Raw genomic sequence first — 112444 nt, forward strand, 5'->3', positions numbered from 1 at the left:
ATGCGGCCGGCGCGGCGGTACTGGCCGCCGGATCGGCGGCGCGGTCGCAGGCGGCCAGGGACAGGCTGGCAGCAATGGCCAGTGCCAGGGTGGGACGGCGCAGCTTGGACATGGACTTCTCTTGCGGCGGGAAAACGCCAAGTCTAATCCGCTCCGATGCGATGGGTCGCACCGTTGTGGCGCAAGGCTGTGCACGATCTGGCTGAACGCGGTGCGGCGATCTTCACGCCGTCACCGCCGTGGTGCATGCTGCATGCCGGACCCCTGCGCGGACGCAGGGCGGTGATCCGGCGTGGCGGGCCCGGCGGTCAAGAATGGCAGTCGCCGGCCGCTGAGGTCGGGGATGTGGAGGAATCGTTCGCGCATGAAGCCAGCCGACTGGACAGGGAACACCCACCGATGCCCGCGCTGAAACGCGCGTTGGCCCGGCCACTGCGCGCCATCACCTGGGGCGGGGTGGTGCTGGGCGTGCTGCTGGTGGCCGGTCTGGCGATGATGCTGGTCAATGACCACCATCGGCGGTTGGAAGCGGCGCAGCGGCAGAGCCGGGCACTGGCGGTCGGCAGCGAGCGCCTGCTGGCATTGCAGCTGCGCAATCTGGAGCGGGCGATGGGCGGCATTTCCGCCGACGCCGCCGAGCTGTTCCGGAGCGTGCCGGCACAGGCACCGCGGCTGCTCGATGCGGCCGTGGCCGGCGTGCTGCAACGGCACGCCGAGCTGCACAGCATCGTGGTGCTAGACAGCTACGGACGTGCGCTGACCGCGGGCCAGGGCGACCTGCAGCTGCCCCTGTGGACCGATCCGCAACGGCGCGGCCCTGGCAGTGCGCTGTACATCGGGCCGCCGCAGCGGGGCAGCGACGATGGCTGGGTGGTGCCGCTGGCGCTGCCGCTGGACGACGACCGCTGGCTGCTGGCGCGCCTGCGCTGCGGCGAACTGCAGCGCATCATCGGCGGGCTGGACGTGGGCCCGAACGGCCTGGTGTCGATCAGTGATGCCGAAGGCTACATGTTGGCGCGCGTGCCCGATCCGCATGGCACGGTCGGACACCGCTACGAGCTGCCCGGGCGCGATCTGCTCGGCAGGCAGGCGGTGATCGAACTGGGGAACATGCCCGGCGTGGTCGACGGCGTGCCGCGCATCACCACCATCAGTACGCTGGAACGCAACCCGCTGGCGGTGCAGGTGGGCCTGGCCGAAAAGGACGTGCTGGCGCCGTGGTGGCCCTACCTGCAGGCATCGGTGGCCATCGTGCTGGTCTATGTGGCCGTGCTGCTGGTGCTGTTGTTCGCCGTCCGGCGAACGATCCGCCGGCAGCAATCGATGGCCGAGGAACTGCAGGCCGGCAATGCGGAACTGCGGCTGGCCCACCAGGTCGGGCGGGTCTGCACCTGGTATGTCGATGAGGACGCTGCACTGCTGCGCTGGTCACCGCTGGCACGCGAGATCTTCGGCGTACAGACCGACGCGCTGCCGGTGGCCGATTTCTTTGCCCGGGTGCACCGCGATGATGCCGCACGGCTGCAGAAGGCGTTTGACCAGGCATTTGCCGGCAACGCGGTGATGGATGAGGTATTCCGCCTGGTGCTGCCGGGGGGTGCGGTGCGCTGGGTCGGCGCGCGGGGCCAGCGCGTGCCGGTGGCCGATCGCCAGCGGCGCATGATCGGCGCGCTCACCGATCTCAGCGAGCGGTATCAGGTCCGTGAACAGATGAACCAGGTCGAACGGCGCTTCCGCCTGCTGTTCGACCGCAATCCTGCGCCGTTCTGGGTGTTCGATCCGGACACGCTGCGCTTCATCGAGGTCAACGATGCGGCCGTGCGGCAGTACGGCTACAGCCGTGAGGAATTCCTCACCATGAGCATCCTCGACATCCGGCCGCGGGAAGGGTGGGACGAGGTCAAGGGAGCCATCGCGCGGGCGCGCGTGGGCGACCTTCCCGATGCTGCCGTGCGCCTGCACCGGCGCAAGGATGGCAGTGTGTTCGAAGTGCGCGCGCATTTGTCCCGGCTGGATTTCGATGGCCAGCCGGCCTGCCTGGTACTGGCCGAGGATGTCAGCGAGCGGATGGCCTATGAGCGCGACCTGGCTTACCAGGCGCGGCACAACCCGGCGACCGGGCTGCTCAACGTGCGCGCGCTGACCGAGCAGCTGGATGCCCAGGCGGAGGGCTATACCATCGCCTTCGTGCAGCTGCGTGGCCTGCAGCTGGTGGCCGACACGCTGGGCCGGGAGATCGGCGATGCGGTGCTGCAGTCGATGGCCTCGCGCCTGGCTGTGCTGGCGGCACGTTACGGCGCGCTGGCCTTCCAGCCGGCGGAAGATTTCGTGTTCGCCATCGGCGCCGCGCATGACACCCGGCGCGTACTCGACGATCTGCTGCAGATCGTGTCGGCACCAATGCGTGGCAAGGATTCGCTGCACCAGTTCGAGCCGCGCATCGGCGTGGCGGTTCACACGGCAGATGATGGCCACAGCGCCGAGCAGGTGATCGGCATGGCGGCACAGGCGGCGCACGCCGCGCGCGCCGAAGGGGATGTGGTGGCCTGGTTCGACGCTGCGGTGACCACGCGCCTGGCTGATCGCCTGCGCCTGGCCGGGCGCATCCATGCGGCGATCGACAGCGAGTTCCAGCTGTACTTCCAGCCGATCCGGCACGCCAGCGACGGCAGTCCGGCGGCACTGGAGGCATTGCTGCGCTGGCCGCAAGCCGATGGCAGCTTCATTCCTCCCAACGAGTTCATCCAGCTGTGCGAGGACACCGGCCTGATCCTGGCCCTGGGGCGCTGGGTGATCCGTGCGGCGGCCCAGGCGCAGCGGCGCCTGGTGGAGGCGGGTTGGGGCGATCTGCCGATCGCGGTGAACGTGTCGGCCGTGCAGTTCTTCAACAGCGACCTGGTGGCCGAGTTCACCCGTGCCCAGCAGGACTTCGGCCTGGCCCGCGGCGCGCTGCATGTGGAGCTGACCGAGAGCAGCCTGATGCGCAAGCCGGCGCAGGCGATGCAGACCATGCAGCGCCTGCACGAGCAGGGCATCTGCGTGTCGCTGGATGATTTCGGTACCGGCTACTCCAGCATGTCCTACCTGCAGCACCTGCCGCTGGACATCCTCAAGATCGACCGCAGCTTCGTCGCCGACGTGGAGACCAATCCGCGCAACGCATCGATCTGCAGGGCGCTGCTGTCGCTGGGCCACAGCATGGGCCTGACCATCATTGCCGAAGGCGTGGAAACGCCGGGGCAGCTCGACTGGCTGGCCGCGCACGGCTGCGACCAGGTGCAGGGCTACCTGCTGGGACGTCCGGCCCCTCTGGAGCGGATCATCGGCATGCTGGACGAGGTCGCTGTCTAGCCCATGTTGCGGCTCGCCGGGCACGGCCTTGCGCCCGCGTGTCACGGGTGTTGTCCAGTGGCGCGGTCAGATCCCGGCCTCCACCAGGTAATCGATGAAGCTGCGCACCTTCGGCGCCAGGTGGCTGCGACTGGTGTAGACGGCGAAGATGCCGATCGGCGCCGCTTCCCAGTCCGGCAGGATGCGCACCAGGCGGCCGTCGGCCAGCGCCTCCTGGAGCAGGAAATCCGGTTGCAGGATCACGCCCATGCCAGCAATGGCCGCCTCGCGCAGCACGTCGCCGTTGTTGGCGCGCAGCACGCTGTTCACCGTGACCTGGACGTCGCCTCCGGGGCCGTGCAGTGGCCACTGGTCGCCGCCGGCCCAGTAGCTGTAGCCCAGGCATGCGTGATCCTGCAGTGCCTGCGGCGTGGCCGGCGTGCCGTGCGCAGCCAGGTAGGAGGGCGCCGCGCACAGACTGATCCGCGATTCGCCCAGGCGACGCGCGATCAACGTGGGCCCGGGCTCGCGGGTGATGCGGATGGCCACGTCGTAGCCTTCTTCGACCATGTCCACCAGGCGGTCGGACAGGGCCAGGTCCAGTTCCACCTGCGGGAACCGCTCGCGGAAGCCGGCCAGCAGCGGGCCGAGACGGGCGATGCCCCAGCTGACCGGCGCATTGATGCGCAGCAGGCCGGACGGTTCCAGTGCCTGTGCGCCGATGCTGGCCTCCAGTGCGTCGAACTCCGCCAGCAGGCGCACGCACTGCGCGTAGTAGGCGGCGCCGGCACTGGTCGGGCTGACCCGGCGGGTGGTGCGGTGGAGCAGCCGCGTCGACAGGCGCTTCTCAAGCGCCGCAACCTGCCGGGTGACGCCGGCGGTGGACATATCCAGTGCCTGGGCGGCCGCACTGAAGCCATTGCGCTCGACCACGGCCACGAACACACGCATGGCGTCCAAAGTGTCCATTGTTGCGCCTTATGAAATAAATACGGTCGAATCATCGTATTTATCGGCATCGGTCGGCGCAATAAGCTGTGCTTCTTCCCTTTCGAGGCCCCGCCATGACGACCTCTGCTGCTTCCGCTCCCCCGCTGGCGCCCTATGGCGCGACGCTGCTACGCCTGGCCCTCGGCGTCCTGTTCCTGATCCATGGGCTGACCAAGCTGCTGGTGTTCACCCCGGCCGGCACCGCGGCGTTCTTCGAGTCGCTCGGTCTGCCGGGTGTGCTGGGTTACCTCACCCTCGCGGCAGAACTGGTGATTTCCGCAGCCCTGCTGCTCGGAATCTACGCGCGCTGGGTCGGGCTGGCCGGTGTGCCCCTGTTGCTGGGCACCATCGTCACCGTGCACGGCGCGAACGGCTTCGGCTTTGCCAATGCCGGCGGTGGCTGGGAGTACCCGGCCTTCTGGGCGCTGGCGCTGGTGGTGCTGTTCCTGGTCGGTGACGGTCGCTGGACCCTGCGTTCGCGTTGAGCGCTGGCTGATACTGCAAACGGAGAATTCCATGTCCCGCCTGCCTTCGCTGTACATCTCGCACGGTTCACCGATGACTGCGCTGCAGCCGGGCGAGGTGGGCGTGCGCCTGGCCGAACTGGCGCGCGACCTGCCCACGCCGCGCGCCATCGTCATCGCCTCGGCCCACTGGCTGGGGCGGCAGCCGTTGGTCGGCGCCCACCCGCAACCGCCGACCCTCCATGACTTCGGCGGCTTCCCGCGCGCGCTGTTTGAACTGCAGTACCCGGCACCGGGCGATCCGGCGCTGGCCGAAGACATTGCCGGGCGCATCGCCGCGGCAGGCCTGCCGGTGGCCATCGATACCCAGCGTGGTCTCGACCACGGCGCCTGGGTGCCGCTGCGCCTGCTGCGTCCGCAGGCCGACATTCCCGTGGTGCCGGTATCGATCCAGCCGTTGCTGGGGCCTGCGCACCAGTTTGTGCTGGGCCGCGCGCTGGCACCTCTGCGCGAACAGGGCGTGCTGCTGGTCGGCTCGGGCAGCATCACCCACAACCTGCACGACTGGGGCGACTACCAGGACGGCAAGGAAGCGCCCTATGTGCGGCCGTTCATCGAGTGGGTAGAGCAGCGGCTGGCGGCCGATGATCGCCCGGCGCTGTTGGACTACCGCCGGCAGGCACCGTTCGCCGAACGCGCCCATCCCACCGATGAACACCTGTTGCCGCTGTTCTTTGCGATGGGTGCGGCCGGTGAAGACCGCTTCGGCGCACGTCGCATCGATGCCGGCGTCGATGGCGGCTTCCTGGCGATGGACATCTACCGCTTCGACGGGGCATGAGCCTGTGCTGACGCAGCATCGCTGCGGTTGTCGCAGCCGCGGTCGCCTGTGGTAGTTTTTTCCGGGTTTCCGGCGCTGGCTTCATGCCCCCCGCGCGCCGCTTCCTGGAAGAAGCATGCATACCATTGAAGTCGTGCTGGCGATGCTGGTGGCGGTCGTCGCCAGCGGATACCTCGTCCGCGTCCTGCCGTTCTCACTGCCGCTGCCACTGGTGCAGATCGGTCTGGGCGCGGTCATTGCCGGTGTGTTCAACCGCGGCCATGCGCTGGAGCCGGAAGTGTTCTTCCTGCTGTTCCTGCCGCCCCTGCTGTTCCTTGACGGCTGGCGCATCCCCAAGCAGGGCCTGTTCCGCGACAAGGGCGCGATTCTCGAGCTGGCGTTCGGCCTGGTGGTGTTCACCGTCATCGGCGCCGGCCTGCTGATCCACTGGATGATCCCGGTGATGCCGCTGGCGGTGTGCTTCGCGCTGGCGGCGATTGTTTCGCCGACCGATCCGGTGGCCGTTGGAGCGATCGCCTCCAAGGCCCCCATTCCCAAGCGGCTGATGCACATCCTCGAGGGCGAATCACTGCTCAACGACGCCTCCGGTCTGGTCTGCTTCCGCTTCGCGGTGGCGGCGGTGATGACCGGTACCTTCTCGCTGGCCACCGCTTCGCTGACCTTCCTGTGGGTGGCGGTGGCGGGCCTGGCGGTGGGCGTGGCGGTGACGCTGGGCGTGTCGACCTTCCAGCGTTGGTTGTGGCGCCGTTTCGGTGAAGAGCCGGGTGCGGCGATGCTGGTCAACCTGCTGATCCCGTTCGCGGCCTACCTGCTGGCCGAAGAGATCAATGCCTCGGGCATCCTCGCGGCGGTCGCGGCCGGCATCTCGATGAGCTACGTGGAAATGACCGGCCGTGTTTCCGGCAGCATGCGCGTGCAGCGCGCGGGCGTGTGGAACATGCTGCAGTTCAGCTTCAACGGCATCATGTTCGTGCTGCTGGGCGAGCAGTTGCCGGGCATCGTCGAGCGTGCAACCACCACGATGAACGAGACCGGTCACCAGAGCGCGTGGTGGCTGCTGGTGTACGTGCTGGTGATCAATGCCAGCCTGATCGCCCTGCGCCTGCTGTGGGTGTGGCTGTCACTGCGCTGGAACCTGCTGCGTGCGCGTCGGCGTGGCCTGGAGCGGGGCGAGGCGCCGAACTGGCGCATCGTGGTGGCCACCTCGGTGGCGGGCGTGCGCGGTGCGATCACCCTGGCCGGCGTGCTGACGCTGCCACTGTTCCTGCCCGATGGCAGCCCGTTCCCCGCACGCGACCTGGTGATCTTCCTGGCTGCAGCGGTGATCCTGTTCTCGCTGGTCGGCGCCAGCGTGGCGCTGCCGCAGCTGCTGAAGGGCCTGCAGTTGCCGGCCGACTCCGGTGAGCGCAAGGAAGAGGATCTGGCCCGCCGGTTGTCCTCGAAGGCCGCGCTGGCCGGGGTGGAGCGCAAGCGGCAGCAGCTGGTGCTTAACCAGAACACCGAGAACGTGCAGTTGTACAACGACGCGGCCTCGCGGGTCAGCCTGCTGTATCAGCGGCACCTGGATCGCGAGAACCCGGACGTGGATCCGGAGAAGGTGAAGCGGATGGAGGAGGGCTATCGCCAGTTGCGCAGCGCCGGCCTCACTGCCGAGCGCGAGGAACTGTTCCGCCTCACCCGGCGCGGCGTGATCTCCGACGAGATCTCGCGGCGCCTGATCCGCAACCTGGATCTGCTGGAGTCGCGCAAGCGCGAGTGACCGGCCCTGTGCATCGGGGTCGGATCCCTTTCCCGCGGAAAGGGATCTGACCCCGGGCTCCGTCAGGCCGGCTTCTGGTCGAGGAAGTAGGCCTCGACCTTGCCTTTGACCTTGATTGTCATCGGGTTGCCGCGACGGTCACGGGCCTTGCCGGCCTGCACGCGGATCCAGCCTTCGCTGACCGAGTATTCCTCGACGTTGTCGCGCTCGACGTCGTTGAAGCGCACGCCGACGCCGCGCTCCAGCGCCTGCGCATCATGGAAGGGGCTGGCCGGATTGATCGCCAGGTGGTCGGGAGGGGTATCGCTCATCGCATCATTCACAGTGACGGCCACCAAGGCCGGCTTCAGCGATACAGGATAAACCGTAGAATGCCGGCCTGCCCCAAGGAGTTCCCGCCATGCCCGACAACAGCGACTACTTCGACTTCGAGGAGGACGTCCATGATTTCGACGAGGATGGCTTCGAAGCGCGGGTCTGGAACCTGCTGGTACTGATCAACCCGGGCGACGAGGAGCTGGCGCTGCAGCAGTTCAACCGCTGGCGCGAGCTGCTGGCCGAAGCCGGCGAACCGCTGGAAGCAGACGCCGATTGGCTGCCGCCACTGCTGTCCGCGATCGGCTGGCAATCCGGCTTCGAGGTGGAGCGGGATGACCTGGAAACGCTGATATCGGCGGTGAACGAGCTGTCCGCGCGCTTCAACCTGCAGCTTGACTGGGGCGGCGACCTGGACGATGAGGATTTCACCGAAGACCTGGATGGCGTGCAGCTGATGTCCACCGCCTTCGACCGCCTGCGCGAGCACAACTACACGCTGTGGAGCGTGGATGCCGGCAGCGCGGGTTTCACCGGCTGGATGGCACTGACCCGTGACGACGACGCCATGCTGGCGCTGTGCTCGCTGCTGAACGTGGAAATCCGCCTGGGCAGCGACCCGTTCTGAGCGTCATCCCGGTTCGCCGGGCATGGCCCGGCGCTACCCCATCCCGGCACGCAAGGTAGCGCCGGGCCATGCCCGGCGGAGGCACACGCATCCAGCACGCAAGGTAGCGCCGGGCCATGCCCGGCGGGGGCGCTGCGGCCTACGGCCGGTACTGCGCCCGCGCGTTGGCGATCACCGCTTTCACCTGTGCGCGGTCCGTGTGCCGTGAAATCGCCACGGCACCCAGTGCGATCGCCTGTGCGCGCAGCTCGGTGGTGACGTCGTAGTGCGCGCCGCTGGCCTTGTTCTGGAAGGCCCGGCGGGGGATGCCGAGCTGCGCCGCCATGGCGTGCAGCTCGGCCAGGGTGTCGGCCATCAGATGCGCCCAGCGCTGGTCGCGCCAGGCATGCACTGCGTCATCGACGTAGACCGTCACCGCCGCGGCCGGATCAGGCCTGCGGCTTGCCGTCGGCGTCGGCGTCGGCGGCCGGAGCAGCCTCGGCGTCAGCGGTACCTTCGGCAGCGCTGGCTTCTTCGGCCACATCGCCTTCAGCGGTCTCGCCCTCTGCTTCCACGCCTTCGAACTCGGCGACCAGCGCGTCCAGGTACTCGTCGGCGGTCTGGCCCGCTTCGGCGGCCAGGGTATCCAGCAGCTTCTGCAGCAGTTCGGAATACTCCAGGCTGACCTTGCGGCCTTCCTTCTCCTGCACGTTGGCCAGGTGCTTGAGCATGGCCAGCATCGGCACCGGGTTCTCGGCATTGCCCATGGTCTGACCGCCGATGGCCAGCAGCCACTCGCGACCCTGCAGGCCGATGGCGGCGACCACCTGGCCGTCCTCGCTGGTCAGCACGGCGTGGTTCTGCACCTGCTGCTGGGCGTTCAGACGGAGGAACGGGCGCTTGGCCTGCTGCTTCTTGCGCTGGTCGCGCTTGGCCTTGGAAGACTTGGACATCGGGGGTGTCACCTGAAAACGGAAAGACCCCCATTGTACCGGGTGCGCCGGGCCATGCCCCTGGTGGGTGCGGACCTTGGTCCGCATGCTTTCCCGGATGTGCGGACCAAGGTCCGCACCCACCGTCTACTTTGCCTCACCCTGCGCCGCCTGTACGTCCGCGTCGATGACCGGCGCCGACAGACCCACCTGTGGACCGGCGCCGGCCAGCGCGGCCTGCTCGGCGGCGCGGGTCATCACCACGATGCTGATGCGGCGGTTGATCGGGTTCTGCGGGTCGGCCCGGTCGAACAGCACCGAGGAGGACAGGCCGACCACGCGGGTGATCTTGCTGTCCTCCAGTCCGCCATCGATCAGGGCGCGGCGGGCCGCATTGGCGCGGTCGGCGCTCAGTTCCCAGTTGCCGTAGCCGCGGGCGGCGGTGTAGGCGGTGATGTCGGTGTGGCCGGTCAGGCTGATCCGGTTCGGCACGTGGTTCAGGTACTCGGCCAGCTCATGCAGGATCTGCTGCGTGTACGGCTTGAGCGTGGCACTGCCGAGGTCGAACATGGGCCGGTTCTGCTTGTCCACGATCTGGATGCGCAGGCCTTCCGGGGTCAGGTCCAGCAGCAGCTGGTCCTTGAACGGCTCCAGCGCCTGGCTGCGGCTGATCGCTTCCTGCAGTTCCTTCATCAGCTGTTCCAGCTGCTGCTTGTCGCGCTGCTGCTGGTCCACCGGGTGCGGCACGGCTTCCTGCTGGTTCTGGAAGGGATCGTTGCTGCTGCCACGCGAGATGTCGGTGGCGCCGCCGAGCTTGATCATCGACGTGCTGGCACCGCCCGGCCCGGCCATGCCCGGGGCCGGCGTGGCGCTCTGGCCACTGAGCGGGCTGGGGTTGCGGAAGTATTCGGAAATGGCCGCACGATCGTTCTTGCTGGTGGTGGCCATCAGCCACAGCACCAGGAAGAAGGCCATCATCGCGGTCACGAAGTCGGCATAGGCCACCTTCCACGAGCCGCCATGGTGGGCGGCATGGCCGGCCTTCCTGACCTTGCGGACGATGACGGTGGGTTTGCTCTCGGCCATGGCTTACTTGACCGTCTTCAGGTGCTGCTCGAAATCGGAGAAGGCCGGGCGCACGTTCGACGGCAACGTCTTGCGGGCGAATTCCAGCGCGATCTTCGGGTTGTAACCGCGCAGGCAGGCCAGCAGTGCGGTCTTCACCGATTCGTAGATGCGGCTGTCCTGCTCGGCACGTGCTTCCATCGCCGCTGCCATCGGGCCGACGAACCCGTAACCGAGCAGGATGCCCAGGAAGGTGCCGACCAGTGCACCGGCGACATGGCCGCCGACCTCGACGATGTCGCCGCCGATCGAGCCCATGGTGATGACGATGCCCAGCACCGCCGCGACGATGCCGAAACCGGGCAATCCGTCGGCCACCTTGGTCAGCACCTGCGACGGGGCCATCGCTTCGGCGTGGTGCTTTTCCAGCTCCAGTTCGAGCAGCGGCTCCAGTTCATGCGGCTCGATGTTGCTGCCGATCATCAGGCGCAGGCAGTCGGTGATGAAATCGATCAGGTGGTGGTCGGCCTGCACCTTCGGATAGTTGCCGAACACGGCGCTCTCGGCCGGGCGTTCGACATGGTCCTCCAGCGCCATGAAGCCTTCCCGGCGCGCCTTGTTGAGCAGTTCGTAGAGCAGGCTGAGGACGTCGATGTAGTCCTGCTGCTTGTAGCGCGGGCCCTTGAACACGCCGACGATGGCCTGCAGCGTCTGCTTGACCGTCTTGGCCGGGGTGCCGACCAGGAACGCACCCAGCGCGGCACCGCCGATGATGACCAGTTCGTAGGGCTGCCAGAGAGCCCCCAGGCGGCCGTGGGCACCGAGGTAGCCCCCGATCACGCTGATGATGACGACCAGGAATCCAACGATGATGAGCATGGGGCAACGCAGAGAGGGGGGATATCTCCTTGTCGGCCCACCCTGCGGATTTCTGAAGAGGGAATTCTGTGAAACCGGTCGGCGGGGTTGTCTCAGCCCGCCACGCCGCTTTCCGCACCGCCACGCTGCAACGGGTTGGGCCAGGCCTCGCCGTTGCCGGCAAACGAAAGTGAGACGGAGTTCAGGCAGTGGCGCTCATGGGTGGGCGGCGGCCCGTCCGGGAACACGTGGCCGAGGTGGCTGCCACAGCGGGCGCAGGTGATCTCGGTGCGGATCATGCCGTGGCTGGTATCGCGGATCTCACGCACGTGTGCCGCGTCGTAGGGGGCGAAGAAGCTCGGCCAACCGGTGCCGGAATCGAACTTGGTGCTGGAGCGGAACAGGGGCAGCCCACACAGCCGGCAGCAGTAGACACCCTCACGCTTGTTGTCCAGGAACACGCCACAGAACGGTGCTTCGGTGCCGTGCTGCAGCAGCACGCGGCGTTCTTCGCTGCTGAGGCCGGCGACCAGGGTGTCGGTCTGGGAGGCGGCAGGGGGCGTCAGGTCGAAGGCACTCATGCTGGCTCTCCGTGGGGTCGATGGCCTGGGGATGCCTGCAGACGTGGGGGTGTGACCGCCGTCTTGCAAGTGTGAGCTGCGTTCATGGGCGGCACACGGGCGCGGGCGCATGGTGGGGAGGATTCCTGCTGGAGCGTGCCATGAAGACCCTTTCCATCTGGGTGCTGTCGGCTCTGCTGCCCCTGTCGGCACAGGCCCAGGTGCCCACCACATCGCCGACCACCACCCGCAGCACCACCACCGTGGCGCCAGCGCCGGTGCCGCCGCCCCCACAGCCGGCAAGACCGCAGCCGCAGGTCCTGCCGTCACCGCAGCCGACGCAGCCGATCAAGTCCACCGGCCCGGCGCAGGTGGTGCCGACGCCGGCGCCGAAGCTGCCGGACAAGGTCTATGACCGCAACGGGCGCATCGTTCCCGGCGTCAAGCCGGTCGGCCCGAACCGTGTGTTCGACTCCCGTACCGGCCGCTACTACGACAGTGTGCCGGCCGGCAGTGGCCAGCAGGTCAAGCCATAGGGCAGTCCGCCACCGCCCGCGGCGGGTGGTGACCGCGCCGGCTGAACGCCTGAAAACACACTGCTGCCGCTCACGGCTTTTTCGCCTGTGATTAACCGCCGCAGGACCACCGTGGCCCTGCGCCGGCATCCCGCCGTCGCATGTCCTTCGTCCTTTGGATCGCGATCATGAAGAACCCGCAGAACCGTCATCCCGGCAAGGAAGCGCAGAGCCATAAGCCGCAGCAGCAGCAACAGCAGCAGATGGACCCGCAGCGGCCGCAGAAGGGCGGCAAGCAGCAGGAAACACGCCAGCAGCAGGGCTCGATGAAGCACCCGCAGCAGCGCTGACGCCCCTGGAACAGGGCCGGAACCCGCAGCGCGGGCTCTGGCCCTTCATTCCGGAATCGGCAGGCTGAGCGTCTCCTTGACCTCTTCCATGACGATGTAGCTCTTCGATTCGCGCACGTGCGGCAGGGTCAACAGGGTGCTGCCCAGCAGTTTGCGGTAGGAGGCCATCTCGCTGATCCGCGCCTTCAGCAGGTAGTCGAAGTCGCCGGACACCAGATGGCACTCGAGCACGTTCGGCAGCTTCAGCGCCGCGCGCCGGAACTCCTCGAAGATGTCGCCGGACTTGTAGGCCAGGCTGATCTCCACGAACACCAGCAGGCTGGCTTTCAGCGCCGTGGGATCCAGGTGAGCGTGATAGCCGGTGATCACGCCCTCGCGCTCCAGCCGGCGCACGCGCTCGGTGCACGGGGTGGTCGACAGGCCCACGCGCTCGCCCAGCTCGGTAAAGGAAATGCGGCCTTCGGCCTGGAGGATGCGCAGGATCCTGCGGTCGATCTTGTCCAGTTCACGGGGGCGGGCGGCCATGGGCGTCAACCTGGGGAAGTGAATCACGGGGAAACATCTTGCCCGCAGCGTGAAAAACAGGCAAATTGCCTATGAATGGAAGAATATACTTCCCCGATTATGGCCCTGGCGTGCTCAAACGCAGGGAATGATCGGGTTGGAGAATTTCCATGCGAGTCCTAGTTCTCGGCAGCGGCGTGATCGGCACCACCAGTGCCTGGTACCTGCGACAGGCCGGGTTTGATGTCACGGTCGTCGACCGCCAGCCCGGCCCCGCGCTGGAGACCAGTTTCGCCAATGCCGGCCAGCTGTCATTCGGCTACACCTCGCCCTGGGCCGCGCCCGGCGTGCCGAAGAAGGCGATCGGCTGGCTGTTCGAGAAGCATGCACCGCTGGCGATCCGTCCCGGCATGGATCTGGCCCAGTACCGCTGGCTGTGGCAGATGCTGCGCAACTGCACCCACGAGCGCTATGCGATCAACAAGGCGCGCATGGTGCGCATGTCCGAGTACAGCCGCGATTGCCTGAACGAGCTGCGCGCGCAGATCGGCATCGAGTTCGAGGGGCGCGACCTGGGGACCACCCAGCTGTTCCGCACCCAGCAGCAGCTGGATGCCTCGGCACAGGACATCGAGATCCTGGCCCGCTATGGCGTGCCGTACGAAGTGCTGGATCGCGCCGGCATCATCGCCGCGGAGCCGGCGCTGGCCCATGTTGATGGCCTGGTCGGTGCGCTGCGCCTGCCGCGCGACCAGACCGGCGACTGCCAGCTGTTCACCCGCCGCCTGGCGCAGATGTGCACCGACGCCGGTGTCGAGTTCCGCTTCGACCAGGACATCAGCGCCATCGAGTCGGATGGAGAGCGCATCACCGGCGTGCGCATCGCCGGCAAGCTGGAGACTGCCGACCGCTATGTGGTCGCGCTGGGCAGTTACTCGCCGGCGCTGGTCGCGCCGCTGGGCATGCGCCTGCCGGTGTACCCGCTGAAGGGGTATTCGTTGACCCTGCCGATCACCGATCCGGCCATGGCTCCGACCTCGACCATCCTCGATGAGAGCTACAAGGTTGCTGTAACCCGCTTCGACAACCGCATCCGTGTCGGTGGCATGGCCGAAGTGGCCGGTTTCGACCTGTCGCTGTCACCGCGTCGCCGCGAGACCCTGGAGCTGGTGGTTCGTGACCTTTACCCGAAGGGCGGGGACCTGTCGCGCGCGCAGTTCTGGACCGGCCTGCGCCCGGCCACGCCGGATGGCACGCCGGTGATCGGCGCCACGCCCTTCCGCAACCTGTATCTCAACACCGGTCACGGCACCCTGGGCTGGACCATGGCGTGTGGTTCAGGTCGCTACCTGGCCGACCTGATGAGTGCACGCCAGCCACAGATCAGCACTGAAGGCCTGGACATCTTCCGCTACGGCCAGTTCGGCCATGCCCCGCAACACGAGAGCCGCACATGCGTCCTGCCCGCGCGCTGATCGATCTGCACGCGCTGCGCAGCAACTACCGGCTGGCCCGCGAGCTGGGGGGCGGCAAGGCGCTGGCGATCATCAAGGCCGATGCCTATGGCCATGGCGCCGTGCGCTGCGCGCAGGCCCTGGAAGACGAGGCCGACGGCTTCGGGGTGGCGACCATCGAAGAGGCGCTGGAGCTGCGCAAGGCCGGTATCCGCGCGCCCATCCTGCTGTTGGAAGGCATTTTCGAAGCCAGCGAGATGGCGCTGGTGGCCGAGCATTCGCTGTGGTTCTCGGTCGGCTCGCCGTGGCAGCTGGAAGCGCTGGCTGCCTTCGACAGCCCGCATCCGTTGACGGTCTGGCTGAAGCTGGACAGCGGCATGCATCGCCTGGGTCTGGACGTGGAGACCTTCCGCGCCGCACACGCGCGCCTGCAGGCGATGCCGCAGGTGGAGCGGATCGTGCTGATGACCCATCTGGCGCGTGCCGATGAACTGGACAGCGAACGTACCCACGAGCAGGCCGCCACCTTCGCGCGTGCAATCGAGGGCCTGCAGGGTGAGACCAGCGTGTGCAATTCGCCGGCCCTGCTTGGGTGGCCCGACGTGCGCAGCGACTGGGTGCGCCCGGGGCTCATGCTGTACGGCGCCAACCCGATGCCGGACGACACGGATCTGACCGCGCGGCTGCGCCCGGTGATGACCATGCAGTCCAAGGTGATTGCCGAGCGCTGGATCGAAGCCGGTGAGCCGGTGGGATATGGCGCGCGCTTCGTGGCCAAGGCGCGTACACGCGTGGGCGTGGTGGCCCTGGGCTATGCCGACGGCTATCCCCAGTTCGCGCCGAACGGCACCCCGGTACTGATCGACGACCAGCCTGGCGTGCTGATCGGTCGGGTTTCGATGGACATGCTGACGGTGGACCTGACCGCACATGCACAGGCCGGCGTTGGCAGTGTGGTGGAACTGTGGGGGCAGGCCCCGACGCTTTCGGAACTGGCGCCACGTTGCGGGGTGAGCGCCTACCAGCTGCCCTGCGCGGTCAAGCGGGTCGCCCGCGTCTACCGCGATTGATGCGCCGCCGGGCATGGCCCGGCGCTACCGGATGTCCAAAGCGCCATGCCCGGCGGGTGTCGGAAATGCACAGGTAGCGCCGGGCCATGCCCGGCGGGTGCCGGTCAACGCGCGGCGGTGGCCTGGGCGGTCAACTGCCGCTTCACCCAGTCATCGATCAGCCGCTTCTCGTAGCGCAGCGGATCGCTGTCGCTGCGCAGCCCGAGGGTGTGCAGGTAGCCGGTATCGGTCAGCTTGGCCTCGCCCTCGTCGACGATGCGGCCGCTGGCGTCCTTCAGCGTGTACTGCAGGGTGATGCGCGGCGGATAGATGTCGCGCATCACGCGTATGTCATTGGCGCGCGGGCCATGCCACGGTTCGTAGTCGCCCGCGCGCTTGATGTCGACCAGGGTGATGTCCAACGTCTGCCCGGCCTGCAGCGGCTTGGCGGCGCTGGTCTGCAGGTAGCGCGCCAGCTGCTGCACCCAGTCGCCGCGTTCGGCCTCGAAGCGGTTGTGGCTCTGGCGGATCTCGGTGAATGTCGCCGGATCGTTCCACTGCACGTTGACCGGGCCGTCGGCCTGCAGCGTGCGCGGCGCATCCGGGCTGGTGACGGTGCGCGGCGCGGCGTTCGCAGCACCCGCGGCAAGGGCCGCGGCCAGCAGCAGGGTGGCGGACAGAGAGCGGTTCATGGCGGTCTCCTGCGTCCCCGGAATGGGGGCGGATGTTGATCTCGCATCGAGTGTGATCCTGCCGGCGGGGCCCAGCAATGGCCGAATGCGTCAACAGCGTCGGCGGTTGTCGCCAATTCATGGTCGTCAACCATGACTGACGGCGCTTGACGCTGTGAATACGTCCTTTGGAAGATGCTGTGCCTCCATCCGGTACGCCCCAGACGCCCTTGTCCACACTGCCGCCCCTCGCGGAGCGCCCGCCCTTGATGGTTCCGGCGCCCGAACCCGACCTGCATCGCGGTGTGCTTGAACGCATCAACGCCGGCTTTTGTGTGATCCAGGTCATGTTCGACGCCGATCGCGCAGTGGATTACCGCTTCCTTGAGGTGAATGACGCTTTCGAGCGCCACACCGGTCTCAAGGACGCCCGCGGCAAGTGCATGAGCGCGCTGGAACCGAACCACGAGAGCGACTGGTACCGCATCTACGGCGAGGTGGCGCGCAGCGGACGGCCGGCGCAGTTCGAGATGGAAGCGCGGGCGCTGGGGCGCTCGTTCGCGGTGGACGCGGTCCGTGTGGGCCGCCCCGGCGAGGACAAGGTCGGCATCCTGTTCTTCGACATCACCGCACGCAAGCAGATGGAGCTGGAGCTGGGCGAGAGCGAGGCCCGGTTCAGCGCGTTGGCCGATGGCCTGCCGATGCCGGTCTGGGTGCTGGATGAGCGCGGACATGCGCGCTTCGTCAACAGCGCCTTCAGTGAGTTCTTTGGTGGCGACGAGACGCGTGTGCCGGAGGATGTCTGGCGCGGCCTGGTGCATCCGGATGATGCGTCGGTGTTCGAGTACGAACTGCAGGAAGCTTTGAAGGCGCAACGCTCCATGCATGCCCTCGTCCGCGCACGGCGTGCGGACGGACAGTGGCGATGGCTGGAAATGAACGCGCGTCCGCGATTCTCGCGGATGGGTCGATTCATCGGCCTGGCCGGCAGCAGTCCGGACGTGACCGAGCGCCGCGAGATCGAACTGGCCCGTGAAGAGCTGCTGCAGTCCGAGCGCGCCGCACGCAGTGCCGCCGAGAACATGGCGCGCCTGAAGGATGAATTCCTGGCGACCCTGTCGCACGAACTGCGCACGCCGCTGACCACCATCCTTGGCTGGAGCGAGCTGTTGCTGCAGCGTGTCGACAACACCAGCCCGCTGTACAAGGGGCTGGGCGTGATCGCCAACAGCGCCGGTGCACAGAAGCGGCTGATCTCGGACATGCTCGACCTCAGCAGCATGCTGCTGGGCAAGGTGCAGCTGGAAGTGGAAGTACTGGACCTGCGCGAACTGCTGGGCGAGGCGATCGGTGCGCAGGAGCTGGTGGCCGAGGGCAAGGCACTGGACGTGCAGTTGCGGCTGCCTGAGCAGCCGAGCCTGGTGCTCGGGGATGCGACGCGGTTGCAGCAGGTGTTCTGGAACCTGTTGTCGAACGCCATCAAGTTCACGCCGGCCGAGGGCCGCATCGAGATGCAGCTGCGGGCCGACGGCAAGCACTGGGAGGTTACCGTGCGCGATACCGGTGATGGTATTGCTCCGGAGTTCCTCAATCATCTGTTCAGCCGCTTCCGGCAGGCCGACGGCACCACCACCCGCCGCCATGGTGGGCTCGGCCTGGGCCTGGCGATCGTGCAGCAGCTGGTCGAGCTTCACGGCGGCACGGTCACTGCGGCCAGCGAAGGCCATGGCCACGGTGCCACGTTCACCGTACGCCTGCCGCAGCATCTGCCCGATGCCGAGCGGCGGCCGCTGCGCGAGGTGATCAGCGGGCCGATTCTGGAGCCGGTGGTCGTCGAGCCCTATCCGCTGCGGGGCATGCACGTACTGGCCGTGGAAGACCAGCCGGAAGTGCTGGAGTACCTGCGGCGCATGCTGGAAGAGCAGGGCGCGACGGTGTCAGCTGCCAGTTCGGCCGGCGAAGCGTTGGCGCTGCTGGCCGATGCCGGCCACCTGCAGTACCACGTGATGCTGACCGACATCGGCATGCCGGGTATGGATGGTTATGGGTTGGTGCGCACCCTGCGCGAAGACATGGGCGTGGATGCGGCGACCCTGCCGGCGGTGGCCGTGACCGCGCTGGCGCGTGCGGATGACCGTCGGCGCGCGCTGGCCTCGGGCTTCCAGGAGCATGTGGCCAAGCCGTACTCGGTGGCCCAGCTGGTGGCTGCGGTGCGCAAGGTGCAGGTGCCGCGCGCCGACAGCGCGCTGCACTGAGCATTCACGGTGGATCGGCGACGCTGCACGCAGGAGGTTCTCCGATGTCCCGTATTGCTCCACGCATCCATACCGACCCGGCCCAGATCGCGCGCCTGGAGGCCCTGCTGCCGCAGCTCGACGGCGAAACGCAGGTCGAACTGACACTGCTTGATGGCCGCCGCCTGCTGGGCACGGTCGCCGTGCGCCCAACGGTGCAGCAGTACCGCAACGACGCCGGCGATGAAGGCAGCAACGGCCAGCTGCGCCTGGACGACTACGACACGCCGGTGCAGCAGCATCACGTCTGGCTCGACGAGATCGCCAGCATCCGCCAGCTGCCACCCAGAACGACGTGATCCGGCAGGGGGCCGGGCTCACGCCCGGCTGCGGTCCGCACGCCCGGGCCTCGGCTCGGGCGCGACTGGCACGTCAGTGCTCGAACACCGTCGGGGTTGCCTCGAACCGCCGGGCATAGGCGCGCTCCTCCGCCACCCGCGCCACCTCGTCGTCGGCCAGGTCCGGTGCGCCGTATACCGCGTATGCCACGCTGCCATCGGCGCCGTGGCCGACCTGGTGCAGCCGGTAGCGTGAATGTCCACCGCCGGTGTCCTCGGGGTAGTGCACGGGAGGATGGCTGCCTTCCAGGTCCATTTCGCTGTTGTCGACCACGCCACCGACGAACAAGGCACGCATGCGGATTCTCCTGCTGGAAGTCTCGGGGGACCTCTACCCTGAAGGGTCCGATGTTGCTGGGGCATCAATGCCCCGTTGAAGTTTCGCAAAGTGGCCTGCCGGGCCGGACCGCGCGAGCCGGTACAATGGACGGCCCTCACGCTTCAAGTAACCGCGCCGATGGCCGCCAGCGACGACGCCCCCCTGCAGACCCTGCTCCTGCCGTTCTCCCAGGGCGCGCTGCGCTGGCCGGACGGGCCGGCTGCGTTCCTGCGTGCCCGCGACGGCTGGCCACTGCGTGAGCAGGCCGGCGGGCGCGAGGTGCACTGCGAGCAGAGTTTTGCGCCGTTCGCGCAGCCCCTGCAGCAGGCCGCCGGCTGGACCGTCAGCGGCCAGCTTGACGATGTCGCGGGCCGGGGCCGCTACCCGCTGGTGCTGGTGCTGCCGCCGCGCCAGCGCGAGGAGGCCCGCGCGCTGTTCGCCCGTGCCCTGGCATTGGCCGCAGAAGGGGGCCGCATCGTCGCCTGCCAGTCCAACAACGAGGGCGCGCGCTCCGGCGAAGGCGACCTCAAGCAGCTGGCCGGCCTCGGCGGCAGCCTGACCAAGAACCATTGCCGGGTGTACTGGACCCCGCCACTGCAGGGCCAGCACGATGCCGACCTGGCCAAGCGCTGGAGCGCGCTGGATGCGGTGCGGCCGATCGTGGGTGGCCGCTTCCTCAGCCGCCCGGGCGTGTTCGCCTGGGACCGCATCGACCCGGCTTCGGCGCTGCTGGCCGAGCACCTTCCGGCCGATCTGGCCGGACGCGCGGCCGACCTCGGGGCCGGCTATGGCTACCTGTCGCGCGAGCTGCTGGAGCGTTGCCCGAAGATCACCGCGCTGGATCTGTACGAAGCCGAGCAGCGGGCCCTGGCACTGGCCGAGCTGAATCTTGCACCACCGCCGCGCCCGCTGCCGCTGCGCTTCCTGTGGCGGGACGTCACCGCCGGCATCGAGCCGGGGTACGACGTCATCATCAGCAATCCGCCGTTCCATACCCCGTCGCGCGCGGACCGGCCGGATATCGGCCAGCGCTTCATCGCCGTGGCGGCGCAGGCGCTGCGCCCGGGTGGTCGCCTGTACGTGGTGGCCAACCGCCACCTGCCGTACGAACACACGCTCAACGACAGCTTCGGCGCGGTGCGCGTGGTCGCCGAGCGTGACGGGTTCAAGCTGGTCGAAGCGGTAAAGGGGAAGGGCCGATGAAGCTGGTCAAGCACATCGCCAACCTGGGCTATGGCAGCCGCAAGCAGGTGCAGTGGATGTTCCGCGAAGGCCGTATCACCGACGCCGACGGCGAGGTGCTGTATGCCGACGACCAGGTGCCGCACGAGGCCGTGCGGGTCGACGGCGAGCCGCTGGATCCGCCGCCGGGGTTGTCGATCGCGCTGCACAAGCCGGCCGGCTACACCTGCTCGACCAAGGACACCGGCCGCCTGATCTACGATCTGCTGCCGCCGCGTTTCCGCGACCGCGACCCGGTGCTGTCCACGGTCGGCCGGCTGGACCGCGACACCAGCGGCCTGCTGCTGCTGACCGACGATGGCGGCCTGCTGCACCGGATCATCTCGCCGAAGTCGAAACTGCCCAAGATCTACGAGGTGGAGCTGGCCCAAGACCTGCGCGGCGACGAAGTGGCCCTGTTCGCCAGCGGCACGCTGATGCTGGAGTCGGAGAAGACCGCCCTGCTGCCGGCTGAACTGGAGGTGCTGGGTCCACGCAAGGCGCGCCTGGTACTGCATGAAGGCCGCTACCATCAGGTGCGCCGCATGTTCGCCGCTACCGGCAACCATGTGCAGGCACTGCACCGCAGCCGCGTCGGTGGCCTGGACCTGGAGGGGCTGGCCGAGGGGCAATGGCGGCTGCTGACCTCCACCGACCTGGATACGCTGTTCGCTCCATGACTGTCATCGCTGCGCTGCCGTTTCTTCCCGACGCCGTCATCTTCGACATGGACGGCCTGATGATCGACAGCGAGCGGGTGTCCATCGCCTGTTGGTGTGAGGCTGCCGAAGCGTTCGGCCTGCCGCTGGATGCATCCTTCTTCGTGCGCATGGTCGGCCTTGGCGATCGCGACAGCCAATCGCTGCTGCGCCAGCAGGGCGTGGAGGACAGCGTGATCGAGGCGATGGCGCTGCGCTGCCATGATCTGTATGAGCAACGCACGCAGACCGGCCTGCCTCTGCGGCCGGGCATCCTGGAGCTGCTGGAACTGCTGAAGGCGCATGCGATTCCGCGTGCGGTGGCGACCACCACGCGTCAGCCGCGGGCCAACCGCAAGCTGGGCGCTGCCGGTCTGCTGCCGTACTTCGATGCAGTGATCACCAGTGGCGACGTGGCGCGGCCGAAGCCGGCGCCGGACATCTACCTGCTGGCCGCACAGCGGCTGGGGCAGGCGCCGGAGCGCTGCCTGGCGCTGGAGGACTCACCTGCGGGGACCCGTGCGGCGTTGGCCGCAGGCATGACCGTGATCCAGGTGCCGGACCTGGTGCATCCCGATGAGGAACTGCGCGCGCTCGGCCATCGCATCGTCGGCTCGCTGCGCGACGCGCACGCCCTGCTGCTGCCGCTGCTGCCGCGCCCGGCGTAGGCGCGCGCTGCCTTTGCGCCGGGCATGGCCCGGCGCTACCAGAGGCGGTGCTGCCGACTACGCGGTAGCGCCGGGCCATGCCCGGCGACCGTGCAGGCCAATGGCGGGCGATCAGACCCGACCGAACACCAGGGCCGCGTTGGTGCCGCCGAAGCCGAAACTGTTGGACATCACCGTGTCCAGCACCTGTGCGCGGCTTTCGCGCAGGATCGGGAAGCCTTCCACCGCCGGGTCCAGCTCGCTGATGTTGGCCGAGCCGGCAACAAAGCCATCGCGCATCATCAGCAGGCAGTAGATGGCTTCGTGCACGCTGGCCGCGCCCAGCGAATGGCCGGACAGCGCCTTGGTCGAGGACAGCGGCGGCACGGCCTCGCCGAACACCTCGCGGATCGCGTTGAGTTCGGTGACATCGCCCAGCGGGGTCGAGGTACCGTGCGTGTTGAGGTAGTCCAGCGGGCGGTCCACGTTCTGCAATGCCATCTTCATGCAGCGCACCGCGCCCTCGCCGGACGGTGCCACCATGTCCGCACCATCGGATGTCACGCCATAACCGATCAGCTCGGCATAAATGCGTGCGCCGCGCGCAACCGCATGATCGTAGTCTTCCAGCACCAGCATGCCGCCACCACCGGCGATGACGAAGCCGTCGCGGTCCTTGTCGTAGGGGCGCGACGCGCTGGCCGGGGTGTCGTTGAAACTGGTCGACAGCGCGCCCATCGCATCGAACATCACGCTCATCGACCAGTGCAGGTCTTCACCACCGCCGGCGAACATGATGTCCTGCGCGCCGTGCCGGATCATGTCCGCGGCGGCGCCGATGCAGTGCGCCGACGTCGCGCAGGCCGCCGACAGCGAGTAGCTCACGCCCTTGATCTGGAACGCGGTGGCCAGGCACGCCGACACGGTGGAGCACATCGTGCGCGGCACCATGTACGGGCCGACCTTGCGCACGCCACGTGCACGCAGCAGATCGACCGCGCCGATCTGCCACTCGCTGGAGCCGCCGCCGGAGCCGGCGATCAGGCCGGTGCGCAGGCCACTGACCTGCGCCTCGTCCAGCCCGGCATCGGCGATGGCATCGCGCATGGCGATGTAGGCGAACGCTGCTGCATCGCTCATGAAGCGCTTCTGCTTGCGGTCGATCAGGGCGTCCAGGTCGAGGTCGACACGACCGCCGATCTGGCTGCGCAGGCCCGCTTCGGCGTGGTCGGCCAATGCGGTGATGCCGGCACGCCCCTCGCGCAGTGCGGAAGAGACGGTATCCAGATCATTGCCGAGGCAGGACGTGATGCCCATGCCGGTGATGACGACACGACGCATCAGAAGCTCCCGGTTTCAGTGAACAGGCCCACGCGCAGGTCGCGAGCGTTGTAGATCTCGCGATCGTCCACATACATGCGGGCGTCGGACTGGGCCATCACCAGCTTGCGGTTGATGACGCGCGTGATGTCGATCTCGTAGCGCACGCGCTTGGCGTCCGGCAGTACCTGGCCGGTGAACTTGACCTCGCCGCAGCCCAGGGCGCGGCCCTTGCCGGGAGCACCCAGCCAGGTCAGGTAGAAGCCGGTCAGCTGCCACATCGCATCCAGGCCCAGGCAGCCGGGCATCACCGGGTCGCCGATGAAGTGGCAGCCGAAGAACCACAGGTCCGGGCGGATATCCAGTTCGGCGCGTACCATGCCCTTGCCATGCGGGCCGCCGTCCTCGCGGATGTCGGTGATGCGGTCGAACATCAGCATCGGGTCGTTGGGCAGACGGCCGGCGGCGGCGCCGAACAGTTCACCGCGTGCGCTGGCCAGCAGCTGGTCGCGGTTGAACGCGTGGAGACGAGTCATGAAACGCAATCCTGGAAGCGACGAACAGGGATACAAGTGCTCGAGAATGCCCTTGGAAGCGCTGCCGATCAAACATTTCAACCGTACGCAACCGTAGTGTTTTCAATGGAATACGCGCATCCTGTTGATGTGCAACGACCATACCTCGGCGTGTGGCCCACCCACGCCGAACCCGCCCCGTACACCTGACATGACCCGACTGCGCAAGATCATCCACGTCGACATGGACGCCTTCTACGCGTCGGTGGAGCAGCGCGACGATCCCTCACTGCGCGGCAGGCCGGTGGTGGTGGCGTGGCGCGGTGCGCGCTCGGTGGTATGCGCGGCGTCCTACGAAGCGCGCGTGTTCGGCGTGCGTTCGGCGATGCCGGCGATGCGTGCCGAGCGCCTGTGCCCGGACGCGATCTTCGTGCCGCCGGACTTCGCGCGTTACAAGGCCGTGTCGCGCCAGGTGCGCGAGATTTTCCTGCGCCATACCGACCTGGTCGAGCCGCTGTCGCTGGATGAGGCCTATCTGGACGTGACCGAGCCGAAAAGTGGCATCGAGCTGGCGACCGAGATCGCACGCACGATCCGCGCACAGATCCGCGACGAGACCCAGCTGACCGCTTCAGCGGGCATCGCGCCGAACAAGTTCCTGGCCAAGATCGCCTCGGACTGGCGCAAGCCCGACGGCCAGTTCGTGATTCCACCGCAACGGGTGGACGCATTCCTGGCGCCGCTGCCGGTCAGCCGCGTGCCCGGCGTAGGCAAGGTGATGGAAGGCAAACTGACGGCGCGCGGCATCATCACCTGCGGTGACCTGCGGCAATGGGCGCTGGCGGATCTGGAGGACGCGTTCGGCAGCTTCGGCCGCAGCCTCTACAACCGTGCACGCGGCGTCGATGAACGGCCGGTGGAGCCGGACCAGCCGGTGCAGTCGATCTCTTCCGAGGACACCTTTGCCGAGGACCTGCTGCTTGAAGACCTGGGCGAGGCCATTGTGCAGCTGGCAGAGAAAACCTGGAACGCCACGCGCCGGACGGAACGCGTGGGCCACACCGTGGTGCTGAAGCTGAAGACGGCGCAGTTCCGCATCCTTACCCGCAGCTTCACCCCGGACCGCCCGCCGGAATCGATGGAGGAGCTGCGCGATGCCGCGCTGGCGCTGCGCGCGCGCGTGGACCTGCCGGCCGACACGCGCTATCGCCTGGTGGGCGTCGGCCTGGGCGGTTTCCGCGACAAGGAACCGGTGGTGCAGGGGGAGCTGTTCGAGCAGGCGTCGAACGATCCGCACCGCCCCTGACCGCGGTCCTGCCTCACGGCCACTGCATTTCGCCCTTGGCCACCTTCGCGCTCAGCTGCAGCGATTCCACGCCCTCCAGCCGCGGGTAACGCGCCTGCATCGCCTTCACCAGCGCCTGGCTGTCCTTCGCTTTGGCCGCTTCCGCGTCGAACGCACGGATGTACCCGGCGGTGAAGCGCAGCGCACTGGCGTCCAGCGCCGCCCCTTGCGCGTAATGGCCCGGTACCACCACCTGCGGCTTCAGTGCCTGCAGTCGCTGCAGGGTCTGCAGCCAGTCGGCATGCGACTTCGGGGTCTGCGTGTCGGCCATCCACACATGCTCGCCGGCGACCACGGGGATGCCACCGACGATCGCGCGCAGTGAAGGCACCCACAGCACGCTGCGGTCCGGCGTAGGGCCATCGAGTCCGATCAAGGGCAGGCGCTGCCCTTCCAGCAGCAGCGCGTCGCCCTCCAGCACCTGCGGCACAACGATGCGCGCCGGTGCGTCGGCCCCCATCTTCGGGCCCCAGTAGGCACGCTTGCCGGCGTGGGTCTGCTGGATGTGGGCCACGGTCTGCGCCGTGGCGACGATGCGTGCGTGCGGGAAGGCGTCCTGCAGCGTGGCCAGGCCGAAGTAGTAATCCGGATCGCCATGGCTGATGTAGATCGTGGTCAGTTGCTTGCCGCTGGCACGGACCAGCTCGACCAGCCTGCGCGCGTCGCTGGCTGCGAACTGCGCGTCGACCAGGATCGCATCGTGGCGGCCTTCGATCAGCACCGATGACACGGAGAACATCGCCTGCGGGCCAGGATGGAAGTACTGCAGGTGCAGCTGTGATTTCGCCGCCGTGGCCGGCGCCGGGGCAGCCGGTGCGGCCAGCAGCGGGGCGCTGGCGAAGCTGGTGACCAGTGCAAGCGGAAGCAGCAGGGCAACGGAACGCATGCGGAACTCCTTGTGCAGCGCCGGGCCATGCCCGGCATGTAGGTCGATCAGTACGCCGCAGTGATGATCTGCTTCGGGTAGGCATGCGCCTCGAGTTCCGCCACGAAGGCAGCGCCATAGTCGGCGTAGCTGATGCGGCTGTGGCCGCTGGCGTCGGCGAGGAAGGCCTTGGCCTGCACGCGGTACTGGCCACGCTCTTCGCCCGGTCCGATTTCCGCGGCCGGCGAGAAGAACGTCCAGTCGAGGTCGTCTACCGCCTGCAGGCGCTTGAGTGCTTCGCGGTGGGCCAGGGCATAAGGCTTGTACGCCTCCGGGAAATCCGGCGTATCGACCAGCTGGACACCCGGTGCCACTTCCAGGCTGCCGGCACCGCCGACCACGACCAGGCGCGGCACCCCGGCCTTGCGTGCCGCGGCTGCCAGCTGTCCGGCCACTTCGCCGACGCGGCTGATGTCATCGCCCGGACGTGGCCCGTAGGCGCTGGCCAGCACGTCGTGGCCGGCGATGGCCGCGGCCAGCGCGTCGGGATCATCCAGCGCGGCGATCACCGGATGGGCACCGGCCAGCTCCGCCGGCAGGTCCTGCGTGCTGCGCACGATCAGGGTCAATTCGTGGCCGGCGGCCAGCGCGTGGCGCGCGATCTGGCGGCCGATGTTGCCGGTGGCACCGACGAGGGCGATTTTCATGGCGAACTCCGTAAGCAAGGGGAGGGGGAAGACGACGGGGCCACTGTAGGACGCTGTAATTGTCCGAAAAACAGCGTATAACGCGCTTGTTTGTTGCATGGATCGAGCAGATGGATCGACTGACCGCCATGACCGTATTCATCGAGGTGGCCGAGCGCGGCAGCCTCACGGCCGCCGCTGAGGTGCTGGACATGTCGCGGGCGATGGTCACCCGTTACCTCGCCGAGGTGGAGGCCTGGCTGGGGGCGCGCCTGCTGCACCGGACCACGCGCCGGGTCAGCCTGACCGGCCCGGGGGAGGCGGCGCTGGCGCGCTTCCGGCAGATGCTGGAGATCGGCGAGGCGCTGCAGGGCGAACTGGCCAGCGACGATCCCGAACCGCATGGCACGCTGCGGGTGACCGCCAGCGTCTCGTTCGGGCAGAGCCATCTGGCGCGCGCCGTCGCCGACTTCGTCAAGCGTCATCCGGCGGCGCGCATCGAACTGCTGCTGGTCGATCGCACGGTGAATCTGGTCGAGGAGCGGGTGGATCTGGCGGTACGCATCGCCCGGCAGATCGACCCCAGCCTGATCGCGCGGCGGCTGGCCACATGCCGCTCGGTGCTGTGCGCCACGCCCGGTTACCTGGAGGTGCGCGGCACGCCGACCGCCCCGGAACATCTGGCCGCACACAACTGCCTGACCCATCACTACGTGGGCAAGAGCCTGTGGCACCTGCACCGCGACGGACGTTCGCAGTCGGTGGCGGTGGGCGGCAACATCAGCGCCAACGAAGCGTCATTGCTGCTGGAAGCCGTTCGCGCCAGCGCGGGCATCGCGATGCTGCCCACCTACCAGGTGGCGCCGTTGCTGCGCAGTGGCGAGCTGGTGGAACTGCTGCCGGCGTATACCCTGGACGAGCTGGGCATTCATGCGGTGTACGCATCGCGTCGCCAGCAGTCGGCGATCATGCGGCGGTTCCTCGACTTCCTGGGCGAGTGCTTCGCCAGCCCGGCCTTCCAGGACCTGGACTGGCGACCGGCGCGTGTGGAACCTGCATGACATCCCGGTGCGATGCGCACACGGCATACAATGAGCAGCCCCACGTCGTACAGGTGCGTTGCGTGTCGTATCCCTATCCGCTGGTCGTGTTCGACCTCGATGGCACGCTGGTCGACAGCGCCGCCGATATCGCCGAAGCCCTGAACCGCACGCTGGAGGACATCGGCCTGGCCCGTGTGCCGGAAGCCACCGTGCTGGGCTGGATTGGCGACGGTGTCCGCCGGTTGGTCGAGCAGGCCGTGCATGCCGCAGGGCGGCAGGTCGATCTGGCCGAGGTCATGCCGGTGTTCATGGTGCATTACCGTGAGTGCCTGCTGCGCAGCCCACGCCTGTTCGACGGTGTGGCCGAAGCACTGGCGCAGCTGCGGGAACGTGCTGTGCCGCTGGCCATCTGCACCAACAAGCCTGCAGCGCTGGTGCCGCCGCTGCTGCAGCATCTGGGCATCGGCGATGCGTTCGCGCTGGTGCTGGGCGGCGATTCGCTGCCACAGCGCAAGCCCAGCGGTGAACCACTGCGGCACATCGCGGCACACTTCGGCGTGCCGGTGAATGCATGCCTGATGGTGGGTGATTCGTTGACCGACTACCGCGCGGCGGAAGACGCGGGAATGCCGATCGTGCTGGTGCGCTACGGTTATCCGCGTGGCCTGGACCTGGCCACCGCAGCTGCGGTGGCGGTGATCGACGATCTGCGCGAACTGCCGGGCCTGGCCGCGCGCATCCGGGTATAGCGCCGGGCCTGCGCCCGGCGCGCCTGCTCATTTCGGCTGGTAGCGCACGCTCAGCTGATACTCGCGGCCCGGCTGGTTGAACCACGCCACGGTCTCGTACCTGCGGTCGAACACATTGGTTGCCCGGGCCAGCAGCGACCACGATGGCGTGAGCGCGTACTCGGCGCGCAGATCCAACGTGCCATAGCCGCCGACCTTCACCGTGTTGGCGGCATCGTCATAGCGCTTGCCCGCACCCTGTACGGTCAGGCCGGCACGGAATGCGCCGAAGCGGCGATCCACATCCAGCCGTGCCGTCTGCTGTGCACGGCGCGGCAGCCAGTTGTCGAACTGGCTGCTGCCGTTCGTGCGGTTGCGCGGGTCGGTGTAGCTCAGCTGTGCAGCGATGTCGAAGCCGGCCAGCACGACGCTGCCGGTCAGTTCGGCACCGCGGATGCGCGCCTTCTCCACCTGCTGCATCCTGAAGGTGGCTGCATCGTAGGTGATCAGGTCATCGATGCGGGTCTCGTACACATCCAGGCCCCAGCGCCAGCCCTGGCCCTGCTGCGAAATGCCCAGGTTGGCGCTCTTCGACTTCTCAGGATCCAGTGTCGGCACGCCGCTCCACGGGTCATACAGGTCGCTGAAGGTGGGTGCCTTGAAGGCCGTGCCGTAGCTGGCGTTGATGCGCAGGCCGTGATCCAGCTCCATCGCCCAGCCGATGCTGCCGGTGGCATGGTTGCCGAACTGCTGGTTGTCGTCGTTGCGCGCGCTGGCCTGCAACTGGTGCCGGCCGAAGCGCCCCTGGTACTGCACGAACACACCGGTGTTGCGACGGCTGTCGACACGATAGCCGGCACTGCTGCCGTCCAGGTTGTCCTCACTCCAGTCCACACCGGCACTCAGCAGCTGGCCTTCGGCCACGCCGAAGTCGCCCTGCAGCGACGCGCTGTCACGATGCGTCTGCGCGCTGCCATGCACGCCGTCCGCGCCGACGTTGTCCGATTCGTTGTCACTGCGACCGACGTTGGCGGTCAGCACCAGCCGTTCGGCCGGCGTGTAGCGGACCTTGCCGGACAGTACCTGCTGGCGCGTCTCGGAGTAGTTGTAGTAGCCGTCGTAGTGGTTCTGGCCGTCGGCGCGCAGCGCGGTGCCCTCCACCGTCCACTGCTCGTTGAAGTTGTAGCCGCCGCGCAGGCTCTTGGAGAGGTTGCGGTAGCCGTCGCGGTCGGGTTCGTCGGCGAAGCAGCCGGTGAACAGCGTGGCCGAGCCCCGGCAGGCATCGATGCCATCGGAATGCTGGTAGGCGATGTCGGCGCCGAACCAGCCGCGTTCGCTGCTGCCACCGATGCCGCCGCTGGCCTCACGCAGGCCATTGCTGCCACCGCCCAGCTGCAGATGTGGCGCGAAGTCGCCCTGGTTGCGGCGGGTGAAGATCTGGATCACACCGCCGATGGCGTCGGCGCCATACAGGCTGGACTGCGGGCCGCGCACGATCTCCACGCGTTCGATCTGCGCCAGCGGCAGGTCCTGGATCATCGCCAGGCCGAGATCGGCGCTGTTGATGCGCACGCCGTCGACCAGCACCACCGTGTGGCCGGAGTTGGTGCCGCGCAGGAACAGCGAGCTCTGCTTGCCCAGGCCGCCGGCGTTGGTGAGGTTGATGCCGGCGCGGCCACGCAGCAGGTCCTGCAGCGAAGTGGCCTGGCTGGACTCGATCTGCGTCCGGTCGATCACCTGCGCAGGCGCGATGCTGTCCTGCAGGGCGATGGGGGTGCGGGTGGCCGTGACCAGGATGGGATCGAGCGCGCGGGCGCCATCATCGGCCTGGGCCAACGCGGGCAGGGCGGCCAATACGGCCAGGGAAAGCAATCGGGACTGCAGCTTCATCGGGGGACTCCAGGTGCCACGCACGCCCGCGTGGCGAAGGGGAGGAGCCGCGGAGGCAGGCAAGCGCCGATGCCGCAGGCAGTGCTGCGGACATCCAGCGCCATGCCCACCGCATCGCGACCTGAGGCTTCCGGGCCGGTCTCCGGGCTTGCCGCCAGGCGGCGCGAGGCCACCGTCCAGGCGCCTTCCCATGCTGTTGGCACAGTGGCGGTATTGCCTGGAACTGACGTGCTTACCGTTGCGGGGGCAGCGCCGGCATGGCGTGGGTTCACGCGTCACCGGCTTCCCGTTTCAACCTGCCGGCCATGCCGCAGGTCACCTGGAAGTGCGCGCAGTCTACGGCATCGGCATGCCCGGTGCGGCGCATATGCGGCAATGTCTGTGGAGCTGATGATCCCCAGCCACTAGAATTGCTGCTTGATCCCGTGGTGCCGTTGCCGATGTCCGCCCGTTTTCCGCTGTCCCCGCGTTGCCTGCACAGGACGCATGCATGATCCTCGACCTGGTCCGCCACGCCGGCAACGGTCGCGACGAGTACCTCGATGGCCGCAGCGATCCACCGCAGCTGGCCCGCCTGCCACAGGAACTGGTGGAGGCCTACGCCACGCAGCCCTGGGAGCGGGTGATCAGCTCGCCCCGCCTGCGGTCACTGCACACAGCGATGGCGCTGGCCACCCCGCGCGGGCTGGACGTGGATGCGGACGAGGAGTGGGAAGAACTCGACTTCGGCGACTGGGACGGGCAGGCACTGTTCGACCTGCCGGAGCAGGCGCTGGCGGCATTCCATGCTGATCCGCATGCGTATCCGCCGCCCAACGGCGAAAGCTGGGGGCACTTCGAGCGGCGCATCGCGCGTGCGCTCGACCGCCTGCTCGACGATGACGACCCGCTGCCGACCGTCGTGGTCAGCCACGGTGGCCCGCTGCGCATGGTGCTGTCACAGGTCTGCGGCCTGCCGATGTCGCTGTGCTGGGCGCTGCGCATCGACCACGGTACGCGCCTGCGGGTCAGGCTGGAGCGTGGCGAGGCAGGCCTGGTGGGCGAGCTGCTGGAGTTGCAGCAGCCCTGATCCGGCCGGCCCCGATCAGTCCTCGTCGGCGCTTCCGGCCACGTTCTCTTCTGCGTCGTCGTCTGCGTCGAATCGCTGCTCGTGCACCGGCCCCGAGGCCGGGCCGGCCGCCTTCAGCGGGTGCGCGGCGATGCGCGCTTCGTAGTCCTGCACCAGCGCCTCGCGCTGCGGCTCGCTCAGTTCCTGCCAATGGCAGTCCAGCAGGGCGCCTTCCAGCGAGTAGAGCAGGTTCAGGCTGGGCTTGAAGCCGGCGCGCTTGACCTTGACGAAGGCACCCACCGCGCCGACGGCGGCCAGATCGTCACGGCTGCGCAGACCGACCTGGCGCAGCCACGCCGCACTTTTCGGACCGATGTTGCGCAGCTTCGGCGCACTCATCCCAGCGCCTCGACGAAGACGCGCGCGATAGCTTCCAGTCCGGCCTGGTCATCGGCATCGAAGCGACCGGTCTTCGGGCTGTCAATGTCGAAGACTCCGATCAGTTCATCGCCGCGCAGCAGCGGAACGACCAGTTCCGAGCGGGAGGCCGAGTCGCAGGCGATGTGGCCCGGAAAGGCATCGACATCGTCGACGCGCTGGGTCACGCGCTGGCGGGCCGCGGCACCACACACGCCCTTGTCCAGCGGGATGCGCACGCAGGCCGGCAGCCCCTGGAACGGGCCGACCACCAGCTCCTGGCCATCGTAGAGATAGAAACCCACCCAGTTCAGGTCGGGCAGGGCGTGGAAGACCAGCGCCGAGAGATTGGCCGCGTTGGCGATGCGGTCGGACTCTCCATGGACCAGGCCACGGGCCTGTTCAAGCAACTGGGCGTATTGTTCCGGCTTGCTGCCGGTAAGCGAGGCATTGGCGAACATGACCGCAGTCTAGCAAGCGTGCCGGGCCAGCGATAATGCACGCTCTGTTGCCCCGCTGGAGCCTTTGATGCCGTTGCCCGCTGCCCTGCCATCCGCGCTGTTCGTCACCGGCACCGATACCGAGATCGGCAAGACGGCGGCCAGCACCGCGCTGCTGCACGCCCTGCGCCGGCGTGGCCTGCGGGCGGTCGGAATGAAGCCTGTGGCCAGTGGCAGCCAGGATCTGGGGCAGGGCCTGCGCAACGAGGATGCGCTGGCGCTGCAGGCGGCCAGTCGGCCGGTGCCGGACTACGTCGACGTGAATCCCTATGCCCTGCGGCAGCCGATCGCCCCCGAACTGGCGGCGGCCGAGGACGGGGTGGACATCGCCCTGGCACCGATCGTCGCCGCGTTCGAACGCCTGCGTGCCACCGCCGACGTGGTGGTGGTGGAAGGCGTAGGGGGATGGCTGGCGCCGGTCTCCGCCCACCTGGACCAGCTCGACATCGTGCGGGCACTGCACCTGCCGGTCGTGCTGGTGGTCGGCCTGCGGCTGGGCTGCGTCAACCACGCGAGATTGACCGCGCACTCCTTGCAGGCCAGCGGCGTGGAGTGCCTGGGCTGGATCGGCAATCACATCGATCCGGCCATGCAGCGCCAGGACGAGAACGTGGCCACCCTGGTGCAGCGGTTGCCGATGCCATGCTGGGGACGGCTGCCGCACCTGCCGGGCGCCGATGCTCAGGCCCTGGCGATGCACCTGCATGAGGGCTGAGTTCCCGTAGAGCGGAGCCTGCGACCCGCTGCGATCAACCGGCCGCGAGCTCCCGCGCGAGGGCGCCCAGGCGCTCCACGGCAGCGATGAAACGTGCGTCGAAGGTCTGGCAGCACGACAGCCGCAGGCAGTGCCGGTAGCGCGGACCGCGCGAATACACCTGGCCGGGCATGAACACGATGCCCTCTTCCAGCGCCCGCTCGAACAGTGCGCGGGTGTCTACGCCCGGCAGTTCCAGCCACAGCAGGAAGCCACCCTGTGGTTCCGTGGCGCGTGTGCCAGGCGGGAAATGCTCGGCCACGAGCTGGCGCAGCCGTCCCACCTGCTCGCGATACAGGCGCCGCATGCGGTGCAGGTGATGTTCGTATCCGCTCCCTTCCAGGTACGCGGCCACGGCATCACCCAGCAGCTGCGGCTCGCCGCCCGTGGACTGGAACTTCAGCAGGGCGATGCGTTCAGCGAAGCGCCCGCCGTCGAGCCAGCCGATGCGATAGTCCGGGGCCAGCGTCTTCGAGAAACCGCCGACCACCATCACCCAGCCGTCGCGGTCAAAGGCCTTCAGCAGCGGCGCAGGTGGCTCGCAGAACTGCAGTTCCGCGTACACGGCATCCTCGATCAGCGGCAGCTGCCGCGCGTTGACCAGCTCGGCCAGACGCTGCTTGGCCGCCACCGGCATGGTGCAGCCCAATGGATTGTGCACGGTCGGCATCAGCACCAGCGCGGCCAGCGGTGTGTGCTCCAGCATCGCCTCCAACGCATCGACGTCCAGGCCCTGTTGCGGATGCGTCGGCAGTTCGATGGCCTGCAGGCCCAGGTTGGCCAGCAGCGGATACAGGTTGAAGTACGACGGTGCTTCGATACCCACTGAATCGCCGGGCTGGGTCACCGCACGCAGTGCCAGCTGCAGCGCCTCCATCGCACCGTGGGTCAGCAGCAGGCGATCGCTGTGCGTGTGCAGGCCCATGCGCGGGCCGCGCCGCACGATCTGCGCCAGCAGCCGCGGCGAGCCATTGGGGCGTGCGTAGGTTTCGACCGTCTGCTGGCCGTGGCGCAATACCTGGGCGGTGTGCCGGGCCAGCTGGGCGCCAGGATAGAACTGGCGCCCGCGTGGCCCGGCGAAGGCGAGGTCGATCACCCCGGAACGGCGTTGCGCCTCCAGCACGCGTGCCATCAGCACCTGCTGCAACGGCGCGGTGGGGGCCGACGGCGCATCGCGCAGCGACCGTTGCGGCACTGACAGTCGCGGCGCCACTTCGAAACCTGCCTTTGGCCGCGGAACCACCAGGCCGGCGTCTTCCAGCTGGCGGTAGGCGGCGATCACCGTATTGAGGCTGAGCTGACGCTGTGCTGCCATCTGCCGCAGCGATGGCAGGCGGCTGCCGACCGGCAGGCGCCCTCCCTGGATGGCCTCGGCCAGCTCATCGGACAGCCGCTGGTAGCGAGGAGCGGACGCGCTGCTGCGTTGATCTGTATCCATCGGTTCCGGCCGCATCTGGTGCTGTACCCATGAGGATTCCGAGCCTAGCATGTCCTCGTCGGCAGGGCCTGATCGGTGCCCGCCGATATTTCAAGGGCGCGCGGCTGGATGGCCGCGCGCCCCTTTTTTTGCATGGGCTGGCGCACCATGCAGTCAACGCATCGGCACCAGCACCGGATCCCGGCGATAAAGGGCAGGGAATTGCCTGCCCAGTGCCGCCAGCTTCGGAGCGTCGTAGTAGCGGATGTAGGCCGCCTGCGGATAGTTGCTCATGTAGTTCTGGTGGTAGCTCTCTGCCGGATAGAAGCGCTGGCCGCTCCCCACCTGGGTGACGATGGGCGCGCGATAGCTTCCGGCCTGGCCCAGCTGGGTGATGTAGGCACGGCTGGCCGCCTGCTGGCGGGGATCATCGACGAAGATCGCCGAGCGGTACTGGCTGCCATGGTCCGGGCCTTGCCGGTCGAGCTGGGTCGGGTCATGCACCACCGAGAAGAACACCTGCATCAGCTGGCCGTAGCTCACCTGGCGCGGGTCGTAGTCGACCTTCACCGCCTCGGCGTGGCCGGTGCGCCCGCTGCTGACACGCTCATAGCGCGCATCCGCCGCGCTGCCGCCGACGTAGCCCGAGACTGCGTTGCTCACGCCCTTGACGTGCTGGAACACGCCCTGCACGCCCCAGAAGCAGCCGCCGGCAAACACTACGCTGGCGTGCGTGCCGTCATCGCGGAATGCGGCTTCACCGGTGGGCGCAGGCAACACCTGCACCTGTGCGCTGCGCTCGAGCGGCGCGGCGATGGCACCGTGATCAACCAGCAGTACCCCGGCAATCAGTGCGGTAGCGACCAGCCCGGCAATGCCGGCGGCGATCCCCTGTTCGAATGAAATCTTCATCGTGTCCTCCCGGATCAACCGAAGGTGAAGGCGTAGGCCTGGGCGCCGGCATCGAGGAATTCGATCTCGAAGCGGTGTGGCGCGACGGCGCCGCGCTGGCGCACCAGCTGGTACAGACGGTGTTCGTCGATCACGCCGCTGCCATCGCTGCCAACGTCGCTGCCGGCGTCGGCCGCGGGCAACGGCCGACCATCCAGCCAGACGCGGAAGCGCACCGGCGTGCCGTCCTGGCGTGGCGCGAGCACCAGATGCAGATCGCGGGCATGGAACTGGAAGGCGATGCGTCCTCCGGGCTGCTGCAGCCGTGCCGCCTCGTCGTCGATGATCCAGCGGCCGGACAGGCCCCACTGGTTCAGCGCCAGCGCGGGTGGCAGCGCGTAGTCGAATGCCGTGTCCGCACGTTGCCCGCCTGGCGAGGCGAACTGCTCGGCGCGCGCATGCCCCAGGTAGGTCTCCGGCGAGCGCAGGTTGCCCATGTCCGCCTGCGCGGCCACGCCCTTCAGGTCCGCTGCGGCCGGATCGGCCGGCGGTGGCAGCCGGGTCTGGCCGGCTTCGGCCAGCAGGCGGCGGATCACCTGCTCCGAACGCGCATAGTTGCCTTCGCCGAACTGATGGCCGCGGATGTTTCCCTGCGCATCGACGAAGTAGTGGGCGGGCCAGTAGCGGTTGTTGAACGCACGCCAGATCGCGTACTGGTTGTCCAGCGCGACGGGATAGTCGACCTTCAACTGCTGCACGGCCTTCATGACGTTGCGCGGGTCGCGTTCGAAGGCGAACTCGGGGGTGTGCACGCCGATCACCACCAGGCCGTGATCGCGGTAGCGCCGCTGCCACTCGTGCACGAACGGCATCGCACGCAGGCAGTTGATGCAGGAATAGGTCCAGAAGTCGATCAGCACCACCTTGCCGCGCAGTTGGGCGGCGTCCAGCGGTGGGCTGTTGAGCCAGCCGGTGGCGCCGTCCAGGGCGGGCAGCGTGCCTTCCACCGGCAGCGGTGCCTCGCTGCCTGCAGTGGCCGGGCCCATCATCATCATCGGTGGAGCGGAAGGCTGCGCGCCGGGTACCGCATCGAGCAGGCCCTGCTCGATACGCGCGGTGCTGACGGTGGACAGCCGGGTCAGCAGGCCGGTGTCCCAGCCCAGGGCAATGGCCACGACCGCCAGCAGCGCAGCGACGCCGAGCACGCGGCGGAGCAGATTGCCCAGCCCCAGCCGTGCCTGCAGGGCGCGGAACACCCGGCCGCCGATCCAGACCGCCAATGCCAGCGCGGTGACCGCACCCAGCGCGTAGGCAAGCAGCAGCGTACTGGTGCTGGCGCTGGCGCCATGCAGCGCAGCCCCGGTCAGTACCAGGCCAAGGATCGGGCCCGCGCACGGCGCCCACAGCAGGCCGGTGGCGATGCCGATCAGCAGCGACGTCCAGGCACCGCCGCGCCCGGCGGCATCGGCAGCGTCCGCGCGTGCGCTCAACCGCGCGCCGACACGCTGCAACGGCGCCAGCAGATGGTCTGCCAGTGCGGGCCACAGCAACGCCACCGCGAACAGCGCCATCAGCAGCAGGGCGATCCAGCGACCGATCTGGTTGGCCTGCGCCACCCACTGGCTGCCGACTGCCGCCAGGCTGGCGACGAGGGTAAAGGTCAGCGCCATGCCCAGCAGCAGCGGCAGGGTGCTGCGCAGGAACGGGCGGTCAGCACGCGCGAATACGAACGGCAGCACCGGCAGGATGCAGGGGCTGAGCAGGGTCAGCACACCGCCAAGATAGGCAAGCAGCAACAGCAGCATCATCGGGCTCCAGAAGCAGGGGACGATCCCACCGGCACGCGCCAGCCCGCATCGCTGTCATGCGCGGCAGGTCCGGGCTGGAAGGCCAGCGCCGCGCCGTTCATGCAGTAGCGCAGGCCGGTAGGGCGTGGGCCGTCGTTGAAGACATGGCCCAGATGGCCGCCGCAGCGGCGGCAATGCACTTCCACCCGCAGCATGCCAAAGGTGACGTCGCGGTCCTCACCGATAGCGTTGTGCAACGGTGCCCAGAAGCTGGGCCAGCCAGTACCGCTCTCGAACTTGGTGGACGAAGAGAACAGCGGCAGCGCACAGCCGGCACAGGTGAACGTGCCTTGCCGGTGTTCCTTGTTGAGCGGGCTGCTCCAAGGGCGTTCGGTCGCCTGCTGGCGCAGCACTGCGTACTGGGCGGGGGTCAGCCGCTGGCGCCAGTCAGCATCACTGCGCATGATCTCGAACTGTCGCGCAGGGCGCGTTTCTGCTGCCGCTGGCGCGGCGCGGCTGCAGGCCCCGAGACCGAGCAGGCCGGCGGTGGTGGCGATACCGCCCAGACCCAGCAGATGGCGGCGGGTGAGGGGCATGGCGGACTCCGGGAAGGGGCGACGGGGCCATGCTGCGCCTGCTCCGGTCAACGAATCCTCACGCAGGATTCAATTTTTCGTGAGGTATCGGCGGCGATCCCGCGCCACAATGCGCTCAGCCTCCCCCCTGGCCCGAGCTGCCGATGTCCCCGAAACGTGTCCTGATCGTTGAAGACGATGCCCACATCGCCGACCTGCTGCGCATGCACCTGGGCGATGAGGGGTATGAGGTCGCCCACGCCGACAGCGGTGATGGCGGGCTGCGCCTGCTCGAACAGGAAGGCCCGTGGGACGCGCTGGTGCTGGACGTGATGCTGCCCGGTGTCGATGGCCTGCAGGTCTGCCAGCGCGCACGGGCGATGGCGCGCTATGTCCCGATCATCATCATCAGTGCACGCGGCAGCGAAACCCAGCGCATCGTCGGCCTGGAACTCGGCGCCGACGATTATCTGGCCAAGCCATTCTCCATGCCGGAGCTGGTGGCGCGCGTGCGTGCCCTGCTGCGTCGCGCCGAGGCCATGGCGCAGAACGCGCGCATCGATGCCGGTGCCATCGAGCTGGGAGGACTGCAGCTGGATCCGGTCGCGCGTACTGCCGACGTGGATGGCAAGCCGCTGGAACTCACGCCGCGCGAGTTCGACCTGCTGCTGTTCTTCGCACGCCATCCCGGCCAGGTGTTCGCGCGGATGGAACTGCTCAACCAGGTCTGGGGCTACCAGCACGATGGCTATGAGCACACGGTCAATACTCACATCAACCGCCTGCGCAGCAAGATCGAAACCGATCCGGCCAACCCGCGGCGGTTGCTGACGGTCTGGGGCCGGGGCTACAAGCTGGTGGACCCGGCCGGGGCGGCGGCATGATCCGGCCGAACCTGTGGCAGAAGCTGGCGGCGGTGATCGCGGCGCTGATGCTGATGTGCTGCATGGCGCTGCTGGCGTTGCAGATGCGCTCGAACACACGGCACGAGCAGGAAGTCGTGCAGCGGCTGTCGCTGGGGCTGGCCGAGCACATCGCGCAGCGCAGTGAGCTGATGGATACCAGCGGCATGCGCGATGCGGCGGTGCGTGCGCTGTTCGGGCAACTGATGGCGGTCAACCCCAGCGTCGAGGTGTACCTGCTGGACGACCAGGGCCGCATTCTCGGCCACGACGCACCCAGCGGGCACCTGATGCGCAACCGCGTGGACGTGGCACCGCTGCGCCGGCTGCTGGCGGGCGCGCCGCTGCCCATCCTGGGCGACGATCCGCGCAGTAGCGAGGGTCGCAAGGTGTTCAGCGTGGCGCCGCTGGTGGTGCAGGGGCGGCAGGCCGGCTACGTCTACGTGGTGCTGGTGGGCGAGCACCGGCAGATGCTCGCCGACGACCTCGCCGCCAGCAACCAGTGGAACACCACTTTGTGGTCGGTGATGCTGGTGGGCAGCCTGGGCCTGCTGGCCGGCCTGGTGGCGTTCTACTGGGTGACCCGGCCGCTGCGCCGCCTGACACGTCGCATCCAGGCATTCGACATCGATGCGCCGACGCCGCTGCCGCCGCCCGGCCCGCTGCGGCCGGGTGAGCGCGATGAACTGGTCATCCTCGAACATGCACATGCGCAGATGGCGCAGCGGTTGGGTGAGCAGTGGCAGCAGCTGCGCCAGCAGGACCTGCAGCGGCGCGAGCTGGTGGCCAACATTTCGCATGATCTGCGCACGCCGTTGTCTTCACTGCATGGCTACCTTGAGACGATGGCGTTGAAGGACGCGACGCTGTCGCCGGAGGAGCGCCGGCGCTATCTGGGTATTGCCCTGGCGCAGAGTGCGAAGGTCGGGCGATTGGCGCGCGCGCTGTTCGAGCTGGCACGCCTGGAACACGGCGAGGTGCGGCTGGAGTGGGAGGTGTTCGCGCTGCCCGAGCTGCTGCAGGACGTGCTGCAGAAGTTCGAGCTGGCGGCGCAGGCGCGCGGCCAGCAGTTGCACGCGGATTTCCCGCAGGGGTTGCCGCTGGTACGTGCGGACCTGGGTCTGGTGGAGCGGGTGCTGACCAACCTGCTCGACAACGCCCTGCGCCATGCGCCGGAGGGAGGGCGGATCGAGGTGCGGCTGCGCGCGGTGGCTGACAGCGTGGAGGTGATCGTCTCTGATGACGGTCCCGGCGTTGCTGCTGCGGTGCGTGCGCAGTTGTTCCAGGCGCCTGCTGCGTTGGGGGCGCGACGGGGCGAGAACGGTGGCCTGGGGCTGCTGATCGTGCAGCGTATCGTGCAGCTGCATGGCCGCAGCATCGCGCTGCGCGACAGTGAGGCAGGGGCGACGTTCGTGTTCGAGCTGCCGCGGGCGGAGTCGGCGGCGGTGGCCTAGGCGCAGCTGGTTTCCGGGTGGCGGTGTTTGCCCCTTCGCGCAGGTATGTGCGTTTTTCCGTGTGGCGCCGGGTGGATGCCCTTGCGTGCGAATGTCCCCCGGCGCCGGCCGGTGGCCGTCACCTCCTCCTTTACTTCGCACGCAAGGGCATCCGCCCGGCGTTGAGGGGTTATCGGCACGCAGCGGTGTGCGGACTCCGCACTGGGATGGGACGGCTCGGGCTGAGGCTGCCTGTGCGCAGGTGTATGCGTTTTTCCGTGTGGCGCCGGGCGGATGCCCTTGCGTGCGAATGTCCCCCGGTGCCGGCCGGTGGCCGTCACCTCCTCCTTTACTTCGCACACAAGGGCATCCGCCCGGCGTGCAGGGTTATCGGTGCGCAGAGGTGCGGAAGCGACGGCACTACGCGCCGCAAGCCGAGCATCGTGGTGGTCGGCAGCGTGTGGGCAAAGTAAAGGAGGAGGCGATGGCCACAGGCCGGCGCCGGGGGACATTTGCCCACACGTTGCCGGCCGGCGCGAGGCCTTTGCGCTCGCGATCCGCTCGGGCGAAGACGCGCATCTGCACGCAGGCGAGGAATAAAAAAAGACCCGGCAGAGGGAGGGATCTGCCGGGTCCGGATTGCATGGGGGGAGGGACCCATGCAATGAGCGAAAGCGTCGCGTCAGGGCGTGTGGCCGGTCGCGTCCGCTGTTGATTCGTTGTAGCCCTGCACCAGCTCGGACCAGGAGCGTCCAGCCAGCAGGCCAAGACCGACCACGTCCTGCTGGGCCTGCCCAAACCGCTGCAGGTTGTCCTGCCACAGCTGAGCGCCCTGCGACAGCAATCCGGCCGGATCTTCGCTTCGTGCCAGCTCGCCGAGCCAGCCGCCGGTCGCGGTCAGGTTGCGTTCCAGTGCCTTCAGCTGCACGCCGAACATGCTTTCAGCGTTCTCCAGCGCCAACCGGTTCGCGCGCGTTGCGGCGGCGGCCAGCTGGCGGGTGGCATCACTGAAGCGATCGCTGAAGGCGGCGGTCATGGGCGTCAGGAAAGGACTTGATGCGTTGCAGCATACGCCGATGATGCCGCATTGCAACAAAAATCATGAAGGCGCCCAAGGCGCCTTTAGAAACCTTTAGATATCAATGAGTTGTTCAGGTGCCGGGGCCCCGGTACCGGCAGCCGGAGGTGCAGGTCTCGTGGACCGTGATCTCGCTCAGCGCCGGCAGCGCGGGCTTGAGTTCGTTCCAGATCCACACCGCCAGGTTCTCGCTGGTCGGGTTTTCCAGGCCGGGGATGTCATTGAGGTAGTGATGGTCCAGGCGTTCGTAGATCGGCTGGAAGGCCGCCTTCACGTCCCCGAAATCCATGATCCAGCCGGTCTGCGCGCCGGGTTCGCCCTCGACCTTCAGTTCCACCCGGAAGGAGTGGCCATGCAGGCGCGCGCACTTGTGCCCCGGCGGTACGTTCGGGAGGCGGTGGGCCGCCTCAAGCATGAAGACTTTGAAGATTTCCATGAGCGGATTGTACGCCGCTGCTGTCGCATCCGACCGGGATCGCGCCGGCCCCGAAGCGGAGTGACTATTTCCATCCGGATGAAGAGATGTTAGCTTCTCTTATATCCGTATGAAGAGATGTTATTGGTCGGACCCCGGCCAGTCATGGATTACTGCGGAACTTCGTCGCCCTACCACCACCCCACACATCGTCATGCCCCAGCACACCCTGCTCGTGGCGGCCCTGGCCGCCGCTCTGGCCGCGCCATTGTCCGCCGCCGCCGAAACCACCGCTGCCGCCAGTGGCGAAGCCAGTACCCTGGCCGCCGTCCGCGTCACCGGCTCCAACATCAAGCGCGCCGATACCGAGGCGTCCAATCCGGTGCAGGTAATCGGCCGCCAGCAGCTGGAACAGACCGGCAAGGCCACCGTCGCCGATGTGCTGCGCTCGATCTCCGCCAACACCGGCAATGCCAACAACGAGACCACCAACAACGGCTGGGCCTCCGGCTCGGCCAGCATCGGCCTGCGCGGCCTGTCACCGAAGAACACGCTGGTGCTGCTCAACGGCCGTCGCGTGGCGAACTACGGCTTCCCGGCCGGTGGCCTGTCCGATACCTTCGTCGACCTCAATGCCCTGCCGCTGGTTGCGGTCGAGCGCATCGAAGTGCTCAAGGATGGTGCTTCGGCCGTGTATGGCTCCGATGCCGTGGCCGGCGTGGTCAACATCATCACCCGCCAGAACTTCGAAGGTGCCGAGATCGGTGGCAGCTTCGGAGGCGCCGACCAAGGGGGCCTGCGCGAGCAGAACCTGAAGTTCGTGGGTGGCCTCGGTGATCTGGACAGCGACGGCTACAACATCCTGTTCAGTCTGCAGGGCTACAACCGCGACCGCCTGGACCAGGACGAGCGCGATCTGACCAAGAGCGGCATCTACACCGACCTGCCGGGCGGGCGCTGGAACGGCTGGTCAGCCAAGGGTGCGCGCTATCTGATCAATGGCGTGTCGGTGCCGATGCTCGACGCCAACGGCAACTGCCCCACCGGGACCACGCGCGTTGCGAGCGCTCCGATCGACGGCCTGGCTGGCGACACCTGCGGCTTCAACCAAGCGCCGTACACCACGCTGATTCCATCCACGAAGCGCTACCAGGCCTATGCCAACGGCACCTTCCGCCTGGGCGACAACGTCGAAGCGTTCGGTGAAGTGCTGTACAGCCAGATCAAGAGCGCGGCCTGGTTCGGCAGCAGCCCGTTCTTCACCCTGGAAAGCGGCCGCTTCGCCCTGAATGCCGAGACCGGCCTGGCCGAGCCGGTGTCGTCGCAGCTGCCGGCGGGCAATCCGTACAATCCCTACGGGCGTGCCGTGCCGATCGAGTACACGTTCTTCGATCTCGGCGGCACCATCAAGACCAACCGCTCCACCGCCTATCGCGGCGTGTTCGGCCTGCGCGGCACCACCGCCAACTGGGACTGGGAAGTGGCGGCGTTCGGCGCGCGCAGCAGCGAGCGTGAGACCGTCTCGGGCGGCTTCGCCAACCGCTGGGCGCTGGCCGATGCGCTGGCCAGCGGCAGCTACAATCTGCTCGACCCGGCGGCCACCCCGCAGTCGGTGCGTGATGCGATCAACATCGCCACGCTGCGTCCGGCCGAATCGAAGCTGCAGGGTGTCGATGCGAAGATCTCGGGCAGCCTGGGCCGCACCTGGGCCGGTGACATCGGCTTTGCCGCTGGCGCCGAGTGGCGCCGCGAGAAGCTCGATTCGAACAACCCCTGGCAGATCGATGCTGGCCTGCAGGTGCGTCCGGCCATCGCCGAGGTGCACGGCGAGCGCCAGGTCAGTGCCGCGTACGCGGAAGTGAACGTGCCGCTGGCCTCGACCCTGGAACTGTCCGCCGCTGCGCGTGCCGATCACTACGATGACTTCGGCGATGCGTTCTCGCCGAAGCTCGGACTGCGCTGGCAACCGCTGGACTTCCTGCTGGTGCGCGCGTCGGCCTCGAAGGGCTTCCGTGCGCCCTCGCTGTCGGAGAACTCCAACAGCACCAGCATCTCCTACGGCAGCGTGGTCGATCCGCGCGACCCGGATGTGCCGGGCTCGCGGCAGAGCCCGACGTTCTTCACCGTGGGCAACAGTGACCTGAAGCCGGAGCGCACCAGGAGCGTGAACTTCGGCGTGGTGCTGTCACCGTGGGCGAACACCAATCTGAGTGTCGACTACTACCGTATCCAGCTCGACAACCTGGTCGGCACCAACAACACGCAGACGCTGATCAACGACAACGTCGCCGGTGCCGTGCAGCGCGATGAGCGCGGCAAGCTGCAGGCCGTCTACAACCGCTACCAGAACCTGAGCGAGCTGAAGACATCGGGCATCGACGTGGAACTGCGCCAGCGCATTCCGACGGCGCGCCTGGGAGATTTCACCCTGTCTTCGGCCTACACCCACGTCCGTGACTACCGCCGTCCGACCGTGGTCGGTGGGCCCCTGGTCGACTACGCCGGCAGCAACCTCGGCGCCACCCTGCCCAAGGACAAGGCCACCACCACGCTGGACTGGAAGTACGGCGACTTCAACGCGGCGGTGACCTGGTACTACACCAGCAGCTATCGGCAGGAAGCCAGTACCGCCGCCAAGGCCGTGCAGCAGCGTGTCGGCAGCTACAGCCAGTACGACCTGTACCTGGGGTACACCGGCATCGACAGCCTGACCCTGTACGCCAAGGTGCAGAACCTGGGTGACAAGACGCCGCCCTACGATGCGTCGTTCCCGGGCATCCGTGCGCCGTATGACTTCACCCAGTACGACCTGCGGGGTCGCTACTTCACGCTGGGCTTCGACTACCGCTTCTGATCCACCGCCGTGGCCGGTCACCTGCCGTGACCGGCCACGTTGCCCTCTGCCGTCCTGTTTCCGGGGAGTCACCGTGTCCTTCCACCGCCGTGCCGTTCTTCCGTTGCTGTTCGCCGTTGCCAGCGCAGTGTTCCCCGCGTTGTCGGCGCAGGCGCAGAGCGCCTATTTCTTCCCGCAGGCCAGCGAGGCCGGCGCGTTCGACAGCGCCATTCCCACGCCGGAGCAGTTCCTCGGCTATCCGATCGGCAGCCGCTACACCCGCCACGACCAGTTGGTCGCCTATTTCGAGGAACTGGCCAGGCATTCGGACAGGATCCGCGTCCAGCACATTGGACGCAGCTATGAAGGCCGCCCCCTGCTGATTGCCACCATCACCGCGGCCAGCAACCAGGCGCGGTTGGAACAGATCCGCCAGCAGCACGCGACCCTGGTCGATCCGGCACAACCGCGCAGCGCAGCCGGTGACAGCCCGGTGGTGGTCTGGCTGGGCTACAGTGTGCACGGCAATGAAACCTCCAGCGGCGAAGCGGCGATGCTCACCGCCTATTACCTGGTGGCCAATCGCAGCAGTGAAACCCAGCAATGGCTGCAGCAGGCGGTGGTGCTGTTCGACCCGGCGCAGAATCCGGACGGACGCGACCGTGCCGCCAACTGGCACAACGCCTGGGCATCGGACCCGGCCTCGGCCGATCCGGCTGACAAGGAGCATGTCGAGCCGTTCCCGCAGGGCCGTACCAACCATTACTTCACCGATCTCAACCGCGACTGGCTGGCGCTGACCCAGCAGGATTCGCGGCCAAAGGTGGCCGCCTTCCACCAGTGGTACCCGAACGTGCAGATCGACTTCCACGAGATGGGCAAGGACAGCACGTACTACTTCGAGCCTTCGCCGAAGAGCATGCACAGCCCGTTGATCCCGGCCGCCTCCTACGAGTTCAACAGGACGCTGGCCACGTACCACGCACAGGCGCTGGACGCACTGGGGTCGCTGTACTACACGGGGGAGAACTTCGACAACTTCTCGCCGGTGTATGGCTCGACCTATCCGGACTTCCATGGCGCGGTCGGTGTCACCGTCGAGCAGGCCAGTTCGCGGGGACGGGTGCAGGAGTCGGTGAACGGGCTGCTGACCTTCCCGTTCACCATTCGCAACCAGGTCGCCACCGGCCTGGGCACGGTGCGCGGTGCGGTGGCCGAGCGCAGTGGCCTGTTCGACCTGCAGAAGACCTTCTTCCAGAGCGCATTGAAGCAGGCCGCGCAGCAGCCGCAGAAGAGCTTCGTGTTCGGCGACGCGCATGATCCGGCGTTGACCCGGCGCCTGCTTGAACTGCTGCTGCTGCACCGGATCGAGGTACGCGCGCTGGACCGGGATGTCACCGTCGAGGGAAAGCGCTTCCAGGCAGGCAGTGCCTACGTGGTGCCCGTGCAGCAGGCGCAGTTCCGCCTGGTGCACTCGATCTTCGCCGAGACGCCGCCGATCAAGGGCGACGTGTTCTATGGCAGCACCAGCTACGCCATCGCGCCGGCCTACGGCGTGGCCTTCGCCGGCAGCCGCAGCCGCATCGACGGCGGTGCACAGGTGAGCGAGCTGCCGCCGCTGCAGGGCGCGGTCGTCGGCGGCCAGGCGGGGTTCGCCTATGCCATCGACTGGCGTGACTACAACGCCAGCCGTGCGTTGGCCGAGCTGCAGGGCAGGGGATTGGCCGCGCGCGCTGCATTCCAGCCGTTCACCGCCGGAACCGCACAGGGCGACGTGGATTTCGCGGCCGGCAGCATCGTCATTCCCGTTGCCGGCCAGCCACTGCAGGGAGCGGCCCTGCTCGACGCGGTGGCCGCGGCGGCACGTGCTTCAGGCGTACAGGTGCATGCGTTGTCGAGTGGCCGCAGCCGCGAGGGCATCGATCTCGGCAGCGATGGCGTGAAGGCACTGCGCAAGCCGGCCGTGGCACTGGTGATGGGCGAAGGCGTGGCGGCCACCGAGATCGGATCGGCCTGGTTCCTGCTGGACCAGCACCTGCACCTGCCGGCCAGCAAGCTGGATCCGCAGCAGCTGGGCAAGGTTCCGCTGGATCGCTATACCACGCTCGTGTTGTCCGGTGGCACCTACAGCAGTGTCGATGCGACCGCGGTGGCCGTACTGAAGCGCTGGGTGCAGGCCGGCGGCTCGCTGGTGACCTATGGCAGCGCGTCGAAGTGGGCGATCGAACAGAAGCTCGCCGATGGCGAGAAGACCGGCAAGGACGAAGAGGCCGGCGACGAATCCCGTCGCGCCTTCGGTGACCAGCGCGACATCGCTGCGATCGAGCGGGTGAGCGGCAACATCCTCAGCGCCGATGTCGATACCAGCCATCCCCTGGCGTTCGGCGTGCCGGGCCGGCAGCTGGCGGTGAACAAGGAAAACAGCGTGACGCTGCAGCCGAGTGCGAATCCGTTCTCGACGGTGGTGCGCATCGACGCGTCACCCCGGGTCAACGGTTACCTGTCCGAGCGCAATCGTGCGCGGGTGGCAGGCAGTGCGTGGCTGCTGGTGTCGGCCCAGGGAAAGGGCAACGTGCTGCTGTTCGCCGATGATCCGGCACACCGCAAGTACTGGCATGGCACGGATCGACTGCTGATCAATGCGATCTTCTTCGGGAATCTGGCGAATCCGGCGAAAGCACGCGGATGAGGCGTCTGGCGCCTTGATTGATGCGCGGGCAACAAAAAGGGACGGCGCGCCAGCGCCGTCCCCGATGTAAGGCCTCCCGCGCAGTGGGACGCCCTCATTCCTGTCAGTCAGGATCAGCCGGCGCGACCGCCGCCGCCCTGGCCGCGGCCACGACCACCGCCGTTGCCGCCTCCGCCACGACGCTGGCCCTGACCAGCGCCGGCACGCTGCTGGCCGTTGCCACCGCCCTCACGACGGCCACCACCGGCCTTCTTCGGGCCGGCGTGGGCATGGCGCGGCGCATCGCCGTGCGGACGTCGCGCGTGGCTCTTGCGCGGGGCGCGCTCGCCGGTGTCGTGCTCGGCCTTGCCCGGTGCACTGTTGCCCCAGCGGATCGGCACCTGCAGCTCGAAGCCCGGCACATCGCGGATGTCCATGTCGCGTCCGAGCAGGCGCACGATTGCGCGCAGCAGCTTGACCTCGTCCTGCGCCACCAGCGAGATCGCCTGGCCGGTGGAGCCGTTGCGGCCGGTGCGGCCGATGCGGTGCACGTAATCCTCGGCGACCATCGGCAGGTCGAAGTTGATCACCTTCGGCAGCTCGTTGATGTCGATGCCGCGTGCCGCGATGTCGGTGGCCACCAGCACGGTCACGCGACCGGCCTTGAAGTCACCCAGCGCACGCAGGCGCTGGCCCTGGCTCTTGTTGCCATGGATCGCCGCGGTCTTGATGCCCGACTTCTCCAGGAACGCGGCCAGCTTGTCGCTGCCGTGCTTGGTCCGCGCGAACACCAGGGTCTGCTCACGGCTGTCCTGTGCCAGCAGGTGCAGCAGCAGGTCGCGCTTGCGGCCGGCGTCGACCGGATGCACGCGATGGGTGATGGTCTCGGCCACGGTGTTCTTCGGCGTCACCTGGATCTGTTCCGGGTTGCGCATGAACTCCAGCGCCAGCTGGCGGATGTTGTCCTCGAACGTGGCCGAGAACAGCAGGGTCTGACGGTTCTGCTTGGGCAGCTTGGCCAGGATGCGCTTGATCGACGGCAGGAAGCCCATGTCCAGCATGCGGTCGGCTTCGTCCAGCACCAGCAGTTCGATGCCGGACAGGTCGATGCTGCGACGCTCCAGGTGATCGATCAGGCGGCCCGGGCAGGCCACCAGCAGGTCCACGCCACGGCGCAGGATGTCCAGCTGGTTGCCCATGCCGACGCCGCCGTAGATGCAGGCGCTGGGGATGCGCAGATACTTGCTGTAGCCGCGCAGGCTGTCATGCACCTGGGTGGCCAGCTCGCGGGTCGGGGCCAGGATCAGCGCGCGCGGCTTGCGCGGGCCACCGCCACGCACTTCCTGCGGCGCGGTGCCCAGATGCTGCAGCAGCGGCAGGCCGAAGGCTGCGGTCTTGCCGGTGCCGGTCTGTGCGCCGGCCAGCAGGTCGCGACCGGCCAGCGCCAGCGGGATCGCCTGCTGCTGGATCGGGGTCGGGTTTTCGTAGCCCTGCTCGGCCAGCGCACGCAGCAGGAAGGGCGCCAGGCCCAGCGATTCAAAAGACATCGAGTGTGCTCCAAGTACAAGAAACGCCTGTCCGAATGGACAGACGGGGGCAGATCAAACTGATCGGCTGACTCGGAGCGTTCCCGTGAACCGCGCTGCGAGAATTGGGTGCAGCCGGCACGAAGCGCAGGCTGGAATGCGTGACGAACGGCGTCGGAGTGGGGGCGGGCGAAGAGGGCGGACCCTGGTCGCCGGCGATCCCGGAGGGAAACGGACGGCCGCTGCAGACTCCGCAAGTCTAAACGATGTTTGAGACTTCACGCAAAAAGGCCTGTTCAGGTAAGGGTTCTCTCTGCAGGGCTGCGCCCTGCACCCGCAGAGGCCGAAGCCACGTCAACGTCAACGTCAAAAGCGGGCTTCCTGAAGGTAGGCGGGGTGGGTCCGGTTGCGGGAGACGCCGTAAACCCGTCCCTGGGGGCTTGGCCGCGGCATCCATGCCGCGGACACTCCCGCAACCGGACCCACCCCGCCTTCGACAGTTTCCTGCGAACTGGCGGAACGGATCTGACCCCCGTTTGGATTTCGATATCCGGAAGATTTCATCCACGCCTGGCGTGGATCTACCGACCGTCACCGGGAAACTGTCAAAGGTGGGGCGGTGTGGGCGGGCAGGACCGTTGGCGCCATGGATGGCGCCATCGAGCCCCCAGGGATGGGTTTACGGCGTGTCCTGCCCGCCCACACCGCCCCGCCAAATCCGCAGACAACCCAGAGCCGGCTGTTGCCATTGACGTTGCCCTGGCTTGAAGCAGGTGCAGGGCGCAGCCCTGCCTGACCCCCGCTACGGTAGGGTGGAGCGATGCGGCGCTGCAGCTTGGCGCCGCCCCATATTTGATTACACTTGAAACTTGTTTGCCCATGACTCCGGACACCCACCCATGAAGCTTGGTTCTTTGAAGGAAGGCGGCCGCGACGGCACCCTGATCGTCGTCTCGCGTGATCTGCGCCACGGCGTCCGTGCCACCGGCATCGCCGCCACCCTGCAGCAGGCCCTGGAGGACTGGAGCCGCGTCGCGCCGCGCCTGAACGCGCTCTACGAATCACTGAACGCCGGTGACGCCGATGGCGTGTTCGACCTGGACCCGCAGACGCTGGCGGCGCCCCTGCCGCGCGCCTATGAATTCGTCGATGGCAGCGCCTACCTGCCGCACGTCGAGCGCGTCCGCCGCGCCCGCGGCGCCGAGGTTCCGGAAAGCTTCTACACCGACCCGCTGATGTACCAGGCCACCAGTGCCGGTTTCTACGGCCCCCGCGACGCGGTGAAGGTGGTCAGCGAGGAGTACGGCATCGATCTGGAAGCCGAACTGGTGGTCATCACCGACGACGTGCCGATGGCGGTCACTCCGGAGCAGGCCGCCGGCCACATCCAGCTGGTGGGTCTGGTCAACGACGTTTCGCTGCGCAACCTGATTCCGGGCGAGCTGGCCAAGGGCTTCGGCTTCCTGCAGTCCAAGCCGCGCTCGGCACTGTCGCCGGTGTTCGTCACCCCTGACGAACTGGGTGACGCCTGGCAGGACAACAAGGTGCACCTGCCGCTGGTCACCCACATCAATGGTGCGTGGTTCGGTGCGCCAGAGGCAGGCGTGGACATGCAGTTCAACTTCGCCCAGCTGGTGGCGCATGCGGCCAGGACCCGTCCGCTGGGCGCCGGCACCATCGTGGGATCGGGCACCATCGCCAACGAGGACACCAGCAAGGGCGCTTCGTGCTTTGCCGAGCAGCGCACCGTGGAAACCCTGCGCGACGGCAAGCCGAGCACACCATTCATGTCGTTCGGCGACGTGGTGCGGATTGAAATGTTCGACGCCGCCGGCAACAGCATCTTCGGTGCGATCGAGCAGCGCATCGAGCAGGCGGCCAGGCCCTGAGGATGGAGGCGGCGATGGAAATCCCGGTCGACGACGGCATCGTGCTGTACACCTACTGGCGATCCAGCGCCGCCTACCGCGTGCGCATCGGCCTGGAGCTGAAGGGCCTGCGCTGGGAGGCGCGACCGGTTCATCTGCTGCGTGACGGTGGTGAACAGCACGGCGAAGCCTATCGCGCCCTCAATCCGCAGGAGCGGGTGCCGACCCTGCTGCACGATGGGCAGGTGCTGACCCAGTCGCTGGCGATCCTGGAGTATCTGGACGAACGTTTTCCGCAGACGCCGCTGCTGCCGGCCGATGCGGCCGGCCGCGCCCGCGTGCGTGCGCTGGCGCAGCTGGTCGCCTGCGACATCCATCCGCTGAACAACCTGCGGGTGATGCAGCATCTGGAACGCGGCCTGCACCTGTCCGCCGAGGTCCGCACCCAGTGGACGCTGCAGTGGATCGCCGAAGGCTTTGCGGCCCTGGAAACCCTGCTGGCCGGGAGCAGCGACACCGGCACCTTCTGCCATGGCGACCGGCCCGGCCTGGCCGACATCTGTCTGCTGCCACAGGTGTACAACGCACATCGCTTTGGTCTGGATCTGTCGCCGTATCCGACCCTGCGCCGCATCGAAGCCGCCTGCCAGGCGCTGGACGCATTCGAGCGTGCGCGCCCCGAAAACCAGGTCGACGCGGCCTGATTGCCGCTGCGATCGCCGGGCATGGTCCGGCGCTACCCCTCGCTGGTTGGTGGCAGCGCGGGGCGACGCCCTGTGGATTCCGCATCCCCGATGAGCAACTGCCGCAGGTCATCGCGGAACAGCCGGTAGGCGTCTTCTCGACGGACCTCGTCGGCCTGCCGCAACACCCATGCGGGATGCACCGTGGCAGAGCCACGGGTGCCATCCGGCAGGGTGTGCCAACGGGCGCGATCACGCGTCAGGCTGAAATGGCTGCCGAACACCGCCGACGCCGCCGTTGCGCCCAGGCACACGATGATCTCCGGCCGCACCCGCTCGATCTCGCCGAGCAGCCACGGACGGCAGGCCTGCACATGGCGGCCCTGCGGACGTTTGTGCAGGCGCACCTTGCCGCGCCTCTCGTGGTGGAAATGCTTCACTGCGTTGGTCAGGTACAGCGTGGAGCGGGCGATACCCAGCTCGGAGAGGGCACGGTCCAGCAGCGCGCCGGCAGGTCCCGCGAAGGGGCGTCCGCACAGGTCCTCGGTGTCGCCCGGCTGTTCGCCGACCAGCATCACCCGTGCATCGCCAGGCCCTTCACCGAACACCACCTGCGTGGTGGACTCCCACAGGGGGCACTGCCGGCAGCCCGCTGCCTGGCGCTGCAGGGTAGCCAGATCACTGGAGGGTGAGGGGACCGGGGATGTCGCCTGCCGCGATGGAATCCGCCGCTGGGGTGGCTGCGCCGGGCGATCGTGCATGGCCTGCACGCGGTCGCCAGCATCGCGGATCAGCCCGGGCAGCAGCTGCGCCTCGGGCAGGTGCCGCCAGTACCGGGCAGGCATCTCCTGCTGCATCATCCGCGTGTTGAGGCGTGCGGGATTGAAGATGCTTGCGTAGTAGGTCTGCCAGAGCGTCTCGCGTGCGTCCTCCGCCGGCGCCTGCTCGCGGTGCCCGCCAGCGCCGAAGGACAGCGCCTGGCCATCCCAGTGCACGCTCCGGTAGGGGGTGAGGATGGCCCAGCGCATGCCAGCGAAGCGGCGTGCGAAGAACGCCGCGACCCGGTCGACGATCCGATGCTGCGGCTCGAACCATGCGATGAAGGCATCCTGCTCGCCGGGGATCTCGCGGAAGCGCACGAACGCCTTCATCTTGTGCGTGTCGCGGCGGACCGCCTGCGCCATCGTCATCGCGCGCAGCACATCGGCGTCGGTTGGATTGGAGAGCAGCGCGCGCTCGCCGTGCACGATCCGCCACAGCAGCCGGTACAGCAGTGGCATCGGCTGCGCATCGGCATGGCACAGGCAGGTGGAGGCCAGCTCAAGGAACGCACTCGGCACATGTGGCACGGAGGGCGTTTCCAGAAGCGGGGCCTGGGTCGCTGCAGGAGCATCCAGCAACGACCCGGCGCTGCTTTCCAACCAGTCCAGCTGCTCGGGCGACAGTCCGCGCAGCAGCGCTTCGCGCGCTGCACCCCGCCAGGCATCGAGCGACCACGGGGGATCGACCCGCAGCGACCAGCGCTGGGCGTCAGGCCGCCGGCGGTGCATCGAACAGCGATCCCTGGCGGGGCGGCGGCGCCAAACGCGCACGCAATGCCACAGGATCCTCCAGCGCCTTGCGTGGCTGGTGGTCAGCCAGCAGCACGAACGGCAGCAGCTTGCCCATCGGTGCCTTCAGCCTCGCAATGTCCGCCACCCGCAGCCGGCCATGGCGGCGCGCCATCAACACGCGTTTCACATTGCGTACGCCGAGCCCGGGAACCCGCAGCAGCAGTTCCTTCGGCGCACGATTGAGGTCGACCGGGAAGCGCTCGGGATGGCGGATCGCCCAGGCCATCTTCGGATCGATGTCCAGATCCAGCATGCCCCCCTGCGCGGTGTCGGTGATCTCTTCCACGCCGTAGCCATAGAAGCGCAGCAGCCAGTCCGCCTGGTACAGCCGATGCTCGCGCTGCAGAGGCGGCGGCTGTACCGGCAACTGCAGACTGGCGTCGGGAATGGGGCTGAAGGCCGAGTAGTAGACGCGGCGCATCCGGTAACTTCCGTACAGATTGTCGGCACTGCAGAGGATCTGCCTGTCGCTGGCGCCATCGGCACCGACGATCATCTGGGTGCTCTGCCCCGCCGGTGCGAAGCGCGGGGCTTTCGCTCGCGTCCGGCGCGGCGCGCCCGCGGTGATCGCGCGCGATGCCTTGCCGGCCTCCTTGGCCTCCTCGATGCGCCAGCGCAGCTCGCCCATGGCGCCGCGGATCGAGCCGACGGTCTTCTCCGGAGCCAGTTTCGTCAATCCGGCCTCGGTGGGCAGTTCGACATTGATCGAGAGACGGTCGGCGTGCCGGCCGGCCGCTGCCAGCAGTTCCGGCGATGCTTCGGGAATGGTCTTGAGGTGGATGTAGCCGGCGAAGCGATGTTCCTCGCGCAGCCGGCGGGCGACTTCCACCAGGCGCTCCATCGTGTAATCCGCATTGCGGATGATTCCGCTGGAAAGGAACAGGCCCTCGATGTAGTTGCGCTTGTAGAAATCCAGGGTCAGCGCGACCACCTCATCCACACTGAAACGCGCGCGTGGCACGTTGCTGGAGACGCGGTTGATGCAGTACGCACAGTCGTAGACGCAGAAGTTGGTGAGCAGGATCTTCAACAGGGACACGCAGCGGCCGTCCGGCGTGTAGCTGTGGCAGATGCCCATGCCCTCGGTGCTGCCGATGCCACCGCTGGTCCGGGAGTCGCGCTTGCCGGACCCGCTGGAAGCACAGGAGGCGTCGTATTTGGCGGCGTCGGCAAGAATGGCCAGCTTGCGGAGGGTGTCCATGGCGGCACGCTACGCAGGGGCTGTCTCATTGGGTGAGACAGCCCCTGAACTCTTCAGGATCTGCCGCCGGGCATGGCCCGGCGCTACCGATGCACTGGCACCCCCGCCGGGCATGGCCCGGCGGGGGTGGATCAGAAGCCGTGGGTGATGCTCGGCTGGCCTGCTGAATAGTCGGCGTACGGGTCGTGCTCGCCGCTGCTGCCTTCGGAGAGGCGGAACTTCAGCGCCAGGCCGTCGCGCGAATCGGCAGCGCGCAAGGCTTCCTCCTGCTCGATCACGCCAGACTTGGCGAGCCGGAACAGGCATTGGTCGAAGCTCTCCATGCCTTCTTCCAGCGAGGCTTCCATCGCGGCCTTGATCTCGTGCACCTGGCCGCGTCGCAGCAGGTCGCGGATCATCGGGGTGTTGATCAGCACCTCGGTGGCTGGAAGACGGCGGCCGTCCTTGTTCTTCACCAGGCGCTGGCTGATCACCGCACGCAGGTTCAGCGCCAGGTTCATCAGCACGTTCTTGTGCGCGCTTTCCGGGAAGAAGTTGAGGATCCGCTCGATGGTCTGGTCGGCATTGTTGGAATGCAGCGTGGCCAGGCACAGATGGCCGGTCTCGGCGAAGGCGATGGCCGCTTCCATCGTCTCGGCATCCAGGATCTCGCCGATCAGGATGACGTCCGGTGCCTCGCGCATCGCGTTCTTCAGCGCATTGTGGAAGGCATGGGTGTCCAGCCCCACTTCACGCTGGTTGACGATGGACATCTTGTGCTTGTGCAGGTACTCGATCGGATCCTCGATGGTGAGGATGTGTCCGGTCGTGGTGCTGTTGCGATGGTCGATCATCGACGCCAGCGAGGTCGATTTGCCGGAACCGGTGGACCCCACCACCAGCACCAGCCCGCGCGGGGTCATGATGACGTCCTTCAGCACCTGCGGCAGGTTCAGCTCCTCGATGCTCGGGATCCGGCTGCGGATGGCGCGGATGACCATGCCGACCTCGCCCCGCTGCTTGAACACGTTCACCCGGAAACGGCCGGCATCGGCCAGGGCGATGGCCATGTTGAGCTCCAGCTCGCGCTCGAACTGCGGCACCTGGCCCTCGTCCATCAGCGAATAGGCGATCTTCTTGACCATGCCGGGCGGCAGGCCGGTGTTGCCCAGCGGGTAAAGCTTCCCCTCGATCTTGATGTAGACCGGTGCTCCGGTGGTCAGGAACATGTCCGAGGCGTTCTTTTCGGTCATCAGCTTCAGGAAGTAGCCGATATCCATCGCGAATTTTCCCCAACGAAACTGCCGGCGCCCGTTGCAAGCACGGCGCTGGCTTGACGACAATGGCCGTGAACCGACAACCGGTACGGCCTCCCCAATGAAACGACCTAGCTTCGCACGAATGCGCCACGGCCTGTATGTGATGGCGTTTGCATTCGCACTGTCTGCCCCCGCCTGGGCGCAGGACGGTGCGCTGGAACTGGCCCAGGCCCGGCAGGCGGTGGACAAGGCCACCCAGGCCGATGCCGACCAGTACGCCCCGGACCTGATCGATCTGGCCCGGCAGGGCCTGGAGCAGGCGCAGCGCGCCGCTGGCGATCGCCGCGAACGCAAGAACGCCCCGGCCATGGCCCTGCGCGCGGCGGCCGATGCCGACCTGGCCCGCGCCCGCAGCGAGGAGGCCACTGCCACCGCGCAGCTGCAGCTGCGCCGCAACGAGGTCAACCAGCTGCAGCGCCAGCTCTCGACCGGGGAGGACCGCCGGTGAAACCCGTGAACGCCGCAACCCTGGCCGTACTGCTGGCTCTGCCGACCCTTGCCCTGGCGGCCGACAACCCCGTGGTGGCCCAGCTGAGCCAGCGCCTGATGGCCATCCAGGCCAATCCGGACACCGCCGAACTGGGCGCCTTCGAGCGCATGCAGGCCCAGCAGGCCATTGCCACCCTGGACAAGGCCAAGCGCCGCGACCAGGAGTTGGCGACCTACCTGGCCCAGCGCCGGGTCGAGATCGCCGAGACCGCCGTACGCGCGGCCCTGGCCGCCCGTGAGGTCGATCGGCTCGAGCGGACCCGCAGTGACCTGCTGATCGAGGCGAGCCGCCGCGATGCCGCCCGCGCCCGCCAGGAGGCCGAACAGCTGCGCATGCAGGCGCAGATGCAGGCCGAGGAAGCTGAACGCCTGCGTCAGGCTGCCGAGGCCGAGACGCTGGCGCGGCAGGACGCCGAGAACGCCCTGACCAGCGTGGCCGGCAAGCAGCAGCAGCGATTGAGCGCGGCCCAGCAGAATGCGGCGAAACTGGCCCGCGAGGAGGCCGAGCTGGTGTCCGGGCAGAAGCTGCCGGGCTCGAAGTTCGACGGACGCGGCGAGGTCTTCACCTTCGCCGGTGATGCTTTCGGAGCGGGCGGCTCCAGTCTGTCCGCCGGGGCGCGCAACCAGGCCAAGGCGTTGGCCGAGTACCTGAACATCGGCAAGAAGGGCCGGCTGCGCATCGAGGCCTACGACAGCGCCAACGGCGTCGGGCAGAAGCGCGCCGAGGCCCTGCGTGATGCACTGGTGGCGGGCGGTGTCGCCAGCAACCGCATCCAGATCAGCGGCAAGAAGGCGGCGTCGACCCGGGCGCGCTCGGCCGAGGTCATCATCGCCCCGTAATTGATTGATATTGTTTGTTTTTCGTTGCGTTGAGCATTCAGCCTGAACCCCGCCCCGGCGGGGTTCGGTCTTTTTGTCGCAGGGGTCTTGTACCCCGCCCGGAGCAGGCGTAGGGTCAATCGTCCGGGACGCAATGCCGCGGACCGGACGATGGGAGGGCCGGGCCGATGCAAGCAGGGCGCGAACCGCAGCAGACCGACGTGCGCAGGCCAGTGCCGCAGGTCGTTGTGCGCACCCATGCAGCCATCGAACGGCGCTCCTCCATGAACAACGCCCCGTGCCTTGCGGCCGGGGCGTTCGCGTATCTGTCGAAGGAGGTCCATCATGTTTGAAGATCAGCCCCAGAGCGAGATCGACGCACGTCGCGCGCGTGATCCGGAGTTCAGGGCACTCCATGACCAGCACCGCAAGTTGAACAAGAAGTGCATGGACGCGGAGTTGGGTGTACTCCCGATCGATGATGTCACCCTGGGTCGCATGAAGCGTGAGAAGCTGCTGGCCAAGCAACGACTTCTGCGAATGTACGAAACACCGCTCCCAACGACGTCCGCCACGCTGTGACGCACCTCGTCGCGCCCGGAGCGGCGTGACCCGGCCACAGAAGGCCCGGCCAGGCGCTCGCGCCCTGGCGTCGCGGTACCGCCGATGACGGCGGCCGCGCCAAGGCACCACAGGCGGTGGTGCCTTGGCCCGCACGTCCCTGTCTCATCGATGCGGACGGTACCGGTCTCCTCGTCGATCCGGGGCCGTCCGCATCCCCTTTCCGGCAGCGTCACGCCCATGCCCGGACTGACCTGACTTTCAGCGCCATCCGTCGGATAATCATCTGTCCGGCCCTGTGTGGCGCGAACCGAAAGTCCTGCGAATGCCCATCCATTCTTCCGTCCTCGAACTCATTGGCCAGACCCCGATCGTCAAGGCCCAGCGCCTGGACACCGGTGTCTGCGAGCTCTATCTGAAGCTCGAGAACGCCAACCCGGGTGGATCGATCAAGGATCGCATCGGCCTGTCGATGATCGAGGCAGCGGAGAAGCGCGGGGACCTGAAGCCGGGCGCGACGCTGGTCGAGGGCACCGCGGGCAACACCGGACTGGGCCTGGCCCTGGTCGCCCAGCAGAAGGGCTACAAGTTGATCCTGGTCGTTCCCGACAAGATGAGCCGGGAAAAGATCTTCAATCTGAAGGCGATGGGCGCTGAAGTGCGTCTGACCCGCTCGGACGTGGCCAAGGGCCACCCGGAGTACTACCAGGATCTGGCAAAGACCATTGCCGAGCAGACGCCGGGCGCGTACTTCATCAACCAGTTCGGCAACCCCGACAATCCGGCCGCCCACGAATTCGGCACCGGCCCGGAGATCCTGGAGCAGATGGGCGGCGATCTGGACGCCATCGTGTTCGGCTGCGGCAGCTCGGGCACCATGACCGGCCTGTCGCGCGCCTTCGCCACGCTGTCGCCGAAGACCGAGCTGGTGCTGGCCGACCCGGTCGGGTCGATCCTGGCCGAGTACATCAACGATGGCGTGCTCAATGACAAGTCGGGCAGCTGGCTGGTGGAAGGCATCGGCGAGGATTTCCTGCCCTCGATCTCCGATTTCAGCCGTGTAACCAAGGCCTATGCCATCAGCGACGCCGAGAGCTTCCACACCGCACGCGAACTGCTGGGCAAGGAAGGCATCCTCGGTGGCTCCTCCACGGGTACCCTGCTCGCCGCCGCACTGAAGTACTGCCGCGAGCAGACCACGCCGAAGAAGGTGCTGGTGCTGGTGTGCGACACCGGCAACAAGTACCTGTCGAAGATGTACAACGACTACTGGATGCTGGACAACGGCTTCCTCGAGCGCCCGCAGCACGGCGACCTACGCGACCTGATCCTGCGCCCGTACGGCCAGCGCGACACCGTCGTGATCGGCCCGAATGATCTGTTGACCACCGCCTACCAGCGGATGAAGCTGTACGACGTCTCGCAGCTGCCGGTGATGGAGGGCGACCAGCTGGTCGGCATCGTCGATGAAAGCGACGTACTGCTGCATGTCTACGGCGACGAGGCACGCTTCCGGGATCCGGTGGCCACGGCCATGGTCAGCAAGCTGGACCGGCTGGACGTGAAGTCGCCGATCGAAGCCCTGCTGCCCGTGTTCGACCGTGGCCAGGTGGCGATCGTGATGGACGGCAATGCCTTCCTTGGCCTGATCACCCGGATCGATCTGCTCAACTACCTGCGGCGTCGCGTTCAGTAAAGCGAAGATCGCAGACGATCGCAGCTGAATCCACGTTTATTCGCGTCAAAGGTTGTTAAGGCCGCGCTGATAGACTTCCGCTCCTTCGACGGCACCGTCCACCGGTGCCCATCAGGAATCAACATGTCCAACGCTTCTTCCCAGGATCGCGCGCTCGCCCTGGCCACCCTGGCCATCCACGGCGGCCAGTCGCCCGATCCGAGCACCGGCGCGGTGATGCCGCCGATCTACGCCACCTCGACCTATGCGCAGTCCAGCCCGGGCGAGCACCAGGGCTTCGAATACTCGCGTACGCACAATCCGACCCGCTTTGCCTATGAGCGCTGCGTCGCCTCGCTGGAGGGGGGAACCCGCGGTTTCGCCTTTGCTTCCGGCATGGCCGCCAGCTCGACCGTGATCGAACTGCTGGACGCCGGCAGCCACGTGGTGGCGATGGATGACATCTACGGCGGCAGCTTCCGCCTGTTCGAGCGCGTGCGCCGTCGTACCGCCGGGCTGGACTTCAGCTTCGTCGATCTGACCGACCTGGCCGCGTTCGAGGCTGCGATCACGCCGGCCACGCGCATGGTGTGGATCGAAACCCCGACCAACCCGATGCTGAAGATCGTGGACATCGCCGCGGTCGCCGCCATCGCCAAGCGCCACGGCCTGATCGTGGTGGTGGACAACACATTCGCCTCACCGATGCTGCAGCGTCCGCTGGAACTGGGTGCGGATCTGGTCCTGCACTCGGCCACGAAGTACCTCAACGGGCATTCGGACATGGTCGGCGGCATGGTCGTGGTCGGCGACAACGCCGAACTGGCCGAGCAGATGGCGTTCCTACAGAACTCGGTGGGGGGCGTGCAGGGGCCGTTCGACAGCTTCCTGGCCCTGCGTGGCCTGAAGACCCTGCCGCTGCGCATGAAGGCGCACTGCGCCAATGCGCTGGCCCTGGCCCAATGGCTGGAAAAGCACCCGGCGGTGGACAAGGTGATCTACCCCGGCCTAGCCTCGCACCCGCAGCACGACCTGGCGACCCGCCAGATGGGCGGCTACGGCGGCATCGTCTCGATCGTCCTCAAGGGCGGTTTCGAGGCGGCCAAGCGCTTCTGCGAGAAGACCGAGCTGTTCACACTGGCCGAATCGCTCGGCGGCGTGGAGAGCCTGGTCAACCATCCTGCCGTGATGACCCATGCGTCGATCCCGGTCGCGCGCCGCGAGCAGCTGGGCATCAGCGATGCGCTGGTGCGCCTGAGCGTGGGGGTGGAAGACCTGGGCGACCTGCAGCTGGACCTGGAACGGGCGCTGGGTTGAGCCGCACCATGGCCAGCAACGACGAAAGCAGGGGAGGGAGGCGGGCGCCACGTCGCATCGTCCACGCCCTGCGCGCCCGCCTGGGCGGGCTGCGCCGTTGGTGGCTTGCCCGCGGACTGGAGCAGGCACGTTTCCCCACGCTGCCCGCACCGGCCGCTGGCGACGCGCGCGGTGAAACGCTGGTCTTCCCGCCGACAGATCCCACCCTGGGGCCCGGCGTCAATCTGTACGGCTACATCCGCGGCCAGTTCGGCCTGGGGCAGACGGCACGGATGTATGCCCGGGCCCTGCTGGGTGAGGGATATCCGGTTGCGGTGAACGATGCCGCCCTCCGCATCCCGCACGCGTGCAATGACCACAGCCTGTCCGGTCAGCTTGGACGGGGCGCGCCGTATCCCTTCAACCTGGTATTCGTGAATCCGGACCTGTTCGGTGAACTGGCGCCCCGCCTGCCGCGCGATACCTACACCATCGCGTTCTGGTTCTGGGAACTGGATACCGTGCCGGCCGCATGGCAGCGAACGCTGGAGCAGGTCGACGAAGTCTGGGTCTCCACCCGCTTCGTCGAGGATGCCTTCCGGCGCGCGACCGGCAAGCCGGTGGTGCGCATTCCGCATCCGATCGTGCCGCAGCCCGGCGCGGACCTGGCCCGGTCCAGCTTCGGCCTGGACGACGACGCGTTCGTGTTCCTGTGCAGCTTCGACTTCAATTCGTCGATCCACCGCAAGAACCCGTGGGCGGTGCTGGCGGCGTTCCGCGCGGCCTTCGATGGCGCACCGGACAACGTGCAGCTGGTGATGAAGTGCAGCAACGGCTTCCGCCATCCGCAGCGGCTGCGCGAGCTGATGCAGCAGGCTGCCGGCGATCCGCGCATCCTGGTACGCGACCAGGTGCTCGACGATGCGCAGCTGCACGCATTGCAGGAAACTGCCGATGCCTATGTCTCGCTGCACCGCGCGGAAGGGCTGGGGCTCGGACTGGCCGAGAGCATGGCCCGTGGCAAGCCGGTGATCGCCACCGCCTGGTCGGGCAATCTCGATTTCATGAACGAGGGCAACAGCTGCCTAGTGCCGTTCCGCACGGTGCCGATCCGCCCTGGGGAGTATCCCTTCGCCGATGGCGGCACCTGGGCCGAGGCCGACGTGCCGGCCGCGGCAGCGTGGATGCGCCGGCTCGCCCGTGAACCGGGCCTGGCGCAGCGGATCGGCGTGCAGGCACGCAGCGACATCCTGGAAACCATGAGCCTGCAGGCCGCCGCAACGGCCATGCGCGCTCGATTGCAGTCTTTGGAACGACACGACCGATGAACCCAAGAACCACCACCACCGGGCACGAGGATTGGACATGCTGGGTATGCTGAAAGCCCTGTGGAACTACCGCTATTTCATTTTTTCCTCGATCAAGAACGAGCTGCGGCTGCGCTTCATCCGCAGCCGCCTGGGCGCCTTGTGGATGATCATCCACCCGCTGATGCAGGTGCTGATCTTCGCCACGATCCTGTCCGAGGTGCTGGCCGCCAAGCTGCCGGGCATCGATGACAAGTACGGTTACGCGCTGTACCTGATGTCCGGCACCCTGTGCTGGACGATGTTCTCCGAGACCATCGGCAAGTCAGTGAACCTGTTCGTCGACAGCGGCAACCTGATGAAGAAGATGTCGTTCCCCCGCATCTGCCTGCCGTTCATCGCCGGTGGCACGATGCTGGTCAACAACGTGCTGCTGCTGGTGGCGATCTTCGCGGTGTTCGCGGTGATGGGCCACATGCCAACTGCCGAGGCCCTGTGGCTGCCGGCGCTGATGCTGCTGACGCTGAGTTTCTCGATGGCGCTGGGCCTGCTGCTGGGCGTGCTCAACGTGTTCATGCGCGATATCGGCCAGGTCGTCCCGGTGGTCCTGCAGGCATTGTTCTGGCTGACTCCCATCGTCTACCACATCACCATCCTGCCCGAGCGCGTGCAGGCGATCTTCCGGCTCAACCCGTTGCTGCCGCTGGTTACCAGCTACCAGAACGTGCTGCTGTTCGACAAGCCGCCGGTCTGGGGTGACCTGTTGTGGCTGATGATCGCCACGGTGGTGCTGGCATTGGCTTCGCTGGTGATGTTCCGTCGTGCCAGCCCGGAAATGGTGGATGCGCTATGAGTGGTGAACTGAAGGTCGACAACGTCGGCAAGGCGTATCGCGTCTGGACGAGCGAGTGGCTGCGCGCGGCCCGCTGGTTCGGTGTGCCGACGCGGCCCAAGGAAGAGAACTGGGTGCTGCGCAATGTGTCTTTCACCATCGCGCCCGGCGAAGCCGTGGGCGTGATCGGCCAGAACGGCGCGGGCAAGAGCACCCTGCTCAAGCTCATCACCGGAACCGCCCAGCCCACCGAGGGCCAGGTGACGCGGACCGGCCGCGTTGCGGCGATTCTCGAGCTGGGCATGGGCTTCAACCCCGACCTCACCGGTCGCCAGAACGCGTTCCACTCCGCAGGCCTGATGGGCTACTCGCAGGAGCAGATCGAAGCCGCGATGCCGGAGATCGAGGCCTTCGCCGAAGTTGGCGAGTATTTCGACCAGCCCGTGCGTACCTATTCCAGCGGCATGCAGGTGCGCGTGGCGTTTGCCGTCGCCACTGCATTCACCCCGGACCTGCTGATCGTCGACGAGGCCCTGTCGGTCGGCGACAGCTACTTCCAGCACAAGAGCTTCGACCGCATGCGTCGCTTCCGCGAGGAGGGCACGTCGATCATGCTGGTCTCGCACAGCCTCAGCGACGTGAAGGCACTGTGCGACCGCGCGATCCTGCTGGACAAGGGACGAGTGCTGAAGGATGGCGAGCCGGATGAGGTCATCGATTTCTACAACGCGCTGATCGCGAAGAAGGAAAACGAGACGCTTGCGGTCGAGCAGCGCCGTGGCAAATCCGGCTGGGTGACTACCCGGAGCGGGACCGGCCAGGCCCGCGTGGAATCGCTGCGACTGCTCGATGGCGAAAGCAGCCAGGAGGTCAAGCTGGCAACCGTTGGCCAGAAGCTCCGGCTTGAACTGAAGGCACAGGTCAGTGCCGACCTGCCCAGCCTGGTACTGGGGTTCATGCTGCGCGACAAGCAGGGCCACATCATCTGGGGCAGCAACACCTGGCATACCGGTCAGGTCCAGCGTGATGTACGGGGCGGAGAACAGGTGGTCTACCACCTGGACTTCACCTGTACGCTGGGCCCGGGTTCCTACTCGGTGTCGCCGGCGCTGGTCAGCACCGAAACGCACATGGTCGACAACTTCGAGTGGGTGGACAACCTGCTGGTGTTCGACGTGATGAATGCCGACAGGACCACGTTCATCGGATCGAACTGGCTTGATGCTGCCTTCAGCGTCGAACGCAGCCGCGCATCGGCCGATGGTGTGCAGGCGGACTGACGGACAACCATGTCAAAGCTGATTTCCTACGCGCAGAATTTCGAAGACGTCATGCTCTGGCGCGCGCTGTCACATGTGGTCAATGGCTGCTATGTCGATGTGGGCGCACAGAGCCCCGACACCGACTCGGTAAGCAGGATGTTCTACGAGCATGGCTGGCGCGGTGTGCACGTGGAGCCCACGCCGCAGTATGCCAACCTGCTGCGCGATCGCCGGCCGGATGAGGTGGTGCTGCAGGTTGCCGTAAGCGATCAACCCGGGGTACTGCACTTCTTCAACATCGCCGATACCGGCCTGAGCACCACGGATCCGGCCATCGCTGCCGAACATCGGGAGGCGGGCTTCAACGTCTCCGACGTGCGTGTGCCGGCGCTGACGCTGGACACCGTGCTGGAGCAGGTGCCAGCCACCGACATCCACTGGTTGAAGGTCGACGTCGAGGGCGCAGAGGAACTGGTGCTGCGCGGCTGGCAGCGCGATACCCGCTTGCCCTGGCTGGTCGTGGTGGAAAGCACGCGTCCGCTGAGTTCGGAACAATCCCACCAGAGCTGGGAACCGATCCTGCTCGACAAGGGGTACCGGTTCGTCTATTTCGACGGCCTCAACCGGTTCTACGCCAGTGCGCAGCATCCCGAACTGGATGCGGCATTCGAGAGCGGACCCAATGTGTTCGATGATTTCAGTCTGAGTTCGGGCTCGCAGTTCTGCTCGCAGATCAACCTGGCCTATCACGAACTGCAGACGCTGGCGGATCGACGCGAGGTCGAACTGAACGAGCGGATCCAGGATCTGGACGCGGCACTGCAGCGGGCGCAGGAAGAATCCGCCGAGGCAACCGAGCACAACGCCCGGGCAATGGAAAGGCTGCGCAGCGAGCACGAAGGCGCGGTCCGTGCGATGGCAGTGGCCCAGCGGGAACTGGTGAGCAAGCATGAGCGTGAGCGCAGCCTGCTCGACAGGAAGGCGCTGGCCGAACTGCACGAGCTGACTGAGCAGGTCACCAAGGGCAAGCACGAGGCCCATCGCTGGTGGTTGGCGCATGAGCAGCTGCGCGCGCAGCTGGATGCGATCGAACGCAGCCGTTCGTGGCAGCTCACGCGGCCGTTCCGGGCAGTGCGCCGACGCCTGTCGTCCAGCGTGCTGGGCCGCATGAAACGTGCGCTGCGGCCGGCGGTCGTGCGCGCGCTGAAGGTCGCCATGGCCGCACCGTGGCTGCGACGCCTGGCCAAGCCCCTGGTTACGCGCATTCCCTTCCTTCACCAGCGCCTGCAGAAGATCGCCATCAGCGAACAGCTGTTCGAGATCGAGCGGGCGCGATTGGCTGCAATGGAGGGCAACGAGCACGAAGTCACTGTCGTCCATCTGGATCGACGGGCCCGGCGCGTGCTGGAAGACCTGAAGCGTTCAAGGAATGAAAGGGCTGCCCGATGAGAGTGCTGATTGACCTGCAGGGTGCACAGACCGAGAGCCGATTCCGGGGCATCGGGCGCTATTCGACCTCGCTGGCGCAAGCGATGGCCCGCAATGCGGGCGACCATGAGATCTGGGTGGCGGTCAACGGCACCTTCCCCGATGGCATCGGCGACATCCGCCAGGCCCTGGATGGTCTGGTCCCGCAGGAACGGATCCGTCAGTTCGATACCTTCAGCCGGGTAGGCTGGCCGAACGCCGCAGATGCGTGGCGGCGTGGTGCATCCGAGCTGATGTGGGAAGCGTTCCTGGATGGCCTCCAGCCCGACTTCATCCACGTATCCAGCCTGTTCGAAGGTTCCCAGGGCGGTGCGGTCGGCTCGATCGGCAAGTTGCCGGGCGTACGGGCTGCTACTGCGCTGACCCTTTATGACCTGATTCCGCTGCTCAATCCCGACGTCTATCTGGCATCGGACTGGGTACGGTCCTGGTACATGGACAAGGTCGAGTCGCTCAAGCGCGCCGACCTGCTGCTGTCGATCTCCCAGCACGCGCGGCAGGAGGCATTGCAGGCGTTGGATATCGATCCGGCGCGTGTGGTCAACATCTCCTCGGCAATCTCGCCGCACTTCGTGCCGATGGTCATCGGCGAACGCGAGCAGACCCTGTTCCGCGAGCGCTTCGGCCTGCGTGGCCGCTACGTGATGTACAGCGGGGCAATGGAGCCGCGCAAGAATGCAGAGGGTCTGCTGCGGGCATTCTCCCTGATGGATCCTGCCGTACGTGCGTCGACGCAGCTGGTCATCGCCGGCAAAGTGTCCGAGCACGACCGCCGCAATTTCGATGTGCTGGCAGCGCAGCTCGGCGTCAGCAACCAGGTGGTGTTCACCGGCTATATCACCGACGAAGAGCTGATCGCGCTGTACAGCGCGACGGCGGCCTTCGTGTTCCCCTCGTTGCATGAAGGCTTTGGCCTGCCCGCGCTGGAGGCCATGTCCTGCGGAGCACCGACCATTGGCTCAGGCACGACCAGCATCCCCGAGGTGATCGGTCGTGAAGATGCGTTGTTCGATCCAACGGAGCCTGCTTCGATCGCCCGCTCCATGCAGAACGTCCTGACTGACACCGCATTCGCCGATTCCCTGCGTGCCCATGCTCCCCGACAGGCGGCGAAGTTCTCGTGGGACAATTCGGCCAAGGCCGCGCTGCAGGCCATGGAAGCGGTCGCATCGCGTCGTGCGCCACGCGATCGCCGCTGGGTCGCCGCGTCGCCTGCACTCGACGCCGGCTACCGCACCCTGGTCCAGGCGGTGGGTGGGCTGGACGTCGGCTGCGAGCCGGAACCCTTCGAACTGCAGCAGGCGGCAGCGCTGATCTCCTCCGGAATGGCGGCCAACGAGGCGCTCGCACGCGGCGGTGAGCTGCCCGCGTCGCTGTCCTGGCGCGTGGAAGGGCCATTCGACAGCAGCTACAGCCTGGCCCTGGTGAACCGTTGCCTCGCGGAAGCATTGGCCGATCGTGGCCACCGCGTGGGTCTGCATTCGACCGAGGGCCCGGGTGATTTCGATCCGTCACCGCAGTTCCTTGCGCGCAATCCGCGCGTGGCGGCGCTGCATGCTGCCGTGGCCGCGATCCCGGCCGACCAGGCCGATGTGACCAGCCGGCTGCTGTATCCGCCACGGGTTGCCGATGCACGCGCAAGGATGAATCTGCTGCACGCCTATCCCTGGGAGGAGAGCGGTTTTCCGCAGGAGTGGGTCGAGGAGTTCAATGACAGCCTGCAGGGGATCTCCTGCGTTTCGCATCATGTCGAGAAGATCATGGTGGATAACGGCGTGTCGGTTCCCCTTGGCGTCTGCTGGAACGGCGTGGATCACTGGGAGCAGATTGTTGCCGATGCGACCTATCCGGTGCCGGGCAGGGGGTTCCGCTTCCTCCACGTGTCCTCGTGCTTCCCGCGCAAGGGCGTGGACGCGATGCTTCTGGCCTATGGCAAGGCGTTCAGCGCCGCCGACGATGTCAGCCTCGTCATCAAGACCTTCGCCAATCCACACAATGAAGTGCATCGCTGGCTGGCTGACGCACGCCGCGACAACCCGGATTATCCGGACGTGCACATCATCGAGGAGGACGTGAGCGACGCCCAGCTCAAGCATCTGTACGCGAGCTGCAACGCGCTGCTGGCGCCGAGCCGGGCTGAAGGCTTTGGCCTGCCATTGGCCGAAGCGATGCTGGGCGGCCTGCCGGTGATCACCACCAACTGGGGGGGGCAGCTGGATTTCTGCAGCGAAGAAACCGCCTGGATGGTGGATTACCGCTTCGTTCCGGCGCAGACCCACTTCAATCTGCGCAATTCGGTCTGGGCCGAACCCGATGTCGACGCGCTGGCCGCCGCAATGCGTGAGGTGCACGGCGCCGATCCGGCGCGTGTGCGGGACAAGGTCGAGGCCGCGCGGCGACTTCTGAAGTCGCGCTTCACGTGGTCCGATGCCGCGCGGAGACTGGAGCAGGACGTACGCGCGTTCGCGGCGCAGCCGACGCTGCCCGATGCGCGCGTCGGCTGGATCACGACCTGGAATACGCGCTGCGGCGTGGCCAGTTACGCCAGCTATCTCGTGGAGAGCGGCGGAACACCGGTGGCGATCCTGGCGGCCGAGGCCGATGACCGCACGTTCCGCGATGGGCCAGAGGTTGTCCGCTGCTGGCGGCAGGGCGAAGGCGACATGCTTGAGCGGCTGGAACAGCAGATCGAGCGTCTGAAGCTGGACACGCTGATCATCCAGTTCCAGTACGGCTTCTTTGACTTCCCCGCTTTCTCGGCCTTCCTTGAGCGGCAGCAGGCGGCCGGCAGGGGCCTGATCGTGATGATGCATGCAACCGTTGATGCCGCGGAGAATCCGCGCAAGCGGCTGCGCGACCTGGGGCCGGCACTGGCCGGCTGCGATCGCGTGCTGGTGCACTCCATACACGACCTCAACCGTCTCAAGGACATCGGCGTGGAGCGCAACACCGCGATGTTCCCGCACGGCATCCTGGAACCGGCCGAGCCGGCGGCGGCAAACACGGGTGCACGGCTGCGCGTCGTTTCCTACGGATTCTTCCTGCCGCACAAGGGGTTGCTGGAACTGATCGACGCTGTTGCGTTGATGGTCGCCCAGGGCGTGGACGTCGAACTGGCGATGATCAATGCCGAATATCCAGTGGATGTCTCGCGGCAGCAGATCGACCAGGCGGTGGCGCGCGTCGTGCAGCACGGCCTGCAGTCGCGTGTGCGGATGGTGACCCGTTTCCTGCGTGACCAGGAGAGCATGCAGGAGCTGGTGCAGGCCGATGTGGTGGTGTTCCCATACCAGGGCACCGGCGAATCCTCCAGCGCGGCAGTCCGCTACGGGCTGGCCTCAGGCCGCCCGGTGGCCGTCACGCCGCTGGCGATCTTCGACAACGTCGGCGACGTCGTTCACCGTCTGCCCGGGACCTCCCCGGCCGATCTTGCGGCCGGTCTGCGGCAACTGCTGCGTGCCAGCCGTGACGGCGATCCAGTGTTGGCCGAAGTGCAGCAGCGTGCCGCACAATGGCGCGCCGAACACCGGTATCCTGCGCTGGCCCGCCGTCTGGACTCCATGGCTCGACAGATCCTCCGCACGCGTCGGCAGGTTCTGGCTGCAAATACACTCAATCATCAGGACGAGAAGCAATGAAGAAGGCAATCATCACAGGCATCACGGGTCAGGACGGCGCCTATCTCACCCAGCTGCTGCTGGAGAAGGGCTATGAAGTCCACGGCACCTACCGCCGCACCAGCTCGGTCAATTTCTGGCGCCTGGATGAGCTGGGCGTGACCAACCACCCGAACCTGCACCTGGTGGAGTACGACCTGACCGACCTTGGCACGTCGCTGGCGATGGTGCAGAAGATCCAGCCGGACGAGATCTACAACCTGGCCGCACAGAGCTTCGTCGGTGTCAGCTTCGACCAGCCGACCACCACCGCGCAGATCACCGGCGTGGGTGCACTGAACCTGCTGGAAGCGATCCGCCTGGTCAATCCGAAGATCCGCTTCTACCAGGCGTCGACCTCGGAAATGTTCGGCAAGGTGCAGGCCGTGCCGCAGGTGGAGGACACCCCGTTCTACCCGCGCAGCCCGTACGGCGTGGCCAAGCTCTACGCGCACTGGATCACCGTCAACTACCGCGAGAGCTACGACATCTTCGGTTCCAGCGGCATCCTGTTCAACCACGAAAGCCCGCTGCGCGGGCGCGAGTTCGTGACCCGCAAGATCACCGACTCGGTTGCCAAGATCAAGCTGGGCCAGCTGGACGTCCTGGAACTGGGCAACCTGGACGCCAAGCGTGACTGGGGCTTCGCCAAGGAATACGTGGAAGGCATGTGGCGCATGCTGCAGGCCGAGCAGCCGGACACCTTCGTGCTGGCCACCAACCGTACCGAGACCGTGCGCGACTTCGTGGCGATGGCGTTCAAGGGCGCCGGCATCGATGTCGAGTTCAAGGGCAAGGACGTGGACGAAGTCGCGGTGGACACCGCCACCGGCAAGACCGTGATGCGCATCAATCCGAAGTTCCACCGCCCGGCCGAAGTCGATCTGCTGATCGGCAACCCGGAAAAGGCCGAGCGCATCCTTGGCTGGAAGCCGCAGACCAGCCTGGAACAGCTGTGCCAGATGATGGTCGAGGCTGACCTCAAGAGGAACGAGCGTGGCTTCTCGTTCTGAGTTGTCAGGCCAGCGCGTGCTGGTCACGGGGGCGTCCGGGTTCACCGGGCGCTACGTGATCGAGCGCCTGCGTGCTGCCGGTTGCGATGTGCATGATCTGCATTCCGGCGACACCGCAACGTCGGTCAATCTGCTCGACCGTGCTGCGCTCAAGCAGCACGTCGCCAGAGTGCGTCCGCAGCGCGTGGTCCATCTGGCTGCGATCTCGTTCGTCGCCCACGGTGATGCCGACGAGATCTACCGGGTCAACGTGGTGGGTACGCGCAATCTGCTGGAAGCGCTGGCGTCTCTGGACGAGGCGCCGAGCAATGTACTGCTGGCCAGCAGTGCCAATGTCTACGGCAACGCGTCCGGCGTGCTCGACGAGCAGGCGCCGCTTTCGCCGCAGAACGACTACGCGGTCAGCAAGATGGCGATGGAGGCCATGGCGGCGCTGTGGATCGATCAGCTTCCGCTGACCCTGGTGCGTCCATTCAACTACACCGGCGTGGGCCAGGACGAGAAGTTCCTGATTCCGAAGATCGTGGCGCACTTCCGCCGCGGTGCCGATGTGATCGAGCTGGGCAACACCGATGTCTCGCGCGATTTCAATGACGTGCGGGGCGTGGCCGCTGCCTACGAAGGCCTGCTGGCACTGCCGGGCAATGGCCAGACCTACAACGTCTGCTCCGGCCAGGAGCATTCGCTGCATGAGGTCATCGAACGCATGCGTGGCATCTCTGGCCGTGACATCGAAGTGAAAGTGAATCCCGCCTTCGTCCGCGCCAACGAGGTCAAGTCGCTGCGTGGTGACAACGGCAAGCTGCGGGCCGCGGTCGGGTCATTGCCGGACTTCGATCTGGGCGAGACGCTTCGTTGGATGTACCAGGCCCGCGCGGAGGCCTGAAAGAGCGCGGGGTCCGCTTCGGCGGATCCCGCCTTCAGTGCAGGGAGAACACGCAGTGCATTATGTCTGGCAACTGATTGCGCCGGTATTGGCGATGTGTCTTGCTGTCATCGGCAGCTCGACTCTGCTGGCCGTCGCCGGCATCCGCGTGAGCCCGCATCTGCGGCGGATCGGGCCGGTCCAGGCGTTGCTGCTTGCGAGCGTGTGCGTACTGGCCTTGTTGATGAATGCCAATGCGTGGCTGCCCGGCTACGTGGTGTTTCCCTGTTTCCTGATCAGCGGGGCCGTGGGAGCCCTGGTGGCGCTTCGCCGTGGCTTCGCCGATCCGCTCGCCCATGCATCGATCTGGGCGTTCACGATCAGTCTGCTTGCGGGCGTTCTGCTGGTCGCATGGTGGAATCTCATGTTCGCCTCCCGGCATCTGTGGATGCTTGAAGGTACCAACCATGATCTGGTGTTCTTCTACGGCGGTGCCAAATGGGCCATGCAACACCCGCTCTGGGTCGAGCAGGCCACGGTGGCCCGCGAGTGGGCGCTGGGGCAATGCGGCCAGGGCATGCAGTTCATCGGCAACGGCTGCATCGTGCAGCGTAATGGGGCGTACAGCCTGTTGGCACTGGCGTCCAGCTTCGTGCCGGAGGCAGGCCCAAACCGGGTGCGGGCGATGATCGGCACCGCCGCAGTGTTCCCGGTGCTCGGCATGCTGCCCTCGATGGCAGGCCGCTTCGGTGGCGCGCGTCGCTGGCCGCGGGGAACCGCGGTGGCCTTCCTGCTGGCGGTACTGTGCATGCTGGGTACCGGCATGATGCTTGCGGTGGTCAACGAGAACATCGGTACGGCGATGGCGGGCGCCCTGCTGATGATGATCGTGCTGTGGGCGCTTACGCCGATGCAGTCGCTGGGTGCAAAGTGGATCATGCTGGGTGCAGCCGCGGGCTGTACCGGCATGGCATACGGCGAAGCGGCGGTGCATGCGTGCATGATCGTGGCCCTGGCCGTACTGGTGACGGCCATGTGGCTGCGTTCCTGGCGGGTGTTCCTGCTGGGCGGCCTGCTGGCGATGCTGGCCTGCGCGATCGTCCTCAACCGGATGCTGCCCGAGCTGATGGCATCCTATGCCCAGGTCAGTGGCATCGTCGCGCAGTCGTCGTGGCCCAGCTGGTACATCCGGCAGCCCTTCTGGGGTTGGTGGCTGTCGGCTCCCTTCGCCGGCCTGTTGATGACCGGCGAACCTGCCGTGAATCCGGAAGCCATCATGCTCGGGCTGGTGCTGATGGCGTCCACTGCATGGCTTTCCATCCGGGAAGGACGCTGGCGGTTCTTCGTCGGCTTGCTGGCAGCCAGCATGGTGCTGGTTGCCTATGTGCAGAGCCATGGCTATCAGTACGGCGAGCACAAGCTGGTGCAGGTGCTCGGGCCGGCATGGGTGGCGCTGTTGAGCTGGCTTCTGCTGCGCCATGCGCGCCGTCGCGGCCGCACAGGTGTGGTACTGCTGCTGATGGTGACGCTGGGGGCGCTGTCGGCGGCCTACGCCGTGCGTTCGCGATCGATCCTGGTCTCGCATGTGCCTTCGGGTATCACCCATGCCCTCTCGGAAGCGATCAGGCTGCCGCAGAAGGGAGATGAGGTTGTCATCGACACGTCCGGGGTCAGCGGGCCGGAGCGGTACGTCAAGCAGGACTTTGCTGTGCTGGAGCTGCATCGACGCGGGGTGCGCGCGCGCATTGCCGACCGTGGCGACGCTCCGGTGGGGTACAGCGATGCCCTGTTCAATGACAGCCTGCGCGGTGCCGAATCACCCGATTGGCTGCTGGTACTCAGGCAGCCCGGGACGGGCCCAGCGCTGCCGCCGGGTACTGCCCCGCTCCTGGAAGATCCCACATTCGCATTGTTCTCGCTGCAGTCCGGTCAGTTGCCGCTGGCCCAGGCGGGTACGGGCTGGCACACCTGCGAACAGGATCACTGCTGGACCCGCGGCGCCTTCAGCCTTGAAACCTTCGTGCCCAAAGGATGTGCGGACGCACGACTGCAGGTTGATCTGGATCTGCTGCAGCCACCCGCCGAGGGACGTATCCATGTGACCGTCAACGGTGTGGAAGCAGCAACCGTCGACGGGCACCAGGGCGAGGTCAGTTTGTCGTTGGCCGGCGGCAGCTCGGTGGTCGTCCTCGCGCCGGATTGGCCGGTTGCGTCGCCGCAGGCGTTGGGTCTATCAACCGATCCCCGGCCTCTGTTCGCCAGCGTGTCCCACGCCCGCATCAGCTGCGGCGTGCCCGCCGAGCCGGCAGAATGACGGTCTTCGCAATCATCCATCGAACAGCGTCGGGCCACGGCCACGGCGCAAGAGGTCTCCCATGCAACTCCTGATCGTCTTCGGCCTGGTCATCCTCGGCGCCTGTGGAACCGTCCTGCTGAAGGTCGGGGCAGGGCGTGTCACCTATTCCGACGGCATCCTGCCGATGCTGACGTCCGCGTTCAACCTGCCACTGGTGACCGGCTTCATCCTGCAGATGATCCCGCTGGTGTCGTGGGTGGTGCTGCTCAAGTACATGCCACTGACCAAGCTGCAGCCGATGATCGCCCTGACCTACGTAGTGACACCGGTGCTTGCCGTGCTGTTCCTGGGCGAGCACATCGGTCCACTGCGGATGGCCGGCATCGGCCTGATCGTGCTGGGCGTGGTCCTGGTGAGCGCGAGCTGAGCATGAAGATCCTGATCGTCCTGACCTACTACACGCCCTATATGAGCGGGGTGACTGAATTCGCGCGGATGCTCGCCGAGGACCTGTCCCATCGCCACGAGGTCACCGTGCTCACCACCCAGCACGATGCATCCCTGCCGGTGGAAGAGACCATCAACGGCGTGCGCGTGGTGCGCGCACCGGTGTTCGCCCGCATGCACAAAGGCGTCCTGAGCTGGAAGTTCATCACCTGGTTCCGCCGACTGGCGCGGCAGCATGATGTGGTCAACCTGCATATGCCGATGCTGGAATCGGGCCTGCTGTCATTGCTGGTCCCCGCCCGCAAGCTGGTGGTGAACTACCAGTGCGACATGGCCGTGGTCGGTGGACTGCTGGACCGGCTGGCGGTGAACGTGACCCGTGTGTCCTGCTGGCTGGCCACGCGGCGCGCCCGTGATGTCGGGGTGCTTACCCACGATTACGCCAGCTCCTCGGCCTGGCTGTCCGGCATCCGCCACAAGCAGCATGAAGTGCTGGCACCGATGAAGGCGATGCCCTGGCAGGATCGCCCGGCGAGCACCGACGGGGTGTTCCGCTTTGGTTTCGTGGGCCGCTTCGTCGCCGAGAAAGGCCTGCCTGTCCTGCTGGACGCCTTCAGCCAGGTCCATGCCCTGCATGGCGACCGTGTCCGCCTGGTGCTGGTCGGCGATACCCACAACATCGCCGGCGGCGGCATCATGGATGCCATCCACGGCAGCATCGCCGCGCTGGGGGATGCGGTGGACGTGCGCGGTCGCGTCAGCGAACAGGAACTGCAGGCGTTCTATGCGCAGCTCGATGTGCTGGTACTGCCCAGCGTCAACCGCTATGAAGCGTTCGGCATGGTGCAGCTGGAGGCAATGCTCAGTGGTTCACGGGTGATCGCGTCGAACCTGCCGGGCGTGCGCACCATCGTGCAGAACACCGGCAATGGCGAAGTGGTGCCGGTCGGCGATGCGCCGGCACTGGCGGCAGCGATGCTGCGCCTGATGGCCAGCCGCGATGCGGCAAGCCGTGCCGAGGTACGCGCACGCGCACTGCAGGCCTATCCGCTGCGGCGCTTCTACGACCTGCAGGAAGCCATGCTGCTGGATCGCACCGGGCCCGAGCGTCCGGCCTGATCCCGCCTGGCTGGATTGCCACCGCTGCCTGCGGGCAGCGATGGAACCGTCATTCCCCGTGCTTGAATGACAGGCTGCGCGCCGGTGGCGCAGCGGTCATGTGCCTGATTCAGATTGCCGCCAGTACCGACAGGCCACCCACCAGCACCGTGATCAGGCTGCCGGGATCCTTCACTGCGAACACGACCGGGTCGTCATGCATCTGTCCACGGTGGGCAAGCAGCCAGGTCCGGCAGATCCAGTAGAGCAGGACCGGGCACAGCAGCCACAGGAACAGCGGATGCCCGTAGAGCTCCTGGCTTTCCGGCGCGTTGATGTACAGGCACAGCACCAGTACCGACGCCATGCCCGACGCGGTACCCAGGGCCTGTACCAGTCCCAGGTCCTCGACGTGGTAGCCACGCCCGCTGGGCTTCTCCTTGCCGCTGGCCAGCGTCATGCGCAGTTCGGTGTAGCGCTTGAGCATGGCCAGGCTGAGGAAGATGAACATCGAGAAGGTCAGCAGCCAGAACGAAAGCGTGACGTCGATTGCCGCGGCACCGCCGACGATGCGGATGGTGTAGAGCGCGGCCAGCATCACCACATCGATCATCACCACCTGCTTCATCCGCAGGGAATAGGCCAGGGTGAGGCAGAAATAGATGGCCAGTACCAGCAGGAATGCAGGGGCGACAATGGCCGCCAGCAGGAAGCCGGCCAGGGTCAGTACCGGCGTGGCCAGCAGCCCCGAACGCAGATCCAGCCGGCCACAGGCGAACGGGCGCTTGCGCTTGCGCGGATGCTGCCGGTCCGAGTCGAGGTCCAGCAGATCATTGAACAGATACACGCCGGATGCGCACAGCCCGAAGGCCATGAACGCCAGCACCGCGTTGAGCGTGGTCTCCAGCTCCAGGAAACGATGACTCGCCAGCAATGGCACGAATACCAGCACGTTCTTCAGCCACTGGTGGACACGCATCGCCTTGAGCCAGGCGCGTGGGCCGCCGCCTTCGCGGGGCCAGTGGGCGGCAAGCTCCGAACAGTGCGCCGCAGCGCGGGCGACACCGGCACTGGCGTTGACCACCCAGGCGGAATGCGCGTGCTTCCAGATGGCCAGATCGACCCGCGCGTTGCCCATGTAGTCGAAACCGCGCTCGCCGAACTGCTCCACCAGCAGATCGGCCTTGCGATGGCCGGCAAGATTGGTGTGTCCATCGCTGCAGAACACGTCGTCGAACACGCCCAGATGGCGCGCGATCGGCTCCACCAGTGCCGCGTCCGATGCCGTGCACAGGACCCGCCTGCGATCACTGCTGGTCCGCAGCAGTTCGACCACGCGCGGGTCATACGGCAGCAGTGCCGGATCGCCGGCACCGTGCACCGCCAGCTGGTGCTTCAGGTGCGCCTTGCCACGCAGCAGCCAGAACGGCAGCACGAACAGCATCCAGGGCTGCCGTGCCAGCATCCTCAGGAAGGTCTCGTACAACAGGTCGCTGCGCAGCAGGGTGCCGTCCAGATCAACACACAACGGCCTCGAACGGCCGGCACCCGAAGCACTCACCGATCAGCCTCCCGCGCGGCCGTACTGGTCTTCGAAACGAACGATATCGTCCTCGCCCAGGTAGCTGCCCGACTGCACTTCGATCAACTCCAGCGGCAGCTTGCCCGGGTTCTTCAGGCGATGGGTGACGCCCAACGGGATGTACGTGCTCTGGTTTTCCGACAGCAGGATGACCTCGTCGCCCCGGGTCACCTCGGCCGTGCCGCTGACCACGATCCAGTGCTCGGCGCGGTGGTGATGCATCTGCAGGCTCAGGGTCGCGCCCGGCTTGACGGTGATGCGCTTGACCTGGAAGCGGTCGCCGTTGTCGATGGAATCGTAGGCGCCCCACGGACGGTACACCTTGCGGTGCGCGGCAGCTTCACTGCGGCCCTCGCGCTTGATCCGGCCGACAATCTCCTTGACGTCCTGCACGCGGTCCTTGTGGCCGACGAACACGGCGTCGTCGGTCTCCACGACCACCACGTCCTGCAGGCCGACCATCGCGATCAGGCGGTTGCCATAGGCATAGCTGTCCTTGCAGTCCAGGGCGATGACATCGCCATGGCAGGCGTTGCCGTCGGCATCCTTGTCGGACACTTCCCACAATGCCGACCACGAGCCGACGTCATTCCATTCCGCGTCGAGCGGCACCACGGCGGCATCGGCGGTCTTTTCCATCACCGCGTAGTCGATCGAGTCGTTCGGGCTGGCAGCGAAGGCCCCGGCGTCGAGGCGGATGAAGTCGTTGTCGCGTGCGGCCTTGTCGAGCGCATTGCGGCAGGCGGCGAGGATCGCCGGCTGCAGCGTCTCCAGTTCCTTCAGGTAGCGCGAGGCCTTGAACAGGAACATGCCGCTGTTCCAGAAGTACTCGCCGGATGCCACGTACTGTTCGGCGGTGGCCAGGTCGGGCTTCTCGACGAAGCGGTCGACGGCACGCACGCCTTCACCCGTGGCGGCCTTGATGTAGCCGTAGCCGGTCTCCGGCGCCGTCGGCACGATGCCGAAGGTGACCAGCTTGCCGGATTCGGCCGCGACGGCGGCCTGCTTGACCGCGGCATGGAACGCCGCCTCGTTGCGGACCACGTGGTCCGACGGCAGCACCAGCAGCAGCGCGTCATCGCCGGCCGACAGTGCCTGCAGCGCGGCGATGGCGATCGCCGGCGCGGTGTTGCGGCCGACCGGCTCGAGGATCAGCGCCTGCGGCAGCACCTTGCATTCGCGCAGCTGCTCGGCCGCCATGAAACGGTGTTCCTGGTTGGCGACCACGATCGGTGCCGCGCCGGCAATCGACGCAACGCGCTTCCAGGTCGCCTGCAGCATCGTGTCGTTGCCGACCAGCGGCAGGAACTGCTTCGGATACGCTTCGCGCGACAGCGGCCACAGACGCGTGCCAGAGCCGCCGGAAAGAATGACGGGAACGATGGGATTCATGGTGCGTCCTTCGGTTAATGGTTTGCCGGCGTGCCGCCGATCAGGGCGGTCAGCTCGGCGATGCGTTCGCGCAGCAGGGCGTCATCGCCACGGGTTTCGATGTTCAGGCGCAGCAGCGGCTCGGTGTTGGAGCTGCGCAGGTTGAAGCGCCAGTCGGCGAAATCCGCACTGACGCCATCGGTATGGTCCAGTACCGGCTGCTGTTGCTGGAAATGCGCCAGCACGCGCGCCACGGTCGCCTTGGCATCATCGACACGGAAGTTGATCTCGCCGCTGCACGGATAGGCCTTCATGCGATCGGCCACCAGCTCGCCCAGTGACTTGCCGGTCGTGGAAACCAGCTGCGCGATCAGCAGCCACGGGATCATGCCCGAGTCGCAGTAGGCGAACTCGCGGAAGTAATGGTGGGCGCTCATCTCGCCGCCGTAGATGGCATCTTCGGCACGCATGCGCTCCTTGATGAACGCATGCCCGGTCTTGCTCATGATCGGCACGCCGCCGGCCTGCTCGACCATTTCCACGGTGTTCCAGGTCAGGCGCGGGTCGTGGATGATCTTGCCGCCCGCCTGGCGGGCCAGCAGTGCCGTCGCCAGCAGCCCGACCAGGTAGTAGCCCTCGATGAAGTTGCCGTCGGCGTCGAAGAAGAAGCAGCGATCGAAATCGCCGTCCCAGGCGATGCCGAAATCGGCACCGTGCGCGCGCACGGCATCGCGCGTTGCCGCACGGTTCTCCGGCAGCAGCGGATTGGGGATGCCATTCGGGAAACTGCCATCGGCCTCGTGCTGGATGCGGATGAACTCGAACGGCAGGTGCGGCGCCAGTTCGTCGATCACCAGGCCAGCGCCACCGTTGCCGGGGTTGGTGACGATCTTCAGCGGCTTCAGGCCGGCCACGTCGACGTAGCCGAGCAGGTGCTGGATGTAGGCGGACTTGTCGGTGTCCTGGCGGACCTCGCCCTGGCCGGTTCCCAGCGGCGCCTCCGAGGCGGCGAAGTCGCGGATGTCGAACAGGCCGGTATCGCCGCTGATCGGCTTGGACTCCTCGCGCACCAGCTTCATCCCGTTGTAGTCCATCGGGTTGTGGCTGGCGGTGACCATGATGCCGCCGGCGGCCTTGCGGTGGAAGGTCTGGAAATAGACCTCCTCGGTACCGCACATGCCGATGTCGATGACATCGCGGCCGCTGGCGGTCAGGCCTTCGATGGCGGCCTGCAGGAGGGCAGGGCTGCTCAGGCGGATATCGTGTCCCACCACCACCGGTCCCGGGCCCAGCAACGCGGCAGTGCCGGCGCCGATGCGGCGGGCAAGGCGTTCATCCAGTTCATCCGGAACGCGGCCACGGATGTCATAGGCCTTGAAACACGGGAGCGTCATCAATGCAGTCCTTACACGGGTTGACCCCGGATTATAGCGACAGGCACTGCAAGGACGGGTGAGCCAGGCCAGCGTCCCTGCGGGCCCCAGAAGGAAGGGAATGCCGCGTAACCTGTTGATTACGCGGCACCCCGGGCGGGCGCTCAGCCCAGCGCGGCCTCGAGTTCAGGCAGGATCGTGAACAGATCCCCGACCAGGCCGATATCGGCAATCTCGAAGATCGGCGCATCGCCGTCCTTGTTGATCGCCACGATCGTGCCGGCATCCTTGATGCCGGTCAGGTGCTGGATCGCACCGCTGATGCCGACGGCCACGTACAGCTCCGGCGCGATGATCTTGCCGGTCTGGCCGACCTGCAGGTCGCTGGGCACGTAGCCGGCATCGACGGCGGCGCGCGAGGCGCCGACGGCGGCGCCGAGCTTGTCGGCCAGCTGGAAGACGATCTTGAAGTTCTCTTCCGAGCCGACACCACGGCCACCGGAGACCACGCGCTTGGCGCTCTGCAGGTCCGGACGGTCGCTGGCACCGGCGGCCAGGCCGACGAAACGGGTGTGGGTCGGCAGTGCCGCATCCACGCTGGCCGCTTCGATGGCAGCGCTGCCGCCCTGCGCGGCTTCCGGCCACGACGCGGCACGCACGGTGGCGACCACGACCTGGTCGGCCGGGGCTTCCACAGTGATGATGGCGTTGCCGGCGTAGATCGGGCGCTTGAAAGTGTGGCTGCCTTCCACGGCCATCAGGTCGGAGACCTGGTTGACACCCAGCAGGGCGGCCACGCACGGCATCAGGTCCTTGCCGAAGGTGGTGGACGGGCCGAACACGTGGCTGTAGCCCTTGGCCAGCTGTGCGATCTGCGGCGCCAGCACCTGGGCCAGGGCCTGTGCGTTGGCGGCGTTGGCCACGGTCAGGACCTTGGCGACGCCGGCGATCCTGGCGGCCTCGGCGGCGACGGCCGTCGGATCGGCGGCCAGCACCAGCACGTCGATGCTGGCACCGCTGATGGCAGCGGCGGCGCTGACGGTCTTGGCGGTGGCGGCGTTGAGCTTGCCGTCGTGGTGCTCGGCGATGACGAGAATCTTGCTCATTACAGCAACCCCTTCTGCTTGAGTGCGGCCACCAGTTCGGCCGCGTCCTTGACCATTACACCCTTGCTGCGCTTGGACGGCGCAGCGTACCGGGTGGTCTTGAAGGTGTCGGCGGCTTCAACGCCGAGGTCGGCCAGCTGCAGGGTTTCCAGCGGCTTGGCCTTGGCCTTCATGATGTCCGGCAGCTTGATGAAGCGCGGCTCGTTCAGGCGCAGGTCGGTGGTGACGACCGCCGGCAGATCCACTTCCAGTGTTTCCAGGCCGGCGTCGACCTCACGGGTCACCGTGGCCTTGCCATCGGCGATGTCCAGCTTGCTGGCGAAGGTCGCCTGCGGGCGGCCCCAGAGCGTGGCCAGCATCTGCCCGGTCTGGTTGGCATCATCGTCGATGGCCTGCTTGCCGAGGATCACCAGGTCCGGCTGCTCCTTCTCGACCAGCTTGAGCAGGGTGCGCGCGGCGGTCAGCGGCTGGATGGCCTGGTCGGTGACCACGTGCACGGCACGGTTGGCGCCCATGGCCAGGCCGTTGCGCAGATGCGCCTGGGCGTCGGCCGGGGCGATGGTGGCCACCACCACCTCCGTGGCGATGCCCTTGTCGCGCAGGCGCAGGGCTTCTTCCAGGGCGATTTCATCGAAAGGATTGGGAGACAGCTTGACGCCATCGGTGACCACGCCGGAACCGTCCGGCTTGACCTGAATGCGGACGTTGTAGTCCACCACGCGCTTGTATGCGACGAGGATTTTCATCTGGTACGGGGTCCTTCAGTAACAGGGAGAACGTCCGGTCCTGACAGCAACCGGTTCGGGGGTGGGATCCCGATTCTAGCTGGCTTGGGGCAACCATGCGAATGCGTATGGTTGTGCTGCGGCGCGGAAACGATGCTGCGCCGATGCGGGGTGCCGTTCACCTGCGGCACGCAGTCCGGCAGGAAGCCCGATGTATGCTGTGGGGCTTCGCAGGCTGCCGTCGGGCGCCGCGGTTGAATCAACAACACAGGAGATCAGGTAGTGCCTACATGGATTGTCACCGGCGGCGCCGGGTTCATTGGCGGCAATTTCGTCCTCGAGGCTGTGGCCCGTGGCGTCAAGGTCGTCAACCTCGATGCACTGACCTATGCCGGCAACCTGCAGACGCTGTCCAGCCTGGAAGGCAACCCGGACCACGTGTTCGTGCACGGCGACATCGGTGACCGTGAGCGGGTCGCCCGCCTGCTCGCCGAGCATCAGCCCGACGCGGTGCTGAACTTCGCGGCCGAGAGCCACGTTGATCGCTCCATCGATGGCCCCGGCGCCTTCATCCAGACCAATGTGGTGGGGACCCTGGGCCTGCTCGAAGCGGTGCGCGACTACTGGAAGGCGTTGCCGGCCGAGCGCGGCGCAGCGTTCCGCTTCCTGCATGTGTCCACCGACGAGGTGTACGGCACGCTGGGCGAGACCGGCGCGTTCAGCGAGACCACCCCGTACGCGCCGAACTCGCCGTACTCGGCGTCCAAGGCCGCGTCCGATCACCTGGTGCGTGCGTTCCACCACACCTACGGGCTGCCGGTGCTGACCACCAACTGCTCCAACAACTACGGCCCCTACCACTTCCCGGAAAAGCTCATTCCGCTGGTGATCGCCAAGGCGCTGGCCGGCGAACCGCTGCCGGTCTACGGCGACGGCAGGCAGGTGCGTGACTGGCTGTTCGTGTCAGATCACTGCGAGGCGATCCGCACCGTGCTGGCCAAGGGCCGGGTGGGCGAGACCTACAATGTGGGCGGCAATTCGGAACGGCAGAACATCGAGGTGGTGCATGCGATCTGCGCCCTGCTGGACCAGCGCCGTCCGCGCGCTGACGGCCAGCCGCGCAGCAGCCAGATCACCCATGTGGCCGATCGCCCCGGCCATGATCGCCGTTACGCGATCGATGCCAGCAAGCTGAAGAACGACCTCGGCTGGCAGCCGGCCTACACCTTCGAACAGGGCATCGCCTTCACCGTCGACTGGTACCTGGAAAACCAGGAATGGGTCAACGGCGTGCTCGATGGCAGCTACCGCCTGCAGCGCATCGGCACCGCCGTCTAATTCGGGAGACATCATGACCCAACGCAAAGGCATCATCCTCGCCGGCGGATCCGGCACCCGGCTGTATCCGATCACCAAGGGCGTCAGCAAGCAGCTGTTGCCCGTGTACGACAAGCCGATGATCTACTACCCGCTCAGCGTGCTGATGCTGGCCGGCATCCGGGAAGTGCTGATCATCAACACCCCGCATGAGCAGGCCCTGTTCCAGCAGCTGCTGGGTGATGGCTCGCAATGGGGCATGGACATCCAGTACGCCGTGCAGCCCAGTCCGGATGGGCTGGCGCAGGCGTATCTGATCGGCCGCGAGTTCGTCGCCGGCAAGCCCAGCTGCCTGGTCCTCGGCGACAACATCTTCCATGGCCACGGCCTGCGCGACGTGCTCCGGCGGGCCGACGCCCGCACCGATGGCGCGACTGTGTTCGGCTACTGGGTCAACGATCCCGAGCGTTACGGCGTGGCCGAATTCGACAAGGACGGCCGGGTTGTCGGCCTGGTCGAAAAGCCAGAGAACCCGCGTTCCAACTACGCGGTCACCGGCCTGTATTTCTATGATGGCAACGCCAGCGATTATGCGGCCGAGCTGAGGCCTTCGCCGCGCGGCGAGCTGGAAATCACCGATCTCAACCAGCGCTATCTTGGTGCGGGCAGCCTGCATCTGGAGGCGCTGGGGCGTGGCTATGCATGGCTGGATACCGGCACTCACCAGTCGCTGCTGGAAGCGTCCAACTTCATCGAGACCATCCAGACGCGCCAGGGCCTGCAGGTCTGCTGTCCGGAAGAAGTGGCGTTCGGGCAGGGCTGGATCAATGCCGAGCAGCTGGAAGCGCTGGCCGCTCCGTTGATCAAGAATGGCTACGGCCAGTACCTGCACACACTTGCATTGCGTGGAGTGGTTCCGTGAAAGTGATTGAAACCCGGTTGCCGGGATGCGTGGTGATTGAACCGGCGGTGTTCGGTGACGAGCGCGGCTTCTTCTTCGAGGGCTGGAATGCGGCGCGATTCGGCCAGCTGGGCCTGCCCGACCGCTTCGTGCAGAGCAATGTCTCCTCATCGAGCAAGGGCGTGCTGCGCGGCCTGCATTACCAGTGGCCGCGACCGCAGGGCAAGCTGGTGAGCGTGCTGGAAGGCGAGGTGTACGACGTGGCCGTCGATATCCGCCGCGGATCGCCCACCTTCGGCCAATGGGAAGCGGTGGTGCTGAGCGCGCAGAACAAGCGCCAGTTCTGGATTCCGGAAGGCTTCGCGCACGGATTTGCCGTGCTGTCCGACACCGCGCTGTTCCACTACCTGTGTACCGATGTGTACGTGAAGGAAGCCGATGCTGGAGTGCGCTGGAACGACGCGGACATCGCAGTGGACTGGCCGGTGGGCGCACCGACGCTCTCGCCCAAGGACGAACATGCGCCGTTCCTGAAGGACATCGCCGAGGAACGTCTGCCGGTCTTCGCGCCATGACGGTTCTCGTGCTGGGTGGCAACGGCCAGGTCGGCCAGGAGCTGCTGCGCGCGCTGGCGCCGTTGGGGCCGGTGGTCGCCACCACCCGCAGTGGCCGGCTGCCTGATGGCAGCCCCTGCGAGACGGCGGACTTCGGCCAGCCCGCGAGCCTGCCGGCGCTGCTGGATCGCGTGCAGCCATCGGTGGTGGTCAATGCGGCGGCCTATACCGCCGTGGATCGCGCCGAGCAGGACATCGAGGCCGCCTTCGCCGCCAATGCGCAGGCCCCGGGCGTGATCGCGCGCTGGTGCCAGGCGCAGAGCGTGCCGTTCGTGCATTACTCCACCGACTACGTGTTCGACGGCGAAGGTTCCGCGCCCTATCGCGAGGACGAGCCGACCGCGCCGCTGGGTGTGTATGGCACCAGCAAGCGCGATGGCGAAGACGCCGTGCGCGCTGCCGGTGGCCGCCACCTGATCTTCCGTACCGCATGGGTGTATGCCGAGCACGGCGCGAACTTCCTGCGCACGATGCTGCGCCTCGGCGCAGAGCGCGACCATCTGCGTGTGGTGGCCGACCAGATCGGCACGCCGACGCCGGCTGCGCTGATCGCCGATGTCACCGCGCTCGCGCTGCAGCATCCTGCCGCGCTCTCCGGCACCTGGCACCTCACCGCCAGTGGCCAGAGCAGCTGGCACGGCTTCGCTGAAGCGATCTTCGCCGAAGCGCTGGCAACCGGTGTCCTGCACAGGGTGCCGGTGGTTGAAGCGATTCCGGGTGCCGAGTATCCGACCCCGGCGCGGCGGCCGGCCTGGTCGGTGCTGGACAACAGGGCCCTGCAGCAGGCGCTGGGCATCGTGCTGCCGCCGTGGCAGGACGGCCTGAAGCAGGTCATGGCCGCGATCGCGCGCGGCTGAGGGCACGCCGCAATTGCTGCGGCGCATCCCAGCCGGATGCGGGTGTGCCGCTAGAATGCGGGCATCCTTACCGTGTGGGACAGCAAAGCGATGGACAAGTCCAATACCGGCGGCAAGCGCAGCAAGCGCTATGCCAGCGCGGCCCAGGCGCTGGAGGGCGTGGTCGCCGATGGCCAGACACTGGCCGTCGGCGGCTTCGGCCTGTGTGGCATACCCGAGGCACTGATCGCAGCCTTGCGCGACAGTGGAGTCAAGGGCCTGACCGTGATCTCCAACAACGCCGGTGTCGATGGCTTCGGCCTGGGCCAGCTGCTGGAAACACGCCAGATCAGCAGGATGATTTCCTCGTACGTGGGCGAGAACAAGGAGTTCGAGCGCCAGTTCCTGGCCGGTGAGCTGGAGCTGGAATTCAATCCACAGGGCACCCTGGCCGAGCGCCTGCGTGCCGGCGGCGCCGGAATTCCTGCCTTCTTCACTGCCACCGGCTACGGCACGGTGGTGGCCGAAGGCAAGGAGACCCGCGAATTCGACGGCAGGCACTATGTGCTGGAAACCGCGCTGCGTGCCGACGTTGCCCTGGTGAAGGCGTGGAAGGCCGACGAAGCCGGCAACCTGGTGTTCCGCAAGACCGCGCGCAATTTCAATCCTGCCTGCGCGATGGCCGGCAAGGTGTGCATCGCCGAAGTGGAAGAGGTGGTGCCGGTCGGTGCGATCGATCCGGACCAGGTGCATCTGCCGGGGATCTATGTGCATCGCATCGTGCACAACGCGCATCCTGAAAAGCGAATCGAGCAGCGCACCGTGCGTGCGGAGGGCAACTGACATGGCGTGGACCCGCGATGAGATGGCGGCCCGCGCCGCCCGTGAACTGACCGACGGTGCCTATGTGAATCTGGGCATCGGCCTGCCGACCCTGGTCGCCAACCACATTCCCGAAGGCGTGGACGTGTGGCTGCAATCCGAGAACGGCCTGCTTGGCATCGGCCCGTTCCCGACCGAAGCCGAGGTCGATGCCGACCTGATCAACGCCGGCAAGCAGACCGTGACCGCGCGCGCCGGTGCCAGCTACTTCGGCAGCCATGACAGTTTCGCCATGATCCGTGGCGGCCACATCAACCTGGCCATTCTTGGCGCGATGCAGGTGACCGACAAGGGCGATCTGGCGAACTGGATGGTGCCCGGCAAGATGGTCAAGGGCATGGGCGGCGCGATGGACCTGGTGGCCGGCGTGCAGCGCGTGGTGGTGCTGATGGAGCACACCGCGAAGAACGGCGAGCACAAGGTGCTGGCCGAATGTACGCTGCCGTTGACCGGCGTGGGCGTGGTCGACCGCATCATCACCGATCTGGCTGTGTTCGACGTGACCGATGCCGGTCTGGTGCTGGTGGAGACCGCGCCGGGGGTTGACGAGGACGAACTGAAGGAAAAGACCGGCGTGCCGTTCCGGCGTGCCTGAGTCCGGCGGGGCGGCCTCGTGCCGCCCCGACACTGCCTGGCGATCCCGATGCTGTTTCCACACGAGCTGCCCGATGCCGACGTCCGTCATGTTCCGGGCTGGCTGCTGCCGGATCGGGCGGATGCGCTGCAGCGGACACTGGGCGAACAGGTGGCCTGGGATGTGCACCGCATCCGGATGTTCGGTCACTGGGTGGATTCGCCGCGGCTGAGCAGTTGGATCGGCGATCCGCAGGCACGCTACCGGTATTCCGGCGCCGAGTTCGTCCCGCGGCCCTGGCTGCCGGCATTGCAGGCGCTGCGCGTGCGATTGCAGGAAGAGGGTATCGGCCGGTTCAACAGCGTGCTGCTCAATCGATACCGCGATGGTGGCGATTACATGGGCTGGCACAGCGACGACGAACCCGAACTGGGACCGGCGCCGGTGATCGCTTCACTGAGCCTGGGTGCGGCGCGGCGTTTCCTGCTGCGACGACGCGACGAGCCGGCACGCAAGGCGGAGTTCCTGCTGGGCCATGGCGATCTGCTGTTGATGGCCGGCAGCACCCAGCGCTTCTATCAGCACGCGTTGCCGAAGATGGCGCGGGCCCAGGGCGAGCGGATCAACCTGACATTCCGTTGGATCACGCCGCGCTGAGCGGGGGATCAGCGCGGTGCTGCGGCACTGTCGTTCTGCCCACTGACCAGCGTCCAGCCGACCACGTCCTGCGCGATCTGCTGCAGGCCACGTTCGAACGCCGCCGCAACCGCCGGCACATCGGTACTGCCAACGGGCTGCGCCTGACGGAAGGTGCGATCAGCGACCACGCGCTGGTCGGCCACGTGGATCAGCTTGGCATTGAGTTCGATCACCACCGTCGGCGTGGTCTGGCCCTGGTAGTCCGACTCGAAACGACGGATGTCCGTGGACAGCTTGTAATCGGCGCGGATACCGGCGGCGGTGCGGGCCACGCCGTTGATGCGGCCGGAGTCCTCGAAACCGCGCAGCAGCGTGTCCTCGATCATGTCGGTGGCCGGCTGGGCCCAGCTGGCGCCCCTGTAGATCTCCAGCTCCGATGGCGTGGGACGCACGTTGATGCGCGGGCTGTCGACCATGCGCGCCGCGCTGGGCTTGGCCAGCACCAGCTGCCAGGCGACCTGGGGCCAGCTGGGATCCACCTTCACCTGCACGGCAGGCGAGTACAGGGTGACGGGATTCTTGTCGCCGCTGCCGAGGATCGAGCAGCCCGAAAGCAGCGCCAGGGCCAGGCCTGGCAGCAGCAGGCGTGGGAAGAGGGTCGGGCTCATTTGGGTTCGAACTCCTTCGGGGCATCGCGGCCGAGCAGATAGCGCGCGGGGTTGTTCTCGAGGCGGTCGCTGACCCGGCGCAGGTCGCGGATCAGGCCACGCAGTTCGGTCAGGGTCGGGCCCAGCTGGCCGAGCCCGTCATTGGCGAAGCTGTTGATCGCGGCGCGGTTCTCGCCAAGGATCGAATCGGCATTGCCGGCAGCCGAATCGAGCTTGACCAGGGTAGCGTCGAGCTTGTCGATGATGCCCGGCAGCTGCTGCACCAGGTTCCTGTCGAGGCGCTCGATGGTGCCGTTGGTGGTCTTCAGCGTGGTGTCCAGGCTGCGTGCGGCATCGCGCGCGCTGAGCAGCAGCGCCTGTGTGCCCTGGTCACGGTCGGCCAGTCCGCCGCTGATGGTTTCCAGGTTGGCCAGGGTCGCGTTGATCGACGCCACGTTGCGATCGCTGAGGATCTGGTCCATGCGCTCGACGATGCGGTTGGCCACATCGGTGATGTTCTGCAGTGCCGAAGGCGTGGTCGGGATGATCGGCGCCGGGTCCTTGTTGACCGTGGTCAGTGCCGGCGACTGCGGCGTGCCGCCGCTGAGCTGGATGATCGACGGACCGGTCAGGCTGGTGATCGCCAGCTTGGCACGGGTATCGGTCTTCACCGGCGTGGTGGAGTTCAGGCGGATGCGCGCCACCACCTGGCGCGGATCGTCCGGTACCAGGTTCAGCTCGATGATCGAGCCGACCGCGATGCCGTTGTACTGCACCGGGCTGCCGACCGACAGGCCGGTCACCGCCTCGCGGAACACCACGCGGTATTCCTGCCAGGTGCGGTCGGATGAGTACTTGGCCGCCCACAGGCCGAAGGCCAGCAGGGCCAGGCCGGTGATCAGGGTGAACGCGCCGATCAGCACGTAGTTGGCTTTGGTTTCCATGGCTCAGGCACTCTCGATCTGTTCGCCACGCGCGGCACGCGCACGTGGTCCGTGGAAGTATTCCTGGATCCACGGATGATCCAGTTTCTCGATTTCCGCAAGCGGTGCGTTGGCGATCACCTTGTGGTCGGCCAGCACGGCGACGCGGTCGCAGATGGCGTACAGCGTGTCCAGGTCATGAGTGATCAGGAACACGGTCAGGCCCAGCGCTTCCTGCAGGGTCTTGATCAGCCGGTCGAAGGCCGCCGCGCCGATCGGGTCCAGGCCGGCGGTCGGTTCGTCCAGGAACAGCAGCGGCGGGTCCAGTGCCAGCGCGCGGGCCAGGCCGGCACGCTTGCGCATGCCGCCGGACAGCTGCGAGGGCAGCTTGTTGATCGCATCGGCGGGCAGGCCGGCCAGCTTCACCTTCAGCAGTGCCAGCTCGTAGTGCCAGCGTTCGGGAAGGTCGCGATGATGCTCCTTCAGCGGAACCTGCACGTTCTCGCCGACGGTCAGCGAGGAGAACAGCGCGCCATCCTGGAACAGCACGCCGGTGTTGCGCTCGATATGCAGCCGGCTTTCGGCATCGTCGGCACGCGCATCGCGGCCGAGCACTTCGATCTGTCCTTCATCCGGCACGCGCAGGCCCAGGATCGAGCGCATCAGCACGGACTTGCCGGTGCCCGAGCCGCCGACGACGCCGAGGATCTCGCCGCGCCGCACGTCCAGGTCGAGGTCCTCATGGACGGTCTGGCTGCCGAAGCGGTTGACCAGCCCACGCACGCGGATGGCCAGGTCATGGCCATCGTCATCACGCATCTCGAAGGTGCCGGAACCGGAGGTCGTGTTCATGTCACCAGTCCATATGCATGAACCACAACGCCGCAAAGGCGTCGATGATGATCACCAGCGAGATGGTCTGCACCACGCTGGATGTGGTGCGCTCGCCGACCGACTGCGCGGTGCCGGTGACCTTCAGGCCCTCCAGGCAGCCGATCAGGCCGATCACCACCGCGAAGACGGGCGCCTTGGACAGGCCGACCAGCATGTGCCGCACCTCCATCGTGTCGTGCATCCGCGCGATGTACATCTGCGGCGGAATGTCCAGATCGAACGCGCCGACCGTGATGCCGCCGGCCAGGCCGGCAATCATCGCGATGAAGGTCAGCAGCGGCAGGGTCACCAGCAGCGCGAACAGGCGCGGCAGTACCAGAAGGTCGATCGGGTCCAGGCCCAGCGTGCGCATCGCATCGATCTCCTCGCGGGCCTTCATCGCGCCGATCTGCGCGGTGAACGCGCTTGCCGTGCGGCCGGCCAGCACGATCGCGGTCAGCAGCACGGCGAACTCGCGCAGGAAGGCGATGTTGACCAGCTCGACCACGTAGATCTCCGCGCCGAAGTCGCGCAGGATGGTCGAGCCAAGGAACGCGATCACCGCACCGACCAGGTAGGACAGCAGCGCCACCAGCGGTACGGCGTCCAGGCCCACCTGTTCCATCTGGTGCACGGTGGCGGTGAGGCGGAAGCGCCGCGGCTGCTTGACCAGGCGAGCGGTCTTGACCATCGCCTCGCCGAGGAAGCTGGCCAGGGCCACGATGTTGTGGCCGGTGCCATGCATGCTGACGCCCAGCCGTTCCAGCGCGGCCAGCACGCCGAAGTCGCGCTTGGGCTTGGGCCGGTCGTCGGCCACTTCCTCGATGGTGCACACCAGTGCCTGGTGATCCGGCCGGAACTGCAGCGCATCCTCACCGAGGTCGGCGCGATGGGCCACGCGCAACAGCTGCAGTACGCCGGCCGAATCGAGCTGCTCGATGCCCGTGGCGTCAATGCCGGTCAGTTTGTCGGGAACGGCGCGCAGCACCTCGGCCGCGGCCAGCGCGGTCTTCAAGGTCCAGTGGCCGGACAGGCGGATCAGCCCGGGGTCGTGGGCGTCCTGTTCGAGCTGGGGGGCGAGGTTCTGGGTCACGTGGGCCATTCGGGTCGCAGCATAACCGTTCTGTATTGTGCTTCGCGTTGAACCAGGATGAATTCCTCCGGCGGGGCCCGGCCTAGGTAATACTACGGCGCATGTCCGCAGACGCTCACACGATCCCCACGCCCCAGGCCACCTACGCGCAGCGCGTGGCCTTCGTTTCCGAGATCGCCGGCCGCCTCCACAGCTACGGCACCACGGCCCAGCGTCTGGAAACGGCCGTGGTCGCACTGGCAAAACAGCTCGATCTCGATTGTGAACCGTGGTCTAACCCCACCGGCATCATCCTCAGCTTCAGCGACCCGGCCCAGGCGATCGGCTCCAGCGACATCACCCGCGTGATCCGCCTGGCACCGGGCGAGAACGACCTGCACAAGCTCAGTGTCGCCGACCGGATCGCCGAGGAAGTGGCCAACGGGCGGATGAGCATCGCGCAGGGGCACACCGCGCTGCGTCAGCTGGACAAGGATCCCGGCCGTCGCGGCAAGCTCCGCACCATCCTCTCGTTCACGCTCGGCGCGGCCGGTGTCGCCGGCATGTGGAAGCTGCCCTGGCTGGACATCGCCACCGCCGGTGTCATCGGCCTGATGATCGGCCTGCTCGGCATGGTCACCGACCGTCGCCCGGCGACCCGCGAGGCCGCCGAGGCGCTGGCCGCGCTGCTGGCCGGCCTGGTTGCCACCTTGGTCGCTTCGTTTGTCGGCGCGCTCAACCTCAACACGGTGATCATCGCCTCGCTGGTGGTGCTGCTGCCCGGCATGTCGCTGACCAATGCGGTCAACGAACTGGCCAGCCAGCACTGGGTGTCAGGCACCGCGCGGTTTGCCGGTGCGCTGACCACGATCATGAAACTGAGCGTCGGCGCGATGATCGCGGTGACCCTGGCCGATGTGCTGGGCCTGGACCCGGTGATCCGTGCCTCGCGACCGCAGGGACCGTGGGTGGAGTGGGGGTCGCTGCTGACCGCGGCCTTCGCCTTCGCGATGCTGTTCAAGGCCAGCCGTCGCGATTATCCCTGGGTGATTGCCGCGTCCGTGGCCGGCTATGCCATTTCCAAGTTTGGCGGGCACGCCTGGGGGGCACCGGCAGGCATCTTCCTGTCGGCGATGGTGCTGACCGCCGGCGGCAACCTGTTCGGTCGGCTGGCCGGGCGTCCGGGTGCGATCATCCGCCTGCCGGGCATCATCATGATGGTCCCTGGCAGCACCAGCCTGCGTGGCGTGCTGACGCTCGTCCAGCAGCAGGATGTCGGTGCCGGCCAGAGCGTGTTCCTGACCGTGCTCAACGTGGTGATGGCGCTGGTGGCGGGCCTGCTGTTCGGCAACCTCTTGATGCCGGCGCGCAAGACGTTGTGATGGAATGAAGAACGCCGACTTGCGCCGGCGTTCTTCATTCTTTCCGATCCGGCCTCAGGCCTTCTTGATCAGGAAATCTTCCGGCTTCTTGCTGCCCTTGGCGGTCAGCTCGGCCATCCAGCGCGGCTGCTTGCCACGGCCGGTCCAGGTTTCCTTCGGGTTGGCCGGGTTCCGGTACTTCGGGGCGACCTTGCCGAGCTTGCGGCCGGCGGTCTTGGACGGCGCCGCTGCCTTGCGGGCGCGTGGCTTGGCAGCCGTGGTAGCGGTACCGAACAACTCCTCGATGGTGTAACCCTCGGTCTTGGCCAGCTTGCTCAGCTGGGCCCGCACCTTGGCGATCGGGCGACGCTTGGCGACGATGGTCTGCTGCTTTTTCGCGGTGCGGATCAATGCGCCCAGCTCGCGTGCCGACAGGCCGGTCAGGTCGATGCTCATCTACGGTTACTCCGGAAACTAATAAGGGACAGGGACGAGCCGGTCCGTGGCGTCGGCGCACAGGATAATGATGAATTAAATCCAGTACAAATCATGCAGGTCAGGGTATGGCGATGGACCGACTGCATCGTGACCATTTTGACCGGATTATGTCCAGCTGCATATTCACCGGCCCACCGCCGGTACAAAGAAAAAGACCGGGGCATGCCCCGGTCCGGTCACTCAACCCTGCAGGCGTTGCAGCAGGGTAGCCTTGTCCAGGCTTTCGGCTTCGCTGGCACGTCGCGAGCGGTACTCGTACGTGCCGGCCGCCAGGCCGCGCTCGCTGACCACCACGCGATGCGGGATGCCGATCAACTCCATGTCGGCAAACATCGCACCCGGGCGCAGCCCGCGATCATCCAGCGCGGCATCGAGACCGGCATCGCGCAGTTCCTGCAGCAGGCCGGCAGCGGCTTCGGCCACAGCGGCATCGCCCTTGGGGTTGATGACGCACACCACCACCTGCCACGGCGCCATCGCGTCCGGCCAGATGATGCCGGCATCGTCATGATTCTGTTCGATCGCGGCAGCGACCACGCGCGAGATGCCGATCCCGTAGCAGCCCATTGCCATCACTGCGGCCTTGCCGTTCTCGTCCAGTACGGTCGCGTCCAGCGCTTCGGCGTACTTGCGGCCAAGCTGGAACACGTGGCCGACTTCGATGCCACGGGCGATCTTCAACTCGCCGCCGTCCAGCGCACGGTCACCGGCACGCACGTTGCGGATATCGACCACTTCCGGTTCCGGCAGGTCGCGGCCCCAGTTGACTCCAGCCAGGTGGAAGCCCGCTTCATTGGCACCGACCACGAAATCGGACATCGCCGCCACTTCGCGGTCGGCCACCACGCGGATCGCCTTGGCCGGTGAAACCGGGCCGAGGAAGCCGGGCACGCTGCCCAGGTACTCGGCGATCTCCGCTTCGCTGGCAAAGCGCTGCTCTTCCAGGCCGGCAACCTTGCCCAGCTTGATCTCGTTGACCTCGTGGTCGCCACGGACCAGCACCAGCACGAACCCTTCGGCGGTCATCAGCGCCACCGACTTCACCGTGCGCTGCAGGGCGATGCCGAGCAGGGCGGCAACGTCCTCGCAGGTCTTCTGGGTGGGGGTCTCGACCTTGCGCATCGTCTCGCCGGCTGCCGCGCGCGGTGCCGGTTCCGCGGCGATCGCCGCTTCCATGTTGGCCGCGTAGTCCGAGCCGGTGGAGAACACCAGCGCGTCCTCGCCCGAATCGGCGATCACATGGAATTCCTGCGACGCGTCGCCACCGATCGCGCCGGAATCGGCCTGCACCATGCGGAAGTCCAGGCCCAGCCGGGTGAAGATGCGGCTGTAGGCGGCCTTCATGTTCTCGTACTCGCGCACCAGGCACTCATCGTGCAGGTGGAACGAATAGGCGTCCTTCATCAGGAATTCGCGTGCACGCATCACGCCGAAGCGCGGGCGGATCTCATCGCGGAACTTGGTCTGGATCTGGTAGAAGTTCACCGGCAGCTGCTTGTAGCTGGACAGTTCGCTGCGCGCGAAGTCGCATGCGGCTTCCTCGGCGGTCGGGCTGTAGCAGAACACCTGGTCCTTGCGATCCTTGATCTTCAGCAGCTGCGGCCCGAACTTCTGCCAGCGGCCGGTCTGCTCCCAGAGCTCCTTGGGCTGGATGGTTGGAATCTGGAACTCCACGGCACCGGCGCGATCCATTTCCTCCCGCACGATGCGTTCGACCTTGCGCAGCACGCGCAGTCCCAGCGGCGACCAGGTGTACAGGCCGGAGGCGAGCTTGCGGATCATGCCCGCACGCAGCATCAGGCGGTGGCTGGTCAGCTCCGCGTCGCTGGGGGTTTCCTTGGTGGTGTGCAGGTGGAACTGGGAGAGGCGCATCGTCGGCTTCGGTCTACGGCAGAGATCCCTATTCTGCCAGCCCGGGCGGGGGGAGGGTATCGGCAGGGCTGCGCCCTGCACCCGCCTCAGGCAACGTCAACTGCAACAGCAACAGCGGGCTTCGCGTGGGATGGCGGGGTGGATCCGGTGGCAGGGGACGCCGTAAACCCATCCATGGGGGCTTGGTCGCGGCATCCATGCCGCTCACACCCCTGCCACCGGACCCATCCCGCCTTCGACAGATCTCTGCGACCTGCCAGGACATGCCTTGGGGTCAGATCCGTTTTCCTGCGGAAACGGATCTGACCCCATTTTTGATTCCATGTAGCCCCCATGGATGGGTTTACGGCGTGTCCTGCCAGCCCACACCGCCCCGCCAGACCAGCAGAAAACCAGAGCCGCTTTGGCATTTGACGTGGCCGTTGACGTTGCTTGAGGCAGGTGCAGGCGTAGCCCTGCCGACCCCTCAACCGGCTGCTGGGCAGTAGGCCTTGATGCTGGCTTCAGCCAGTCCCTTCTGCGCGGTGCGCTGCTCCGCGGTCAGTACGGTGTCGCCCTTGCCGTCGCCGTCGGTGTCCTGCATCACCTGGCCGGACCCCTCCAGCAGGGCCAGGTTGGCACGGGCGGTGCTGCACTGCTCCGGCACGGGTGCGGCCGGGCGTTCGGCGCTGTCGGCCGATGGCGCCGAGCGCGCCTGCGCCCGGGTCTCGTAGGTCCTGCCTGCTGGCGGGGTTTCCGAATACTGGGTGACGCCGTTGGCGTCCTTCCACTTGTAGACGGGGCCGGCCATGGCACTGGTACTGGCCAACAGCAGCAGGCATCCCAGGCAGGACAGGGCACGCATGGCAAACTCCGCAGAATGGGCGTAGAACGCCGATTGCAGCATTGGCACCGACCGCTGGCAAGTCGATTAAACTGGATTCCATGGACCCGATCACACCGCCGCCGCGTTCGCGCACGATTTACCTGCTGCCCAACCTGTTCACCACTGCGGGCCTGTTCGCGGGCTTCTACGCGATCATCGCCGCTGCCAACGGGGATTTCGTCAATGCCAGCATCGCGGTGTTCGTGGCGGCGGTGATGGACGGCCTGGATGGCCGTGTCGCGCGCCTGACCGGCACCAGCAGCGAGTTCGGCGTGCAGTACGACTCGCTGGCCGACCTGGTCAGCTTCGGCATGGCGCCGGCACTGGTGATGTACCACTGGTCGCTGTCCTGGCTGAAATTCGATGATCCCCTGCTGGGCCGTGTCGGCTGGGCCGTGGCCTTCCTGTACGCCGCATGCGCGGCGCTGCGTCTGGCCCGCTTCAATACCCAGGTCGCGGTGGTGGACAAGCGCTGGTTCGTCGGCCTGGCCAGCCCCGCCGCTGCCGGGCTGATGATGTCGTTCGTCTGGGCCTTCGCCGATGGCAACCTGGGCTGGGATGGCAATCAGCTGCGCTATGTGGCGCTGGCGGTGACGCTGGTCGCTGCGCTGCTGATGGTCAGCCGCATCCGCTTCTGGAGCTTCAAGGGCGGTGCCGCCAAGGATTCCCGATCCGACCGGGTGCCGTTCCTGGTCCTGGCACTGGTACCGATGGCCATCGCGATCGCGGTGATCGACCTGCCGCGCGTCCTGTTCGCCGTGGGCATCCTGTATGCCCTGTCCGGCCCGGTGATGTGGGCGGTGCAGCGTCTGCGCAAGAAGTCCGAGGCCGCGTGAGCCAGGATCTGCCCGTGCTGTGGTCACCGGCTCAGCAGGCCTGGCTGCAGGCGATGGGCTATACCGTCTATCACGACGGCCAGCTCGCCGCGGAGCTGGACGCTGCATTGCAGCTGAGCGTGGCCGACGCCGATGCGGCCAGCCCGGCAGCGCAGTCTCCGTCACGCCAGCCCGAACCGGCAGCGGTGGAGCCGGCACCGCGCCAGCCGCGGAGTCCGTCGCCGCCGCCTCGCACCGCGCCCGCCGTGGTGTCGGCAACCGAACCGCAGGCGGCACGCGCAGCCTCGGCGGGCACCACCCGGCAGCCGGCGGTACGTCTGCCTGATCGCCTGCAGATCGCGCTGCTGCGCGCGTCCGGCTGCAATCCGAACGATGCCGCGACGCAGGCGCTGATGGACAGCTGGCCGTTGGAGCAGCTGCGCCGTGATCCAGCCGCCAAGCGCGCGCTGTGGCCGCAGCTGCGCGCCCTGCGCAAGCGGGGCGCGCCGTGAGTGCGGTCAGCCAGCCCGGTCCGGTGCGCCTGCGGGCGCTGCGCGAGAGCGATCTTGCCGAGGTGATGGCGATCGAGGTGCGTGGCTATCCCTTCCCGTGGACCCGCGGCATTTTCATCGATTGCCTGCGTGCGGGTTATCCCGGTCTGGCAATGGAGCGCGATGGCCAGCTGCTCGGCTACGGCGTGCTGAGCATCGCTGCCGACGAGGCACATGTGCTGAACATCTGCATCGATCCGCTGGTGCAGTCACGCGGGCTGGGGCGGCAGCTGCTGCGTGCGCTGGTGCAGCTGGCTGGTGATCGCGGTGCCCAGCGTGTGTTCCTGGAAGTGCGCCCGTCCAATGCGCCGGCGCTGGCGCTATATCACAGCGAAGGGTTCAACGAGATCGGCCGGCGTCCGCGCTATTACCCGGCCGCGCAGGGACGCGAGGACGCGGTGGTGATGGCGATCGAGCTGGTCGATGGCGACCTGCAGACGATGCCGCCGCTGTAACCGGGATGCGCCGCGTTGCCCGCCGGTACGGCCGGGCGCTGGCGGCAGGTGCCAACCTTGGCGGGCACGTGTGGCTCACGCCAGCCGCAGGGCCATCACTCCGCTGACGATCAGCGACGCCGCCAGCCAGCGCACGCGCGGTATCCGTTCGCGCAGCAGGAATGCCGAGATCAGCAGGGCGAACAGGATCGATGACTCGCGCAGGGCCGACACCATCGCGACCGGTACCTGGGTCATCGCCCACAGTGCCATCGCGTAGGACGCGGTGGTGCCCACGCCGCCGGCCAGGCCCAGCGGCCAATGCTGGCGCGCATAGGTCAGCACCGCGCTGCGGCGGGTGTACAGCGCCCACAGCGGCAGCGGGATGCCCGACAGCAGGAACAGCCACAACGTGTAGGCCAGCGGGCTGCCCGACAGGCGCGCGCCGTGCGCATCGACCAGGGTGTAGGTTGCGATCATCGTCGCCGTCAGCAGCGGCAGGCCGAGCTGGCCTGCGCGCGCGCCCAGTGCCATGGCCAGGATGCCGCTGCTGACCAGCGCCACGCCCAGCCACGCCGCTGCGGGCAGTGATTCGCCGAGCACGGTGCCAGCCAGCGCGACCAGGATCGGTGCGCAACCGCGCATGAGCGGATACGCCAGGCTCATGTCCACCTGCTGATAGCAGCGCGCGACCAGCGCGTAATAGACCACCTGCAGCAGTACCGAGGCCGCCAGCCAAGGCCAGCTGGTCACGTCCGGCAGAGGAAGGAGAGGCAGCAGCGCGGCGGACAGCAGTGCGGCGCCGCCGGTGACGAGCACGGTGCCGAGGAGCTTGTCGGCGCCACGCTTGACGATGGCGTTCCAGCTGGCATGCAGCGCGGCAGCGGCGAGAACCAGCAGGAAGATCGAAAGCGGCATCCTCTGATGATGCCAAAAGACCTGGGCGGGTGCGGACCTGGATCCGCACCCGCCGGTCGGCTGTTACAGCTTCGCGCGTTGTTCGCGCAGGCCGGCCAGCTGGGTGTTCCAGTCGGCCAGGCGCACGCGCTCCTGCTCGACCACCGCAGCCGGCACCTTGTCGGTGAACCGGGCCAGCTTGGTTTCGCTCTTCTCCTGCTCGCCTTCCACGCGCTTGATCTCCTTGTCCAGGCGTGCACGTTCGGCATCCAGATCGACCAGGCCTTCCAGCGGCACCAGCAGCTTCAACTCACCGACGATGGCGGCGGCCGCAGGCGGAGCGCTTTCGCCTTCGCCCAGCCACTGCACGCTGTCCAGCTTCAGCAGGAACGACAGCGACGCACTGAAGCGTTCGACGCGGGCACGATCCTGCTGCTGGCCGGCCTGCAGGCGCAGGGGCACCAGCCTGGACGGTGCGACGTTCAGTTCGCTGCGCACGCGGCGCACCGCGCTGATCACCGCCTTGAGCCATTCGACGTCGGCCTCGGCCTGGGCGAAATCGCCCTGGAACTCGGCTGCGGTCGGGTAGGGGCGCAGCGACAGCGTGGTTTCGGCCAGGCCCAGGCGCGGGGCGAGCTGCTGCCACAGCTGTTCGGTGATGAACGGCGTCAACGGGTGCAGCAGGCGCAGCAGGGCTTCCAGCACATACAGCAGGGTGTGGCGGGTGCTTTCGGCATCCGCTGCGTCGCTGCCGCTCAGCGCCGGCTTGCTCAGTTCGAGGAACCAGTCGCAGAACGCATTCCACGCGAACTCGTACAGGCACTGCGCCAGCAGGTCGAAGCGGTAGGCGGCGAAGTGGCCCTGCGCTTCAGCGGTGGTGGCCGCCAGGCGTGCAAGGATCCAGCGCTCGGCATCGGTGCGCGGTGTCGGCACGCCGCTGAACGCCGCACCTTCGGTGTTCATCAGCGCGAAGCGGCTGGCATTCCACAGCTTGTTGCAGAAGTTCTTGTAGCCTTCGGCTCGGTTCATGTCGAACTTGATGTCGCGGCCATGGGTGGCCAGCGCCGCGATGGTGAAGCGCAGCGCGTCGGCGCCGTGGGCGGCGATGCCGTCCGGGAACTCCCTGCGCGTGGCTTTCTCGATCTTCTCCACCATCTTCGGCTGCATCAGGCCGCCGGTGCGCTTGGCGACCAGGTCATCGATGCTGATGCCATCGATGATGTCCAGCGGGTCGAGCACATTGCCCTTGCTCTTGGACATCTTCTGGCCTTGTCCGTCGCGGATCAGGCCGGTGAAGTAGACGTCCTTGAACGGAATCTTTCCGGTCAGGTTGTCGGTGGCCATGATCATGCGGGCCACCCAGAAGAAGATGATGTCGAAGCCGGTGACCAGCACCGACGACGGCAGGTAGCGGTCGAAGCCACGCTCGGCCATGGCCTGTTCGTTCGGCCAGCCCAGGGTGGAGAACGGCCACAGCTGGGAGGAGAACCACGTTTCCAGCACGTCGCTTTCCTGGTTCAGCACGACATCGCTGCCGAGCTTGTGCTTTGCCCGCACCTCATCCTCGCTGCGACCGACGTAGCAGGTGCCGGTGGCAGCGTCGAACCACGCCGGAATGCGGTGGCCCCACCACAGCTGGCGGCTGATGCACCAATCCTGGATGTTGGCCATCCAGTGACGGTAGGTGTTGATCCAGTTCGGCGGCACGAAGGAGATGCTGCCCGGCTTCCCATCGGTACCTTCGACCAGCTCCAGGCCGCGCTTGGCCAGCTCGTCCATCTTCACGAACCACTGGTCGGTCAGGTACGGCTCGATCACCTGGCCGGTGCGGTCGCCGCGCGGCACCTGCAGCTTGTGCGCCTTGGTCTCGACCAGGATGCCCAGGTCTTCCAGCTCGGACAGCACGGCCTTGCGTGCTTCATAGCGGTCCAGGCCCTGGAAGCGTTCCGGGGCGTTCTCATTCAGCGCCGCCACCGGAGTGAACAGGTTGATCATCGGCAGGCTGTGGCGCACCCCGACCTGGTAATCGTTGAAGTCATGCGCGGGCGTGACCTTGACCACGCCGGTACCGAACGCACGGTCCACGTAATCATCGGCGATCACCGGCACGCGGCGGCCGGTCAGCGGCAGCACCACGGTCTTGCCGATCAGGTGCGCGTACCGCTCGTCTTCCGGATGCACCATCACGGCGGTGTCGCCCAGCAGGGTCTCCGGGCGGGTGGTGGCCACCACCAGGTAATCGCGGGTCTCGCGCAGGGTTTCGTTACCGTCGGCGTCGCGCTCGACGTGCTCGTAGCTGAGGCCGTCATCGAGCTGATAGGCGATCGACCACAGGAAACCGTCTTCTTCGGCGCTCTCCACTTCCAGGTCGGAGATGGCGGTTTTCAGCACCGGATCCCAGTTGACCAGACGCTGGCCGCGGTAGATCAGGCCCTGCTCATGCCAGCGCACGAAGGCCTCGATCACCGCCGCCGAGGGCTGCGGGTCCATGGTGAAGGTGCTGCGCGACCAGTCGGCCGACGTGCCGAGGCGGCGCATCTGTCGTTCGATGGTGTCGCCGGACTGCTGCTTCCACTCCCAGACCTTGCCGATGAAGCCTTCGCGGCCCAGCGAGTCACGGGTTTCGCCCTTGCCTTCCAGCGCCAGGTTGCGGCTGACCACCATCTCGGTGGCGATGCCGGCGTGGTCGGTGCCGACCTGCCACAGCGTGTCGTAGCCGCGCATGCGGTGGTAGCGCACCAGCGCATCCATCAGGGTCTGCTGGAAGGCGTGTCCCATGTGCAGCGTGCCCGTCACATTCGGCGGTGGCAGCAGGATGGTGTACGGCTCGCCCTGGCCGGACGGCTTGAAGTGGCCGGCCTTCTCCCAGGCCTCGTAGAGGTCGGTCTCGAAGGACTTCGGGTCGTAGCTGGAGGCGAGTTGGGTCATGCGGGGGAACCAGGAGGTAATCGTTGAAGGATCAGGGCGCGGCGGCGGCCCATCAAGGGGGCCGCGGGGCGCTCACATGTCGTGCTTGTTCAGGTCGTAACCGGCGGCCTTGTACTGGCGCCAGCGTTCGCGCAGCGGTTCGCGCGCTTCAGGGTCGGCCGGGACCACTTCCAGCACGCGCTCGCACTGGCCCAGCCAGGGGTCGTCGCGCAGGTTGATCACCAGCGGGCGGGCCGGCGCCTCGGTGCCGGGCACGGCGATCAGCACCAGCGCTTCTTCCTCGTCCATGTCCTCGCCGGCAATCTGATGCGGGATGTAGGCATCGTCATCGAACGCCCACAGCAGTTCGTCCAGTTCCTCGGCCTGGGCCTGGTCGCGCGCCAGCACCAGGGTGAACAGGCCGGCATCGTTGGCCTTGCGTGCCAGCTCGCAGACCAGGCGCAACGGCTCGGTCAGGAAACGGGGCTTGGCGATCAGGTAGAAGTCGGCGCGGGGCATGGCAGGGTCCGGAACAGGCGGGGGCCCGGCCTGGCCGGGCGAGGCCCTGGCCGGCGGTGGCCGGCCAGGGTCTGGTACAGCATCAGGCGCGGGCGGCCTGGTCCAGCAGCCACTGGCTCAGCAGGCCGACCGGGCGGCCGGTGGCCATGCCACGCTTGCCCTCGTCGCTGGCGACGCCGGCGATGTCCAGGTGAGCCCAGCGCTGGCCTTCGGCGAAGCGCGACAGGAAGCAGCCGGCGGTGATGGCGCCGGCCCAGCGGCCGCCGATGTTGTAGACGTCGGCGAAGGTCGAATCCAGCATCGGCTGGTACTCATCCCACAGCGGCAGGCGCCAGGCGCGGTCGAACACGTGCTCGCCGGCGGCCAGCAGCTCGTTGGCCAGGTCGTCGTGCTTGCTCATCAGGCCCGCGGTCTGGTGGCCGAGGGCGACCATGCAGGCGCCGGTCAGGGTGGCGACGTCGACCAGCGCGGCCGGCTCGAAGCGCTGCGCGTAGGTCAGCGCATCGCACAGGATCAGGCGGCCTTCGGCGTCGGTGTTGCCGACTTCGATGGTCTTGCCCGACATCGAGGTGATGACGTCGGACGGGCGGTAGGCGTTGCCGTCGATGGCGTTCTCCACGGCCGGCACCACCACCACCAGGTTCACCGGCAGCCTGGCCTTGACCGCAGCGACGAAGGTGCCGATGACGTTGGCGCCGCCGCACATGTCGTACTTCATTTCCTCGATGCCGCCCTGGGTCTTCAGGTTGACGCCACCGGTATCGAAGGTGATGCCCTTGCCGACCAGCACATAGGGCTTGGCGTCGCCGGCACCGGTCCATTTCAGTACGACCAGGCGCGGGCGATTGGCCGAACCACGGGCCACGGCCAGCAGCGAGCCCATGCCCAGGGCTTCCATCTGGGTCTCGTCGAGGATCTCGGCCTCGGCGCCGTCATGCTCGCTGGCGAACTTCACGCCGACTTCGGCCAGGTAGGCCGGGGTGCAGTAGTTCGGCGGCAGGTTGCCCAGTTCGCGGGCGAACTCGACACCGGCAGCGATGGCCTGGCCCTGGGCCAGGGCCTGCGCGTCGTCACCGGCGATGGCCAGCTGGGCCAGCCCGGCATCATCGGCCTTCTTCTTGCCCAGCGTGGCGGTGTAGCGGTAGGCCGCGTGATCGGCGGCGATCACTGCCTGGCGGATCGCCCAGGCCGCATCGCGCTCCTTCACAGCCACTTCAGACAGGGTGAACAGCGCACTGCGGGTGGCGCCTGCCTTCAGCGCGCGAACGGCGTCGCCTACGGCCTTCAGGTACTGCGGCACGCCGAAGCGGGCGGCTTCACCCAGCCCGACCACCAGCACGCGCGGCGCTGCCACGCCCGGCAGGTCGTGCAGCAGGCTGGTGGCGCCGGTCTTGCCGGACAGGTCGCCGCGCTGGGCGAGGGCCGACAGGCGGCCGCCGCTGGCGGCATCCAGCGCCTGTGCAGCCGGAGTCAGGGTATGGTCGGCGTACGCGCCGACCACCAGGCAGTCAACGGGGGCGGCGGCCGGGGCGAGGTGGTTCAGGGTGAATTCGAGAGCCATTGAGCAGATTCCATTGGCAAGTCCGTACAATCGCGGACCGTTTACGCCCAGACGCTAGACTGGGCGGCACCGCGAACGAACCCCAGAGTTTAAACCACCGCCCCATGTTGAAGCTCGACCGCTACCTGCTGGGCGATTTCGTCCAGAGTTTCCTGGCCACCCTGATCGTCCTGCTGGTGGTCAGCGTGGGCGGCGTGCTGGTGGACATCCTCGGCAACATCGCCGACGGGCGCCTGCCGGCCAGGCTGCTGTTCTCGCAGCTGGCGCTGCAGTTCATCGTCTACATGCCGCTGATCCTGCCGCTGGCGTTGATGCTGGGCCTGCTGCTGGCGATCGCCCGCCTCTACCGCGACTCGGAAATGGCGGTGATCACCGCCATCGGCGTGGGCCCCAGGCGCCTGCTGCGGCCGCTGCTGATGCTGGTGGTGCCGGTGGTGGCGGTGGTGGGCGCCTGTTCGCTGTGGCTGGGGCCGTGGGCCTCACGCACCGCCGAGCAGATGATCCAGGACGCCAACCGCAGCGTACTGATGGCCGGCCTGGAACCCGGGCGCTTCACCCCGCTGCCCAACGGCGGCGTGGTCTACCTGTCCTCGATTTCGCCCGATGGCACCCAGCTGGGCAAGGTGTTCCTGCAGCGTGCCAAGGACGACCGGCTGGAAGTGGTCTCTGCCGCCAGCGGCCGCATGTACTTCGAGGGCGAGCGGCAGCGCTTCCTGGAACTGGACAAGGGCCACCAGGTCGAGGGTCCGCTGGCCGGTGCGCTGGATTACCGGCTGGCCACCTTCGCCCGCAACGATGTGGCCCTGCCTGACGGTGCGCAGACCCGCAAGGATGACGATCCGGAACTGATGTCGACCCTGCAGCTGCTGGGCGACGGCCGCACCCAGGCCCAGGCCGAACTGCATCGCCGGCTGGCCCCGCCGCTGATCGCCCTGGCGTTCGCCCTGCTGACCGTGCCGCTGGGGCGCAGCTCGCCGCGCCAGCAGCGCTACGGGCGCATGATGCTGGCCCTGCTGGCCTACATGGTCGGCACCAACCTGACGTTCATCGGCGCCGGCTGGATCGCCAGTGGCAAGCTGCCGGCGATGCTGGGCCTGTGGTGGCTGACCCTGCCGCTGCTGGCGTTCGCGGTCTGGATGTATGCGCGTGATGGACGCATGAGCCTGCCCAAGGGGGCCCGCGCATGATGCTGCGACCGATGCGGTTCGATTTCTACCTCGGGCGCGCGGTGTTCGGCACCGTGCTGTTGACCTGGGCGGTACTGACCGGCCTGGACGTGGTGATGGCCTTCTCCGGCGAGTTCAAGGACATCGGCAAGAACGGCTACACCCTGGGACACGCCGCGGCGTGGGTGCTGTATACGGTGCCACGCCGCGCCTACACCTTCTTCCCGACCGCGGCGGTGATCGGCGCGCTGATGGGGCTGGGCCAGCTGGCGGCGACCTCCGAACTGACCGCGCTGCGTGCGCTGGGCCTGTCCCGCAAACGCCTGAGCGTGTCGGTGGCGATTGCCCTGTCGCTGCTGACCGCAGTGATGGTGTTCAGCGCCGAGACGCTGGGCCCGTGGGGGCAGAACCGTGCCGATTCGCTGAAGATGAGTGCCAAATGGGGCCAGGACATGGCCGTGGCCCGTTATTCCGGCATGTGGGCACGCGAAGGCGATACCTTCCTCAACGCGCAGAGCGGTGAGGAACAGCTGGTCGGCAACACGGGAACGCGATTGATCCTGCGTGACGTCCGCCTGTACCGGATCGCCGAAGACGGGCGGATCGCATCCCTGACCCACGCCGCCACTGCCGAACATGACAAGGACGGCTGGGTATTGACCGGCGTGCGCCGCGATACCTTCGGCGAGCGCTCGGCAACGCGCGAGGAGGTGGCGCGCGAGCCCTGGAATTCCAAGCTGGACGCGGCGGCACTGGCGACCGGTATCGCCAAGCCGCGCAACCTGAGCGTGTCCGAACTGAGCACGAGCATCGCCTATCGCGAGCGCAACGGCCTGGATGCGCGTGACTTCGAGGATGTGTACTGGAGCCGCTGGTTCTATCCGGTGAACGTACTGGCGCTGTGCCTGGCCGCCGTGCCGTTCGCGTTTGGTTCGCTGCGCAGTGGTGGCATGGGCAAGCGCCTGTTCCTCGGCATCCTGTTCGCGTTGGGCTTCTGGCTGCTGCAGCTGTTCTTCGGGCGCATGGCCGGCGCACTGAAGTTTGATTACCGCATCGCCTACGCGCTGCCGCCGATCGTGATGCTGGTGGTGTCAGGCCTGCTGTTCCGGCGGAAATCGGGCTGATTCCGGCAACGCCGGGCCATGCCCGGCGCCAGCAGGACACTTCAGCGCTTGGGCATCCGCACCAGACGCGTGCCACTGGCACGGTCGTGCCACGCCAGGCGTTGGCGATCCAGCAGGGCCCACCAGAAGCCCAGCCCACCCAGCAGCAACGACAGCGTTGCCACGGCGAACCGCAGCCACAGCTGCGCGCGCCGCAGCGCGGTGCCGTCGGCCGACACCAGTTTCAGGCGCCACGGCCGCATGCCAAGGGTCTGCCCACCCCGGCGCCAGCTGGCGGTTGCATAGGCCCCGGTTATGACCCAGCACACCGCCCACAACAGCCATTGCCAGGCACTGAAGGGCGCGATGTTCTCGCGCTGTGCATGGCCACTGAAGGTGTAGGCCAGGGTGAACGCCGTGCCGGCCAGCATCCACAGCGCGAGCACGGGCAGCGCGTCGTAGACCATCGCCAGCACGCGCCACGGCAGCAGCGCACGGGGGCGCTGCGCCTCGGGCGTGGCAGTGGAAGACACGTCGGTGGCTGGGCTGGACATGCGCCGAGCATACGCAAAGCTGGCCGCGTCCGCAGTCACCCTCGTATCCTCCACGCATGGCCGTCATTTCCACCCCCGCCGAGCGCCGTCAGCTGGTCCAGCAACTGCCTGCACTGCGTGCCGACGACAGCATGCGCATCCAGCGCTTCCTTGATGCCATCTGGGCGGAGAACGGTCTGGCCAGGGCCACCCTGGACAGCTACCGTCGCGATCTGGAAGGGTTGGCACGCTGGCTGGACGGCCGCGAAGGGGGCCTGGCCGGCGTCGAACGCGCCGGCTTGTTCGACTACCTGGCCTGGCGCACGCGCCATGGCTGGTCGCCACGCAGCAATGCGCGCCTGCTGTCGGCGCTGCGTGCGTTCTTCGCCGATGGCGTGCGTCGCGGCGAGCGCAGCGAGGACCCCGGCGCTCTGCTGGATCCGCCGAAGCTGCCACGCCTGCTGCCCAAGGCGCTGGCCGAAAGCCAGATCGATGCGTTGCTGGCCGCGCCGGATGTCGGCAGTCCGCTGGGGCTGCGCGATCGGGCCATGCTGGAGCTCATGTACGCCGCGGGCCTGCGCGTGAGCGAACTGGTACTGCTGCCGGCAACGGCGGTGAACCTGCGGCAGGGCGTGCTGCGGGTGACCGGCAAGGGCAGCAAGGAGCGGCTGGTGCCGCTGGGCGAGGAGTCACAGCACTGGCTGGAGCGTTACCTGCAGGATTCACGGCCGCAGCTGGTGGGAAAGGGCAGGGTGCAGGCACTCGCCGATGGGCAGACGCCGCTGTTCATCGAGCCCCGGCTGCACGCGCTCACGCGGCAGGCGTTCTGGCATCTCGTCAAGCGCCACGCGCAGGTCGCCGGCATCGATCCGGCCCGCATCAGCCCGCATGGCCTGCGGCACAGCTTCGCCACCCATCTGCTCAACCGTGGCGCGGACCTGCGCGCGCTGCAGATGCTGCTTGGCCACAGCTCGCTGTCGACCACCCAGATCTACACGCTGGTGGCGCGTGAACACCTGCAGAAGCTGCACGCCCGCCACCATCCCCGTGGTTGAGCGACCTGGATGAACCCCGTCCGGCTTCCGTCAGCGGGCCACGGCGCCGCCCCGGGCGGCTGTGTCAGAATCGGTGGTCCTCTTCTGCTGCGGAATGCTCCATGCTCCGATTCGCCATCGCCGCCGTGTTCGGCGCGCTCAGCCTGACGGCCTGCGCCCAGCCGGCTCCGCCGGCCCCTGCGGCCAAGGCGCCTGCCGCCGCCTCCGCCCGGGCCACCCCGGCTGCCAATGGTCCGGCAGAGCAGGCGGTGCGCGCCGCGCTGACCGCGCTCAACCCCGGTTTCGAAGTGGATTACATCGGCGCCGCGCCCTTCCCCGGTTTCCGCGAGGTGGTGGTCTCCGGCCAGCTGCTGTATGTCTCCGACGACGGCCGCTACCTGTTCCAGTCGCAGCCTTATGACACCCGGGCCAAGGGGCCGGCCAACAGCGAGGGCCTGCTCGGTTACCGTCGCACGCTGCTGGCCAAGGCCAACCACGGCGACCGCATCGTGTTCGCCGCGCCCAACGCCAAGTACACGGTCAGCGTGTTCACCGACATCGAGTGCGGCTATTGCCGCAAGCTGCACCAGGACATCGCCGAACTCAACCGCAACGGCATCAGCGTCGAGTACCTGGCCTTCCCGCGCATGGGACTGGGCAGCAAGGATTACACCGACATGATTTCGGTCTGGTGCGCAGCCGATCGCCGCCAGGCGCTGACCAATGCCAAGCGTGGCGGAACCGTGCCGGCGAAGAACTGCACCAATCCGGTGGCGATGCAGTACGCGCTCGGACAGCAGCTGGGGGTGAACGGTACCCCGGCGATCTTCGCGCCCGATGGCACCCAGCTGGGCGGCTACCTGCCGCCGGCGCAGCTGCGTGCGGCGCTGGAGAAACTGTCGGCCCAGCGCTGACCGGGATATCGCCGGGCATGGCCCGGCGCTACCCGCCCGACCACGGTAGCGCCGGGCCATGCCCGGCGGATGCCTCATCCGGTCAAGGCCGGGGGCGCACGGCGCCCCCGGCCTTTTCCTCACTTCAGACCATCGCTGACGGCCTTGGTCAGCGTGCCCTGCGCATCGTCACCACTGAATTCCCAGACGAACGCGCCGCCCAGGCCCTGGGTCTTCACGTAGCCCATCTTGCGGGTGATGTTGGCCGGAGTGTCGAAACTCCACAGCGTGCTGCCGTTGTAGATCCAGGTGGCGCCGGCGGTGTTGTCGGTGTAGCCCGGCCAGGCCAGGTTCTTCAGTACCTTCCAGTCTTCGATGCCGGCCTCATAGGTGCCCGGTGCGGCGCCTGAGGCGGTCTGGTACAGGCCATTGTTGGCATTGGCCACGCCCGTCCAGCCACGTCCGTAGTAGCCGATGCCCAGGTTGAGCTTGGCGGCCGGCACACCCCGGCTGATGAAGGCCTCGATGGCGTCGTTGCTGTTGTACAGCTTCTGGTCGCCGGTGGACGGATCATTCGGCGAATCGAACAGTGCCGACTGGTGATTGGTCCTTGCATCCCACGCACCGTGGAAGTCGTAGGTCATCACGTTGATGTAGTCCAGGTACGGGTGATAGGCCGCCGGGTCGGTGACGCGGATCTTGTCGATGCCGGCACCCACCGCCACGGTCAGCAGAAGGCCCGGACGCACCGCATCGAGCTGGCGGCGGAACTCGGCCATGAGTGCGGTGAAGTTGGCGTTGTCCTCGGGCTTGCCGCACTCGATGCCGCAGGCCACGGGGTATTCCCAGTCGATGTCGATGCCGTCGAATACGCCCAGCGCTGCGCCCGTGCCGCCGGCGCCGTCGGTCACCGGCAGGTTGCCTTTGATGTAGGCGTCGATGCAGGAGGCGACGAAGGCCTGGCGGTTCTCCGGACGGGCCGCGCTGGAGAATCCACGCGACCAGGTCCAGCCACCCAGCGAGATCAGCACCTTCAGACCCGGATGCTTGGCCTTGAGCTGCTTGAGCTGGTTCCAGTTGCCGCGCAGCGGCTGGTCCCAGGTATCGGCGCTGCCACTGACGCTCTCGGCGGCGCTGAAGGCCTTGGTGTAATCGGCGAACGCATCGCCACCGGCCCCGCTGTTCGGATCCGACGGCTGGGTCACGCCCACTTCGCAGCGGTTGTTGCGCACGTTGCCGAAGGCGTAGTTGATGTGGGTCAGCCGCGCGGCGGAACCGCTGCTGTCGATGTTCTTCACCCGGTAGTTGCGGCCGTAGATGCCCCACTGGGTGAAGTAGCCGATGACCCGCTTGCCGGTGCCGCCACCGTCGCCGGCCAGGGTGGTGGCGCTGATTTCCGTGCCCTGGGCGGATGCATTGCCGGCGTTGTCGCGGGCCCGCACGCGGTAGCGGTAGGTGGTGGATGCGGTCAGGCCGCCATCGACGTAGCTGGTGCTGGACGGAGAACCGACCAGGCTGCCGTTGCGGTACACATCGTAACCGGCCACGCCGCTGCCACCGGCGTTGTCGGTGGACGGACTCCAGCTCAGCGCGATGCTGCTGGCGGTACGGGTGCCCACCGCCAGTCCGCCGGGCACGCTGGGTGCGGTGGTATCGCCGCTGGCAGCGTTGACGGTGATGGTGATGGTCGGGGTGCTGGTGGTGGCGTTGTTGTTGTCGGTGGCCACCGCGCGCAGGGTGTGGCTGCCGGCGCTGGCATTGGCCCAGCTGGCGCTGTAGGGAGCGCTGGTATCCACGCCGATCGAGCTGCCGTCGCGGAAGAATTCCACCTTGCTGACGCTGCCGTCCGGGTCGCTGGCGTTGGCGGTGACGTTGATGGTGCTGCCGGCGCTGAAGGTAGCGCCATTGGCCGGTGAGGTCAGGCTGACCACGGGAGGCTGGTTGACGCCGCCGCCATCGCAGGCACCGAGGTTGGTGTAGTAGGGCGCACCGGCCGGATGGTCTGGCGGGGCATTCCAGATGTCCTGGTTTGCCCGGTACAGCACGCCGCCCTTCTGCAGGGTGTCGCCGGCGCGATAGATCTTGGCCTGGTCCCATTCGGCCACGCCGGCACAGCTGGCGGCCTGGGCCAGGCCCGGCAGGCTGGCGGCACCGGCGGCCAGGGCAAGCAGCCAGGCCAGGCGGCGGGGACGACAGCTTCGGGTGCAACGTTCGGCACTGCGCACAATCGGGTCGTACATGGTGTGTCTCCGATCAAAGGGCGCGCGGGCCCCGATGGCGCCGCGCGTGACGCAGGTCCGGGCGTCGCCGGGGAAGGCGACGGGAGGGGCCGGACGGAGGCACCTGGGAGGCCGGGGAGAGAGTCCGGCACCAGGTGGGGACAACGTTGTCATCAATTGCGTGGTCAATCCGTGAGCAAGCGCATGGTTCCGGGATTCGGGCGGAGCGCGCTGGTGCGCGGTCGGCGGCCATCGGCGGAGCCCCCTCGTGGCTGGGGGCGCTTACAGCGGACTTCTGGGGGGTGGCCGGGTGGGTGGGCTGCGCAGGGGACGCCGTGAATACGTCCCTGTAGGCTCGGGCGCGCCATCCATGGCGCTTACGCCCCTGCGCAGCCCACCCACCCGGCCGCGGACAGGTTCCTGCGCCGCCAGCCACGAAAGACAGAACTAAATCAAAAGCAAGAGCCGGTCGCTTCGCTCTTCATTCGGCCGGCACTGCCGCGGAGCATCCGCGCATGGCGTGGATCCACTGCAGATCGCGGAAATCCGTCGAAGGCGGGGTGGGTCCGGTGGCGGGGGTGTCCGCGGCATGGATGCCGCGGCCAAGCCCCCAGGGATGGGTTCACGGCGTCCCCCGCCACCGGACCCACCCCGCCAACCTGCAGGAAACCGGCTTTTGACGTTGCTGTTGCTTCGGCTGTTGCTTCGGCGGGTGCCGGGCGCAGCCCGGCCCAAGCCCATCCCCCGCTTCCGGTACAATATCGGGCCCGTTTCCCAACTACGGTTCCCCGGACATGATGGTCCTCGAGGGCGCGCCCGCCCTGTCGCCGTTCCGCCGCGAACGTCTTGAATCCCGCCTGCAGTCCATCGCTCCCTCCCTGCGCATCAGTGGTGCCTGGCACGTCTACTTCGTGCAGCCGGAAGGCTCGGCCGTGCCCGATCAGGCCACCCTGTGCCGCATCCTGGAAGCACAGCCGCAGGCCGGGACGGTCGCCGAAGGGGCCGTCAGCCGCATCGTGGTGCCGCGTCTGGGAACGTTGTCGCCGTGGTCGAGCAAGGCCACCGAACTGGTCCGCGGGGCCGGTCAGCCGGTCAGCCGGGTCGAGCGCGGCCTGCGTATCGACGTGCTGGGCTGGCCGGACGATGCCGCCACCCAGCAGTCGCTGGTGAAGGTGCTGCACGACCCGATGACGCAGTCGGTGCTGGACCACGTCGAGCAGGGCCAGGCCCTGTTCTCGGCGCCGGCCCGCGGTGAACTGGAGCGCGTTCCGGTGGCGCAGCTGGAAGCCGCCAACCAGCGCCTTGGCCTGGCCATGGCCCAGGACGAGATCGACTACCTGCGCGAGCGCTTCACCGCACTGGGGCGCTCCCCGTCTGACGTGGAACTGATGATGTTCGCGCAGGCCAATTCCGAACACTGCCGGCACAAGATCTTCAACGCCAGCTGGACCATCGACGGGCAGGCGCAGGAACGCTCGCTGTTCCGCATGATCAAGAACACCCACCAGCAGACGCCGCAGCACACCCTGAGCGCGTACAGCGACAACGCTGCGGTGATCGAAGGCCATCCGGCGTCGCGTTACCGTCCGGATCCGGCCAGTGGCGAGTACCGCCGCGAGCCGCAGGTGCCCAGCGCCTTCCAGATCAAGGTTGAAACCCACAATCACCCGACCGCGATCGCGCCGTTCCCGGGGGCGTCCACCGGTGCCGGTGGCGAAATCCGCGACGAGGGCGCAACCGGCCGCGGCGGCAAGCCGAAGGCCGGCCTGACCGGCTTCTCGGTCTCGCACCTGCGCATCCCCGAGCTGCCGCAGCCGTGGGAAGCGCCGCGCGCGCTGAATCCGCGGATGGCGCCGGCGCTGGAGATCATGACCGACGGCCCGCTCGGCGGCGCTGCGTTCAACAATGAGTTCGGCCGCCCGAACCTGCTCGGTTACTTCCGCAGCTTCGAGCTGCCTGAAGGCGCTGACCTGGTCCGTGCGTACGACAAGCCGATCATGCTGGCCGGCGGCCTCGGTGCGATCGACCGTATCCAGGTCGACAAGATCCCGCTGCAGGCCGGTGATGCGGTCATCGTGCTCGGCGGTCCGGCGATGCTGATCGGCCTGGGTGGCGGTGCGGCCAGCTCGGTGGCCTCCGGTGAAAGCGCCGAAGACCTGGATTTCGCCAGCGTGCAGCGCGACAACCCGGAGATGGAGCGCCGCTGCCAGGAGGTCATCGACCGCTGCGTGGCGATGGGTGCCGACAACCCGATCAAGTTCTTCCATGACGTCGGTGCCGGTGGTCTGTCCAACGCGATTCCCGAGCTGCTGCACGATTCGAACGTGGGCGGCATCATCGATCTGGGCAAGGTGCCCACCGACGATCCGTCGTTGTCGCCGATGCAGCTGTGGTGCAACGAATCGCAGGAGCGCTACGTGCTTGGCGTCGCGCAGGAGCGACTGGCCGAGTTTGCCGCGCTGTGCGCGCGCGAGCGCTGCCCGTTCGCCGCCGTGGGCGTGGCGACCGCCGAGGAGCATCTGGTGGTGGCGTACGGCGCGGTGCCGGGCCATGTTCCCGCCGACGCACCGATCGACCTGCCGATGGACGTGCTGTTCGGCAAGCCGCCGAAAATGCACCGCGACACGGCGCACCCGCCGGCACCGCGCTGGCCGGCGCTGAAGACCGGTGGCCTGGATCTGCAGGAAGCCGGCCTGCGCGTGCTGGCGCACCCGACCGTTGCCTCGAAGAACTTCCTGGTCACCATCGGTGACCGCAGCGTCGGCGGCCTGACCGCCCGCGAGCAGATGGTCGGCCCGTGGCAGCTGCCGGTGGCCGACGTGGCCATCACCCTGGCTGATTTCGATGGCGTGGCCGGTGAGGCGATGTCGATCGGCGAGCGCACGCCGCTGGCCCTGCTCGACGCCGCGGCGTCGGCGCGCATGGCCGTGGGCGAAGCGCTGACCAACCTGTGCGCGGCCCCGGTGGATGCGCTGGATGGCATCAAGCTGTCGGCGAACTGGATGGCTGCTGCCGGCCATCCGGGCGAAGACGCGCTGCTGTACGACGCAGTGAAGGCCGTGGGCATGGAACTGTGCCCGCAGCTGGACATCAGCATCCCGGTCGGCAAGGACTCGCTGTCCATGCAGGCGCAGTGGCATGACCAGGGCGAGGCACACAAGAGCGTGTCGCCGGTGTCGCTGGTGATCTCGGCGTTCGCGCCGGTTGCCGATGTGCGCCAGCAGCTGACGCCTCTGCTTGATCGCGACGTCGACAGCGAGCTGTGGCTGATCGGTCTCGGTGCCGGCAAGCAGCGCCTGGGCGGCTCGATCCTGGCGCAGGTGCACGCCGACCACAGCGAACTGCCGGCCTTCGCCGGTGCCGCGCCGGACCTGGACGACCCGCAGCGCCTGCGTGCCTTCTTCGAACTGATCCGGGATGCGCGCCAGTCCGGCCTGCTGCGTGCGTACCATGACCGAAGCGACGGCGGCGCGTTCGCCGCGCTGTGCGAAATGGCGTTCACCTCGCGCCTGGGCCTGGATATCGCCCTCGACGCGTGGGGCGATGACCCGTTCCGCAGCCTGTTCAATGAGGAACTGGGTGCGGTGGTGCAGATCG

Annotated in this window: 102 protein-coding genes and 1 riboswitch (2 of these 103 cut by a window edge); of the genes, 56 read left to right on the forward strand and 46 right to left on the reverse strand. The window is 67.3% G+C overall.

Features of this window, described 5'->3' with window-relative positions:
• Nucleotides 1-112: the beginning of a M13 family metallopeptidase gene (locus N8888_RS02055; RefSeq protein WP_065175391.1), read on the reverse strand. It extends 2000 nt beyond the left edge of the window; 112 of the gene's 2112 nt are visible here — the first part of the coding sequence; it begins with the start codon at nucleotides 110-112; the stop codon falls past the left edge of the window.
• 287 nt (nucleotides 113-399) lie between these two features.
• Here N8888_RS02055 and N8888_RS02060 point away from each other — a divergent pair, with 287 nt between their 5' ends.
• Entirely contained in the window at nucleotides 400-3351 is a 2952-nt protein-coding gene (locus N8888_RS02060) for a bifunctional diguanylate cyclase/phosphodiesterase (RefSeq protein ID WP_263177201.1), read from the forward strand.
• A gap of 66 nt (nucleotides 3352-3417) precedes the next feature.
• Here the strand turns inward: N8888_RS02060 and N8888_RS02065 are convergent, their stop codons facing one another.
• The gene (locus tag N8888_RS02065) at nucleotides 3418-4299 is read right to left on the reverse strand and encodes a LysR family transcriptional regulator (protein ID WP_053520278.1); all 882 of its coding nucleotides are present in this window, start codon (nucleotides 4297-4299) and stop codon (nucleotides 3418-3420) included.
• A 95-nt stretch (nucleotides 4300-4394) separates the two neighbouring features.
• Between N8888_RS02065 and N8888_RS02070 the strand changes: the two genes are divergently transcribed.
• The 3 genes from N8888_RS02070 to N8888_RS02080 all read left to right on the forward strand — a co-directional run bounded on the left by N8888_RS02070 (nucleotide 4395) and on the right by N8888_RS02080 (nucleotide 7384).
• A complete protein-coding gene (locus N8888_RS02070) occupies nucleotides 4395-4805 on the forward strand; it encodes a DoxX family protein (protein ID WP_053520277.1) in 411 nt (136 codons plus the stop codon).
• Between the two features lie 31 nt (nucleotides 4806-4836).
• On the forward strand, nucleotides 4837-5625 hold the full coding sequence (locus tag N8888_RS02075) for a dioxygenase family protein (protein WP_263177205.1): 789 nt from the start codon (nucleotides 4837-4839) through the stop codon (nucleotides 5623-5625).
• A gap of 115 nt (nucleotides 5626-5740) precedes the next feature.
• Nucleotides 5741-7384, forward strand: a complete 1644-nt coding sequence (locus tag N8888_RS02080) for a Na+/H+ antiporter (RefSeq protein WP_053520275.1) — start codon at nucleotides 5741-5743, stop codon at nucleotides 7382-7384.
• 62 nt (nucleotides 7385-7446) lie between these two features.
• Here the strand turns inward: N8888_RS02080 and N8888_RS02085 are convergent, their stop codons facing one another.
• Nucleotides 7447-7695, reverse strand: coding sequence for a DUF3297 family protein (locus N8888_RS02085; RefSeq protein ID WP_053520274.1), 249 nt, complete (start codon nucleotides 7693-7695; stop codon nucleotides 7447-7449).
• A gap of 89 nt (nucleotides 7696-7784) precedes the next feature.
• Between N8888_RS02085 and N8888_RS02090 the strand changes: the two genes are divergently transcribed.
• Entirely contained in the window at nucleotides 7785-8327 is a 543-nt protein-coding gene (locus N8888_RS02090) for a DUF6630 family protein (RefSeq protein ID WP_053520273.1), read from the forward strand.
• 139 nt (nucleotides 8328-8466) lie between these two features.
• Here the strand turns inward: N8888_RS02090 and N8888_RS02095 are convergent, their stop codons facing one another.
• From N8888_RS02095 to msrB (N8888_RS02115), 5 genes are all read right to left on the reverse strand, one after another.
• Nucleotides 8467-8742 (reverse strand): DUF4031 domain-containing protein, encoded by a 276-nt coding sequence (locus N8888_RS02095; RefSeq protein WP_111186594.1) that lies wholly within the window; start codon nucleotides 8740-8742, stop codon nucleotides 8467-8469.
• A gap of 13 nt (nucleotides 8743-8755) precedes the next feature.
• Complete coding sequence (locus N8888_RS02100; protein ID WP_065175386.1) at nucleotides 8756-9259, reverse strand: hypothetical protein; 504 nt, start codon at nucleotides 9257-9259, stop codon at nucleotides 8756-8758.
• A 126-nt stretch (nucleotides 9260-9385) separates the two neighbouring features.
• The gene (gene motB / locus N8888_RS02105) at nucleotides 9386-10324 is read right to left on the reverse strand and encodes a flagellar motor protein MotB (RefSeq protein WP_053518234.1); all 939 of its coding nucleotides are present in this window, start codon (nucleotides 10322-10324) and stop codon (nucleotides 9386-9388) included.
• A 3-nt stretch (nucleotides 10325-10327) separates the two neighbouring features.
• A complete protein-coding gene (gene motA / locus N8888_RS02110; RefSeq protein WP_053518236.1) occupies nucleotides 10328-11182 on the reverse strand; it encodes a flagellar motor stator protein MotA in 855 nt (284 codons plus the stop codon).
• A gap of 92 nt (nucleotides 11183-11274) precedes the next feature.
• Nucleotides 11275-11742 carry a peptide-methionine (R)-S-oxide reductase MsrB gene (gene msrB / locus N8888_RS02115; RefSeq protein WP_197600638.1) on the reverse strand — a complete coding sequence of 156 codons (468 nt, stop codon included), beginning with the start codon at nucleotides 11740-11742 and terminating at the stop codon, nucleotides 11275-11277.
• 140 nt (nucleotides 11743-11882) lie between these two features.
• On the opposite strand from msrB (N8888_RS02115), the gene N8888_RS02120 reads away from it, so the two are divergent.
• On the forward strand, nucleotides 11883-12257 hold the full coding sequence (locus N8888_RS02120) for a classical arabinogalactan protein 4 (RefSeq protein ID WP_111186593.1): 375 nt from the start codon (nucleotides 11883-11885) through the stop codon (nucleotides 12255-12257).
• Between the two features lie 167 nt (nucleotides 12258-12424).
• Complete coding sequence (locus tag N8888_RS02125; RefSeq protein ID WP_429000973.1) at nucleotides 12425-12586, forward strand: lana protein; 162 nt, start codon at nucleotides 12425-12427, stop codon at nucleotides 12584-12586.
• Between the two features lie 45 nt (nucleotides 12587-12631).
• On the opposite strand, the gene N8888_RS02130 is transcribed toward N8888_RS02125, so the two are convergent.
• Entirely contained in the window at nucleotides 12632-13111 is a 480-nt protein-coding gene (locus N8888_RS02130) for an Lrp/AsnC ligand binding domain-containing protein (RefSeq protein ID WP_053518243.1), read from the reverse strand.
• Between the two features lie 149 nt (nucleotides 13112-13260).
• Here N8888_RS02130 and N8888_RS02135 point away from each other — a divergent pair, with 149 nt between their 5' ends.
• On the forward strand, nucleotides 13261-14565 hold the full coding sequence (locus N8888_RS02135; RefSeq protein ID WP_053518245.1) for a D-amino acid dehydrogenase: 1305 nt from the start codon (nucleotides 13261-13263) through the stop codon (nucleotides 14563-14565).
• Nucleotides 14544-15614, forward strand: a complete 1071-nt coding sequence (gene alr, locus N8888_RS02140) for an alanine racemase (RefSeq protein WP_263177213.1) — start codon at nucleotides 14544-14546, stop codon at nucleotides 15612-15614. The genes N8888_RS02135 and alr overlap by 22 nt, the downstream gene beginning before the upstream one ends.
• A gap of 104 nt (nucleotides 15615-15718) precedes the next feature.
• On the opposite strand, the gene N8888_RS02145 is transcribed toward alr, so the two are convergent.
• Nucleotides 15719-16285 (reverse strand): DUF3016 domain-containing protein, encoded by a 567-nt coding sequence (locus N8888_RS02145; RefSeq protein WP_053518248.1) that lies wholly within the window; start codon nucleotides 16283-16285, stop codon nucleotides 15719-15721.
• A 248-nt stretch (nucleotides 16286-16533) separates the two neighbouring features.
• On the opposite strand from N8888_RS02145, the gene N8888_RS02150 reads away from it, so the two are divergent.
• Together N8888_RS02150 and N8888_RS02155 are read left to right on the forward strand one after the other, a co-directional pair.
• Entirely contained in the window at nucleotides 16534-18519 is a 1986-nt protein-coding gene (locus N8888_RS02150) for a hybrid sensor histidine kinase/response regulator (protein ID WP_053518251.1), read from the forward strand.
• Between the two features lie 44 nt (nucleotides 18520-18563).
• Nucleotides 18564-18857, forward strand: coding sequence for a DUF3247 family protein (locus N8888_RS02155; RefSeq protein WP_053518253.1), 294 nt, complete (start codon nucleotides 18564-18566; stop codon nucleotides 18855-18857).
• 73 nt (nucleotides 18858-18930) lie between these two features.
• Here N8888_RS02155 and N8888_RS02160 read toward each other — a convergent pair whose 3' ends face one another.
• On the reverse strand, nucleotides 18931-19194 hold the full coding sequence (locus tag N8888_RS02160; RefSeq protein ID WP_053518254.1) for a hypothetical protein: 264 nt from the start codon (nucleotides 19192-19194) through the stop codon (nucleotides 18931-18933).
• A gap of 159 nt (nucleotides 19195-19353) precedes the next feature.
• Between N8888_RS02160 and N8888_RS02165 the strand changes: the two genes are divergently transcribed.
• From N8888_RS02165 to N8888_RS02175, 3 genes are read left to right on the forward strand one after another with little or no spacing between them, the layout of a single operon-like run.
• On the forward strand, nucleotides 19354-20418 hold the full coding sequence (locus tag N8888_RS02165) for a class I SAM-dependent methyltransferase (RefSeq protein ID WP_263177215.1): 1065 nt from the start codon (nucleotides 19354-19356) through the stop codon (nucleotides 20416-20418).
• The gene (locus N8888_RS02170) at nucleotides 20415-21116 is read left to right on the forward strand and encodes a pseudouridine synthase (protein WP_180875792.1); all 702 of its coding nucleotides are present in this window, start codon (nucleotides 20415-20417) and stop codon (nucleotides 21114-21116) included. The genes N8888_RS02165 and N8888_RS02170 overlap by 4 nt, the downstream gene beginning before the upstream one ends.
• Nucleotides 21113-21802, forward strand: coding sequence for an HAD family hydrolase (locus tag N8888_RS02175; RefSeq protein WP_193396637.1), 690 nt, complete (start codon nucleotides 21113-21115; stop codon nucleotides 21800-21802). Before N8888_RS02170 ends, N8888_RS02175 begins: the two co-directional genes overlap by 4 nt.
• 111 nt (nucleotides 21803-21913) lie before the next feature.
• Here the strand turns inward: N8888_RS02175 and fabB are convergent, their stop codons facing one another.
• Both fabB and fabA read right to left on the reverse strand, forming a co-directional pair.
• Nucleotides 21914-23122, reverse strand: coding sequence for a beta-ketoacyl-ACP synthase I (gene fabB / locus N8888_RS02180; RefSeq protein WP_065182526.1), 1209 nt, complete (start codon nucleotides 23120-23122; stop codon nucleotides 21914-21916).
• Nucleotides 23122-23637, reverse strand: a complete 516-nt coding sequence (fabA, locus tag N8888_RS02185) for a 3-hydroxyacyl-[acyl-carrier-protein] dehydratase FabA (protein ID WP_053518264.1) — start codon at nucleotides 23635-23637, stop codon at nucleotides 23122-23124. Before fabA ends, fabB begins: the two co-directional genes overlap by 1 nt.
• Before the next feature lie 190 nt (nucleotides 23638-23827).
• Here fabA and dinB point away from each other — a divergent pair, with 190 nt between their 5' ends.
• The gene (gene dinB, locus N8888_RS02190; RefSeq protein ID WP_053518266.1) at nucleotides 23828-24922 is read left to right on the forward strand and encodes a DNA polymerase IV; all 1095 of its coding nucleotides are present in this window, start codon (nucleotides 23828-23830) and stop codon (nucleotides 24920-24922) included.
• A gap of 13 nt (nucleotides 24923-24935) precedes the next feature.
• On the opposite strand, the gene N8888_RS02195 is transcribed toward dinB, so the two are convergent.
• Nucleotides 24936-25847: an MBL fold metallo-hydrolase gene (locus tag N8888_RS02195; RefSeq protein ID WP_065182524.1), complete on the reverse strand. Its 912-nt coding sequence runs from the start codon at nucleotides 25845-25847 to the stop codon at nucleotides 24936-24938.
• Nucleotides 25848-25894: 47 nt separating this feature from the next.
• Complete coding sequence (locus N8888_RS02200; protein WP_065175377.1) at nucleotides 25895-26533, reverse strand: NAD(P)-dependent oxidoreductase; 639 nt, start codon at nucleotides 26531-26533, stop codon at nucleotides 25895-25897.
• A 110-nt stretch (nucleotides 26534-26643) separates the two neighbouring features.
• On the opposite strand from N8888_RS02200, the gene N8888_RS02205 reads away from it, so the two are divergent.
• The gene (locus N8888_RS02205) at nucleotides 26644-27573 is read left to right on the forward strand and encodes a LysR family transcriptional regulator (RefSeq protein WP_065175376.1); all 930 of its coding nucleotides are present in this window, start codon (nucleotides 26644-26646) and stop codon (nucleotides 27571-27573) included.
• Between the two features lie 62 nt (nucleotides 27574-27635).
• The gene (gene gph, locus N8888_RS02210; protein WP_263177220.1) at nucleotides 27636-28304 is read left to right on the forward strand and encodes a phosphoglycolate phosphatase; all 669 of its coding nucleotides are present in this window, start codon (nucleotides 27636-27638) and stop codon (nucleotides 28302-28304) included.
• A 27-nt stretch (nucleotides 28305-28331) separates the two neighbouring features.
• On the opposite strand, the gene btuB is transcribed toward gph, so the two are convergent.
• Nucleotides 28332-30173, reverse strand: coding sequence for a TonB-dependent vitamin B12 receptor (gene btuB / locus N8888_RS02215; protein WP_263177222.1), 1842 nt, complete (start codon nucleotides 30171-30173; stop codon nucleotides 28332-28334).
• Between the two features lie 116 nt (nucleotides 30174-30289).
• Nucleotides 30290-30511: riboswitch (cobalamin riboswitch) on the reverse strand.
• A 152-nt stretch (nucleotides 30512-30663) separates the two neighbouring features.
• Between btuB and N8888_RS02220 the strand changes: the two genes are divergently transcribed.
• Nucleotides 30664-31242, forward strand: coding sequence for a histidine phosphatase family protein (locus N8888_RS02220; protein WP_065175373.1), 579 nt, complete (start codon nucleotides 30664-30666; stop codon nucleotides 31240-31242).
• Nucleotides 31243-31257: 15 nt separating this feature from the next.
• Here N8888_RS02220 and N8888_RS02225 read toward each other — a convergent pair whose 3' ends face one another.
• Nucleotides 31258-31620, reverse strand: coding sequence for a TfoX/Sxy family protein (locus N8888_RS02225; RefSeq protein WP_180875786.1), 363 nt, complete (start codon nucleotides 31618-31620; stop codon nucleotides 31258-31260).
• On the reverse strand, nucleotides 31617-32099 hold the full coding sequence (locus tag N8888_RS02230) for a free L-methionine (R)-S-oxide reductase MsrC (protein WP_053518280.1): 483 nt from the start codon (nucleotides 32097-32099) through the stop codon (nucleotides 31617-31619). Before N8888_RS02230 ends, N8888_RS02225 begins: the two co-directional genes overlap by 4 nt.
• Before the next feature lie 67 nt (nucleotides 32100-32166).
• Between N8888_RS02230 and bioD the strand changes: the two genes are divergently transcribed.
• Nucleotides 32167-32853 (forward strand): dethiobiotin synthase, encoded by a 687-nt coding sequence (gene bioD / locus N8888_RS02235; RefSeq protein WP_263177225.1) that lies wholly within the window; start codon nucleotides 32167-32169, stop codon nucleotides 32851-32853.
• A 34-nt stretch (nucleotides 32854-32887) separates the two neighbouring features.
• On the opposite strand, the gene N8888_RS02240 is transcribed toward bioD, so the two are convergent.
• From N8888_RS02240 to msrB (N8888_RS02255), 4 genes are all read right to left on the reverse strand, one after another.
• Complete coding sequence (locus tag N8888_RS02240) at nucleotides 32888-34330, reverse strand: aminotransferase-like domain-containing protein (RefSeq protein WP_164150978.1); 1443 nt, start codon at nucleotides 34328-34330, stop codon at nucleotides 32888-32890.
• Between the two features lie 153 nt (nucleotides 34331-34483).
• Nucleotides 34484-35221: a peptide-methionine (S)-S-oxide reductase MsrA gene (gene msrA, locus N8888_RS02245; protein ID WP_053518286.1), complete on the reverse strand. Its 738-nt coding sequence runs from the start codon at nucleotides 35219-35221 to the stop codon at nucleotides 34484-34486.
• Between the two features lie 14 nt (nucleotides 35222-35235).
• On the reverse strand, nucleotides 35236-37005 hold the full coding sequence (locus N8888_RS02250) for a cytochrome c biogenesis protein DipZ (RefSeq protein ID WP_053518288.1): 1770 nt from the start codon (nucleotides 37003-37005) through the stop codon (nucleotides 35236-35238).
• On the reverse strand, nucleotides 37005-37583 hold the full coding sequence (gene msrB / locus N8888_RS02255) for a peptide-methionine (R)-S-oxide reductase MsrB (RefSeq protein WP_053518289.1): 579 nt from the start codon (nucleotides 37581-37583) through the stop codon (nucleotides 37005-37007). The genes N8888_RS02250 and msrB (N8888_RS02255) overlap by 1 nt, the downstream gene beginning before the upstream one ends.
• A 143-nt stretch (nucleotides 37584-37726) precedes the next feature.
• Here msrB (N8888_RS02255) and N8888_RS02260 point away from each other — a divergent pair, with 143 nt between their 5' ends.
• Entirely contained in the window at nucleotides 37727-38446 is a 720-nt protein-coding gene (locus N8888_RS02260; RefSeq protein ID WP_053518291.1) for a response regulator transcription factor, read from the forward strand.
• Nucleotides 38443-39918 (forward strand): sensor histidine kinase, encoded by a 1476-nt coding sequence (locus N8888_RS02265; RefSeq protein WP_065175368.1) that lies wholly within the window; start codon nucleotides 38443-38445, stop codon nucleotides 39916-39918. Before N8888_RS02260 ends, N8888_RS02265 begins: the two co-directional genes overlap by 4 nt.
• A 661-nt stretch (nucleotides 39919-40579) precedes the next feature.
• On the opposite strand, the gene N8888_RS02270 is transcribed toward N8888_RS02265, so the two are convergent.
• Together N8888_RS02270 and queD are read right to left on the reverse strand one after the other, a co-directional pair.
• The gene (locus N8888_RS02270) at nucleotides 40580-40933 is read right to left on the reverse strand and encodes a phasin family protein (protein WP_065175367.1); all 354 of its coding nucleotides are present in this window, start codon (nucleotides 40931-40933) and stop codon (nucleotides 40580-40582) included.
• 115 nt (nucleotides 40934-41048) lie between these two features.
• Nucleotides 41049-41411, reverse strand: a complete 363-nt coding sequence (gene queD / locus N8888_RS02275; RefSeq protein ID WP_053518296.1) for a 6-carboxytetrahydropterin synthase QueD — start codon at nucleotides 41409-41411, stop codon at nucleotides 41049-41051.
• 193 nt (nucleotides 41412-41604) lie between these two features.
• Between queD and N8888_RS02280 the strand changes: the two genes are divergently transcribed.
• Together N8888_RS02280 and N8888_RS02285 are read left to right on the forward strand one after the other, a co-directional pair.
• Nucleotides 41605-44244, forward strand: coding sequence for a TonB-dependent receptor plug domain-containing protein (locus N8888_RS02280; protein WP_263177228.1), 2640 nt, complete (start codon nucleotides 41605-41607; stop codon nucleotides 44242-44244).
• A 73-nt stretch (nucleotides 44245-44317) separates the two neighbouring features.
• Nucleotides 44318-46912, forward strand: coding sequence for a M14 family zinc carboxypeptidase (locus N8888_RS02285; protein ID WP_263177230.1), 2595 nt, complete (start codon nucleotides 44318-44320; stop codon nucleotides 46910-46912).
• A 113-nt stretch (nucleotides 46913-47025) separates the two neighbouring features.
• Here the strand turns inward: N8888_RS02285 and N8888_RS02290 are convergent, their stop codons facing one another.
• Nucleotides 47026-48438, reverse strand: a complete 1413-nt coding sequence (locus tag N8888_RS02290) for a DEAD/DEAH box helicase (RefSeq protein WP_065175363.1) — start codon at nucleotides 48436-48438, stop codon at nucleotides 47026-47028.
• An 878-nt stretch (nucleotides 48439-49316) separates the two neighbouring features.
• Between N8888_RS02290 and N8888_RS02295 the strand changes: the two genes are divergently transcribed.
• Together N8888_RS02295 and maiA are read left to right on the forward strand one after the other, a co-directional pair.
• The gene (locus N8888_RS02295; protein ID WP_111186697.1) at nucleotides 49317-50306 is read left to right on the forward strand and encodes a fumarylacetoacetate hydrolase family protein; all 990 of its coding nucleotides are present in this window, start codon (nucleotides 49317-49319) and stop codon (nucleotides 50304-50306) included.
• Between the two features lie 14 nt (nucleotides 50307-50320).
• Nucleotides 50321-50989 (forward strand): maleylacetoacetate isomerase, encoded by a 669-nt coding sequence (maiA, locus tag N8888_RS02300; RefSeq protein WP_164152887.1) that lies wholly within the window; start codon nucleotides 50321-50323, stop codon nucleotides 50987-50989.
• Between the two features lie 32 nt (nucleotides 50990-51021).
• Here the strand turns inward: maiA and N8888_RS02305 are convergent, their stop codons facing one another.
• From N8888_RS02305 to N8888_RS02315, 3 genes are all read right to left on the reverse strand, one after another.
• Nucleotides 51022-52518: a UdgX family uracil-DNA binding protein gene (locus N8888_RS02305; protein ID WP_164152888.1), complete on the reverse strand. Its 1497-nt coding sequence runs from the start codon at nucleotides 52516-52518 to the stop codon at nucleotides 51022-51024.
• Nucleotides 52499-53782 carry a putative DNA modification/repair radical SAM protein gene (locus N8888_RS02310; protein ID WP_065182510.1) on the reverse strand — a complete coding sequence of 428 codons (1284 nt, stop codon included), beginning with the start codon at nucleotides 53780-53782 and terminating at the stop codon, nucleotides 52499-52501. Before N8888_RS02310 ends, N8888_RS02305 begins: the two co-directional genes overlap by 20 nt.
• A gap of 131 nt (nucleotides 53783-53913) precedes the next feature.
• Nucleotides 53914-55041 (reverse strand): PilT/PilU family type 4a pilus ATPase, encoded by a 1128-nt coding sequence (locus N8888_RS02315; protein WP_053516991.1) that lies wholly within the window; start codon nucleotides 55039-55041, stop codon nucleotides 53914-53916.
• A gap of 121 nt (nucleotides 55042-55162) precedes the next feature.
• Here N8888_RS02315 and N8888_RS02320 point away from each other — a divergent pair, with 121 nt between their 5' ends.
• The 15 genes from N8888_RS02320 to N8888_RS02390 all read left to right on the forward strand — a co-directional run bounded on the left by N8888_RS02320 (nucleotide 55163) and on the right by N8888_RS02390 (nucleotide 74205).
• Nucleotides 55163-55528, forward strand: coding sequence for a DUF4398 domain-containing protein (locus tag N8888_RS02320; RefSeq protein ID WP_053516990.1), 366 nt, complete (start codon nucleotides 55163-55165; stop codon nucleotides 55526-55528).
• Nucleotides 55525-56409: an OmpA family protein gene (locus N8888_RS02325; protein ID WP_053516988.1), complete on the forward strand. Its 885-nt coding sequence runs from the start codon at nucleotides 55525-55527 to the stop codon at nucleotides 56407-56409. The genes N8888_RS02320 and N8888_RS02325 overlap by 4 nt, the downstream gene beginning before the upstream one ends.
• Before the next feature lie 324 nt (nucleotides 56410-56733).
• Entirely contained in the window at nucleotides 56734-56970 is a 237-nt protein-coding gene (locus N8888_RS02330; RefSeq protein WP_053516987.1) for an HP1242/YdcH family protein, read from the forward strand.
• Between the two features lie 304 nt (nucleotides 56971-57274).
• Nucleotides 57275-58645: a pyridoxal-phosphate dependent enzyme gene (locus tag N8888_RS02335; protein WP_053516986.1), complete on the forward strand. Its 1371-nt coding sequence runs from the start codon at nucleotides 57275-57277 to the stop codon at nucleotides 58643-58645.
• Between the two features lie 123 nt (nucleotides 58646-58768).
• Complete coding sequence (locus N8888_RS02340; RefSeq protein ID WP_065175355.1) at nucleotides 58769-59941, forward strand: cystathionine gamma-synthase; 1173 nt, start codon at nucleotides 58769-58771, stop codon at nucleotides 59939-59941.
• 8 nt (nucleotides 59942-59949) lie between these two features.
• The gene (locus tag N8888_RS02345) at nucleotides 59950-61248 is read left to right on the forward strand and encodes a glycosyltransferase family 4 protein (RefSeq protein WP_263177238.1); all 1299 of its coding nucleotides are present in this window, start codon (nucleotides 59950-59952) and stop codon (nucleotides 61246-61248) included.
• A 37-nt stretch (nucleotides 61249-61285) separates the two neighbouring features.
• Nucleotides 61286-62080, forward strand: a complete 795-nt coding sequence (locus N8888_RS02350; protein ID WP_111186692.1) for an ABC transporter permease — start codon at nucleotides 61286-61288, stop codon at nucleotides 62078-62080.
• Nucleotides 62077-63339, forward strand: a complete 1263-nt coding sequence (locus N8888_RS02355) for an ABC transporter ATP-binding protein (RefSeq protein WP_053516984.1) — start codon at nucleotides 62077-62079, stop codon at nucleotides 63337-63339. Before N8888_RS02350 ends, N8888_RS02355 begins: the two co-directional genes overlap by 4 nt.
• A 9-nt stretch (nucleotides 63340-63348) precedes the next feature.
• Nucleotides 63349-64770 (forward strand): FkbM family methyltransferase, encoded by a 1422-nt coding sequence (locus tag N8888_RS02360; RefSeq protein WP_263177240.1) that lies wholly within the window; start codon nucleotides 63349-63351, stop codon nucleotides 64768-64770.
• Nucleotides 64767-68447 carry a glycosyltransferase gene (locus N8888_RS02365; protein ID WP_263177241.1) on the forward strand — a complete coding sequence of 1227 codons (3681 nt, stop codon included), beginning with the start codon at nucleotides 64767-64769 and terminating at the stop codon, nucleotides 68445-68447. The genes N8888_RS02360 and N8888_RS02365 overlap by 4 nt, the downstream gene beginning before the upstream one ends.
• A complete protein-coding gene (gene gmd / locus N8888_RS02370; protein ID WP_053516980.1) occupies nucleotides 68444-69478 on the forward strand; it encodes a GDP-mannose 4,6-dehydratase in 1035 nt (344 codons plus the stop codon). Before N8888_RS02365 ends, gmd begins: the two co-directional genes overlap by 4 nt.
• Entirely contained in the window at nucleotides 69462-70364 is a 903-nt protein-coding gene (locus N8888_RS02375; protein ID WP_053516979.1) for a GDP-mannose 4,6-dehydratase, read from the forward strand. The genes gmd and N8888_RS02375 overlap by 17 nt, the downstream gene beginning before the upstream one ends.
• Before the next feature lie 94 nt (nucleotides 70365-70458).
• A complete protein-coding gene (locus tag N8888_RS02380; protein ID WP_263177244.1) occupies nucleotides 70459-72657 on the forward strand; it encodes a hypothetical protein in 2199 nt (732 codons plus the stop codon).
• A 61-nt stretch (nucleotides 72658-72718) separates the two neighbouring features.
• A complete protein-coding gene (locus N8888_RS02385; protein ID WP_065182504.1) occupies nucleotides 72719-73066 on the forward strand; it encodes an EamA family transporter in 348 nt (115 codons plus the stop codon).
• 2 nt (nucleotides 73067-73068) lie between these two features.
• Nucleotides 73069-74205: a glycosyltransferase family 4 protein gene (locus N8888_RS02390; protein ID WP_065182503.1), complete on the forward strand. Its 1137-nt coding sequence runs from the start codon at nucleotides 73069-73071 to the stop codon at nucleotides 74203-74205.
• A 109-nt stretch (nucleotides 74206-74314) separates the two neighbouring features.
• On the opposite strand, the gene N8888_RS02395 is transcribed toward N8888_RS02390, so the two are convergent.
• From N8888_RS02395 to N8888_RS02415, 5 genes are all read right to left on the reverse strand, one after another.
• Nucleotides 74315-75712: a UbiA family prenyltransferase gene (locus N8888_RS02395; protein ID WP_263178326.1), complete on the reverse strand. Its 1398-nt coding sequence runs from the start codon at nucleotides 75710-75712 to the stop codon at nucleotides 74315-74317.
• Between the two features lie 36 nt (nucleotides 75713-75748).
• On the reverse strand, nucleotides 75749-77158 hold the full coding sequence (locus N8888_RS02400; protein ID WP_263177245.1) for a mannose-1-phosphate guanylyltransferase/mannose-6-phosphate isomerase: 1410 nt from the start codon (nucleotides 77156-77158) through the stop codon (nucleotides 75749-75751).
• A 14-nt stretch (nucleotides 77159-77172) separates the two neighbouring features.
• Entirely contained in the window at nucleotides 77173-78531 is a 1359-nt protein-coding gene (locus N8888_RS02405) for a phosphohexomutase domain-containing protein (protein ID WP_053516973.1), read from the reverse strand.
• Nucleotides 78532-78674: 143 nt separating this feature from the next.
• A complete protein-coding gene (locus tag N8888_RS02410; RefSeq protein ID WP_263177248.1) occupies nucleotides 78675-79616 on the reverse strand; it encodes an electron transfer flavoprotein subunit alpha/FixB family protein in 942 nt (313 codons plus the stop codon).
• Complete coding sequence (locus N8888_RS02415) at nucleotides 79616-80362, reverse strand: electron transfer flavoprotein subunit beta/FixA family protein (protein WP_053516970.1); 747 nt, start codon at nucleotides 80360-80362, stop codon at nucleotides 79616-79618. The genes N8888_RS02410 and N8888_RS02415 overlap by 1 nt, the downstream gene beginning before the upstream one ends.
• A 261-nt stretch (nucleotides 80363-80623) precedes the next feature.
• Here N8888_RS02415 and rfbB point away from each other — a divergent pair, with 261 nt between their 5' ends.
• The 7 genes from rfbB (at nucleotide 80624) to N8888_RS02450 (ending at nucleotide 86122) form a co-directional block, all read left to right on the forward strand.
• Entirely contained in the window at nucleotides 80624-81679 is a 1056-nt protein-coding gene (gene rfbB, locus N8888_RS02420) for a dTDP-glucose 4,6-dehydratase (RefSeq protein ID WP_263177250.1), read from the forward strand.
• 13 nt (nucleotides 81680-81692) lie between these two features.
• Nucleotides 81693-82580, forward strand: coding sequence for a glucose-1-phosphate thymidylyltransferase RfbA (rfbA, locus tag N8888_RS02425; RefSeq protein WP_111186684.1), 888 nt, complete (start codon nucleotides 81693-81695; stop codon nucleotides 82578-82580).
• Nucleotides 82577-83134: a dTDP-4-dehydrorhamnose 3,5-epimerase gene (rfbC, locus tag N8888_RS02430; protein ID WP_053516966.1), complete on the forward strand. Its 558-nt coding sequence runs from the start codon at nucleotides 82577-82579 to the stop codon at nucleotides 83132-83134. Before rfbA ends, rfbC begins: the two co-directional genes overlap by 4 nt.
• Nucleotides 83131-84030 carry a dTDP-4-dehydrorhamnose reductase gene (gene rfbD, locus N8888_RS02435; RefSeq protein ID WP_111186683.1) on the forward strand — a complete coding sequence of 300 codons (900 nt, stop codon included), beginning with the start codon at nucleotides 83131-83133 and terminating at the stop codon, nucleotides 84028-84030. The genes rfbC and rfbD overlap by 4 nt, the downstream gene beginning before the upstream one ends.
• Nucleotides 84031-84120: 90 nt before the next feature.
• Nucleotides 84121-84852, forward strand: a complete 732-nt coding sequence (locus tag N8888_RS02440) for a CoA transferase subunit A (protein ID WP_053516964.1) — start codon at nucleotides 84121-84123, stop codon at nucleotides 84850-84852.
• 1 nt (nucleotide 84853) lies between these two features.
• Complete coding sequence (locus tag N8888_RS02445) at nucleotides 84854-85486, forward strand: CoA transferase subunit B (RefSeq protein ID WP_065175345.1); 633 nt, start codon at nucleotides 84854-84856, stop codon at nucleotides 85484-85486.
• 48 nt (nucleotides 85487-85534) lie between these two features.
• Entirely contained in the window at nucleotides 85535-86122 is a 588-nt protein-coding gene (locus tag N8888_RS02450; protein ID WP_053516962.1) for an alpha-ketoglutarate-dependent dioxygenase AlkB family protein, read from the forward strand.
• 8 nt (nucleotides 86123-86130) lie between these two features.
• Here the strand turns inward: N8888_RS02450 and N8888_RS02455 are convergent, their stop codons facing one another.
• Genes N8888_RS02455 through N8888_RS02470 form a run of 4 tightly spaced genes read right to left on the reverse strand, consistent with a single transcriptional unit; the run spans nucleotide 86131 to nucleotide 89649 of the window.
• A complete protein-coding gene (locus tag N8888_RS02455; RefSeq protein ID WP_053516961.1) occupies nucleotides 86131-86772 on the reverse strand; it encodes an ABC-type transport auxiliary lipoprotein family protein in 642 nt (213 codons plus the stop codon).
• Nucleotides 86769-87695 (reverse strand): MlaD family protein, encoded by a 927-nt coding sequence (locus N8888_RS02460; protein WP_053516959.1) that lies wholly within the window; start codon nucleotides 87693-87695, stop codon nucleotides 86769-86771. Before N8888_RS02460 ends, N8888_RS02455 begins: the two co-directional genes overlap by 4 nt.
• A gap of 3 nt (nucleotides 87696-87698) precedes the next feature.
• Nucleotides 87699-88526 (reverse strand): ABC transporter ATP-binding protein, encoded by an 828-nt coding sequence (locus N8888_RS02465; RefSeq protein WP_053516958.1) that lies wholly within the window; start codon nucleotides 88524-88526, stop codon nucleotides 87699-87701.
• A 1-nt stretch (nucleotide 88527) separates the two neighbouring features.
• On the reverse strand, nucleotides 88528-89649 hold the full coding sequence (locus N8888_RS02470) for an ABC transporter permease (protein ID WP_053516957.1): 1122 nt from the start codon (nucleotides 89647-89649) through the stop codon (nucleotides 88528-88530).
• A gap of 92 nt (nucleotides 89650-89741) precedes the next feature.
• Here N8888_RS02470 and N8888_RS02475 point away from each other — a divergent pair, with 92 nt between their 5' ends.
• The gene (locus tag N8888_RS02475) at nucleotides 89742-91001 is read left to right on the forward strand and encodes a threonine/serine exporter family protein (protein WP_053516956.1); all 1260 of its coding nucleotides are present in this window, start codon (nucleotides 89742-89744) and stop codon (nucleotides 90999-91001) included.
• Between the two features lie 54 nt (nucleotides 91002-91055).
• Here the strand turns inward: N8888_RS02475 and N8888_RS02480 are convergent, their stop codons facing one another.
• The 3 genes from N8888_RS02480 to N8888_RS02490 form a co-directional block, all read right to left on the reverse strand.
• Nucleotides 91056-91436 carry an H-NS histone family protein gene (locus N8888_RS02480; RefSeq protein WP_053516955.1) on the reverse strand — a complete coding sequence of 127 codons (381 nt, stop codon included), beginning with the start codon at nucleotides 91434-91436 and terminating at the stop codon, nucleotides 91056-91058.
• Between the two features lie 222 nt (nucleotides 91437-91658).
• Nucleotides 91659-93350, reverse strand: coding sequence for a proline--tRNA ligase (locus tag N8888_RS02485; protein WP_053516953.1), 1692 nt, complete (start codon nucleotides 93348-93350; stop codon nucleotides 91659-91661).
• A 466-nt stretch (nucleotides 93351-93816) separates the two neighbouring features.
• Nucleotides 93817-94194, reverse strand: coding sequence for a DUF4124 domain-containing protein (locus tag N8888_RS02490; RefSeq protein ID WP_074902117.1), 378 nt, complete (start codon nucleotides 94192-94194; stop codon nucleotides 93817-93819).
• Nucleotides 94195-94274: 80 nt separating this feature from the next.
• Here N8888_RS02490 and pssA point away from each other — a divergent pair, with 80 nt between their 5' ends.
• From pssA to rimI, 3 genes are read left to right on the forward strand one after another with little or no spacing between them, the layout of a single operon-like run.
• On the forward strand, nucleotides 94275-95051 hold the full coding sequence (pssA, locus tag N8888_RS02495; protein WP_053516952.1) for a CDP-diacylglycerol--serine O-phosphatidyltransferase: 777 nt from the start codon (nucleotides 94275-94277) through the stop codon (nucleotides 95049-95051).
• Entirely contained in the window at nucleotides 95048-95542 is a 495-nt protein-coding gene (locus N8888_RS02500) for a hypothetical protein (protein WP_065182497.1), read from the forward strand. Before pssA ends, N8888_RS02500 begins: the two co-directional genes overlap by 4 nt.
• On the forward strand, nucleotides 95539-96036 hold the full coding sequence (rimI, locus tag N8888_RS02505; protein ID WP_065182496.1) for a ribosomal protein S18-alanine N-acetyltransferase: 498 nt from the start codon (nucleotides 95539-95541) through the stop codon (nucleotides 96034-96036). Before N8888_RS02500 ends, rimI begins: the two co-directional genes overlap by 4 nt.
• A 75-nt stretch (nucleotides 96037-96111) precedes the next feature.
• Here rimI and N8888_RS02510 read toward each other — a convergent pair whose 3' ends face one another.
• The 4 genes from N8888_RS02510 to N8888_RS02525 all read right to left on the reverse strand — a co-directional run bounded on the left by N8888_RS02510 (nucleotide 96112) and on the right by N8888_RS02525 (nucleotide 101899).
• Nucleotides 96112-96933, reverse strand: a complete 822-nt coding sequence (locus N8888_RS02510; RefSeq protein WP_065182495.1) for an EamA family transporter — start codon at nucleotides 96931-96933, stop codon at nucleotides 96112-96114.
• Between the two features lie 63 nt (nucleotides 96934-96996).
• Nucleotides 96997-99840 (reverse strand): valine--tRNA ligase, encoded by a 2844-nt coding sequence (locus tag N8888_RS02515; protein ID WP_065175341.1) that lies wholly within the window; start codon nucleotides 99838-99840, stop codon nucleotides 96997-96999.
• A 72-nt stretch (nucleotides 99841-99912) separates the two neighbouring features.
• Complete coding sequence (locus N8888_RS02520) at nucleotides 99913-100338, reverse strand: DNA polymerase III subunit chi (RefSeq protein WP_004154132.1); 426 nt, start codon at nucleotides 100336-100338, stop codon at nucleotides 99913-99915.
• 82 nt (nucleotides 100339-100420) lie between these two features.
• Complete coding sequence (locus tag N8888_RS02525; protein ID WP_111186579.1) at nucleotides 100421-101899, reverse strand: leucyl aminopeptidase; 1479 nt, start codon at nucleotides 101897-101899, stop codon at nucleotides 100421-100423.
• 104 nt (nucleotides 101900-102003) lie between these two features.
• On the opposite strand from N8888_RS02525, the gene lptF reads away from it, so the two are divergent.
• Together lptF and lptG are read left to right on the forward strand one after the other, a co-directional pair.
• Entirely contained in the window at nucleotides 102004-103086 is a 1083-nt protein-coding gene (gene lptF / locus N8888_RS02530; protein WP_053516945.1) for an LPS export ABC transporter permease LptF, read from the forward strand.
• Nucleotides 103083-104189, forward strand: a complete 1107-nt coding sequence (gene lptG, locus N8888_RS02535; RefSeq protein WP_053516943.1) for an LPS export ABC transporter permease LptG — start codon at nucleotides 103083-103085, stop codon at nucleotides 104187-104189. The genes lptF and lptG overlap by 4 nt, the downstream gene beginning before the upstream one ends.
• Before the next feature lie 41 nt (nucleotides 104190-104230).
• Here the strand turns inward: lptG and N8888_RS02540 are convergent, their stop codons facing one another.
• Entirely contained in the window at nucleotides 104231-104722 is a 492-nt protein-coding gene (locus N8888_RS02540) for an RDD family protein (RefSeq protein ID WP_263177261.1), read from the reverse strand.
• Nucleotides 104723-104778: 56 nt separating this feature from the next.
• Here N8888_RS02540 and xerD point away from each other — a divergent pair, with 56 nt between their 5' ends.
• Both xerD and N8888_RS02550 read left to right on the forward strand, forming a co-directional pair.
• Entirely contained in the window at nucleotides 104779-105756 is a 978-nt protein-coding gene (gene xerD / locus N8888_RS02545) for a site-specific tyrosine recombinase XerD (protein WP_065182490.1), read from the forward strand.
• 101 nt (nucleotides 105757-105857) lie between these two features.
• Entirely contained in the window at nucleotides 105858-106649 is a 792-nt protein-coding gene (locus N8888_RS02550; RefSeq protein ID WP_065182489.1) for a DsbC family protein, read from the forward strand.
• Between the two features lie 119 nt (nucleotides 106650-106768).
• On the opposite strand, the gene N8888_RS02555 is transcribed toward N8888_RS02550, so the two are convergent.
• Nucleotides 106769-108868, reverse strand: a complete 2100-nt coding sequence (locus N8888_RS02555) for a glycosyl hydrolase family 18 protein (protein WP_263177264.1) — start codon at nucleotides 108866-108868, stop codon at nucleotides 106769-106771.
• Nucleotides 108869-109641: 773 nt separating this feature from the next.
• On the opposite strand from N8888_RS02555, the gene purL reads away from it, so the two are divergent.
• A protein-coding gene (purL, locus tag N8888_RS02560; protein ID WP_263177266.1) for a phosphoribosylformylglycinamidine synthase crosses the window boundary here: on the forward strand, nucleotides 109642-112444 show its 5' portion. Its footprint extends 1082 nt past the window's final position; 2803 of the gene's 3885 nt are visible here — the first part of the coding sequence; its start codon is at nucleotides 109642-109644; the stop codon falls past the right edge of the window.

The sequence above is a fragment of the Stenotrophomonas maltophilia genome, from assembly GCF_025642255.1.
In the GTDB taxonomy this organism is placed as follows: Bacteria; Pseudomonadota; Gammaproteobacteria; order Xanthomonadales; family Xanthomonadaceae; genus Stenotrophomonas; species Stenotrophomonas maltophilia_P.

Excerpts from the sequence above, each read along its gene's own strand:
- btuB (WP_263177222.1), bottom strand. The coding sequence starts at position 30,173 with ATGAAGCTGCAGTCCCGATTGCTTTCCCTGGCCGTATTGGCCGCCCTG.
- N8888_RS02410 (WP_263177248.1), bottom strand. The coding sequence starts at position 79,616 with ATGAGCAAGATTCTCGTCATCGCCGAGCACCACGACGGCAAGCTCAAC.
- N8888_RS02455 (WP_053516961.1), bottom strand. The coding sequence starts at position 86,772 with ATGAGCCCGACCCTCTTCCCACGCCTGCTGCTGCCAGGCCTGGCCCTG.
- N8888_RS02405 (WP_053516973.1), bottom strand. The coding sequence starts at position 78,531 with ATGACGCTCCCGTGTTTCAAGGCCTATGACATCCGTGGCCGCGTTCCG.
- N8888_RS02315 (WP_053516991.1), bottom strand. The coding sequence starts at position 55,041 with ATGGATATCGGCTACTTCCTGAAGCTGATGACCGAAAAGAACGCCTCG.
- N8888_RS02070 (WP_053520277.1), top strand. The coding sequence starts at position 4,395 with ATGACGACCTCTGCTGCTTCCGCTCCCCCGCTGGCGCCCTATGGCGCG.
- N8888_RS02465 (WP_053516958.1), bottom strand. The coding sequence starts at position 88,526 with ATGAACACGACCTCCGGTTCCGGCACCTTCGAGATGCGTGATGACGAT.
- N8888_RS02125 (WP_429000973.1), top strand. The coding sequence starts at position 12,425 with ATGAAGAACCCGCAGAACCGTCATCCCGGCAAGGAAGCGCAGAGCCAT.
- lptG (WP_053516943.1), top strand. The coding sequence starts at position 103,083 with ATGATGCTGCGACCGATGCGGTTCGATTTCTACCTCGGGCGCGCGGTG.
- fabB (WP_065182526.1), bottom strand. The coding sequence starts at position 23,122 with ATGCGTCGTGTCGTCATCACCGGCATGGGCATCACGTCCTGCCTCGGC.
- N8888_RS02175 (WP_193396637.1), top strand. The coding sequence starts at position 21,113 with ATGACTGTCATCGCTGCGCTGCCGTTTCTTCCCGACGCCGTCATCTTC.
- N8888_RS02310 (WP_065182510.1), bottom strand. The coding sequence starts at position 53,782 with ATGGACACCCTCCGCAAGCTGGCCATTCTTGCCGACGCCGCCAAATAC.
- N8888_RS02360 (WP_263177240.1), top strand. The coding sequence starts at position 63,349 with ATGTCAAAGCTGATTTCCTACGCGCAGAATTTCGAAGACGTCATGCTC.
- N8888_RS02510 (WP_065182495.1), bottom strand. The coding sequence starts at position 96,933 with ATGCCGCTTTCGATCTTCCTGCTGGTTCTCGCCGCTGCCGCGCTGCAT.
- rfbD (WP_111186683.1), top strand. The coding sequence starts at position 83,131 with ATGACGGTTCTCGTGCTGGGTGGCAACGGCCAGGTCGGCCAGGAGCTG.
- dinB (WP_053518266.1), top strand. The coding sequence starts at position 23,828 with ATGACCCGACTGCGCAAGATCATCCACGTCGACATGGACGCCTTCTAC.
- N8888_RS02100 (WP_065175386.1), bottom strand. The coding sequence starts at position 9,259 with ATGTCCAAGTCTTCCAAGGCCAAGCGCGACCAGCGCAAGAAGCAGCAG.
- maiA (WP_164152887.1), top strand. The coding sequence starts at position 50,321 with ATGGAAATCCCGGTCGACGACGGCATCGTGCTGTACACCTACTGGCGA.
- N8888_RS02390 (WP_065182503.1), top strand. The coding sequence starts at position 73,069 with ATGAAGATCCTGATCGTCCTGACCTACTACACGCCCTATATGAGCGGG.
- N8888_RS02220 (WP_065175373.1), top strand. The coding sequence starts at position 30,664 with ATGATCCTCGACCTGGTCCGCCACGCCGGCAACGGTCGCGACGAGTAC.
- N8888_RS02540 (WP_263177261.1), bottom strand. The coding sequence starts at position 104,722 with ATGTCCAGCCCAGCCACCGACGTGTCTTCCACTGCCACGCCCGAGGCG.
- N8888_RS02450 (WP_053516962.1), top strand. The coding sequence starts at position 85,535 with ATGCTGTTTCCACACGAGCTGCCCGATGCCGACGTCCGTCATGTTCCG.
- lptF (WP_053516945.1), top strand. The coding sequence starts at position 102,004 with ATGTTGAAGCTCGACCGCTACCTGCTGGGCGATTTCGTCCAGAGTTTC.
- N8888_RS02230 (WP_053518280.1), bottom strand. The coding sequence starts at position 32,099 with ATGTTCGCCAATGCCTCGCTTACCGGCAGCAAGCCGGAACAATACGCC.
- pssA (WP_053516952.1), top strand. The coding sequence starts at position 94,275 with ATGGACCCGATCACACCGCCGCCGCGTTCGCGCACGATTTACCTGCTG.
- N8888_RS02120 (WP_111186593.1), top strand. The coding sequence starts at position 11,883 with ATGAAGACCCTTTCCATCTGGGTGCTGTCGGCTCTGCTGCCCCTGTCG.
- N8888_RS02365 (WP_263177241.1), top strand. The coding sequence starts at position 64,767 with ATGAGAGTGCTGATTGACCTGCAGGGTGCACAGACCGAGAGCCGATTC.
- N8888_RS02305 (WP_164152888.1), bottom strand. The coding sequence starts at position 52,518 with ATGCACCGCCGGCGGCCTGACGCCCAGCGCTGGTCGCTGCGGGTCGAT.
- N8888_RS02090 (WP_053520273.1), top strand. The coding sequence starts at position 7,785 with ATGCCCGACAACAGCGACTACTTCGACTTCGAGGAGGACGTCCATGAT.
- N8888_RS02260 (WP_053518291.1), top strand. The coding sequence starts at position 37,727 with ATGTCCCCGAAACGTGTCCTGATCGTTGAAGACGATGCCCACATCGCC.
- N8888_RS02075 (WP_263177205.1), top strand. The coding sequence starts at position 4,837 with ATGTCCCGCCTGCCTTCGCTGTACATCTCGCACGGTTCACCGATGACT.
- N8888_RS02195 (WP_065182524.1), bottom strand. The coding sequence starts at position 25,847 with ATGCGTTCCGTTGCCCTGCTGCTTCCGCTTGCACTGGTCACCAGCTTC.
- alr (WP_263177213.1), top strand. The coding sequence starts at position 14,544 with ATGCGTCCTGCCCGCGCGCTGATCGATCTGCACGCGCTGCGCAGCAAC.
- N8888_RS02520 (WP_004154132.1), bottom strand. The coding sequence starts at position 100,338 with ATGCCCCGCGCCGACTTCTACCTGATCGCCAAGCCCCGTTTCCTGACC.
- msrB (WP_053518289.1), bottom strand. The coding sequence starts at position 37,583 with ATGCCCCTCACCCGCCGCCATCTGCTGGGTCTGGGCGGTATCGCCACC.
- N8888_RS02085 (WP_053520274.1), bottom strand. The coding sequence starts at position 7,695 with ATGAGCGATACCCCTCCCGACCACCTGGCGATCAATCCGGCCAGCCCC.
- N8888_RS02555 (WP_263177264.1), bottom strand. The coding sequence starts at position 108,868 with ATGTACGACCCGATTGTGCGCAGTGCCGAACGTTGCACCCGAAGCTGT.
- N8888_RS02280 (WP_263177228.1), top strand. The coding sequence starts at position 41,605 with ATGCCCCAGCACACCCTGCTCGTGGCGGCCCTGGCCGCCGCTCTGGCC.
- N8888_RS02155 (WP_053518253.1), top strand. The coding sequence starts at position 18,564 with ATGTCCCGTATTGCTCCACGCATCCATACCGACCCGGCCCAGATCGCG.
- N8888_RS02065 (WP_053520278.1), bottom strand. The coding sequence starts at position 4,299 with ATGGACACTTTGGACGCCATGCGTGTGTTCGTGGCCGTGGTCGAGCGC.
- N8888_RS02270 (WP_065175367.1), bottom strand. The coding sequence starts at position 40,933 with ATGACCGCCGCCTTCAGCGATCGCTTCAGTGATGCCACCCGCCAGCTG.
- N8888_RS02480 (WP_053516955.1), bottom strand. The coding sequence starts at position 91,436 with ATGAGCATCGACCTGACCGGCCTGTCGGCACGCGAGCTGGGCGCATTG.
- N8888_RS02345 (WP_263177238.1), top strand. The coding sequence starts at position 59,950 with ATGGCCAGCAACGACGAAAGCAGGGGAGGGAGGCGGGCGCCACGTCGC.
- N8888_RS02080 (WP_053520275.1), top strand. The coding sequence starts at position 5,741 with ATGCATACCATTGAAGTCGTGCTGGCGATGCTGGTGGCGGTCGTCGCC.
- N8888_RS02160 (WP_053518254.1), bottom strand. The coding sequence starts at position 19,194 with ATGCGTGCCTTGTTCGTCGGTGGCGTGGTCGACAACAGCGAAATGGAC.
- N8888_RS02335 (WP_053516986.1), top strand. The coding sequence starts at position 57,275 with ATGCCCATCCATTCTTCCGTCCTCGAACTCATTGGCCAGACCCCGATC.
- queD (WP_053518296.1), bottom strand. The coding sequence starts at position 41,411 with ATGGAAATCTTCAAAGTCTTCATGCTTGAGGCGGCCCACCGCCTCCCG.
- N8888_RS02340 (WP_065175355.1), top strand. The coding sequence starts at position 58,769 with ATGTCCAACGCTTCTTCCCAGGATCGCGCGCTCGCCCTGGCCACCCTG.
- rfbA (WP_111186684.1), top strand. The coding sequence starts at position 81,693 with ATGACCCAACGCAAAGGCATCATCCTCGCCGGCGGATCCGGCACCCGG.
- fabA (WP_053518264.1), bottom strand. The coding sequence starts at position 23,637 with ATGACTCGTCTCCACGCGTTCAACCGCGACCAGCTGCTGGCCAGCGCA.
- gmd (WP_053516980.1), top strand. The coding sequence starts at position 68,444 with ATGAAGAAGGCAATCATCACAGGCATCACGGGTCAGGACGGCGCCTAT.
- N8888_RS02330 (WP_053516987.1), top strand. The coding sequence starts at position 56,734 with ATGTTTGAAGATCAGCCCCAGAGCGAGATCGACGCACGTCGCGCGCGT.
- N8888_RS02225 (WP_180875786.1), bottom strand. The coding sequence starts at position 31,620 with ATGAGTGCGCCGAAGCTGCGCAACATCGGTCCGAAAAGTGCGGCGTGG.
- N8888_RS02295 (WP_111186697.1), top strand. The coding sequence starts at position 49,317 with ATGAAGCTTGGTTCTTTGAAGGAAGGCGGCCGCGACGGCACCCTGATC.
- N8888_RS02250 (WP_053518288.1), bottom strand. The coding sequence starts at position 37,005 with ATGCTGCTGTTGCTGCTTGCCTATCTTGGCGGTGTGCTGACCCTGCTC.
- N8888_RS02205 (WP_065175376.1), top strand. The coding sequence starts at position 26,644 with ATGGATCGACTGACCGCCATGACCGTATTCATCGAGGTGGCCGAGCGC.
- N8888_RS02475 (WP_053516956.1), top strand. The coding sequence starts at position 89,742 with ATGTCCGCAGACGCTCACACGATCCCCACGCCCCAGGCCACCTACGCG.
- N8888_RS02145 (WP_053518248.1), bottom strand. The coding sequence starts at position 16,285 with ATGAACCGCTCTCTGTCCGCCACCCTGCTGCTGGCCGCGGCCCTTGCC.
- N8888_RS02290 (WP_065175363.1), bottom strand. The coding sequence starts at position 48,438 with ATGTCTTTTGAATCGCTGGGCCTGGCGCCCTTCCTGCTGCGTGCGCTG.
- motA (WP_053518236.1), bottom strand. The coding sequence starts at position 11,182 with ATGCTCATCATCGTTGGATTCCTGGTCGTCATCATCAGCGTGATCGGG.
- N8888_RS02170 (WP_180875792.1), top strand. The coding sequence starts at position 20,415 with ATGAAGCTGGTCAAGCACATCGCCAACCTGGGCTATGGCAGCCGCAAG.
- N8888_RS02550 (WP_065182489.1), top strand. The coding sequence starts at position 105,858 with ATGCTCCGATTCGCCATCGCCGCCGTGTTCGGCGCGCTCAGCCTGACG.
- N8888_RS02460 (WP_053516959.1), bottom strand. The coding sequence starts at position 87,695 with ATGGAAACCAAAGCCAACTACGTGCTGATCGGCGCGTTCACCCTGATC.
- N8888_RS02240 (WP_164150978.1), bottom strand. The coding sequence starts at position 34,330 with ATGGATACAGATCAACGCAGCAGCGCGTCCGCTCCTCGCTACCAGCGG.
- N8888_RS02400 (WP_263177245.1), bottom strand. The coding sequence starts at position 77,158 with ATGAATCCCATCGTTCCCGTCATTCTTTCCGGCGGCTCTGGCACGCGT.
- N8888_RS02355 (WP_053516984.1), top strand. The coding sequence starts at position 62,077 with ATGAGTGGTGAACTGAAGGTCGACAACGTCGGCAAGGCGTATCGCGTC.
- N8888_RS02470 (WP_053516957.1), bottom strand. The coding sequence starts at position 89,649 with ATGGCCCACGTGACCCAGAACCTCGCCCCCCAGCTCGAACAGGACGCC.
- N8888_RS02385 (WP_065182504.1), top strand. The coding sequence starts at position 72,719 with ATGCAACTCCTGATCGTCTTCGGCCTGGTCATCCTCGGCGCCTGTGGA.
- N8888_RS02320 (WP_053516990.1), top strand. The coding sequence starts at position 55,163 with ATGCGCCACGGCCTGTATGTGATGGCGTTTGCATTCGCACTGTCTGCC.
- N8888_RS02445 (WP_065175345.1), top strand. The coding sequence starts at position 84,854 with ATGGCGTGGACCCGCGATGAGATGGCGGCCCGCGCCGCCCGTGAACTG.
- N8888_RS02380 (WP_263177244.1), top strand. The coding sequence starts at position 70,459 with ATGTGTCTTGCTGTCATCGGCAGCTCGACTCTGCTGGCCGTCGCCGGC.
- N8888_RS02060 (WP_263177201.1), top strand. The coding sequence starts at position 400 with ATGCCCGCGCTGAAACGCGCGTTGGCCCGGCCACTGCGCGCCATCACC.
- N8888_RS02165 (WP_263177215.1), top strand. The coding sequence starts at position 19,354 with ATGGCCGCCAGCGACGACGCCCCCCTGCAGACCCTGCTCCTGCCGTTC.
- N8888_RS02350 (WP_111186692.1), top strand. The coding sequence starts at position 61,286 with ATGCTGGGTATGCTGAAAGCCCTGTGGAACTACCGCTATTTCATTTTT.
- N8888_RS02485 (WP_053516953.1), bottom strand. The coding sequence starts at position 93,350 with ATGCGCCTCTCCCAGTTCCACCTGCACACCACCAAGGAAACCCCCAGC.
- bioD (WP_263177225.1), top strand. The coding sequence starts at position 32,167 with ATGCCGTTGCCCGCTGCCCTGCCATCCGCGCTGTTCGTCACCGGCACC.
- N8888_RS02525 (WP_111186579.1), bottom strand. The coding sequence starts at position 101,899 with ATGGCTCTCGAATTCACCCTGAACCACCTCGCCCCGGCCGCCGCCCCC.
- N8888_RS02130 (WP_053518243.1), bottom strand. The coding sequence starts at position 13,111 with ATGGCCGCCCGCCCCCGTGAACTGGACAAGATCGACCGCAGGATCCTG.
- N8888_RS02415 (WP_053516970.1), bottom strand. The coding sequence starts at position 80,362 with ATGAAAATCCTCGTCGCATACAAGCGCGTGGTGGACTACAACGTCCGC.
- N8888_RS02515 (WP_065175341.1), bottom strand. The coding sequence starts at position 99,840 with ATGACCCAACTCGCCTCCAGCTACGACCCGAAGTCCTTCGAGACCGAC.
- msrA (WP_053518286.1), bottom strand. The coding sequence starts at position 35,221 with ATGAAGATTTCATTCGAACAGGGGATCGCCGCCGGCATTGCCGGGCTG.
- N8888_RS02200 (WP_065175377.1), bottom strand. The coding sequence starts at position 26,533 with ATGAAAATCGCCCTCGTCGGTGCCACCGGCAACATCGGCCGCCAGATC.
- N8888_RS02135 (WP_053518245.1), top strand. The coding sequence starts at position 13,261 with ATGCGAGTCCTAGTTCTCGGCAGCGGCGTGATCGGCACCACCAGTGCC.
- N8888_RS02150 (WP_053518251.1), top strand. The coding sequence starts at position 16,534 with ATGGTTCCGGCGCCCGAACCCGACCTGCATCGCGGTGTGCTTGAACGC.
- xerD (WP_065182490.1), top strand. The coding sequence starts at position 104,779 with ATGGCCGTCATTTCCACCCCCGCCGAGCGCCGTCAGCTGGTCCAGCAA.
- N8888_RS02265 (WP_065175368.1), top strand. The coding sequence starts at position 38,443 with ATGATCCGGCCGAACCTGTGGCAGAAGCTGGCGGCGGTGATCGCGGCG.
- N8888_RS02440 (WP_053516964.1), top strand. The coding sequence starts at position 84,121 with ATGGACAAGTCCAATACCGGCGGCAAGCGCAGCAAGCGCTATGCCAGC.
- N8888_RS02490 (WP_074902117.1), bottom strand. The coding sequence starts at position 94,194 with ATGCGTGCCCTGTCCTGCCTGGGATGCCTGCTGCTGTTGGCCAGTACC.
- motB (WP_053518234.1), bottom strand. The coding sequence starts at position 10,324 with ATGGCCGAGAGCAAACCCACCGTCATCGTCCGCAAGGTCAGGAAGGCC.
- msrB (WP_197600638.1), bottom strand. The coding sequence starts at position 11,742 with ATGAGTGCCTTCGACCTGACGCCCCCTGCCGCCTCCCAGACCGACACC.